Source organism: Acinetobacter sp. CWB-G5 (genome assembly GCF_019209785.1).
GTDB classification, from domain to species: domain Bacteria; phylum Pseudomonadota; class Gammaproteobacteria; order Pseudomonadales; family Moraxellaceae; genus Acinetobacter; species Acinetobacter johnsonii.
In genome coordinates this window covers 1-115,343 of record NZ_JAHUTF010000001.1, presented here as the reverse complement: position 1 = coordinate 115,343, position 115,343 = coordinate 1, and the positions used below count along the sequence as shown (strand labels likewise).

Sequence of the window (115,343 nt, the reverse complement as noted above, 5' to 3'; positions counted from 1 at the left end):
CATTTGCATAGTCAAAGGAATAACGAGGAACACTTTTACATCCTAATAGAAAAAGCACGGGTAAGGATAAGGCAACTACCATTAACGTTTTGACTTGATTCATGTTCACTGTCCATCTTCACAGTTTATCCTCTCACTTTAGAGAGGCTAGAGTGAACAGAATGTGAAGATAGACGCTAAAGACAGTACATTGAATAGAATTTTAGTGATCAAGGATTAAATTTCATTTTCTCTTTTTTCCTCAGCCATTAACCAATGAATGATATTCATGACATCAGGATTCTCATTATTTTTTCTGACCATTGCATAAAAATTATAGTCACAATAGATAAAACCAAAAGGGGCAATGACTCTTCCATTTAATATTTCTTTTTCTACTAAAATTTGAGGTGCTATCGCAATTCCTAAGCCTGACACAGCCGCCTCTATCATTAAATTGAGACTATCGAAATAACGATCATTCGCTTTTGGGGAAAAGTGAATTTTGGACTGATCAAACCATGTATGCCATGCACTTTTATTTGAGTGGGTATGAAGTAATGGATAATTTAAAAGATCATTTTCTGTATGAAGAGGATTTATTTCCCGATTACAAATAGGCCCCATGTTATCGGGAAATAAAAGATATTTATTCAAAAAGCTGGGAAGAATATGATTCTCATTGATGCTATTGATAAATATGTCAATTTTCTCTTTTTCTAACAATTTTAAGTCATTACATGTCATTAATTTGATATGGATATTGGGATAAATGACTTCGAGCTTTTCTAATCGGGGAATCAGCCAATTTGCCATGAAACTATGAGAAGCGCCTATTACAACTTCTACCTCTGATGTTTTATTTGTTAGCTCAAAGATGCATTGTTCTAAATGATTAAAAAGATGCGTACAAACTAGCGATAATTCTTCTGCATCCTTCGTCAGAGAGATGGTAGAGGAATGCCGAATAAACAATTTTTTATCTAACCATTCTTCTAGCTGTTTTATTTGATGGCTAATCGCACTATGGGTGACACACAATTCTTCCGCAGCTAAGCTGAAACTTTTATGTCTGGCAACTGCTTCAAATGCTTTTAAAGCATTAAGGGGAGGTAATATTCTACGTTTCATGTTGTAAAATTTTCTAACAGCATAAGCTCAAAATATATCAATTATCAGAAAAATGAAAATATTTTAAGATGAAAAAAATGGATACAGCAAGAGATATGAGATGACAACCCCTTATACAGGTAATGGTCCTGATGACTTGGGATTTTTTGGTAAATTTGGCGGATGTTATATGCCAGAGAGCTTGATGCCAGCACTTCAAGAATTAGAGCAAGCCTTTAATACTGTTCGGCATAAACCTGAATTTTGGGCTGAATATCAACAGATTTTAATGGACTTTGTTGGTCGTCCTAGTCCTCTTTTTTATGCAAAAAACCTAACAGCATATGCAGGAGGTGCTCGAATATATCTCAAGCGGGAAGATTTGAACCATACGGGGGCACATAAGATCAATAATTGTGTCGGGCAAATCTTATTAGCTAAATTTATGGGTAAAACCAGAATCATCGCAGAAACTGGTGCTGGACAACATGGTGTTGCAACAGCAACAGTTTGCGCACTTTTTAAGATGAAATGTACCATTTTCATGGGAGAAACAGATATTCAGCGCCAACAAATGAATGTTGAGCGCATGAAATTACTCGGAGCTGAAGTCCGAAGCGTTCAAAAAGGTCGTGGTACTTTAAAAGATGCCATGAATGAAGCATTACGTGACTGGATTCGTCATGTGGATACAACCTATTACTTGTTGGGTACGGGTGCAGGTCCTCATCCATATCCCATCATGGTCAGAGAATTTCAAAAAATTATTGGTCTAGAAGCCAGAAACCAAATACTCCTCAAAGAAAATAAACTGCCTGATGCTTTAGTTGCTTGCGTTGGTGGTGGATCAAATGCATTAGGGTTGATGCATCCTTTTCTAGAAGACCTGAATGTCAAAATGTTTGGCGTTGAGGCAGGTGGAAAAGGAACAAATAGCGGTGAACATGCGGCCTCTATTTGCAAAGGTCAAGTCGGTGTGCTACATGGTAATTTAACCTATTTATTACAAGATTTAGATGGACAGATTTTAGAGGGGCACTCTATATCAGCTGGCTTAGATTATCCTGGTGTCGGCCCTGAACATGGCCTTCTGTTTGAAACAGGACGTGTGACATATACGGCTATAACCGATCAAGACGCTGTAAATGCATTTCAGCTTTTAAGCCAACAGGAGGGCATTATTCCAGCTCTTGAGAGTTCTCATGCGATTGCATATGCGATTCAACTTGCTCAAGAAATGCAGCCAGAACAGATCATTATTGTCAATTTAAGTGGCAGAGGTGACAAAGACTTAAACACGGTAAAAAAATATCTTGCAGGAGCTACAGCATGAACCGTCTAGATCAAAAATTAGAGCAATTAAAACTGGAAAATCGAAGCGGTCTGGTCTGTTATTTTACTGCTGGAGATCCTAATTTTGCAGAAAGTTGTCGTCTGATGAGTCAATTAGGTCAAGCTGGGGCTGACATTATTGAAGTTGGCATTCCTTTTTCAGATCCAGTGGCAGATGGAGAGATCATTCAGGCAGCACATCTTAGAGCATTAAGTGCAGGTCAAACGGTAAAACAGACCATTGAGCTGGTAAAAGCAATCAGGCTGCATGATGACAAGACACCAATAATTTTTATGACTTATTTAAATCCGATTATGCAATATGGTTTCGAAACACTTGTCGCCGAAACAGAAAATCTTATAGATGGAATATTGATTTTAGATGCTCCATATGGATATCGAGAAAACTTTGAAGTGCAATTAAATGAAAAAAATATGCATTTAATTGCAATGACAGCGCCGACTACCCCAGTTGAAAGGTTAGAGCAAATCTCAGCGCGCGCGACAGGTTTTTTATATCATGTTGCAGAAAATGGCTTAACAGGGGGGCATTTAAATCTACCCAATATTGAGAAAAAGATTGCTGAAATCAAGCCTATTTTTAATATTCCAGTTGCAATTGGCTTTGGGATCAAAAATGAAAGTCATGTTAAAGCATTAGCCAATAAAGTAGATCTTATTATCATTGGCTCAGCACTTGTCAATACTTTTTTTAATAAGGGGATGAATGCGACTTTAGAAAAAGTCACAGTTTTTTCGCAAATCCTGAGAGAAAATAAAGAATAGGCCAGCTTCTTTCATAGGTATTCTTTAAAACCATAATTAAATATAAAACAGTATTTTATCTTAGCCGTTCTCCCGAACGGGAGATGGAACTTTATACGTGGATTTTTTTACTGAAAGTAATCGCTTTTTAAAAATCACTATTATGATACAGATGTGACATACGTCTTTGCTTTGTCTCTAGATAAGCTTTGTTAAAGCTATTTAAGCCTACTTTTAAAGGAATCCGCTCAACAACATTAATTCCTAAATCAGTTAAAGATTTAATTTTAAGGGGATTATTTGTAATGAGTTTTACACTCTTTATTTTTAAATAATCTAACATAATGATACACATGTCATATTTACGAGCATCTGCTGGTAAATTTAATAATAAATTGGCATCGAGAGTATCATGTCCTTGGTCTTGGAGTGCATAGGCACGAATTTTATTGGTTAATCCTATGCCACGGCCTTCTTGGCGCAGGTATAAGATCACTCCTTGACCTGCATCATTAATCATTTTCATGGTTGAGTGTAATTGTGGACCACAATCACATTTGAGTGATCCAAAAGCATCACCTGTTAAGCACTCTGAATGTATTCTGACCAATACAGGTTGATTGGGAGCAGCATTTATCCCTTTAGCAAGAGCGATATGTTCTTCACCAGTCTTTTGATCTTGAAATGCGATAATTTCAAAATAGCCAAATGCAGTAGGTAACTTTGATTTGGAAACAAATTCTATAGCCATTTAACTATACCCCTGTATTTTAAGAATTTAGAAACTTGCAACTATTACTTTCCAGCTAAAATAGTTCTCAAATAGTGAAATTTATGTGAAAACACAAGAGTTTTTAGCGTGTGAAGTAAATTTCAATAAAAAATCAATGAGTTACTTCTAATTTTAGATTTGACAAGTTTTCTAAAATTATTTTTAGTTGGATGTTAAATATACAATTTTTATATGCATAATAACTAAGATCGAAATTAACAGTCATTAGGAATGATATAGACTATTTTTAAAATGGTAACTTTTTACTCGCAATTGCTTTCTGAGTAGGTTGATATAGAGTCTTAATAGTTAAGCTCTACATTCATTTGGTTCTCATTTTTTAAAATCATGTACTTATTACAGAAGGAAGAGATTCATGGCTAGTCCTAAAAAAGAAGTAAAAGCAATAAAGATTGATATCGGTATTTCGCATAATGATCGAGAAAAGATTGTCTCTGGCCTGTCAAAATTACTTGCAGATAGTTATACCTTATATTTAATGACGCATAATTTTCACTGGAATGTTACAGGGCCCCAGTTTAATAGTTTACATAACATGTTTATGGATCAGTATACTGAACAATGGAATGCTTTAGATACTATAGCTGAACGTATTAGAGCATTAGGTTTTCCTGCCCCTGGTACATACAAACAGTTTGCTAAATTGACCGCAATTAAGGAAGTAGAGGGTGTTCCAAAAGCACAAGAAATGGTTGGTTTATTAGTGAATGCTCACGAAACTGTTGCAAAAACAGCAAGAGGAATTTTTCCAATTGTCAATGAGGTAAACGATCAGCCATCAGCAGATTTAGTTACACAAAGACTTGAAGTACATGAAAAAACTGCATGGATGTTAAGAAGTATTTTAGAAGATTAATAGATGTAAAAAAACCCTTGAATATATATTTATTCAAGGGTTTGAATAAACTAGAGATTAAGATGATTTTGGTTTATTTGGGTATACGGATTTAATGGTTGATGGGGCATCCTCACCCCACCAACCCGATACCACCCTCAGATGGTTGATAGATCGACCCCGTAATTGAGCTCCTCTGCGAAGTCCGGCAGTCCGTAACCGATGGTTTTCTTGTAGAACGGAGAGACCTTCGCAGTCGGGGCCTTCTTCTTGTGCTTCGTGGTGTAGAGCATTCGTGCCCGCATCACCTCGAAGGAATAACCACGCCCTTCACGGTTCTTGTCCTTGGCCAGTCGGTTGATGGACTCCGTGTAAGCGTTGGTCACGGGCATGTCTGTCTCGAAGTAGGTCATGATCTCTTCACGCCAATTGCCCACTGCCCTGACCAGATCGCTCCAGACTTCCTTCTGGCCCTTCGGAATGGTGGCTATCCAGTCGTCCAGGGCGGCTTCTGCCCGTGGCCGTGTGGTAGCGTCCCAGATGCCGTAGAAGCGTTCCTTGTGCTCGTAGGCGGCCAACAGTTGCGGGAATGCGCCTGTCCAGGTCTCCATGATGAGGCGTTCCCGGTCTGAGACTTCGTGAGCGCGTTTCAACAGGATTTTCCGGTCTCCTTTGAGGGTTCGGCTCTGGGAAGGTTTCAGCTCCTTTCTGAGGCCCTTGCGCACCTTCTCCAGCGCATCGTTGGCCATGCGCACCACATGGAACTTATCGACCACGATACGGGCCTGTGGCAGCACAGTCTTGACCGCCGTTCGGTAGGGGTTCCACATGTCCATACTGACGATCTCGACCTTCTGCTGGTCTTTCAGCTTCATGAGGTAGTTGGTCACCACGTCCTGACGGCGGGTGACCAGCAGGTCGAGCAGGGTTCGCTCCTCGATGTTGGTAAGGATGCAGCGGTAGCGCTTGTTCAGGTACAGCTCGTCTATGCCAAGAATGCGGGGCGTCTCGAAGCGGTGCCAGCGCCCCAGGAACTCGGCACGGGCATTAAAGATGTCGCGTACCGTCTTCTCGTCAAGGCCGGTCTGTGCCGCCACGAAGGTGTAGGGGTGGTTGAAGGATTCCTTCTCCACGTATTCATGCAGCCGCAGAGTCATGCGAAAGCCGTCCACCATCTCCGGTAGCTGGGGCCTGAAGGTGGTCTTGCAGGCCCGGCAGGTGTACCGGCGGCGGACCACCCAGAGGGTGACCCGCTTGCCGTGGATGGGCAAATCACGATAGGGAACATCACGCTTGCCGAACCGCACGAACTCACCCTGTACGCCGCATTCCTCGCAGGCAAGGGGATCGGGTGCATCCACCTGGAAGTGCATTTCATCCTCGGTGGATTTGCAGTCCAGCACCTGATACTTAGGCAGGTGAAGGATGTTGTTTGGCATTTTCGTCATACAGCGCTTTTTCAGTGGCAGTATCTCCGCCACATCTACAGATTGGCGCACAAAATGTAGGCCTATCTACAAGTTGAGTAAGCGAGATAGTTGAACGATGAAGCCCCGATTTGGATTTATCCCGGTGGCGCCAAATCGTTCCTCGTACACCGCAAAGGCGAGATCCTGCCGTCTACGTGAACGTGCCAGGTCAGCCTTTGCCAACGCCTCCGGTAGCTCTGCGAGCGTGACTTCTGTGCAGTAGCATGGGGCGCCACATTGCTGGCGCCAGGAGTCAGCTATCGTCCCGGCATCATATGCGTCGAAGCCCGAGTCTTCGACCAATGCCATCGCCACTTTCCGGTCTCGGTCGCGATCTGCCGCAACGGGAGCGGCGACACGCTCCGGGTGGCCTGCGGGCCGGTCCATCTCTTTGAGCGTTGCGGAATAAATCGTATTCCATGCCTTTGCGATAGGACGGCCTAGTTTCTCGGTTACCCAGACACTATCGGGCTTCCCCTTTTCGATCACCTCGATCCTGTCATCGCGCAAAGGAATGTAATTTGACGTATCTATCACCACCGTCTCAGCAGGAAGCTCGGCGAGCACCGGCGCGAGATCTGGAATCCGTATGAAGGGAATCGAGAGGATCAGCACGTCAATATCGGTTACGACTTCTTCCTTCGTGACAGCATGCGCGCCCGTGGAGAGCACGTCTGGGTCGATGGTGTCTGGTCCACGAGAGTTTGCTAACTTGACAGTATGGCCGCAAGCGCTAAAGCGTCTGGCAAGAGTCCCACCGATGAATCCACTGCCTAAAATACCAATCTTCATAGTGTAATCCTTAAAGCTGGTTACTCGACTCAGTCATTGGAATGCACCGAACGATTCATATTGATAATGTCGGCATGGGTCGGGTTGGAGCCAAGCTGTCCGAAACGCTTAAATACTTCTTGGAGGACACTGAGTGCCTTGCCGGGAACCGCTTCGTTCAACGCTTTGCGCATCATCGGTGCGTCGTAGTCGCAACAGTAGCTAGGCGTGCCGGGCTGCTGACGCCAGGATTCCGATAACAAACCTCCATCGACTGGGTCAAAGCCGATCTCGTTTACGATGTCCATAACGATCTGCTTGGATCGGGCGTCATCGCCGGCCACGGCCACAGCGATACGGTCGGGCGATCCGGACGGACGGCCTAGTTCGCCGAGCGAATTGGCAAGAATGTTGTTAAAGGCCTTGATGATGGGGCGGCCGATCTGCTCAGAGACCCAGACGCTTTCGACCTTTCCGTTATCGAGTTCGGAAATGTGCGGGTCGCGAACGTCAGGATAATAGTTGCCTGTATCAATGATTGGGGCGCTCTCGTCGAGTTCGTTGAACAGGTCCTTGGGGAGCTTCGACACAGCAGAAAAGGGGATCGACAGGACGATCAGGTCTGCACCCTTGACAGCTCCGTGGGCGTCGGCGGGAATGGCCCCAATTTCGTCAGCGAAGGGGCGCACATCCTCCGCACCTTTTGAGTTGGCTACGCGAACCTCATGTCCAGCTGCGCTGAGTTTGCGGGCAAGTGTGCCGCCGATACTACCAATGCCGATGATACCAATTTTCATATTTGCTTCCTTCGTTTGGAGTTGATTGACCGGTTCAAGATTCAGCCAGTGGTCGCCCGAGGCCATCAAGCGTAAGACGCAGTTCTTCGAGTTCACCTTTGGTTAGCTGGCACGCCACTCTAATTTTGTCGGGTATGCTGCGAAGCTCCTCCTCCATTTCTCTGGTGCGCAACGAGAGGTCGATGAGAACCCGACGTTCATCAGAAGGGTCACGAGTCCTAGTGACCAAATTAGCCGCTTGCAGTCGCTTGAGCAGCGGCGTCAGGGTTCCTGTTTCCATATCGAGACGGGCACACAGCTCACCAACCGATAGCGGTGCCTCATTCAGCAGCTCTAGCGTGACCAAATACTGCGAGAAAGTCAGACCCAGCGGTTCAAGAAACGGTTTGTGCAATCGGACCATCCGATTCGCAGCAGCATGAAGAGCAAAGGAGAGCTCCGTCGCAACACTCCGTGGTATTTTTACCATAAATATAGCCTGCTATAATATAGCGTGATTTAATGTAGTGCACTATATTATTGGGTAGAAAAGAGCTTGTGTCAACCGTGTTCCGATTTAACCGATGCTTTAACGAATGTAGGATGGCATGACGAGGGCCGTCCAGTGTTAAAAGTCGCTGCTGCGCTGCCAGGGTCTCTTGCTCACAGCCGAAGTCTTCTAGTCAGACTAATTTTCACGTTTAACAATCAATTATTCCGTTGAGGAAACGAATCCGTTAGGTAATGCTAAGCCACCTTATCAACCAGATTTTCCGGATACCCGTTTATTTAAAACTTCATCTAGTACATCTTTTTGCAAAGCATTATCCCAACGAGCAAGAACGATTGTTGCGCAAGCATTTCCTACAGCAAACAGAGATGCATAAATACCAGCTGAATAGCCTGCAACACTTCTCGCTCTAGTCGTCCAGCACTGAATTGCTCTATCAGATAGGTTTGATTTCTTCCATGCTTAGCTTGTGGCTGAGCATGCCATTTAGTCTGACGATCGAACCAAATTGAAATATTTCCTTGCTTGATTAGAGTTTGGTTATAAGAGGACCAATTCGTTGTACGATAGATTTTAGATGCAGGCTTCTTCATTTAGAAATTATTTTACTGAAGAAGTCTTTAAGAATAGCTTTATACAACAAAGCCGAGTAGTGAACCAATAGATAGTAAACATCGATATTTTTGTGTAAATGGTAAACTAAATTGTAACAAAAAACATGGGCGAAACATGGGCGCCAATAGTACCTAAATTGTTGATTTTTCATATGTGATCACCCATTGACATCGTAGAGGTCTCCAGTTCGAGTCTGGATATACCTACCAAATAAATTCAAAGATTTACAGTTAAAATCAATACTAAAACTTAAAGAGATATATTTTCTCCTTAAAAGATTTGATGTTTAAAATTTATGAAATAAAAAATATTTTTTAATAAAGTTCCTTGAATTTTATATTAGCTTTTCTTCTATTTCTGACTTCTTTAAAATTCGATTTATAACGTTTCGAGTGACAGAATATTCTTTTGCTATAGAGTAAATGCTATACCCTTTTTTAAATTTATCTTTGACTTCTTTTTGTTGTATTATATTTAATTTTTCAGGGCGTCCAACTTTTTTAACACTTTTGCTGAGAGGTTTGATTTTTGATTCAAATATGAAATTATTTTCAAAATCGAAACATAGTTTTAAAAAATGAATAAAACTTTCTTTTGCACTTCCTTCTATTACTGATTTAGAATAATCTAAACAGATGAGATTTATATTTTTTTGATAGATCCTATGAACGCTATTGTATATTTCTTTAAAATCCTTTCCCAAACAGTCAAAGCTTTTGACTATGAGTAAGTCTCCTTCTTCTAATGTTAGGTTAATAAGAGCCATAAATTTATCTCTATAAATAACAGAGGTTTCTACTGTCACGTTCTCGATAATCAAACGATTTGATGGGATTGAATAACCGAATTTATTTAAATTTATTCTATCCTGTAAGTTTTTTAATCTATTTGGATTTTCCCTGAAATATCCATAAATACGCATGTAGCCCTCAAAATATAATTAATATAAAGTCCTGATTTGTATTTTATAATTAAATAAGTATTAAATAAATATGATGAAAACAGATATATGAATAAAACAGTGTTTAAAACATGTTTTTAATTATTAATTTTAACATTTGTTAAACGAAATAGTGGTTGCTTTTATTATTACCACTCATGCCTAAAATAAATTTATAGCTAGGTAGCAAATAATCTGAAGTTTGTTTAGATTAGCTGCGTAAACCTAGCATGATAGGCTAGGTATAGTGTTTACTCTCTTCTGAAAAATTAGTGATAGCTTAAAACAATCACTTTATGTGATTTGTCTGTATGACTAGTCGTGATATTAGCAACAGAATTTGAATTATTTGGAGTTTCATTACTCAGGTAACTCTTTTCGGATTTTATACTTTCGATCGTTTTCTGAATATCTTCACAAAGTTTATTTGGTTTGTTGTAATTACAGGTGAATTCTGAAATAGAGCCTTGAAAATTAATTTTTTGTGCATGACTCAGCTCACTGCCGCCCCATAAAAAAACTGTGCAAATAATAGGTATATACTTATTTAACATCATCTCTTTTCCCCATTTTGAGATGTCTTAGTTAAAAAATACATGCCTATATTATGAAAAACAACAAGAAAACCCAGAACTTATAAAAAAAAATTATAAATTGTGATGTAGTTCTATTAATCGTATTCTATTGTGACGGTTGCCATTCCTCTGACTGTCCCTGGTGATACAGTTTGTTCGGTTTGATAATAGCGCGCCTTCATTGGAACAGTGTATTGGAGAGTTTGGTTTGAGCTTAGAGTGCCAAGAGTTAATTTATCACCCTTAGAAATTACTTTGTTTTGCTTCTGATAATCCCAAACGATTTGTGTACCCACACCTTTTGCACGTGTGTTAATTGGGGCAGTGTTCATAAGAACTTGATTATTACTATTTGCTAAAGAAGTATAATCAAAACTTAAGCTAATTTTATTACTTTCTTCATATCCTGTCGGGTTTTTTCCACCATTACATAAAATATTGAGATCAAAAGCCTGTTCGCCTTGTGTAGATCCAATACCTTTAAAATCAGCTTTATTGACTACGGGTAATTGCACTATTTTATTAATACTTCCTTGAATTTCACATGAAGAAGAGGCGATTGTAATGGCATTGCCGTATACAGTACTGGTTAATATCGGGTTGTTGGGGTATTCATCTATATGGTAGCTACTATAACGGCCTGGCACGAGTGTTCCTGAACCAGTGTTTTCTGCTGTTTTTATAATTTCGACGACAAAATAGCCATTAGCCAATGAGTATGATCGACCTCGTTCAAGTTTTCGGCTATAAGGATAATAGCCTGAGAAGCCTGAAGCTCCTTCGGCTTCACGATATAGTCGTATGCCGATGCCAGGAATATTGGTACTATATACTGAGTTACCGACAGAACTTAATGGATAACGTTGAGTTAATATTGCCTTAACATCTGAAGGCGCACTCCAACGATCACAAGTTATTGTTGAATTATTAGAATAAATAGGGAAGGTTGCTTTTCTGAGAACACTGCCTACAGCATCACTTGGTTTTACAACCACACGTCCGACAGCCATGCTTACATCTTGTGATTTAAAACCTCTCTCTGGAGTACAAGCGGCATAAACTTCGCTTATTGAAACTGTGCCAATCAACAGTACTAGTGTATTTACAATTTTAAGTTTCATTGACAAATACCCTCTGTGGTAATCATGTTTAATTTTTCATTTGACGTTTGTTTACTTACATCGTATTCAATACGGCATTGCTCACTGATGTCATCACCCCATTTTACGGTGATCGTATCTGCTGTTTGATTGGTACGTATGTAGACCATGCTACCTTGAGCGACTATACCGATATTCTCTCCGCCTGAATTATATGCCTCAGCTGCAAATGGTAGCGTTTTTCCGTCAGACGTTAGCCCATGAATATAAATAGCTTTACCTGTTTTCGTTGCAAAGCTAACCTGAGTAATCGCCCCTGCATAAGGCGCAATACGTTGACTGGTTTCTTCAAGTTCAACATCTGATGACATGTTTTGTGGATCTAGCGTGATATCATTTAAACGGTAAGGCGTAACATATGGAATGACAGCATAACCAGCCTTATTTACTGTAAGGCCTGTTGCGTTATTGACTTTTGCTCCTGCTGCATCAGGTGCATGGACTAAGACCATGGTTTGTCCTTGATCTGGACCAAGTAAAACGCCTTTAGTGTGTGCAACAATATTGCCTCGTGCAGAAAGCATAGCTTGTTGATATTGATCAGAAATACTATATGAGCCACCCACTGTAGTAAAATTGGTACGGTATTGGGCATTCATGTTCATACTCGGGTTATTACCATAGGTATCCGTAATAGAAGTCCCATAATTGAATCGGTCACCAAGTAGGCCGCTCATTCCGACCGTTGTGCTGTCACGAGTTGTGATTGAGTTTAAATTGACCGAATTCTTCTTGAATGACCATGGCAGTGACAAGGTCAGCATATATTCCGTATCATTGGTAATCAGTTTTGTTGCCGTGTCTTCAACAGTACGTCTAGTCGCGGATAGGCCGTACGTTAAAGCACTATAGGTATTGCTGTAACCTACTTGATACTGTCGTGTTGTCTCCTGACGATTCCAGTAATCACTCCATGAGCCGGTAGCATAAAAATTACCCCAATTATTCGGCAAGCCTTGGTTCAATGTAATTTGAAACTCACTCCGCTGTTTGCCAATATGGCTTGAACTGATGCCTTTTTCATCAAGGTTTTGAATCATTAATGCATCACGAAGTTTGTAAAAATTCTCGGTTGAATAACGGTAAGCTGCTAATGTTAAATTAGTATTGGTTGGGTTAATGAGCTTACTGTAACTTAATCGATAACTTTGTCCTGTTTCACTGTCCCGTTTTTTGAAATCTGCTTGTGAGTGTGTGACGTCTAGCGAAACTGCACCAATTGGAGTTGAAAAAGCGCTTCCTAAAGTCACAGCTCGGTAATCTTCTGCACTTTGTATACCAGTAAAAGCAGTAATATAGTTATTAATGCCACGTTGGTATTTGGCCTGAATAATCCATGGATCAAGATCAATCTCTTTATCTCGGAATTGTCCTGTGGTAATTGAATAACGGCTCATACCGGGTCTGAGCATTTGTACTACAGATGCATAAGGTACATTAAAGTGTTGAATTTCACCGTTAGCTTCTAAAATGGATACTTCTAGTTCACCACCGAAACCTGTTGGGTAAAGGTCATTAATTTCAAAACTACCCGGTGCGACAGTTGTTTGATAAATGAGTTGACCTTGTTGGCGTACTTCCACTTTTGCATGTGTTTTGGCATTTCCTCGAATACGTGGGGCGTAACCCAGCATGCTATTTGGTAGCATACGGTCATCACTAGAGAAGTCAGCACCGCGATAGCCAAATGAGTCGAAAATTTCACCATCAGTATAGCTATCACCTAAAGTTAGGACGGCTCTGTAGTTAGGAAAAGCACGCTGAACATAAGTACTAACAGCATCATAACTACTTTGTTTATTTGTTGGAGCATCGTTATTATCTTGATCGTGGTCTCGCCATTGCCACTGACCATTATGGCGGAATTGCCAGCCTGCTAGATTGGCACCTGCATTAATTGAAGTAAATGCAGTGGTTCGTTCTTGATGTCCTTGCATTTGATCAAAGGTTTTAAATGCACTGGCATTATAAGAAAGAAATGCCGCATTAATACCTCGATCCCATACGCTTGGATCGACATAACCTTGCGCATTTTTCTGCATCACAATTTGAGGAATTGAAATATCTATTCTCAATTTCGATTGATCAAATTCGTAATATGCATCCTCGACCCATTGTTCAATTTTTTGACAAGGGGTGATGTTGAGTGCTTCATTTTGTTGAATTAAAGCCTCTGGTTTAACACCATATTCAATTAAGTTTTTTTGAGTAAAACAGGTAAAGGCATTTTCTTTATTATCTAAAGCCTTAAATACCATACGATGTTTACCAAACCAATTATCATTCACATAAACATCTAGGCTATATTCACCAGGTAAAATTGGATTACCAAATTTAAAGCGGTCAATATCAATTTTTTTGGCATCACCCATTAAAAAAGCGGAGTCAAATTCTGCTTCTTCTGCAACATTTGCTTTATCTTCTGTTTCAGATGCATGAACAAGTGCGGGCATACTGAGTGTGATCACACCAAACGCGATATAGTAGCTAATGTGATGTTTAACCCATTTAAGACTTTGTTGTTTTTTTGGCATGAAACTGTCCGCCTATTAATTGAAATAGGTGTGTTTTTGAGTAAATTTACTTATCTTTGAATAATGTTATTGCACGCGAATTGGCAATTCGACACGGCCACCGTAGTCATTGATGCTGGTGAAGACCATTTTGGAGGTGTTGCCTCCTTTCAACTTAACACTGTCCTCAGAAAAAGGTTTTAGCATTAAGCCTTCTTTAATTAAGTCTGTGCGCTGACCCGCGTTGTTCTGATTGATAGACGTCAATGTAATATGAAATGGCGTAGGATTTTTTACCTTAAGTTGGTCGCCTAGTACTGTCCATTGAAGTTTAGAGGGAGCAGCACCAGAGTCCCCTTTAATTTCACTTGGGCGATAAAAAAACTTAATGCGCGAGCGGATTGCTAATTGTAAGAAATTATCTGGTACGTCATTTGTTGTTTTTGTACTAGGTTTGGGAGGAATATCTAAAATATTCAACCAATACAAGGTTTCTTGAGTTTGAGATAAGTTTGCAGTTTTTGGTAAAGCTGAAATTCTTAAAGTTTGACCTTTTTGACTATCTACCCGTGAAATTGGAGGAGTAATCATAAAAGGGGCTTGAGATTGGTCTGGAGTACTTTTCGCATCACCTTCATCAATCCAAGCTTGTACAAGTGCAGGTTTGTTACCATTATTACTCACTTGTAAAGTGATTTCACGAGCATCTGAAGGATAGATTACACGTGTGCCATGAATAATAATCTCGGCATTTGTTGCAGTAAATGGGATAAAACAAGCTAAAAGTGCAGTTTTGAAAAGGGATGACTTAAAGTGCATGATATATTCTCTCAAACAAATCTTAACAAGTGAGCTTATGCAAATAGCAGCACAAGCTCTCAGCTATACGCTATAAATTATTGATAAATAATTGTATATTGAATAGAAGTTGTTACTTTGCCTGCCGTAGAAGCATCAGTTGCATAGTATTCAGCATAGTAGTTCAAGTCTGCAGAACCTTGGTCAGCAACATCAACCCATTGAGAGTTTTCTTGAGCGCCATTTGCACCTGCAGCTTTTAATGGAATGAATAAATTATTTGAACCTAAAAGTTGAACTTGTACGTTTTTCGCACCACTAGCATCTTGGTTATTTAGGCGGCCAGTTGAGAAATCAACAGTAGCACCTGGTTCAAAATAAGTCGCTACCTTACCTTCTGAACAGTTATCGAGTTGAATGGTGAACGGAGTACGGCCAGCTACGTCACCAACTTTAGCAAGGGTTTGTCGAGAAACGGTAGGTAAAGTTACAGTGAAGTCTTTACCTTGGGGAGTAACGATGTCACATGTTTTATCTGTTACTAATCCGTTGATCGTAATTGTGCCATCTGCTGCATTTGCTGCACTCATAGCTAATATAGTTGTAGTTGCGATAACTGCGATACTTTTCATTTAAAATCTTCCAAAAAAGATGTGGATAATTGTTAATAATGTACCATTTTGGTGCGCAAACTATAACAAACTAAAATATAAATGCAAACTATGTCACATATTAATTAAAATATGTTTAATTTGCACGGTGAATTAAAAGCATATAGATTGACAAAAAATTACAATAAATATCTTCTTAAATATAATAGTGACTTAGCAGTTTTTATATATTCATATAGGTCAAATATTCGTTCTTTTTATTCTTAATATTTGCCACACTTTTTTTATAAAAAATTTATACATTTCTTATTGAAATAACTAAAAACTGAATTTGAAAAGCTTAAAATTTAAGCGAATTTCTAGCTATTCTTACTTAACATCGACTTTTAAGTGTGGCTGTTTACGGAGATTAGGCATTAGGAGAGTGATCTGAAGAGATGACTATCACTTGTGAAGTTGAGTTGATATCAAAAAGGAAATTGAATTGAAATAAACATAATCTAAAAATTGATAAACGAGTTCAATTTGCATCTAATCAAAAACTGCTTATTTATATATGGATAGTTGTTTGTTGTAAATCGAGTAGGACTCTATAACACTATAGTGGTCGTATATTCAAAATATACAATTTGTTGTATATATTTGGGTGTAAATGCAACGGTCATTTGTATAGACATTCGGAATTTTATAAGAAGGTAATCGCTTTAAATCAGGCAAATTGGCATTTCAATCCTAAAACAATTAATGCTGACACGTGTATCTACAAAAAGCTACTGAATGGCTTGGAACACCCCGATGTCTGTCCAAAAGTATAAGGCTAAATTTTACTTCTTTTTATAGGCCATTTTTAGCAGAATCGTTATTACATACATATCAAAGGAATGATTAAGCTCATATGGGTATCGAAAATGTTCTAATTGCATTAGGCTTTTTTGCTTTTTGTGGAGGCTTAATTGATGCTGCTGTTGGTGGTGGAGGATTGGTCCAATTACCTGCACTTATACATGCACTACCACAGTATAGTTTGGCGACAGTTTTCGGAACGAATAAATTTGCTGTTCTGGCAGGAACACTGTCCTCTATTTTTACTTATATAAAAAGAATAAAAATTGTATGGGTGTTGATGTTACCTACCATGATTTCCGCCTTTATTTTTGCATTTTTAGGAGCCATGTCTGTTTCATTTATTCCCAAAGAGATAATGAAATATATTGTTTTCTTTCTATTGGTAGTTATGGCCATTTATACCTTTATTAAGAAAGATTTAGGAAAAATTCATAGTTATATTCAATGCAGTAAAAGAGAAATTTTATTGGGTATATTCTTTGGTGCACTCATTGGGTTTTATGATGGAGTCTTTGGCCCTGGTAGTGGAAGCTTTTTACTTTTCTTATTTGTTAAATGTTTTGGATTTGATTTCTTAAATGCTTCAGCTTCCGCCAAACTGGTCAATTTAGGAACATTCAGTGCGTCTCTCTTGTTTTTTATCCCTGCTGGTCATGTTCTATGGAACATCGGTGTGATCGTGGCTGTATGTAATATCGCTGGATCTATTTTAGGTTCATTTTTGGCTTTACGTTATGGAAGTGGTTTTATTCGAATATTTTTCCTGATATTACTGGTCTTTCTGATCGGGCGAATGGGGATGTCTATTTTTGTTTCATAAGGCCATACTTTTGAATGGTCATGTTTTAAAGTTCTAAGCGATCATCACAAAAACATGGCTAAAAATAATGAACCTAATAATACAATAGGAGCAACATATGAGTGAGCCGATAACGGGCCCTACCTTGTTTATTTGTCATAGATGCTGTTTACATATAGAGAAAAAGACCAAAAAAGATTTCAAATATAGACTAGTTACTGCTTTTTAAATTTCACTGTTTCTAATGCTTTTGAGTGTCCCAATAAAGCTGAGAAAATCTGAAATCATCATCGTTGAAGCTTTTTTTCTCTTTGAGCATTTATTAACGCTTTATTTCGACTTTCATTTTCTTCTAAGTTTAATGCACCAGTATCATGATTGATTAAGTAATAGTGTGACCTTTCAAATGAGCTCATATTTGCGGTATGTCTACGGTCTTCCTGTGTTTTGAATAAATCGTTTTCATGTTGTTGTATTGAATTTAATTCTTGCTGTTTGGCAGATTTAAAAAAATCAAATGGCTGTTGAGTCGAGTTCACCTCCGAACTTGGTTTTTCTAATGGATATAGCTGGAGTTGAGCCAACGAAAGTGTCGATGTCGTGATTGTTGTAGTAAAAGTGATCCCATACACAGCTAAAAACATGTTTCTTTTCATTAAGGTGATCCAATTTTTAAAGCTGCCTATTTTAAAATAAAACTACATAAATAGGGTAGTAGTTCTAAAAGGTGAAGGCAATTAAAAGTGTAGAACGCCATTATATTTTTAGTGTGATTTTTGATTATTTTGTCCACGCTGCTGATATTTAGCTTGAAACTAAACTTAGGCAAAAGGCAGTATGTATATAAGATGACAATCAGCTATAGAAATGTTTTACAAGCTTGTAAAGTTTTTTATTCATGGTCGGGGCGAACATAGTTCAATTTTGGACAAAATCAACTTGTTATGGGGTATCTAGGCTACAAGCTAATATGCTCTAGGATTTACAAAAAAGTTATGATGAGAGTCATTATAATTGATTATAGGTCGATATTTAAGCTAATTTTTTTGTAGCTTTAAGAAAATAAATATTTGAAAAATAATAATAAAAAATTATGAATAATGGTTTTATATGGCTTTGAAAAAAGGATCATTTTTTTTATCGATAAATGTACTGGGCTATAAATATTTACATAGTAAAATATAATCATAATAATAATGATTATCACTATTTATTACTTAACCTATATTATGACTTCACAATTCCGAATAAAAGCTCTTAGCTTAGCTGTTCAATCCATCTTAATTTACGGGGGAATAACGCATTTTGCTTGGGCTGTAGAACAAGATCAAATAGCGGATACAGCAACACTTGCGACCATTACATCTAAAGCGACAGTTAGTGATAAAACAGAGGGGACAGGAAGTTTTAAAGCAAATACATCAAAATCTTCATCAAAACTAGATTTAAGTTTAAAAGAAACTCCTCAGTCCGTAAGTGTCATTACACAAGAACAAATTGAACAGCGTAATCTTGTCAGCATTGATGATGTAATGGTGGCGACACCAGGTGTAACTGCAACCAAACAAGATAGTGAACGTTCAAGTTACTATGCCCGCGGTTTTTCTATTACCAACCGACAAATTGATGGTATGCCAGTAGGAGACAATAGTCCGCGTGCGGATAGTTTTTTCTTCGACCGAGTTGAGGTAATTAAAGGGGCAAGTGGTCTAACTGGATCAACAGGGAATCCATCAGCGACGATTAACATGGTGCGTAAGCGTCCAAATAGAGAATTCTCAGGCAGCGTAAGTTCAACTTATGGAAGCTGGAATAATACTCGTGTAACAGCTGATGTCTCAATTCCCTTGACTCAAGATGGCAGTGTACGTAGTAGGGTAATGGCTGCATATACGGATAAAGAATCCTATATGGATTTCTATGAGCTAAAGTCAACTGCGGCCATGGCCATTGTAGAAGCAGATTTAACCGATAATACAACCGCGTCGCTTGGATTTCAGTATCAGGACAATGACCCTAAGGGATCGACGTGGGGAACCGTTCCTTACTTTAATGCGGATGGTAGTCTTGCTCACTTGCCACGAAACTTTAGTTTAACGACAGACTGGAGTGCAATTAAGCATAAAGATGAAACTATTTTTGCAGATATTCAGCATCAATTTGACAACGGTTGGATGGTAAAAGCGGCTGCGGCACATAGTACATCGGATAATAGTTGGTTAGTTGCTTACGGCGGAAGTGGATTCCCAGATCCTTCAACAGGTAAAGGTCTGAGTATATGGACACAGGTAGCACCTTACTCAGAGAGTAAAAAACTCAATTTAGATTTATATGCAACAGGTCCTGTTCAGCTATTTGGTCGTGAACATGAGTTAATTGTAGGTTACAGTGGCTTTAAATCAGAGACGACCTCACTAAAAGTTGATCGAAAGATTGATTATCCAGCGGCGATTCAAGACTATCGTGATTGGACGGGGGATTTACCAAAGCCGACCTATGTAAAAACAGGGGCTGGGAGTAAAACCACCACTGAATTATTTGGTTATTATTCAACCCTGCGTTTAAATTTGGCCGATCCACTCAAGTTAATTCTAGGCGGTCGTTTTAATACCTATGATTATAAAACCAAGACATGGTTGATGAACCAAAAACCTGAAAAACCTCGGAGTTTTGAGCAGTTTGTTCCTTATGTAGGGTTACTTTATGATTTCAATGATAATTACACAGCTTATGCAAGTTACACCGACATGTTTACACCTTCAAGCAAAAGGGATAGAAATGGTAATTACTTGGACCCAGAGATTGGTGCTAGTACAGAACTTGGACTTAAAGCTGAATTTTTTGATGCTCAATTATTAACAAGTGCAGCAGTATTTTGGTCATCAGTCAAAGATCTTGCCGTTACGGATGTTGAATATGGTCAAGGCAAAGTTCCGAAAATAGATGATTTAGACACGGCCTATATGTCATCGGGTAAAGGATTAAAAATAAATGGTTTTGAAACGGAAGTTATTGGTAAGTTACAAGACAATTGGAATGTAAGTGCTGGTTATACCTATGTGAATAGTGTGAGTTCAGCAATATCAAACTCAACGACCACAATTCCACAAAACCAAGTTAAGTTATTTACCAGTTATACGCTGCCAGAAAACTGGTGGAATGGAGCTAATAAGCTGACTGTTGGAGGTGGAGTCAATTGGCAAAGTGAGATTTTTCAAAACTGGAGAACTGCGCCGGAGAATGCTTATAACGGTGGTACAGTGGTACAAAAATCGTATTATTTGGCAAATGCCTTTGCGAGTTATAAGTTTAGTGATGAGTTGTCTGCGAGCTTAAATATTAATAACTTGTTTGATGAAAAATACTATCTCAATGTGGGCTTCTATAATGGCGTCTATTGGGGTGAGCCAAGAAATGTAACATTTACAGTCCGCGCAAAATTTTAAATTTTATTTAGTCAAAAAAACCGCCTAAAAGGGCGGTTTTTTTATACAAAAATGTTGCAAATTATTTACCAATCAATATAATTGCGAACGATTATCAATTATAATTATGGTCTTAATAGTATGTTAAATAAAATATTTTTCAATCAGAAAGTTCTAAGTGTTGCGATTCAAAGTCTTTTAGGGGTTAGCCTCTTTTCGAGCATGGCTCATGCTGAAGACACTCAGCCAGAGAAACTAGCAACGATTACAGTGACAGCCAGTCAAACAGAGCATGACCAAAAAAGTGCACCAGCAACGATTAGTGTTATCACACAAGAAGATTTAGTAAAACGACCTGTTTATGACTTAGCAGATGCTTTACAACAGAGTGCGGGGATCCATATCAATACGTCGTCTGCGTATGGTCGTAAAGAAATTAAAATTCGTGGATTAGACTCGGACTACACATTGATATTGGTCAATGGACGTCGTGTGAACTCTAGAGATGCATTAACCTCTAATTATTCAAATGATTTTGATTTGTCATCTATTCCTTTGGCTGCAGTAGATCGAATTGAAGTGGTGCGTGGACCAATGTCATCTATTTATGGTGCAGATGCTTTGGGCGGTGTTGTAAATATTATTTTAAAGAAGCCGAGTGAGCAATTAGAGGCTGCATTTAACTATAGTTATGAGTTACCAACTGAAGGTGACGATGGGGCAATTCATAAAGCAAGTGCCTACATTGGTGGTAGTTTGATTGAAAATAAACTCTTGGCAAATTTAGTGCTTGAGGGTGTCGATCAGCAGGCTTGGCGTTCTGAACAAAGTATCTATAAAAACACAGATGCCGCTGAAAAACGTAAAGGTTTTAGCATACTCTCAAATGTCAGTTGGCTGATTAATGATCACCAGACTTTAGATGTTGATTTAACCCATCGTTCTGATGACCGTAAAGCGGTATGGAACAACTATGGTTTGTCATTCCCGACCAATATCCAAGAAATGGATCGTACCAGTGTTGGACTGACTTATTCTGCGAATTGGAATGATATTAATAGCAGACTGCGCTATTACTATGAAAACGTGGACTTGATGGATAACTCAGAAATCATCACCAATTTGTATAAAAAGACGGGAGATATTCAGCAAACTAACCATACATTTGATGCTCAAGTGAGTGGACATATTGGAGAACAACATTTAGTGACTGGTGGAGCCGAATTCCGTAAGACCGAATTAGAACATAATCAAAACTTGAATGGTTCCGCGTCGGTAAATCAAACAGCATTATATCTACAAGATGAATGGAAACTTGATCGACTATCTCTGACCTTTGCTGGACGTTTTGATGATTATGACAGCTTTGGCAGTGAGTTCAGCCCACGCTTTTATAGTGTTTATCAAGTCACGGATCAATTTAACTTTAAAGGGGGAATCGGTAAATCCTTCAAGGCTCCAAGTTTGTCACAATCAGATCCGACATATTCGGTATTGGCCTGCCGTGGAATGTGTCAGGTAATTGGAAACCCTGACTTAGAACCTGAAACTGCAACAAGTTATGAGTTTGGTGGTGTGTATGAAAATGACCAATTTTATGCAAGTTTAATGTACTTCGATAATGACATTAAAAACATGATTGTAAGCGATGGTTGGAGAGCGGGATACCGTCCTAAAGTCATGACTTATACCAATGTACATTCAGCATCAGTCAAAGGGGTAGAACTTGAAAGCCAGTATGATGTGAATGATGCTTTAGGGGTGAAGCTTAATTACACTTATTCAGATGCTAAAAATAAAGATACAGACAAAGAACTAGACTATAGCCCGCGTCATACAGGCAATATGGCTTTGGATTGGCGTGTGAATGATGCGTTGGGACTGAACCTCAACTATCAATATATTGGTAGTCAAATGCTCTATGTACCTGCCATTTCTAAGAGTCAGAAATCAGATGATTACCATGTTTTAGGTCTAAGTGGGCAGTATCAATTTAATCCGAGTTTTACTATGCAAGCGGGGATTAAAAACTTAACCAATACTAAACGCGATGATGTTGCACGTTCAATTGATTATATTCTAATGGGTCGAACGGCTTTTGTTGGATTTAATTTTAAGTATTGATTGAAACGGTTATAAATTTAAAAGCACCCAAAGGTGCTTTTAAATTTCGTTTTATAAGATGCATTTCCTCTAAATAATGTCAGAGACTGTGGATGAGCATATGGTTGAATATTCATCATCATCACGTGATAGGGCCAATATCAGCCTGAGTATATTTTGTTCGATTAACTATGTAAGTTGAAGATAAAGTTGCTTCAGGCTTTCGAAAATATCTTTCACTAAGGTATGATGACTGGCCTGTGATTGCTGGGGCAAAAATCCCAAAACTGTACCAACAGTAAAAAATAATCACTTGCTTTTTATAATAATTTTTATTTTTATTGGGTAAATTAGATGACCAAAAGTCACAATTTTGTGGGTTTAAAACGACAATTTTTTCCTTCTGTTTTAGCGCTTGCGATTGGTAGTGTCCTCGTGGGTTGCGGAGGAGGAGGTGGGGGAGGTTTGGCTGCAACGAGTTCTCATATCACGCAACCACCAACTAAAGGAGAAAATAATCCTGGTTCTGGTGGTCAAGATACGGGTACTGGCGGTGAGCAAAATCCTAATTCAGCATATATCTATGATCCGCAAAAATTTAATGTTGAAGAGCCTGATACTTCCCTAAATAAAGTGGGTGTGGGTGTTCTAGATTCTGGTGTGGGCATCAATGACTATTTAGAAGATTCTGTAAAAAAGGTTTTTCGTTATATTGAGGACTATCAAGCGGGGACTCTTACACGTGAAGACTTAACCGATCTTGGGATTGACGTACAAGATATTGATGCTGGAACGCATGGCACAATTGTCGCGCAAATTATTGCGGGTAAAATTCCTGCGAATGCAAGATATCCAGTAACAAGAAGTATTGAAGGGATCGCTAAAGATATTGCTGAAATTTATGGCGTTTCTACAAGCGAGAGCAATAATGGTATCGGTTATGCAACCACAGCGTATCAAGCTGCACTGAATCTTAATCAAGAGTATGGAGTGAAGTTATTTAATGGTTCCTTCGGTACTGTGGGTATGCGCGGTATTTTCCATGAAGACGTTACTCAATATGCGGCTCGTTTAGCCGATGGCGGCTCCTTAGTGGTCATGGCAACAGGTAATGCAGGTCTTGCTGTGCCAAGTGATGAGGTGTTGCTACCAACCCGAAATAGTGCGATTGAAAAAGGCTGGTTGGCTGTTACTGGCTTAAATGCTGCGCATACTGACTTATATCGAGAAAATGGGGAAGGTGCAAATAGTTGCGGACTTGCTGCGCGTTGGTGTTTAGCTGCTGATTATATTGTGGGGCCTATTCAAAGTGATAAAGCTGGTAGTTTGATTTGGTTCTACGGAACATCGGGTGCAACACCACAAGTTACCTCAGCTGCGGCGTTGGTATGGAGTAAATATCCATGGATGAGCAATGACCAAGTACGACAAGTATTACTGACCAATGCCGACTATATGGATGATGGTTCTGGTCTCAATCAACTCTATAACGAGCGATTTGGCTGGGGTGCACTGGATATCTGGAATTCTTTAAGTGGCCCACAGTCCTTTTTAAAAGTATTTAGTGAAAACTTTGAAGCGAATGTGACATCCAATGTTGCGATTTTTTCTAATGACATTGATGGCGATGCAGGTCTTATTAAACAAGGAACTGGTACTTTGGTAATGGCTGGTGACAGCAACTATACGGGAGCAACAGTTGTCCAATTAGGCAAGTTACAAGTCACTGGAAATATTGATTCTACTGTTCGTGTGGGAACGAGTGGGACTTTATCTGGTTCGGGGCAGACAGGAGCTGTGGTCAATCAAGGGATTGTTTCAACCAAAGATGGTCGTTTAACGGTAAACGGTAACTATACGCAAGAAAGTACAGGAACTCTTGCTTATGGTTTAGAGCACTATTTAACCGTGAAAGGTGATGCCACACTTGCTGGAAAACTCGAAGTTTCTGCACAGAATAAAGGCATGGTGACAGAAGGAACGCATCAAGTATTGAATGCAAATCATGTCGCAGGTCAGTTTGATAGTTATAGCTCGACCAGTGCATTTTTAACTGTGAAAGGGTTGAGTCAGACCAACAAAGATGTTGTGGTAGATGTTGCACTGGCGGATGCAAAAACAGCAGGAACGCTGAGTGGTGGGATTTCTAATGCTTCAGGTGAGTTGCTGAATAAACTGATGGCAAAAGCCAATACACAAGCAGTTGCAGGTCAATCGACGCAGTTAACGGACTATGTGGCTAATGTGCAAAAAGTGGCAACGGCAACGGCTGCACAAGCAGTTTTGAACTCAAATGCGGGTGCTTTATTTGCAGAGACGCCATCAGTATTGCTTCGTAATGACACCTTGGTGAATGCACAAATTGCGCAGCGCTCATATCAAGTGAGTAAACAAGGGCTAACAGGGGCATGGGTAACAGCAGGCTATCTAGATAATACCAATGAAGCAAAAGGTTGGGATACTGTTGAGTCTGAAATTAAGACAGTATCTGCAGGTGCTGACTTCAAAGTGACAGACCATGCTATTTTAGGTGCCTACATTTCGGACTACAACGAAGACTCTAAATTTAGCGCATCGAATGGCAAGAGCGAAACTGAGCTGACAACAATAGGTATATATGGTCAGTGGTTATCAGATCGTAACTATTATGCTGCTGCAAATGCACAATATGGCTTTGGTGATACAACTTTCGACAGAACTGTGACCGATGGCATCAAGACTGACGCGAGCCATGCTAAAGCTGATTTAGATAAATATGGTATTTATACTGAGTTTGGCTATGCTCTGCCAATGGAGCAATTCTCCATTTCACCATACGTTGCACTCAGTCATAATGCTGTATCTCTAGATCAAGTGAAAGAGTCGAGTGATCTAGGGGTGAAGGTTGGTGATACGACTGCCAAAGAAAGCAAAGCACATGTTGGAACGCGTGCAGACTATCAAGTGACACAGCAGCTGAAGCTAGGTGGTTATGCAGAATACGCATATGCCTTTGATCGTTCATTGCCGAATGTCAGTTTGACCTCAAACATTGATCATTCAGTAGATGTTCGTTATCGCGCACCGTCATTTGACAAAGACTTTTTACTTTATGGTCTAGGCTTTAATTATTTAACAGCAAATTCTAAATGGAATATTTTTGGAGATGTGGCTGGGAATGCACTTAATGCAGAAGATTATCAAATGCAGCTTGGTCTGAAATATGCATTTTAAGTTTTTTGCTAAATAAATCGTGATTTGAAAGTAAAATAAAGGTCATGTGGGAGTTGTCCTACATGACCTTTTCTAATAAACGCTTAGATATGACGTTTATTTCTTAAACTCAGTAATCTGGATAGGCTTGTCTTTGACAAACTCGACAATGCCTTCACTTCCTTTGATGTGAATAGAAACGCCTTTGCCGTCAGTCATGAGCATACCGCTTGCCGCTGGTGCACTTTTCAGCATGAATGTTCGGTCTGAGTTATCCGTCATCATCGCTGTTTCAAAATTATCAGATGACTTCAGTTCAATGGTTAAATCCATTGGCCCAGTGAAGTGAATCACTTGTGTTTCTGCAGCATTACTGCTGGATGTATTTTCTTGAGTGACTTTTCCCGTTGGTGCAGAAGTACAGCCTACTAAGGCTAAAGTAATGAGTGTGGCACCTAAAATATTTTTCATAAAACTGACCTTTTTATATATAAATCATAAGTCCATATATACTATTTGTTATACCTTAAGTTTAAAAGTTTGCTTTACATTCGCTTTACATAAATAGAGCTTTACGCTGTATAAACGTACTTCTATTCAACTTAAATGATTCAAAATAAGGTTTAAAGTGTTGATTCAAACCTTACACAATAGAGTAAATTGATATTTAAAAGTTTAATTTATTCAGTGGCATTAAACGCGTCATGATAACTGACAACGCCCTGCGGTATTTCTCCATTGAAACTAAGGGCTTGAAAGTATTCGCTAGGAACATTAGGTAAAATCAACTCTAGATAAGGTCGAAACCCAAAGCGATGATAATAATAGGGATCCCCTAATAGAACACAGCCTTTGGCACCCAGTTGTTTTAATTTTTCAATGGATGCCTGCATCAGCTGTGACCCAATGCCCAAACCTTGTTTAGTTGGGCAGACAGAAATTGGGCCTAGGCCATACCAACCTGTTGTACCTGTCGAGATAGATACAGGTGAAATGGCGACATGACCGATAATTGAATCATCTTCAACAGCAACCAAAGAAATCGTAAGTTGACCGCTTTTTCGGAGGTTGTTCACAATGAATTGTTCAGTATGGCTGGTATGTTCTGCATTTAAAAATGCAGTGCGAGTCAAGGTCTCAATGCTTTCAATATCTTCTGGCTGTTCGTCTCGAATCGTGATGTTCATTAAAAAATCCTTATGAGTATTCGTGTAGTGTAAAGTGATCTACTTTTATGAAGACTAAACTTCAACCCACTCTAAATAGCTCCGACCAGTTGCTCAAATAGGCAGGAGAGCGATTGCACTGATTCATTTGCCAAGGTTCTTTTTTCTCATGGCAAACCCCTAAAGAAATCATATTTTTACCAAAACGTTCAGTAATGGCATCCATGGTATTGAAGAGTTCTTCACGGTCATTTTTATGGCTATAGTCGGTAAAAAGATCATGCACAAATTTAGATTTATCTATAATTTCCAAAAGGACGATGCCCGCCTTTTTGTATTTAAACCCTGACTTGTAAATTTGGTCAATGCCTTTCATGGCCGCCTGTGTAATTTCAAGTAAATCATCGGTATGTTCATGCATATGCACAATGGTGTAGGGCGAGTAACGTTCACTTTGGCTAAAACGACCTGTTTGAATATATACCCCGATCATTTTACAAATAGAGCCATCATGACGTAAGCGTTTAACTGCACTAGCAACATATAAGCGTACAGAGGCTTTGATGTCATCAATTTCATACACAGCTTGACCATATGAACGACTACTAATAATTTGCTTATGCGCAACCGCATCACTTGCAATATTGATACAAGACAAACCCTGAAGTTCACGGACAGTCTTTTCCATGACAATACTAAAGTGCTTTTTAATTTCACTCGGCTTGGATTCGATCAAATCTAAAACCGTATAAATGCCCATCGCGTTCAGCTTTTTGCAGTTCTGTCGACCGACGCCCCAAACTTCACCGACCTCCACATCTGCAAGCATGTATTCAGCAGTACATGGATCCATGTGTGCCAAATTGCACACGCCATTCAACGCCTTATTTTTCTTGGCCAGATGATTGGCTATTTTGGCTTCTGTTTTGGAACGGCCAATTCCAATACAGCAGGGAAGACCAAGCCACTGCCATGCCTTGCCTTTCATGTCTTTGGCATAGTCAGTGAGGTTAAATAAATGCTCATAAGCGGTTAGCTTTAAAAAACATTCATCAATGGAATAGATCTCTTGTTCATCGGCTGCCACATATTGCCCCAATAACTGCATGAAGCGGCGAGACATTTCCCCATATAGAGCATAGTTACTCGAAAACACTTGAATATTATGTTGCTGGACGAGTTCTTGAATTTGAAAAAAAGGGACAGCCATACCAATGCCGAGATCCTTGGCTTCTTGGCTTCGAGCAACCACACAACCATCATTATTACTTAATACAATCACAGGGCAGTTATTGAGCTTTGGATTAAAGACGCGTTCACACGAGACATAGCAATTATTCACGTCAACGAGCGCGAATATTTCAGTTTCATTTTTCATATTGCTTCTTCTTATTATTCTTAACGGTGGTACAGACGTTTTAAGTTAAACGTCACCACTCCCCAAATGACAAAGGTTTGATTTTCTGTAGGAATAATATGTTCATACTCGGGGTTTTCAGCTTTTAGCCAAAGTTGAGGCAAAGGGTAGTTTTCATCTCCAAAAATGTCTTTGATATCCGACTTTGACATTTTGTTTGTCATCATCAGTCTTTTAATCGTGGAGTCTTTATTATCAATTAAAGCCACCACGATGTCGTAGTGTTTGGCTTCAATACTCCGATCAATAATAATCGGGTCATTTACTTCAAGACCTACGCCCAACATTGACTCACTATCTACGTGAGCGATGAACGTTGAAATGGGGTTTTGTATTAAGAATTCATTGAGATCGATGGCTTTGCCATGCTCATCTTTAGTGCTGAACGCTGGGCCTGCTGGAATGCGTTCTAAAGAAACAGGAATAGAGACTTTGGACTGAGGTAGAACAGGAGTCAGCCCAAGTTGATCCGCAAGTTCAGCTTGCTGCGCAATTTGTTCGAGCATGCTATTGATGGTGGGACTGGGTTTACCTTCTGGCCCCATGAGATCTTGTAAAGACGACCATGCGTCGTCCGAGAAGTAGATGGGTAACTTCTTTGACATGGTGAATACTCCTACGCTACAAGGCGTGTTTGGAAGTGAAATCTGTCTGTTTAGAATATGCTGATGTGGGTGAAAACTCAAATTTAAAAATGCTGAATAAACAATGCTCCGTCAATTTTGGTCGCGGATAAGAAAAATAAGAAACTTTCTTTTGGGTGATAAATAGCCCTTTGATCAGGGCTATTATTAGTGCTGATTATATTGTTAAGCCGATGATCTAACTGAAAACTTAGGGATTAGTTCCTAAAAACTCAAAAGGTTTGGTGACTTTAAAGGATGCATTGGCTTTGCCTGCATACGTCATCGCTTGGTCTGGACCAAGTTCTAACTTCTGGGTTTGACCATCTTTAAAGTTAATTTCCTTTAAATCCACCCAAAACACATTGGGTGAAACAGCAGATTCAAAGAAATATAAACCACGTTTATGGTCGACCACTGTACGCCAACGGGTTGAGGAAATATTTGGTTCTTCTTCAGTGTTCAATCCAAAGGGTACGGACGCATTGCGAATGACACCAAAAACACTCGCTAATGAGTGTTTATAATTCGCATTTTTCGGGATGGCATTGATATAAAAAGATGCTCTCGCAAAACGATCGGCCGCGCGGTTTGTACCTGGGAGCATGGTTGTTCCACCAATTTGCTTCCAATAAGCATTTAGCGCCAACTGTTGATCAAAGATTGGTGAGTTGGTCATGACTTGGTACTGGCGACTGTGGTGAATCACTTGTTTTCCGCCAATATATTCAATGATGGCACTGTCGCCTGTGGCATCTGAAATAGATAAATGCAGTGTCGCTAACCGTTTTTCACCAGGGACTTGGTCGGTCACTACCGTGAATGGTTCTTTTTCCAATGCCTGAATGGCCTCATTCACCGTGGCATAATTATCTAAGACATATTGCGCCCACAGTGAAATGCCCAAAGTTGGTTTTTTAGAGGTTTTCACATTTGGATATTCAGACTCAACCAACCACAGTAAGTTTGCCATCAGTCCTTTTTCATTGACGCCGTCGGTAGTAGATATGTCATAACCCGTTGCAACCACACTGCCGTACTTGGATGTCCATTGAATCGATTTTGGCCCCGCCATACCATTACGTTTGACATTATTGGGTAAAATCCACAAGTTAGTTCCAATATCGCTTTTCCAGTCCATTGAACGCGCTGTCATGACGTCATTATTGCCCAGATAAACCACACGGGTACATGCCATAGCAGCTTCTGCTACCACAAATATTCCTGCGGCAAATAATACTTTTTTTAATACATTGTTCATTATCATCATGCTCTCTTAGAAAATAGGTAACTGTGGTGTTAAATGTCTTAATAAAAATTGTTCGCTTTATAATTGTGTTCAAAATAACGATAACCTATTCCGAGATTTATTTTGGATCGCGTTGAGTTGTGTAGTCTCAGGAGATAGATACGCTTGATTGTAAATTCTATAACTGGTTTGATCTAATTGGTATTTAAAGCAATAGGTAGGGACAATGCATGTTTTCTTGAGAGGTTGTAGTTGTTTTCCAGTCAGCCAAAAAATTCAAGTTTTTTTGGCCTATTGTGTTGTCTACATCTGCACCAAAGGCATACATGTTCGGGTTCAGTTTTAACGCGCTGTGCCAGCCTTCTATAAAGCGTTTAGCCTGAGTGCTTTGGCTCATAAAAATACCGATTGAAAGTAATGAATATACTTTTATTTTCATGTCATTTCCTTTTTTTATATATTTTTACCACATGATATAAAAATAGAGTATGGCCTATTTGATTATTTTTAGCACAGTTTTATTTTAATGTCGGGTGAGTCGAAAAGATATCTTCAGAAGATCAATAGAAACCAATGTACAGCCAGATTTAATGAAATGATTTAAATATGCTGCTCATATTTTTATGTATTTATTCAGAATTTCTGGTGCTATAAAACATCATAAATGGGTAAATAATAGCTTCAGCGCCAGAGCAATTAATATGAGGCCCATCAATCGCTCAAACTGTTTTCCCATCTTTAAAAATTGCTGTCGAACGACGGGTCGAGAAAACAAAACAGCGACCAGCATGAACCAAAGTGCATTGATGCTACACATCCATATCCCATAAGCAAATTGTACTTTCATCGGAGTTGTTGGGCTGACGAGTGTGGTAAATATAGCTAGAAAAAAAATAGTCGCTTTGGGATTGAGTGCATTGGTCATAAAGCCCGTTATAAAGGCTTTGCTTTGACTCAAAGGTATATTGGCAGTTTCTTCAATTGAGGGGTCGATATTGACAGAGGGGGCACGTAATAAACTCCAACCTAAATAAATTAAATATAGTGCGCCTGAGATTCTTAAAATAAGCATGAACCACGGACTTTGTTGAATAATAATGCCCAAGCCTACAAGGGTATATAAAACATGAACTGAAATTCCTATACCAATGCCAATAGCCGTGATGCACCCAATTGCATAGCCATAGCGCACGCTATTTCTAACCGTAATGGCGAAGTCAGGGCCGGGTAAAAGGACCGCAAGAAAATGCACCAAAGCCAAAGCTAAAAATTCTGAACTATATTGCATCCACATATTATTGATGCTCATCCGAAACGCGATAACTCACAGTTAACTTATCTTTTTTTAGTTTATAGCCTGTAATTTTGAGTGTCCCAATTTCAGATAAATTTTGGACATGGGTTCCACCACAAGCAAATGCAGGTAAATTCCCAAAAATGACTTCACGGTAGCCATCAGCATTTTGTTGGGTCAGTCTGACGAGTTGGCTTGAAATATATTGATTACATAGGTGCTGTAAAGTTTCTAAATCTTGGTCTTCAGAATGGTCTTGTTTGACAAATTGGACTTTGCATTCGTCTGGCCAGTGCTGTGCTTTGGTGGGTTGCCAACCAAAGGCTTGCATCACATGCCCGATTAAGTGGCCTGCTGAGTGTAGACGACTGTGATAGTGGCGTCGGTTGAGGTCAACTTGAGCCTGTGCCAGACCTAAAGAAATCGCGTGATTAGCATAATGAATAATTTGATCATCTTGCATAGCGACATGAAGCACATCTACACCATTGATTTTACCTAAATCACTGGGTTGACCACCACCTTGTGGATGAAACGGTGTTTGGGCAAGCTGAATGGCAAATCGTCCATCTTCAGTGGGGGTACACTGTAAAACTTCTACCTCAGCTTGAGTAATGTCGGATAGATATAAAGCTTGTGTCATGATTATCTCTGTCAAAATTTCACAGAAAAGATTATATGAGGCCTAATTATTGATGATAATCTAGTAAAAAATTAAATTACTTTTTCCTCATGAGCACAAATCAAAGTATGGCTTTACTCCAAGAAATGGCTATTTTTGTCAAAGTTGTGGAGACTGGCAGTTTTTCAGAAACGGCTCGACAGCTTGGAAATACACCGTCCGCAGTGAGTAAAGCCATCAGCCGATTGGAACGGGCTTTAGGAACAAGGCTGCTTGAAAGAACAACGCGAAAACTGCGTTTAAGTGAGAGTGGAAAACAAACTTATGACCATTGTTTAGAGATGGTTAGAGCTGCCCAAGCAGTGATTGAGCATTCAGGCAAATTCAATACTGAACCGAGTGGGACCGTTCGGATCAGTGTACCGAAAGCCGTAGGGCATTATCTGATTCATCCGTATATACCCGAGTTTCTTGAACTTTATCCTCAAATAGATATTCAACTGCTGTTGGAAGATCGTTTCATAGACTTTATTGATGATGAAATTGACTTGGCCATACGCATCACCAATGAACCGCCGTTGGGCTTAAAGGGCCGACAGCTCATTCGTATTGACCATGTCTTAGTGGCGACAGCCGAGTATTTAAAAAAGAATGGAACACCTCAGCAACCGAGTGATTTAAGCCAACATCAATGTATTTATTTGGGTGAACAAGTCAGTGATTCAAAGTGGAAATTCCAAAAGGGTAATAAAACCACCAGTGTGACTGTAAAAGGACGATATTCGGCGAATCATACTGGTATCCGACTTGATGCGGCTTTGAAGCATATGGGAGTCGCAAGTTTGCCTTATTTTATGGCGAGACATGCTTTAAATAACCAAGCACTGATTCAAGTATTACCAGATTGGCATTTCAAGACCTATTATAGTGGAGATGCTTGGTTGCTTTATCCACCGACACGCTATTTAGCTCCGAAAATAGAGGTCTTTATCCAGTTTATTGCGCAGAAACTGAGTTTAGAACCCGTCCTAAAAACTGAAGAGACGCTTGCTTAATTTATTAAAATAGCATCTTTCAAAGAGCTTAGAGCATGACTAATATTTATGCTGAGTTAGATAGGCGATGAAGAGTAAACATTGATGATGCATCTTTGAAATAGCCTAAGCAGACTATCGATATTTAAGCCATAGTATATGCATCCAATGTACCGCATAATTTGAATGATTTAATGTTTAAGTCCTAGCGTTGAAAAGACTTTAAAATGAAATAAGCAATTTAATAAGAGATATGCAATGAAAAAACATCTACTTTATTCTTCTATCTTGGGTTTAAGCATCCCTACTTTGGGCTATGCAGATACAACCAATATTCATGTTTTAAGTGCAACGGTAAAAGATCAAAATATTGCGAATGCACAAGTCATTTTACAAAAAAATGGTGAACAGTCTGCATCAACTTCAACTAATGCAGACGGCCGAGCAAGGGTGAATAGTAGTAGTGCGAATGGCGCAGACAATTTATTGATTATCAAAAAATCAGGCTATTCTACACTAGTTGCAAAATGTCCCTGTGATGGCATGACCTATGCTTTAAGCCCTGTATTGAAAGACTTAAACAGTATGCGAATTGTTTTAAACTGGGGACAGAGTCCTTTAGATTTGGACTCGCACTTAAGCTATAAAAATCAACATGTCTATTGGGACAATAAACAAGGGCAAGATGCCAATTTAGATGTCGACGACACAGACTCTTATGGCCCTGAAACCGTAACCATCGATAAACGTTTAGACGGGCAATATTATGTTTATTCAGTGCATGATTATTCAGATCGCGCCAAACCCAATACTGCGAACCTGTCGAATAGCCAAGCTAAAGTTATGGTCTATGCTGGCGAGTCTTTGATCCGTTCTTATTATATTCCAACGGGGCTGACAGGAAATTTATGGACTGTGTTCCGCATTAGTCCAGAGGGTGAAATCCAAGATATTAATCGTATTTCAGGGACAACTATTGGGGCAAGCCAAGTTGGTTCAACTGTATCGAGTTACCAAAGCCAAGCGATGCAGCTGCATTATGTTCCTGTTTCAGCCAACGCACAGGCAAGGGCTAAAGCACTGAATTTGCAAGCGGATAAAGCGTATAAAAACAATCAATTTGAACAAGCTGCACTGATTTATCAACAATCTATTGATTACAATCCAAACGTTGGACAAACCTATAGCAATCTTGCTGTTGCTTATCAAAAGTTGAATCATTCATCTGAAGCGTTATGGGCAAATCAAAAGGCGATTGCCTTGGCATCTAATGACAATACTAAAGCATATTCACATTACAACATTGGTAAAATTTATGAAAATAATCAGGACTATGTTCAAGCCAAACAACATTATCAACTAGCAAACCAATACAAGCCAAGTGCGACCTATGATGAGGCTATTCAGCGAGTGAGTCGCTAAGTCTATTAATATATTGGCTTAAACTGAATAAGCCGTACTAGAGCGAAATGCACTCTAGAAGTTGGATCATTATGTCTAATTCGAAGGCTGCTTTTTTATTTGAGGCTTTTGTGATCTTTTTATGTCGTTAGCATGGCAAATGGCGAAGTATAGAGTAATGTTGCAAGCCAGAATTTTTACGTCCAATAAAAAGACACCTACAACATTAGGATCAATACAGCCCGAAATGTTGAAGATGCCTTGGATTTCAGTGAGTAATCGATTATTTCGGTTCGGTAATCACTGATAACTTCTCTACACCGACACGTTCTATACTGGCTAAAAGTTTAGCCACCGTACCATAAGGGACAGTTTCATCGGCATTTAGGTTTAATGCTAACTTGCTGTTGGCATTTTTACGCTGTGTGATTTCTTGCTCAAAATTTTCGAGTTTGACTGGGTCTTTATCCAAAAAGATTGCGCCATTAGGTTTTACACTAATCACCAATGCTTTGTTTTGATCAGTAGATTGTGTCGGTGCAGCTTTGGGTAAGTTGACCTTTACGCTATTGGTTAATAAAGGCGCCGTGACGATAAACACGATCAATAACACCAACATCACATCGACCAGTGGGGTAATGTTAATGTCACTGACGACATCGTCATCTTGAGAAGTTGAAATTGCCATTTAAGCCAAAGCCTCCTTTTCTTGAGATGATAACTGATGCGTCGCCACTGGTTTTGCTGCAACATGCACAGTTTGAGTTTTGGTTGGCAGTTGGAAACCTACTTTTTGAGTAAGGCTGACAAAGTCTGTTGCAAAGTCATCTAAATCTGCACCAATGCCTTTTACTTTACGTACAAAATAGTTATAGGCAAGTACAGCAGGCACAGCCACAGCAATACCAATGCCTGTTGCAACCAGTGCCTGGCCAATTGGACCAGCAACCACATCCATACTGGCACTACCAGATTGTGCAATCGCCTGTAAGGCATGAATAATTCCGAACACGGTTCCAAACAAACCAATAAATGGAGCATTATTCCCAATGGATGCAAGAACAGCTGAACCTTTTTCCAGTTGACGACGTTCGGCAAGAATTTGCTTGCGTAAGTGTCGCTCTAACAAATCCTGACGACTCCAGGTTTGTTGTAAGTCTTGATGGGTTTTTTCATTGGCTTCAGTCAAGGTTTTAAAACCAGTTTGGGCAATACGTGCTGTCGGTCCCTGCGCATCTTCAGACTGACCAATTGCATCTGCCAAGTTCTGGGCTGACCAGAAACTATCGACAAAAAGTTTACTTTGTTTGGTGGCTTTTGAGGTTTGTACGGCTTTCACCACAATTAAAACCCACGTTACGATCGAAAAACCGATCAATAACCAAATGGTGGCATCATGAATAATCGTATTAATATCAGACATATCGAATTTTCCTAAGATAAAATTTTACAGTTTAATTGGGTAATTTGAAGTGAATCGGAACATCGACCCAACCTTCAACTGGTGTGTTGCCACGTAGTGCAGGTGAAAATTTCCAGCGCTTCACAATTTTTACAGCGGCATCATCCAGTACTTTTTTGCCGCTGCTATTTTTCAGGTTGATTTCCAATGGACTGCCTGTGGGGGAGACTTTCACACGTAACATCACAACACCTTCCCAACCACGGTCTAATGCTACTTCTGGGTATTCAGGTGCAGGATTACTTAAATAACCGGCATAACCTTTAGCTGCTGTCACGGGCAAGTTTTCTTGCGCAGGCTTAGTCACAGGTTCAGCGACTTTCTGGGTCGGTGCGACGTTTTCTGTAGGTTCAGCCTGCGGTACAGGTTGAGCCACGGATTTAGCGACTGGTCTAGGCTGCTCAATTGGCTTCTGCTCGACAGGCTTCTGAATGGATTTTTCAACCACTGGTTTTTGTACAGGCTGAGGCTTTGCTGAAACAGGTGGAATGATCGGTTTTTGTATTTCCTGTTTGAGTTTGGGTTCAATCACCTTAGGCGGCTCTTCCTTAGGTTTTTCAATTACAATCGCGATTGGTTCAGGCTTTTTCACGACCAAGGGTGGTGTTGGAAGATGCTCTGCAAGATAAAAAATGCCGTAATGTAACGCCAGAACAGCACCAATCGCCCAAAAGATCTTATGGGTCTGAACAGGTTTTTCTGCTGTGATCGGACTTGCCAAGTGGGCAACAAATGGATCTACAGCATGAAATACATTGGACTGAACATTTTGAAGTTGTTCAAACAAAATTGCCTTTTTAAAAGGACTTCGACTGACTTCACTCATATCAGTAATGCACCATTCAATAAGATTTAATTTGCATTGCAGAATATTTTTTTTCATTAATTAAATTGGTTTAATTTGAATAAGGAAATATTCTTTCAATTCTAAGTTTTTAATTAATTCACAGATGCGTGAAATAATTTAGTTAAATGAGAGATTAAAAATATAATGAGTTATTTTTTAAAAATAGAAAAAGAACTTTTTTAGATTAGTATTTTGATAAAAAGTGATAAAAGAATAATTAAAGATGGCGCCTTATAATAATTATAGATAATTTATTTTGTTTTTTAGATATCTGTTTATGGTTAATCTTGTATTTAATTTTTATTATGGGGTAATTTTATATCTCTGCTAAATAAATCTATTTATATGCAATAAGACTGTCCATATACAGGGCAGCCTTATTTTATTTAAAGCTAAAATTTTTAAAAATGCAGCAATAACGCTTAACTAAAGAATATTGGCCACTTTTAGAAAGTGCTCACGTGCTCTAATGCGTTCGATCCATGCTTTTAAGTGCGTATGATCATGCTGGCGCTCAACATCTAAATTGAACCAGTGATTGAGTGCTAAAGCCAATGGAATATCCGCAACGCCAAAATGAGAGCCAGACAGATAGAGCTGTTTAGCCAACTCAGCATTGGCAACATCCAAGATCTTTTCTAGTTTTTCTGCTGCGACTTTGACCGCAGCCAAATCTCTTTTGTCTTCAGGCTGACGAACCAAATTAAAGAACACGATTCCAAACACAGGCAGGACGGTGGTGGTGTACCAATCAATCCATTTCTCTGCGCTAAAGCGTAAGCGTGGGTCTTCAATCCACAATGTATTTTTTCCATAAACTTCAGTCAAATAACGCAAAATGGTATTGGATTCCCACAAAACCGTGTCACCGTCTTGAATGACTGGAATCAGACCATTGGGATTGAGCGCTAAAAATTCAGCAGTATCTGTCAGGCCATACCGCTGTCCCGCAGGAATATGTTCAAATTGAAGTCCAAGTTCGGCTGCAAGCCAAAGTACTTTGTGGACATTTAAAGAGTTGGGTCTACCCCAAATGGTGATGCTCATATATTTTCTCTGAGATTTGGAATGTGAAGATGCCGTACTTTGGTAAAATCTAGTATTTAAGCGATCACCATTCTGAATAGTCAAAACGACAGAGGCGATATTACAATTTCACCAAAGTATTTAGGTTTAAGTGATTTTAGAAACGATAGCTGACACGACCATAGTAATAACCACCATAGAGTCCAAACGGCGAAAGCTGGGCATAGTAGTTTTCACCTAAGCCATCGACAATGTTGGATTTTTCAGGGTAGGTGTTGAACACGTTATCTGCACCTAAAGTCAAAGACAGACTGTCTGTGAGGTTATATGTCGCATCTAAATCGACAATCCATTTAGCATCAAAGGTTTGGTCTGTCGCAGCTGTCTCGCTGCGTGCAATGTAACTGCCATAACGGGATAAACGGGTATTTAAATCTAGTTTTGCGTATTGCCAATTCGCAGCCAACGTGAATTTGGTTTTCGGATCTGCATCGGTGATCATACCTTTGGTACGACGGGTGATACGATCAATATTGATACCATCTAACTGACTTGGATTATCTGCAATCGCTGTAATATCGGTTTCATTCCAGTTGAAGCCTAAGCTCCAGCGGATACGACCATATTTGTTTAACTGTTGGGTATAGTCCGCAACAACATCGACCCCATTGGTTTCTGTATCAAATAAGTTGGCATAGTATGTGACATAGTTGACGTTAGAAAAACCATTTGCCGCCAAGATGTTATTGATGCCTGTTCCAGTAAGTCCCGCCGTGGACGCAATACGATCTTTCAGCTCTATACGATAAGCATCGACTGCAAGATTAAAGTTTTTGAATGGGCTATAGGTTAGGCCTAGTGAGAAGTTGGTCGATTTGGTTGGATCGAGTGCTTCTGCACCGAGAGCTTGACCCAGCGCAGAGTCGGTACGTACCGACTTACTGTAGACATCGGAGCGAACACCATTGTTTACCGTACTCACAATGCCTGTACTGGCAAAACCTTGTTGGTATAAAGAGGGTGCAATGAAGCCTGTACTGGCTGTTCCGCGTACTGCCAGTTGAGGATTGAACTCATAACGGCTGTTAATTTTACCGTTAAAGGTATCGCCTGAACTGTCATCATAATGCTCAAAACGACCCGCTAAACCCACAAACCAGTTTTCGGTTACATCTAAGCCCAAGTCTAAATAGGCGGCGGTGTTACTACGGCTAATATCGGCTTCATCTTCAGGTAACAGTACACGAGCACCAAAAGTCCCCACAGTCGCAGTTAAACCCGCATTATCACCCGTAGGAATAATATAACCACCATTTTTATAAGCTAAAGGATCAGTGGCTTTAGAAGACCAACCTTCTTTACGATAGTCGAGGCCCCAAGCAACGCTGAGCGGCGTTGCACCAAAACCAATATCGAAGGTTTTCTTTAGGTCAAGGTTGCTGACCCATTGATAAGCATCATATTTTTGCAAACCAAATGAAGTCGGGCTAGACGGTCCAAGAGATGGGTTGAGGTTATTTTGCGTAGAGTGGTCTTGCGTGTTTTTACCATAGGAGCTACTCAAATCCCATGCCCAGCTGAGCACATTATCGCCTTTTAATCCCCAAACGGTTTGTACATCCGTTTCACTTAAAATGACATCGGGTGTCGTACCATTTGGAAAGATTTCAACAATACCCGATCTGGAGTTTGGACGACGGTAGGATGCACCAGTCGAGGCATCACGCCAGCCCGCGGTGGTGTAGCTATATAGGGTGGCTGCATCGCTTAGCGGAAGCTCAGCATTTGCAGAAACGTTAAACTGTTCAACCGAAGGCAGACCTAATTTATTTAAATTACGATCTACCGTGGCTTCACGTGGGTCATCTTGACCATTCACTTTTGAATAGATTCTGCCTGAAACAGCACCTGCACGAGTGGTGGCATCCTGATTTTTCAGGTCAAAACCAAAATTGATAAAGCCTTCTTGTCCCAGTGGTGCACCAACGTTGGCATTCAGTTGGAAGGTTTCTCCATTTCGGTCAGTGCCTGAATAATGCTCGCGACCACCATAGGTGGCACTAATATTGCCGCCATTATCAGCAGACTTGAGCACAATGTTGATCACCCCTGCAATGGCATCGGAACCATATTGGGCTGCTGCACCATCACGTAAAACTTCAACCCGCGCAATAGCACCAATTGGAATTAGATCTAAGTCCGCGGCTTGGTAGCCCTCGCCAAAGCCGTATTTGTTAATGGCCAAAGCACCCACATGGCGCCGTTTCCCATTCACTAGCACGAGTGTATGCCCACCACCTAAACCACGTAAACCCGCAGAACGGGCCACAGCTCCGTAACCATCAGGTTGGCTAGGCACGGTAGCCACGCTAAAAGAAGGAATTACTTTTGCCAAAATGTCTCTTAAAGCGAGGGTATTGCCTTGTTTGACGAGTTGCTCTCCACTAATCACATCTACAGGTGCAGGGCTTTCAGTGATAGTACGAATACCACCGCGGTTGCCTACCACGACTACGCTTTCGAGTTGTTGAACATCTTCTTTTTCAGCGGATGTCACGGTTTTTTGTTGAATATCTTCAGCGTAGATTGAGCCGGTAATTCCGCAAGTTAATGCAAAAAAAATGGATTGATGAAGGAGTGATATTTTAAAACCCAGCTTTTCAGGCTGGGGCTGTATTAACTTGGTGTGCAGCATTATATTTTCCAATGATGATGTAATTTATAGAGGTTTACTTAAAAAATAATCTGATGAGTATTTCGATTCTGGTAGTCAATATATCGATTGTTTTTTTATTGTTAAATATTAAATAATCATTTAAATATCAGTTTTGGGTAAATAAGTTTTTATTGAAACATTAATAAGTTTTTCTTTATTTTTAATAACATTTGAATCTAATTGTGGAAAATTATATTTTCACTTTTTTATATAACTTTAAGTTTATTTAATATTTAATTTTTAAAACGTAAATTTGTTTAATAGATCCCAACTTTACATCTTTTGGGAAATAGAAAATGGGGCTGAATTATAAATTAAGCATACTGGATAAATGTCCAAGAGCCGAAGGTATCAGCGCGGAACAGTCATTTAAAAATGCCTTGCAAATTGCTCAAACGGCAGAAGCTTTAGGCTTTTATCGTTACTGGGTGGCTGAGCACCATTCCACAGCTTTGTTATCTAGTCCATCTCCCGAAATTTTGATTGCATGGTTATTGGCACAGACTAAAAGCATTCGAATTGGTTCGGGTGGGGTGATGTTGCAACACTACAGTCCTTATAAAGTTGCGGAAAATTTTAATGTTTTAGCAAGTCTTGCACCTGACCGCGTGGACTTGGGGGTAGGCAAAGCACCTGGTGGTTTTCCTGTCTCTACTCAGGCGCTACAGCTCGGGCTTGATCAGTCATTAAAAGGAAGTTTTAAAGCACAACTAGAAGCATTAGATCGTTATTTACATTCTAAATTTGATTGTAATCAGCCAGATCAAGTCGCTGCAACTCCAACACCAGATCAGGTCGCAGAAAAGTTCTTGCTGGGTGCGAGTATTGAAAGTGCTCGACTTGCGGCAGATTTGGGCTGGAACTTTGTATTTGCTGCGCATTTAAATGGTGATGCCACCTTACTTCAAGATGCTTTACAGACTTACTCACACTATTCGTCAGGAAAAAGAGCCATTGTTGCGGCACAAATTATTGTGGCAGATAGCCGTGATCAAGCAGAAGAACTGGCAGCAGGGCTATCCGTTTGGACCTTAGAACTTGAGAATGGTCAACGGGTAAAGATTCCGAATGAGCAAAGCGGACAGGAGTTTTCGCGACAAGCTCAATCTGCGATTAAAAGCCTTAAAAAAGAGCAGTTGAACATTATTAAAGGTACGGTTGAGGATATTCATCAACAGTTACAAGCTTTGCATCAACAATATGGAATTCATGAATTTATTGTCGAATCGCCACTGTTGGATCATGCAACGCGTCTGAAATCTCTAACTTTACTGGCGCAGCACGCTGTGCTTGCAGCTTGAGTTGGAGAAATTGATGTCAAATAGACAGTTACTTGAACAGCAGTTGCTCAGTTGGAGACATGAGTTACACCGTCATCCAGAATTATCAGGGCAAGAGTTTCAAACCACCGATAAGTTAAAACAATGGCTGTCTGAATACGGCATTGAAACTTCAACTTGGGGCTTAAAAACAGGACTGATTGCAGATATTGGCACGGGTTATCCAATTGTGGCTATTCGAGCAGACATCGATGCGTTACCCATTCATGAAGAAATTGAGCAAGACTTTCGTTCGACTCAAAACGGGGTAATGCACGCTTGTGGACATGATTTACATAGCTCAAGCATTTTAGGCGCTGCGATTTTACTCAAAGCGCAAGCGTCTGAATTAAAAGGTACGGTACGCGTTATTTTTCAGCCCGCGGAGGAAACTTATAGCGGCGCTTATGAAGTACTCAATAGCGGTGCCTTGAAAGATGTATCCGCCATTTTTGGTTTTCACAATGTTCCCGAGTTACCTCTAGGCACTTTTGCAACACGCTCTGGTGCATTTTATGCCAACGTCGACCGATTCAAAATTGTGATTAAAGGCAAGGGCGGTCACGCAGGGCGTCCGCATGAAACCAAAGATCCAATCGTTGTGGCAGCACAGTTGACTAGTGCTGTGCAAACCATTACCAGTCGTAGCATAAATAATTTAGACACCTGTGTAGTCAGTATTACCCAAGTACATGCGGGCACAAGCTGGAACATCCTGCCAGAAGAAGCTCGCTTAGAGGGCACGGTACGAACCCATTCTTCGGAAGTTCGCTTAGCTGTTGAAGAAAAACTTAAACAAATTGCACAAGGTATTGCACTTGCCCACTCAGTTGACATTGCAGTGGATTGGGACAATGGCCCCGCCGCATTAATCAATACTGCAACATGGGCTGAACTGAGCCAAAGCGTTGCTCGTGCGCAAGGTTATGAGGTGCAAGAAGCACCGCTTTATTTGATCGGTGAAGACTTTGGCGCCTATTTAGAACAGATCTCGGGTGCCTTTGTCAGTATCGGCAGTGCTAGTCACTTCGGGCTTCACCATCCCCAATATCAACCCAATGAATCTTTAATTTATCCAGCTGCTCAGTACTTTGCTGCCTTAGCAACACAAGCACTTGAGTCTATTCATAAAAATGCAGAGGTCTAACATGAGTAATACCAAACAAATTCGCTTTGGAACAATCTTACACGGTGCAAACGGAAATATGTCTGCATGGCGCCATCCTGAAGCGGTAGTCGATGCCAGTATCAATTTTGAATTTGCAAAAAACGTCGCGCTTCAGGCAGAACAGGCAAAGTTTGATTTTGTCTTTGTGGCTGATGGTTTATATATCAATGAAAAATCAATACCCCATTTTCTCAACCGTTTTGAACCAATTACCTTGCTTTCAGCTCTAGCCAGTGTGACCCAAAATATTGGTTTAGTGGGTACGGTGTCGACCTCGTATAGCGAGCCTTTTACCATTGCGCGTCAGTTTGCCAGTCTGGATCATTTAAGTGGCGGTCGTGCAGGATGGAATGTGGTAACCACACCACTAGAAGGTACTGCAAAAAATCATACCCGCAAGCAGCATCCTGAGCACAGTCAACGTTATGAAATTGCAGATGAATATTTGCAGGTAGCCAAAGGGCTTTGGGACTCATGGGGTGAAGGTGCTTTTGTTCGTAATAAAGAAACAGGGCAATTTTTTGAGCGCAGTAAATTACATACGCTGAATCATCAAGGTAAACATTTTGAAGTGGCAGGCCCCCTCAATGTGGAGCGTTCGCCACAAGACCGTCCGATTCTATTCCAAGCTGGAGCATCGGGTGCAGGTCGTGTATTAGCCGCGAAACATGCTGATGCTATTTTTACCCATCAAGCCTCTTTGGAAGAAGCACAAGCGTTTTACTTAGATGTGAAACAGCAAGTGATTAAGAATGGTCGCGACGCAGATGATTTGCTCATTTTCCAAGGGATTGGGGTCTTGATCGGGGATTCTGCTAAGGACGTAGAGCGTCAATATCTTGAAACTGCTGCATTGGTGACGATAGAGGACGCGCTGAATTATTTAGGCCGTTTCTTTGAGCATCATGATTTTTCTCAATATGAACTCGATGCACCTTTTCCAGAACTGGGAACACTCGGTGAAAACAGCTTCAAAAGTGGTACTGATGAAATTAAACGTAAAGCCAAAGCAGAGAATTTAACTTTACGTCAGGTTGCACTGCAAGCAGCAACTCCACATCCACCTTTTGCTGGAACGGTAGAAGAAATCGCAGATCAGTTAGAACTGTGGGTAAGAGAAGAAGCGGCAGATGGCTTCATTATTGCCGGTGCAACCCCAAAAACTTTAGACACTTTTGTTGAAAAAGTCGTGCCATTGCTGCAACAGCGTGGCCTATATCGTACCGAGTATCCGGGCAACACTTTACGTTCTAGTTTTGGTTTAAAGCGACCAGAAAATCAATTTGAACCATCAGAAAAGGAACAGCTTCATGCCGTTGAATAAAACACCTTTGGCGATTGCTTTGGCACTGTTTCTAGGAATGTCTCTGGTTGGATGCAGTAAAGAACAGGCATCTACACAAACAGCGAGTTCAACAGCCGAGTCTACAAAATCGACCGATAAAACCGATTTTTATAGCCGTGAGCTTGCAAAGTTAAAACAGAATATGACGCCTATTCATGTTGCTCAAAATGCAGAAGCCAGTCAAAAAATCCCAAAAGATTTTAAGTTTGTAAATGCGGATTATTTTACCGTTGCTGCGATTTCAGGAGCGCCACCTTTAAGTGTATTGGGGCCTGATAATCAAACCTATATTGGAACTGAAATTGATATTGCTCGTTTGATTGCAGACAGTTTGGGTTTAAAGCTGAAACTGGTTCGTACCTCGTGGGAAGACTGGCCGCTCGGTGTACTTAGTGGCAAATATGATGCAGCCATTGCCAATGTCACTGTGACCAAAGAGCGTAAGGAGAAATTCGACTTTGCGACCTATCGCCAAGACGTATTGGCTTTTTATGTCGCAGAGAAAAGCAAAGTCAAAGCCATCAAAGGTCCCGATGATATTTCAGGTTTAAAAGTGATTGTTGGTTCTGGTACCAATCAGGAAAAAGTGCTGTTGGACTGGATTGAGGACAATAAAAAGAAAGGGCTGCCACCGGGGCAGGCACTTTATTACGATGACGGTGCTTCCGCAAGTTTAGCGCTTCAGTCTGGGCGGGTTGATGCCTTATTTGGTCCTAACGTTGCTTATGCATGGCAAGCAGCAAATGGTGCAAAAATCCGTTTAGCAGGAACAGCACTCGGTGGTGGAACACGACCTGCCGAATTGGGGGTCACGCTGAAAAAAGGCAGTGGTTTGGCCGATGCGGTACAGACAGCTTTAAATGGAGTAATTCAAACAGGAGAGTATCAAAAAGTCTTAGCGCGTTGGGGGGCACAGGCAGAAGCGATTCAGCATTCTGTAATCAACCCGCCGGGGCTAGGAGACTAAAAGGTACAACGCCCAGACAGTGGTAATTTTGTTCTGGCATTAATAAGTGTGATGAGTTGCTACAACAATGGGAGAGCGGCTCACACGTAAAAAAGTTTGAAAACTGATTAATTGGATTAGATTAGTCTTCAATTGATTCAGGATAAATAAGAGGTCATTATGCAAGAAAAATTTATCCAAATGCCAGTTGATGTACCCGAAGCACAACCTTTGCTTGATCAGTTATTTGCTGAATATGAAGAAATTTATGGTGATTTTTTTGCTCGTCAAGACGCACAAGTGATTGATGAGCGTAAAAAAGCCACACATCGGGAACGCTATGAAGGTACGGAAGACTTTTTACCTCCACATGGTTTGTTTGTGGTGCTGAAACGTGATGATGAAGTCATTGCAATGGGGGCATATAAACGTTATGACGCAGAAACAGCGGAACTTAAACGGATTTGGTCACATCGGAACTTACGGAAACAGGGATTGGCTGCAAAAATAGTCAAAGAACTAGAACGAAGTGCGCTCGCTGCGGGGTATAGCAAAATCTTTCTCACCACAGGGTTTAAGCAAATTCCAGCGGTGAAATTGTATTTGAGTTTAGGTTATGAACCGCAGTTTGAACTCACCCCAGATTTTAATTTTGATCGTTATATTGGTGCGCCTTTACACGGTGGGCTTCCTTTTAGAAAGACTTTACTGCAAAAGGAGGTCGCATGAGTTTAGAGCACTATAAAATCGTTCCAGCACGTCATCCACTGCGCTACATTGGCGTCGCATTTTCGGTATTGATTATTGCAGTCGTCGCGGAATCGATATTTTCCAATCAAAACTGGGGCTGGCCTGTTTTTAGGCAATGGTTCTTTGACCCTGCGATTCTTCGGGGTTTGATGATGACGCTGAAACTGACCTTTTGGTCAATCATTTTCAGTTTAATTTTGGGTACCATTGTAGCCATGATGAGGCTGTCATCATCTTGGTTAATTCGCTCATTGGCATGGGTGTATATCTGGATGTTCAGATCATTACCACTGCTGTTGGTGTTGATTATTCTCTATAATTTTTCTTATTTATATGAATATATCAATGTCGGTGTGCCTTTTACCGACACGGTCTTTGCCCAGTTCAAAACCATCAATGCATTGGATCAGTTCTCAACCGCTTTGGTCGGTTTGGTGATTGTACAAAGCGCCTATACCGCCGAAGTCATTCGAGGTGGGATTTTGTCTGTCGATCATGGTCAATTTGAAGCAGCGGCAGCATTGGGATTGTCATGGTGGCGCCGTACGACGCGCATTATTTTACCGCAATCCATTCGCAGTATTATCCCCGCGATTATTAATGAATGTGTCGGTTTATCTAAAGGCACATCGATTGTGTATGTTTTGGCAATGCCTGAACTCTTTTACACCGTACAAATGATCTATAACCGCAACCAAGAAGTGATTCCTTTGTTGATGGTTGCCGCCGTTTGGTACGTAATTGTGACCAGTGTATTTTCCATCGTGCAGTGGTATATCGAAAGAATATTGGCAAAAGGCGAGCGGAAATCAGCCGTGAATAGCTTTGTTTTTTTCAAGAAAGCGCAGCCACACACGACTCAGCCGCGTATAGGAGCTAGCTATGATCATTAATCAATCAACATCTCCTGCAAATGGTCATATTCAAGTGAGCCATGTATTTAAAAATTATGCAGGACATGCGGCATTACAGGATATCAGCCTTGATATTCCCGCGGGATCCGTGACGGTAATTATTGGTCCATCTGGATCGGGTAAATCCACTTTATTACGAACGATAAATCATCTAGAACGTGTGGATGCAGGATTTATTCAAATTGATGATGAGTTTATCGGCTATCATAAAAAAGGCGATAAACTCTATGAGTTAAAAGAACGAGACATTTTAAAACAACGTAAATCTGTGGGTTATGTGTTCCAGAATTTTAATTTATTTCCACATTTAAATGTTTTGCAAAATATTATTGAAGCACCCTTAGCACATAAAAAATTGAGTAAAGATCAAGCGATTTTAAAAGCCAATCAATTATTGGGTTTAGTGGGGCTAAGAGATAAGGTTGAAGCATGGCCCAAACAGCTTTCTGGTGGTCAGCAGCAGCGCGTTGCGATTGCCAGAGCTTTAGCCTTAGATCCTAAAGTGATTTTATTTGATGAACCGACCTCCGCTTTAGACCCTGAGTTGGTAGGGGAAGTCTTAAATGTAATCAAAAGCTTGGCGAAATTAGGTAAAACCATGGTGATTGTAACGCATGAAATTGCTTTTGCACGAGAAGTTGCCGATCATGTTGTGTTTATGGATCAAGGGCGAATTGTTGAACAAGGAACCGTTCAACAAGTTCTGGAACATCCTAAAGAAGAGCGTACTCAAAACTTTTTATCTCGGGTTTTATAAATTTGAGTCTTATTTTTTAATGATATCTATTTTAGTTTCATATATTAAAATCGTTGGTGAATGATAAAACTAACGATTTTTTTATAAGTTTAATTTTGTTGATAAGGTATGATTAAATCCATATAAATAGAATAAATTTCATCGTTTATAATCATTTTAAATTTATTTTTAATAGTGATTAAAATGAGCAGATTAATTTATTTGGATTATGCAGCAACAACACCTATACTTCCTGAAATTTCTCAAGCAATGATTCGATGTTTGTCTGTAGAAGGTGATTTTGGAAACCCAGCCTCACAATCGCATCATTATGGTTGGGATGCTGCAAAACATATCACCACGTCTAGACAGCATGTTGCCAATTTAATCCACGCCAATCCGCAAGAAATTATTTGGACTTCAGGTGCGACAGAATCGAATAACCTCGCGATCAAAGGCACTTTAGATATCTATAAGCATAAAAATAAACACATCATTACCAGTAAAATAGAGCATAAAGCTGTGCTAGATACCTGTACCGAGTTAGAAAGTCTCGGTTTTCAGGTCACTTACTTACAACCTGAGTTGGGTACAGGTGTGATTCACCCAGAACAGGTGGAACAGGCCATTCAATCCAATACGGTTTTAATTTCGCTGATGATGGTTAATAACGAAATTGGGACGTTAACCGATGTTCAAGCGATTGGTCATATTGCACATCAGCATCAAATTTTATTTCATGTCGATGCTGCTCAAGCTGCGGGAAAAAAAGCCATTGATGTTCAAGAGATGCAGATTGATTTACTCAGTTTATCTGCCCACAAAATCTATGGACCCAAAGGCATTGGTGCGCTCTATGTTCGTCAAGACATTCAAAAACAGATCAAGACACAAATTCATGGCGGTGGACATGAACAGGGTTTACGTTCGGGAACTTTAGCCACACATCAAATCGTTGGAATGGGCGAAGCTTGCAGACTGGCTAAATTAGTCTTAGTGGAAGAACAACAGCGGATCCAACATCTAAGGAATAAGCTATTGCAAGGTTTACAGGCTTTGACACCCGTGAACTTAAATGGCCATGCTACACAGCATGTCGCAAATTATTTAAATATGAGTTTTTTAGGCGAACGAGCTAATTCTATTATTGCCGCCATTAAACAGGTTGCCGCAGTTTCAAGTGGCTCGGCTTGTAATTCGCATCATGCCACACCGTCGCATGTATTAAGTGCTTTAGGACTGAGTGAAAATTTAGTGTCAAATACGGTACGTCTTAGTTTTGGAAGATATACCACGCAAGATCATATAGAAATATTGTTGAAGCATTTAGTAATGGTTTTAAAGGAAAAAAAGGCAACAACACAGTTATCTTTTGTCTAATTCTTAAAACTATGATTTATTTGGATTAAAAACTAGAGTTTATTAATAAAATTTTCTCTAGTTTTTTAACTGATAAAGATGGTATGCAAATTTTGTGTAAGTGATGCGTATTTAGTAAAATACAAATTGGTTTTAGTTTAATTCAGTACTAGATGTATGGGTATCTAAAATAAAAAAAAGTGTGTGTAAAATCAAAATAGTGATTTTTTGTTTTTGGCAATCGGTAGCGCTTAGCATGTTAAATATTGTGTTTTTAAATGCAATAAATACATGCTATTGTGATATTGTTCTCATAAATATACATAAAAAAAATGTGCTTTTTCATTTTTAATGTTACATAAAAAAACAATTTTATTTTTAATGTGTATAATTCTTAAAATAGATGTTTTTCAATTTATAAAAAATAGTTTTTATTGTTATCTATTTGTTTTACATATAAAAAATAATTTTTAAAACATTGGTTTAACATGTATTTTTAAAAAAGTTTAATAAGATTTTTTAAAAAATCTTAATAGTTTTTTGTCAGATTTTAGTGAATTTATACAGGTGTATTTTAAAGAATAATAAACTAGTGTAAAAACATTGAGAGAAGAAATAATTTACTTTTAATACTCATTTTTTTATTTGATGAACCATAAAAATGCACAGGTTATGAGTAGCTAAAAGTCGTTTAAGTTTAATAAGACCAAAAAACGTTTTTTATTTTTGGATGGAAATAACAAATCAATACCATTTCAGAGGGTTATTTGTATGGTTACTCAAATTTCAATAGTAGGTAAGGAATCTCATAAAGAAGCTGTGGCTAATATGGGAGGATCAAACAAAGTTCAGTTATCAAAAGAAAACCCTTCGGTAGTCAAGCTTCAGCTAAATAAAGATGATGTTAAGAGTTTTTCAAAAGAAGGGAATGATCTCAAAGTTATTTTAAATAATGGAGAGGTTATAACAATTGTTGGTTTTTTCGCATCGGATAATAGTTTAGTTTTAGAAGGTAGTAATGCCTTAGTATGGGTAGATTTTGTTGCTAATGGAGATGCTATAAATGCAACATATTCAACTTTGAGTAATATTGAACCTTTACTTTACGATGATAATGGAATGTCTGCATTAGCGTGGATTGCAATTCCATTAGCTGCGGGAGGCATGATAGCTTGGGCAGCAAATGATTCAGATGATGATTCAGGTTCTGGTTCTAAAGGCGCTATAGGTGAAACGGGTGCCACTGGATCTACGGGTGCTACAGGTGAAACAGGTGCTACAGGATCTACAGGTGCCACAGGTGAAACTGGGGCTACAGGATCTACGGGTGCCACAGGTGAAACAGGCGTTACTGGAGAAACTGGTGCAACGGGCGAAACTGGTGCAACGGGCGAATCGGGTGAAGATGGAAAGTCAATTTTAGACCTGCTTATCGAAGCTGGAGAATTACCTGCAGATGCAACCATTACTGATTTAATTGAATATTTAAAAGGTGTGGATGGTGCGATTGGTGCGACAGGTGCATCAGGTGCAGATGGAAAATCTGCTTTAGAGTTATTGATTGATGCAGGTGAATTACCAACCGATGCGAATATTAATGATTTGATCAATTACCTAAAAGGGTTAGATGGTGCGATTGGTGCGACAGGTGCATCAGGTGCAGATGGAAAATCAGCCTTAGAGTTATTGATTGATGCAGGTGAATTACCAAGCGATGCAACCCTTAATGACTTAATTGAATATTTAAAGGGTGCAGATGGCGCGACTGGCGCAACAGGTGCCACAGGTACGGATGGTAAGTCAGCACTAGAGTTGCTGATCGAAGCTGGAGAATTACCTGCAGATGCAACCATTACTGATTTAATTGAATATTTAAAAGGTGTGGATGGTGCGATTGGTGCGACAGGTGCCACAGGTGCCACAGGTGCGGATGGTAAGTCAGCACTAGAGCTGCTGATCGAAGCTGGAGAATTACCACCGGGTTCAGATACGAACGATCTGATTGATTACCTTAAAGGAGCAGATGGCGCCACTGGCTCAACAGGTGCCACAGGTGCGGATGGTAAGTCAGCACTAGAGCTGCTGATCGAAGCTGGAGAATTACCACCGGGTTCAGATACGAACGATCTGATTGATTACCTTAAAGGAGCAGATGGCGCGACTGGCGCAACAGGTGCCACAGGTACGGATGGTAAGTCAGCACTAGAGTTGCTGATCGAAGCTGGAGAATTACCACCGGGTTCAGATACGAACGATCTGATTGATTACCTTAAAGGAGCAGATGGCGCGACTGGCGCAACAGGTGCCACAGGTGCGGATGGTAAGTCAGCACTAGAGTTGCTGATCGAAGCTGGAGAATTACCACCGGGTTCAGATACGAACGATCTGATTGATTACCTTAAAGGAGCAGATGGAGCGAATGGCGCTACAGGTGCGGATGGTAAATCAGTATTAGAATTATTGATTGATGCTGGTGAATTACCAGTAGGTTCTACAGTTTCAGACTTGGCTGAATATTTGAAAGGTGAGGTTGGCGCTACTGGTGCTACGGGTGCCACAGGCGAAACTGGTGCTACAGGCGAAACTGGTGCTACGGGATCTATAGGCGCTACAGGCGAAACTGGTGCAACGGGCGAAACAGGCGCTACAGGTGGAACTGGTGCCACAGGCGAAACTGGTGCCACAGGCGAAACTGGTGCAACGGGCGAAACAGGTGCCACAGGCGAAACTGGCGCTACAGGCGAAACTGGTGCTACAGGTGAAACTGGTGCAACGGGTGAAACAGGCGCTACAGGATCTACGGGTGCCACAGGCGAAACTGGTGCAACGGGATCTATAGGCGCTACAGGCGAAACTGGTGCAACGGGCGAAACAGGTGCCACAGGCGAAACTGGTGCTACAGGCGAAACTGGTGCAACGGGATCTATAGGCGCTACAGGCGAAACTGGTGCCACAGGCGAAACTGGCGCAACAGGTGCAACGGGATCTACAGGCGAAACGGGTGCTACAGGCGAAACTGGTGTCACAGGCGAAACGGGTGCTACGGGCGCAACAGGTGGAACTGGTGCTACAGGCGCTACAGGTGAAACGGGTGCTACAGGTGCAACGGGTGAAACAGGGCTTGTAGGTGCAGATGGTGCAACGGGTGCCACAGGTGAAACAGGTGCCACAGGCGAAACTGGTGCTACGGGTGCCACAGGCGAAACAGGTGCTACTGGTGCTACAGGTGTAAGTGGATCAGCTGATTTGATTACAGGTATTACTTTAAATGCCGATGCAAATGCAAATGGAAAACTCAGTCAGCGCGAGCTTCTAGATGGGCCAAATACAATAACGATTGGATTGGGTGCAGATGCCAAGGCAACAGATGTCATTATAGTAAATGGCACTCCGTATGTGCTTACTCAACAAAATATTGATGCAGGAGAAATAGAAGTTTCTGTATCTGTATTGGACGGGTTGAATTTCATACGTGTTGATGCCTCAAATAGCGATGGTCAGACAGATGTAGACTTTAAATTCTTTGAAGTCACTGATGGGAACTATATTGGTAATGTGAATGTCATAAGTGATACGAATGGAAATAACATTATTGATAACACTGAGCTAGGTGTAGGTAGTACGATCGATGTTCGTGTGCAGATTGGTGACGATGTCCGCGTAGGAGATGTTATTTCTTTGGGTGGCGTAGAACATACAGTAACGCAAGCTGACATAGATCAAAAATACGTAGAATTTTTAGATGTGCCTGTAACACAAGGACAAACTGAGACGCTAGATGTCGATATTAAATCTAATACAGGGACTGAGTTAGATGATGCATCTAAAGATATACAGATTGATGGTGCACCGCGTGACATCGTAAGTTCGATTGACTTCCCTAATGATGTAAATATCGTAGGTGGCGATGGCATACTGACTCCAACAGAGATGGATGGTAAAAACTATACCCCTGTAAAAATTACATTAGGTGCAGATGCTCAGGTCGGAGATATCATTGTTGTCAATGGTGACAAATATATTCTTAATCCATCAGAGGTGAGCAGCCATACCTTAATAGTTAACGTATCAGTACGAGAAGGTCAAAATCCGATTGATGTTTCAGCAACGGATCAATGGGGTAATGTAGATCGAGTAACTGATTCAATCATTGTCGATTTATTACCACCTGTTGGAGGGGCTGTCAGTATTCTTACACCTATTGCAGGTGATGATGTTATTGATGCCAGCGAAGTTGGGGGTAATATTACGGTTACAGGGTCTGTAACGTTGCCTGCTGATACAGTCTCAGCAACAGTTGTGATAACGGTAAATGGTCAGACATATCCTGCAATTCTAACCGGAAACACATGGACAGCATCTATTCCAGGTAGTCAGTTTGCTGGCGGTGCTGGTAATGTTCATGCTGAAGCGACTTTTACTGACAGTGTTGGTAATACATCATTACCAACGGTGGCTGATGCTGCATATACCTTAGATATTCCAGCAGTACTGAGTGATTCCGTACTTGCAGGAGTTGGTGTAAATCCACCAGTTACAGGTAGTACTGTTAAAACAGGTACAAGCCTAGCTATGGACAGTACCTCAGCGCCCGTCACGGCAGTTGATGGAAATGGTACATCTGTGCTGATGACTGTTGGCGGTGTCGCTTTGGTGTGGAGTGGAACTGGTACACTAGCAGACCCATTTATTGCAACTGCAACAGGTTTGACAGAGCCAGTATTGAGTATCACGATTAATAATAATGGCGACTATACGATTGTTCAAAACCATAGCCTTGACCACCATCTAGTGGGTGCAGACAAAATCACCATTACGATTCCAATTCTAGATGGAGGTCTTGCACATGATGTACTGAAACTAGAAATTGTTGATGGTGTTCCTGTTGCAGCTACAGAGAACAGGGCAAATTTAACACAACAAATAACACAGGGGTCAGAAACGCTAGATATCAGCATACCGCAAACTTATCGTGGGTCAGCTGTTGAAACCTTTGGTGGTGATGTTGAGGGTGCACATGTAAGTAAAGTGACTATTGAAGGTGTTAATTTTACTTATGATGGTACGACCGTGACGCCGCCTAGCAGCTTTAGTGGTTCAATGATTGTGACTTCACATACTGTGACAGATAGTTCAGGTACATCCTTAGTTGTCACGACAGCTCGTGGTGAAACCATTACGGTGAATTTAGACACTGGAAATTATACTGTTGAAGTTACAGGTCAAGGTCTTGCAGTCAATGAAGCGCCTGAGGCCACAATCAATTCTAGTGGCGGATTGTTAGGCGTCGTTGATGCAAATGTATTGGGTGTTGTTGATTTATCGAAATCTCAAATGTTTAGTGTTAGTGATACTAATGAAAATCTAAAAACTGTTGAGATATCAATTACAACTGAATTAGGATCAGCCGTAATAAGTCAAGCAGTTGCTGGTATTCCTATTATTGGTGGAATTCTTGCAGGTCTATTGAATACATTAGGTATAACCGCAGTTTTAAACTATGCAGGAAGTGTCCTAGGTTCGTTAACTTCTGCTTTAGGTCTTAGTCAATATTCTTTGGATTACTCAACCACACTAGCGATAGAACTAGGTTTAACTGTAACGAAGAGTTCTGCAAATGCAACATTTATCCCAAATCCTAATGGTAGTGGGTATATTTACGGACAAACCCTTACAATTACTACTAGTGACCCCGAAGCCGCTGCTCAAAAGTTTAATGAGTTATTAGGATCTGTTAACGTTGCTACAAGCGCTTTGGGCGGGTTAGCACAAGCTGGAGTTGCCCCAACATTTACAGTCAAAGCGACTGATAGTAATAACGCCACAGATAGCTCAACGCACAGTGATTTAATTAGTGCGGATGTATTAGGTGGATTACTCGGTTCAAACAACGAATCTAACGAAGCTATTATTACTGGTACAGTAGGTGCAAACACAATAGATCAAAGTGGAGCAGCTAACTCTGTACGCATTTATGGTCTAGACGGCAACGATATCATCACAGGCAGTAACTTTGCTGACATCATCCGTGGTGGAGCTGGTGACGACACAATCGATAGTGGTGCTGGAAATGACATTATCATTGGTGGAAAAGGCAATGACACGATGACAGGCTACTTAGGTCGTGTGGTCTTCAAGTGGGAAGCGGGAGACCAAGGAACTGTTTCATCAGCAGCAAGAGACACAATTCTTGATTTTGATACTCGCTCTGTAGCACAGGGTGGTGATGCAATTGATCTATCTGGTTTGTTGTCTGGTGCGAGTCGTGTTGGCACTAACTCAATTAATATAGGACAGTACTTATACTTTGTTGAAATTGGGGGGAACACAGAAATACATATCAGTTCAACAGGTGGTATTACAGATATTACAGCCTCTGATACGGTAAATGCAGTTGATCAAGTGATCGTACTTGAATTTGTGTCAGATCTGCTAGACCAATTTAATAGTCAAGAAGAACTCATCAATTTCTTACTTAAATCTGGAAAATTGATCATTGGCGAACAAGTGCTAGATCAGACGACTTATGACAGTATTAAAGCTGATGATCATCTGAATATCGACATTGAAGTCAAAGATGGAGATGGTGATACAGATACACATAACGTGGATTTAACAGTTGGTAGTTTAGAAGACGCCAATCAATATCAGCCAGACTTTGATCCAAATAATGTTGCACCAGAAATTAGTTTAGAAGTGAATACGCTTCTTGGCTTGATTGGTGTAGATGCACTTGGCTTACTAGATCTTAGTCGCCAGTCTTATTCAGTCATCGACCAAAACAACAATTTGCAACGCGTTGAATTGGTTTATCAACCTGTAGTTAATGTTGGCTTAACACGTGCTTACTTTGCCGTCAGTACAGAGTTGGCTACTGAGCTAGGTTTGAAAGTTACCTCAGTGACGGATGGTGGTTTACTCAATCTACTCGGCTATAGCAATACACTCATCATTACGGCACTAGATGGTGGAACGATTAGCAATTTGGCTATCAATGAGCTTTTAGCAGCAGTTGAAATGCGTGCGGAAGATGGCACATTGCTTACAGGTAATTTGTTAACTACAAATGTACTGAACTCAGTTTCAATGACAGCCATTGATAGTCAAGGTGCATCATCAACGAAGAGTGGTGGTAGCTTAATTGATGTGAACTTACTCGATAGTTTTAGCAATGGTGATACGTTCATATTTGAAGGCTCCAATGTTACTGACAACCTAGACCATTCTGCGGCAACAGAAGGTGTACGTTTATATGGCTATGCTGGTAATGACACATTAACAGGCGGCGCTGGCAATGATCTGTTACGTGGTGGAGATGGAAATGACACACTCATTGGTGGCGCGGGGAATGACTTGTTGATTGGAGGGTCAGGCAATGACACGCTTACTGGTGGTACGGGTAATGACACAGCGCTATATGAACTTCTAGATAATTTAGATGCTAGAGGTGGTAATGGCACTGACATTTGGACTGATTTTTCGGTTGGTTCGGGGGCAGATAAAATTGATGTTTCTGCATTGCTCGATGGACATCAGACTGCGACTAATATAGGTAACTATATTTCTGTGACAACTGATGTAAATGGACATGCAGTGATTGCAATTGACCGAGATGGTAGTGGAACGAACTTTACTGTTAAATCAGACTTGTTGGTGCTAGAAAACATTACAGCCAGTAGTTTAGGTGCTACAGCAGAGGATCAACTTCAGACCTTATTAAATAATAATCAGATCATCTTCTAAACAGAAGGAAAGGAATAAAAAAGGATGCTTTGTGGGTTTAAACACAAAGCATCTCTTCTCTATGTATTTGATGAATTGGATATAAGTAATAAATGAAAAAGCATATTCGCCTAAATATGATTGTTAAAAATGAGGCGCATGTCATCTTAAGATGTTTGGCGTCAGTTAAACCTTGGATAGATTCATGGTGCATTGTAGATACCGGTTCGAGTGATGGTACTCAGGACATTATTCAAGACTATTTAAAAGACATTCCTGGGCAGTTATATGAACGGCCTTGGAAAAATTTTGGGTACAACCGTACAGAGGCACTACAGCTTGCAGTCTCAAAAGATCTGCCTACTGCGGATTATCTCTTATTCATTGATGCGGATGAACAGTTGCAAGCTGCTGAAGATTTTGTTTTACCTGCACTTACGGCGAAAGCCTATTATTTTCCAGTGATTTATGGCGCTTTGCGTTATCGACGTAATGCCATGATTTCTACAACTCTAGAGTGGAGTTGGAAAGGGGTCATACATGAATATCTTCACTCACAGCAATTACATCGTTGGCAAACACTTGAAGGCTTGAACATATTTGTTCAGCATGATGGTGCTCGAGCAAAAAATAAAAATACATATCTCAATGATATTGCTTTGCTGGAACAAGGACTCATAGATGAGCCAGATAATTTGCGCTATGTTTTTTATTTGGCACAAAGTTACCGTGATGCTGGCATGTTTGAAAAAGCACGCGAGTATTTTTTAAAGCGTGCTGTAGCAGTTGGTTGGGAGGAGGAGCGCTGGATGGCCCAATTTCGGGCGGCGCAAATGGCCGAACGTCTAGGGCTAGATGAAGTCATCATTCACCGTGAATATTTAAAATCATGGATTTCAAATCAGTCACGCGCTGAACCACTCTATGCTCTAGCACGTTACTATCGGCTAAAAAAAGACTTTGACTTAGCTTGCTATTTTGCTATGCAAGCTATCGATATTCCTAGCCCCAAAGACGGGTTATTTGTGGATGCAAGTATCTATGAGTGGCGAGCATTAGATGAGTTGGCTGTTTCAGCAACCTATTGTAAAATATATAAAAAGCAAGGCCAAGAAGCCATGCAAAAATTGCTAACAGAAAAAAAGTACCCGAAGACACAGCAAGTGCGCATGTTGGCAAATGAGAAATTTTATAAATGAAAAAAAAGGAAATGATTCGCTCTGAATCAAAATCTGAATCCATCTTTTTAATGAACAAATGGTCTATTGCCGAAAAAAGAACGCATTTTATTTGTATGCTTAAGAGTTCTGGTTTTTGGCACTCCTCTTTATATTTAAGTTTAGTTCTATTGTTTCCCGTGACATTTGCAAGTGCCAATACAGAACAACCATCTTCTGTTAAAAGTAAAATCAATCAAATATGGCAGCCTAAACCTGACGATCAAGCCAATACGATTAAAATTGATGATTTTAATCGTTTATTCACCAATACATCGTCAGTCCAAGAGTTACCAAAAATAAGCGCCGCAGTGACGACTGACATGCCTAGTAGTAGTGTAAGGTCTGTCGCTGTAACAAAAAGAAGCCAACTGGATTTTTTAGATGCGATTCGGCAGGCATTGCAACGTCGTCCCGAAATTACTCAAGGCATTGCGGAAGTTGCTCAGCAGCAAGCAAATATTGATACCGTCAAATCACAGTATTTTCCTCAAATTTCAGGAGGATTTAATACTGGCGACTTTACGACAGGAGAGCGTGGCCGACAAGTTTTTAGTATTTCTGCGACACAAATGCTTTATGACTTCGGCAAAATAAAAAGTGCTGTGACTGTCGAACAAGCAAAGTTGATGCAAGACCAAGCGCAGTTATTACTTGAAATTGATGATATTTCATACCAAGTAGCCAATGCAATTGTGAATATCAAACGCTATGAAGAGCTCGTAAAAATTGCCGATCAACAAATTAGTGGTATTGGTCGTATCGCCGAAATTGCGCGGTTACGTGCACAAGCTGGTATTAGTAGCCAAGCAGATCCGATTCAAGCGCAGTCAAATTTAGAAGCAGCGCAATCGACCAAGGTGGTTCAGGAAGCCCAATTACATCAGTATCAACAAAAACTCAGAACTTTATTGGGATACGACGTTTCAAATGTAAATATAAATATGCCAAGTTTTTTAGTTGAAAAAGCAGGGTTATACGATGAAATTGATTTTAATAACGTTTCAAAAATGATGGCCGCACAAACTGCAGTTCAGATTGCGAAATTTCAGAAGCAACAAACTAAATTAAATGTCTATCCAACGTTAAATATTAAAGGCAGCCTGAGTCAGGCGGTAAATGGGCGCAATCCAAATAATAACGAAGATGATGGTTTTTATAATTCAATCATGCTTGAAGCTTCAAGCACCTTTTTTCAAGGTGGAGCGATTAGTGCGAGAAACCGTGCTGCTAGTTATGCAGAGGAAGCAGCTAAAGCACAAGTCAGTACTGTTTATTTAGATGTATTGGATCAAACTCGTTTGATTCAGACAGAAGTGGAAAGTAAGCAAAAGCAAATGGTGGTTCTTGCTCAACGACGTGAAACCACAAAACGAACCAAAGAACTCTATCAAGAACAATATAAATTAGGCACACGAACTGTTGTTGACTTGCTCAATGCTGAACAAGCAATACATGGTGCAGCTCAGGAAATTGAAGCTGCTCGCTATGATATTTATACAGCACTGATTCGATATATTGAAATTACTGGCCGTAGTAGAGCTGTTTATCAATTAAATAATACGCCTATTCAGGGACTTGAGGTGGTGTCATGAGCAGTTCATTAAATTACCAACCATGGCTAAAAGCAGTGCTTCGTATTGCAAAGCACTATCGTATTGAAACATCAGAAGAACAACTTCGTTTGCAACTCAACTGGAATCAAAGTGATTCTATCGCGGAGACTTTGACACTCATGACCCGTCAACTGGGGATGAGTCTACGTCAAGTGCCATTCAGTCAAGATTTACTCAACCCATGGTTGTTACCTGTCGTTGTCGAGTTCTCAGATGGACAAGTCGCTGTAATTGAAAAAGCAGATTCAGATGGCAATATCAGCATCCAGTTCAGTGCTGACGAAGGGCTTACACAAACCTATACCATTACGAAACTACAAGAACATATTCGCTTTGTTTATATCATTCGACCTGAAAAATCGGTGAGTGATGTCCGGGTTGATGAATACATCAAGCCTTATGAAGCCAGTTGGTTTTGGGGCATCGTATTACAAGACTGGAAACGTTATATAGACATTATGTTTGCCTCTTTAATGGCGAATATCCTTGCATTAGCAACCGTCGTATTTTCTATGAATGTCTATGACCGTGTCATTCCAGCACAGTCAATCCCAACGTTGTGGGTGCTGGCAGGTGGAGTATTAATTGCGGCAATTTTTGAGTTTTCGATACGCGTTGCACGGGTTTTTTTATCAGACATTATTGGTAAAAGAGCAGATTTAAAAATATCGGATCGGGTCTTTGGTCATGCTTTACGCATTAAAAATAAAGAACGCTCAAAATCAACAGGTACATTTATTTCTCAAATTAGAGAATTAGAAGGGGTTCGTGAACTAGTCACTTCAACCACCATTTCAGCAATTGCCGATTTACCTTTTTTCTTAATGTTCTTAGTAATCTTTTGGCTTATTGGCGGCAATCTGTTTTGGGTCATGCTTGTGGTTGTTCCTTTGATGATTTTGCCGGGTCTACTGATTCAAAAGCCTTTAGCAAAATTGGCTAAAGAAGGTATGCGTGAAGGTGCGATTCGTAATGCCATGCTCGTTGAAGTGGTACAGGGTATTGAAGACATTAAACTGCTTAGAGCTGAGTCTCGCTTTCAAAATCAATGGAACCGTATGAATGAAATTTCTGCTGATATTTCCATGCGTCAGAGAAAGTTGGTGGGTGTGTTGAATGCATGGACACAGAAGATTCAAGGGTTGACCTTTGCTGTTGTCGTGTTAGTGGGGTGTTTTGCGGTCATGAAAGGTGAAATGACAACGGGGGCATTGGTGGCATGTTCGATGCTGTCTTCTCGCATGCTTGGACCTATAGCCCAAATTGCAGGGGTACTTGGGCGCTTACAACAGGCAAAAGTTGCAAAAACAGGTCTAGATGAACTGATGAAACGTGCTGTTGATCAACCTGAGCGGGCACATTTAATTCATCGACCTGTGATCAATGGTGATTATGACTTAACAGACGTTAGTTTTAAATACAGTGATGGAGATGAAAAGCCCAACTTACACATTGCTAAATTGGTCATAAGAGCTGGCGAAAAAATTGCGATTCTTGGACGAAATGGCGCAGGTAAATCGACCTTATTGCAGTTGTTATCGGGGATGCAAGAACCCACACAAGGCAAAATTAAACTCGATGGACTGGAATTAAGACTGATTGATCCCGCAGATGTAAGGCGAGATATGGGATTGCTCAATCAAAATGCACATCTCTTTTTTGGCACAGTTCGAGAGAATTTGACGCTTGGAGCACCTCTGGCCAGTGATCAAGAAATTTTAAATGTCTTAAAAATTACAGGTGCACTCGATTTTATTCAAGCTAAAAAGGAAGGGCTTGATTTTCAAATTTTAGAAGGTGGTACTGGGTTTTCAGGTGGGCAACGTCAGGCTTTGTTAATGGCGCGCTTATTGATTTGTCAGCCGAATATTTTACTGCTCGATGAACCAACGTCATTTTTAGATGAAGTCACAGAAAAACAATTAATTGATCATTTAAAGCACTGGTTAAGACCAAAAACCATGATTATTGCGACGCATCGTCGTGCGGTTTTAGAACTTGTCGATCGGATTATTGTGGTGAACGACGGAAAGATTGTAATGGATGGACCACGAGATCAGATTCTAAATCAATCAAAACAACAAAAAACTGCTGAGGTGTTGAAGTCATGAGTCAAACGGAATCTAGTAAAAAAAGCGTTTCTGCTCTCAACTTTCAACCGCCTTTACCGAGTGTTAGCAAGTTCATTTGGGTGATTTGTATTGGATTACTTGTGCTGTTGGCTTGGGCATGGTTTTTTGAATTAGAAGAAGTCTCTACAGGCTCAGGTAAAGTCATTCCATCATCTAAAGAACAATCGATTCAATCCTTAGAAGGCGGGATTTTAACTAAACTGTATGTCAGTGAAGGGGAAATTGTAAAGCAAGGACAAGTTCTAGCACAGCTAGATCCAACGCGTTTTGCTTCAAATGTAGGTGAGTCAGAATCACTCTTAATTGCGTCAAAAGCGACTGCTGCACGACTTCGTGCGGAGGTCAACGCTACTCCCTTGGTATTTCCAGAAGATGTGCTAAAAATACCTAAGTTAGTCAGTGAAGAAACTGCCTTATATCAATCTCGCCGTTCGAATTTAAATGATTCGGTATCTGGCTTAAGTCAAGCTTTGGTTTTGGTGGAACAGGAGCTTGCGATGACAGAGCCCCTTGTCGCAAAAGGGGCAGCTAGTGAAGTAGAGGTGCTTCGTTTGAAACGAGAGGCCAATGACCTTCGAAATCAGATGAACGATATTCGCAATCAATATTATGTTAAAGCACGGGAAGAATTGGCCAAAGCTAATATTGATATTGAAACTCAAGCACAGGTGATTAAAGGCAAAACGGATACCTTACAGCGCACTGTTTTTAAGTCACCTGTACGGGGCATTGTCAAAGAAATTGATGTCATGACCATTGGTGGTGTCATTCCACAAAATGGAAAGTTGATGACCATCGTTCCTTTAGATGAACAGCTTTTAATTGAGGCCCGCATTTCGCCACGCGATATTGCTTTTATTCGACCTGACCAAGAGGCTTTGGTGAAAGTGACGGCCTATGATTATTCAATTTATGGCGGTTTGCATGGAAAAGTGACGGTCATTTCACCCGATACAATACGTGATGAGGTCAAGCAAGATCAGTTCTATTACCGTGCTTATATCCGTACAGACTCTGACAAACTCATCAATAAGCAAGGTAAACAATTTAACATTACACCGGGTATGGTGGCAGTCGTGGATATTAAAACGGGGCATAAGACGGTGTTGGACTATTTAATAAAACCGTTTAACAAAGCCAAAGAAGCACTGCGTGAACGTTAATATCCGCCCATTGGTTTGAAACAATAAAAAAGCCAACGATGACATCACATGCGTTGGCTTTTTTATTAAGTCACTGGTTTTACAAATAAGAATCAGCGCTGAAAATTGGCTTGAAATAGACGCTGTTTTTAATCATTTATACTGTGGTTTTGGTCGAAACCCAGCACAGCAAAGCACCGAGACAGACCATCAACGCACCTTGCCAAAAACTGAAAGTTAAATGCGTACTTAAAATGACAGCGGAAACCACAGCAGAAAGCACAGGAATAAAATACGATGCGGCAGCCAATAGTGTGACATTGCCATGCAATATACCAATATTCCATGCGCCATACCCCATACCCATTGCAAAGGCTGCGAGGACTAAATAAATGGTGGGCTGCAGTTCAAAACTCAAAGTGCCCTCTCCTAACAACAACCATTTAACCCACAGCACAATTGAAACTAAAATGAAAAATAGTGTTACTCCATTTTTACCATTCGCCATTTTTGTGGTGAGGGTGCAATAAGACGCCCAAAGTACAGTGCCAAGCAATGCCAAACCATAGCTTAGAGGGTTATTTTGAATATTGCTGAGCATGCCTTTAAAGCTTAATCCTTGATCACCGCCCAGCACCCAACAAATACCGATCAGCGAGACTAAAAAGCTGGGTACGATGAGAAAATTGGCTTTTTGTTTATTAAATACAATCGCAAAAATAATGGTAAAGGTCGGCCACAGGTAGTTCACCATACCAACCTCGATGGCTTGTCGACTGCTAGTTGAGTAACCAATGGACAGGGCAAGGCAAATTTCATAAGAAACAAACAGCAAGCTACCCCAAACCAGATAGGGAAGAGGAAATTCTTTTAACCGAGGCCAACCAAATAAGAGCAACAAAAAAACAGAGGCCAACGAGTAAATAAGGGCGGCTCCACCAATCGCTCCAAAGCTGTTACTCACTTCTTTAATCAGAGCAATAATTAAACTCCATAATACAATGGCAGCCAAACCAATCCATGTTGCTTTCGTCGAGTTCATTTTGTTTGGAGTCTTTAACATATTCATTTAATTTGTAAATTCTGTTTAGCATTTCCATTGTCTGGTTGAAAATGGATTTACAGTGCAATTTTTAAGGCTACTGAGCGCTGCCGACATTATACGGAAAAATGGTGGTCAGTCGCTTATATACCTGATCATGAATCACGTGAATTTACTCCACCTCAAGAGGCTGCTCATGCTGCTTAAGAACATGAGCCAAACTTTGTACAGCACGTTCTATTTGAATCAGCTCAAAATCACCTAAACCAAGTACTAAACCAGAGCGTTTACGTTCCAAGGAAAAGGTTGGAGAAACCGCTTTAATCGCAATACCAGCATCGAGTACAGCTTGAGCGATTTTCCGATCATCCATGTAATCTGCAAGCCATAGCACCATATGCATGCCTTGATCTCCAGCTTGTAAATAGCCTAAGTGTTTTGGAATATAACGTTCAATCATGTCAATTAAATATCGACGGTTCTCTGCATAGACATTACGAATCCGTCGAATATGACGTTCTAAATAACCTTCTTGAATAAAGGCAGCCAAAACGTGCTGATCAGCAGAGGGAGGATGACGGTCGATCAAAACACGCAATCCACAAAAAGGAGCGACCAACGCTTTGGGTAGTACGGCATAGCCGAGGCGTAGTGATGGGAACAGTACTTTGCTAAATGTCCCCAAATAGATGACTTGTTCAGGTGCTAACCCTTGTAAGGCAGGAAAAGGCTGGCCACTGTAGCGCAGTTCACTGTCATAATCGTCTTCAATAATCCAAGCGCTTTGCTGTTTGGCCCACGTGAGCAATGCTGTACGTCTAGATAAACTCATCGGCATACCAATTGGGTATTGATGAGAAGGAGTTACAAAGGCAGCACGGGCATTGGGCGCGAGTTTTATACTTGTATCGACTTGAATTCCTTCTTCATCCACGGGAACACGAACAATGTGTAAGGGTTGTATTGAGTTTTCTAGTAGCGCCGTTGTACCTCGGTAGGCAGGGTCTTCGACCCAAACCTGGTCTTGTGCTTTAAATAGAATCTGACTACAGATATATAGAGCCTGTTGGATGCCACTAGTTATCACTATTTGCTCAGGTTCACAGTGGACAGAACGAGAGCGTCGTACATAGTCAGCAATCGCAACTCGTAAGGAAAATACACCTTGTGGGTCATCATAACCAGAGGGTGCGCCTACTCCTCGAGCACGATAGCGGTTACCAAATTTTCTCCAAATATCATTTGGTTGGGTGCGCCCAATAGGCACAGAGACTGCAAAAGGAAGATGGGGAAGCGGTTTAAATTCTTTCAATACTTCAGCATAAGCCTGAGCTGCGGGTGTCAGCTGAACGTGAGTAGGGTGAGTATTTCTCCGCTCCTGAGTTTGCTGAGACTTTGAATGCGATAAGGCATCTGAAACGAAAGTTCCTTGGCGTGCACGTGCCTCTAAAACCCCTTCAGCTAAGAGTTGATCATACGCTTCAATAATGGTGCCACGCGAAACATTTAATGTCATCGCCAATTCTCGCGATGAAGGTAAGGGATCCCCCGCTTGTAAATCACCATTTTGTACCGCTTGTCGCAATGCTTGAATCAGTTGGGCGGCTATTTGTCCCTGCATTTTATTGAGTTTTGCGATAGAGGGGAGTTCTACGACTTTTGCCATTCTTGCCATAATTCTGGTCTACTCAAAGTAATACAAACTGGTACTTTTGAATAATCCAATTAAACCTGAGAATTTACAACAACAAATATAGCAACAATGAGCTCAAGGAGGCTGTGCCGTGTATATTCCAGCAGATTTTGAAGTGACTCAAATAGATGAGCTACATCAGCTCATACAGAATTATCCATTGGGTATTTTATTTACACATGGGATCAGTGGTTTAGACGCGAATCACTTACCCTTTGAATTACAAGCTGATAATACTGAATTTGGCATATTGCATGCCCATGTCTCTCGAAATAATCCTGTTTGGCAAGACCTGAAGAATGGCGATGAAGTGTTGGTGGTCTTTCGAGCTGGAGATGCGTATATCTCACCGCAGTGGTATCCCAGCAAACAAGAGCATCATCAGCAAGTACCGACATGGAACTATCGAGTGGTACATGCTTATGGTCGTGTGACTATTCGGGATGATGAGCGCTATGTACGCGGTGTGGTGGCATGTTTGACACGAACTCATGAAGCAACACAACCCGAGCCGTGGAAAATGTCGGATGCTCCGAAGGACTATCTTGAACCCATGCTAAAAGCAATTGTGGGGATCGAAATCGAAATTACTCAGTTGCAAGGCAAATCGAAACTCGGCCAAAACAAAGAACATCGAGATGTTCTGGGTGTAGCGAATGCACTGACAAAAACGGGACAGCTTGAGATAGCCGATGCAATGCATTTGATTGCCGCATCAAAAATCAACTCGATCTAGCCACAGATGATCCAACTTAACGAATTAAAATATAAGGAGTGAGCCATGCAGTGCTTAAAACCTGTGGTTTTACAGGGTGAGAGAATTATATTAAAACCGCTTGAGTTTGAACACGCTCCAGCACTGTGTGATGCAGTGCGTGATGGCGAGTTATGGAAGTTGTGGTATACCCGCATTCCTTCACCTGAGCAGATGATGGCTGAAATCCAACGCCGCCTAGATTTACAGCGGCTGGGCAGTATGTTGCCATTTACGGTGGAAGCACGAGACAGTGGTAGGCTGTTAGGGATGACGACTTTTATGAATATCGAAGCCGAGCACCGCCGTGTTGAAATTGGCTCAACATGGTATAGCCAGTCCGCGCAGCGTAGTTATGTCAATACGGAGTGTAAAAATCTTCTGCTTTCGCATGCATTTGATACTTTGAATTGTATTGCGGTTGAGTTCCGTACGTCTTCTTTTAATTTTAAAAGTCGGGCTGCGATTGAACGTTTAGGGGCAAAATTAGACGGGGTACTTAGAAGTCACCAAATTGTGCAGAATGATATTTTAAGAGATACATATGTGTACAGTATTTTAAAAAGTGAATGGCCTGCGGTGCAGCAGCATTTGAGAGCGCTCTTGAGCAAGAAATAACGTTTTGTCTAGCCGACTCGTTTCATTAGAGAAAAATAATACATAAAAAAGCGGCATTACTTTCATATGAAAATAATGCCGTAGATGTACAACTAAATGATCAGTGATATTTGACCTAAAATTACCAGTCGTATTTTAGTCCCACTCTAAAGTTAGTTGGTGCGCCATAGTAGCTGTTTGTAGTTGATAGATGATATTTCTCATTGAACAGGTTATTTAAATTAAAATTCACTACAAGATTTTCATTGATTTTATAACGTGCCATCAAGTCAACCAATGTATAGCTGTCTTGTGTGAATCGAGTCTTATTAGACTCATTATCTTGATAAATTTCACTTTGCCAGCGTAGTCCACCACCTACTGTTAAAGCTTCGTCGAGGTAAGGCAGGGTATAAGTGGTAAATAATTTAGCGGTATTGTTTGGGATACTTGTATTTAAGTTCTTGCCATTTTTGTCCTGAGAGAGATTGCGTGAAAAACTTGCAGAAAGTTGCCAAGTATCCGTCAGTTTACCTGTGGTTTCTAACTCAAAGCCGCGGCTTTTTGTACCAGATTCTGTACGGTATGCTTGAGAGCCATTTGGTGCAGTTTTCCCTTCTATTGCAATGCTTTTATTATCTTCTTGGGTTTGATAAATGGCAGCACCGAAGTTTAGTTGGTTATCAAAGAATTCACCTTTAATCCCCAGCTCTGTGCTATTTCCTACCAGTGGATCGATATAGCTACCTGTGGTGGTTTGCTTGTCTTGTGGTAAGAAAATATTGGTATAACTTGCATAACCTGTCCATTGCTCTGTTAAGTCATAGGTGATGCCAACATAAGGAATGAGTTTGTTCTTTTCTTCACGTATTGAAGTCACGAGTTTTTGATCTGAGTTGGTGTAGTCTTTATCTACGCGTTGCCAATTTTCTAAACGTGTTCCTAAAATCACCGCCAGTGGATCAGCCAATTTTAAACGTACTGCACCAAATACAGATTGGCTTTTCTCATCATTGCTGTACCAGCCATCAATCGGCATTTCAGGGCGTGTCGGGTTATGCCCATCCCACTCGAAAATATTATCCAAAGTATTTACACTCCAACCCGAATAGGTTGGACGTTTATTTTTACTTCTGGCATAGGTGGTGCCTAAAACCACATCATGGCTTTGGTTGAGTAAGTCAAATGAACCATTTAAGGTTAAGTTAAAGAGGTCTTGAGTGGGTTCGTAGTCCCAGTGAGATCCATAGAGTAAAGTACCTGCCCCAGTTTCTTTATTAATTCCTGAGCGTGCGTAACCATAACCGACAATTTCATCAGAGGCTGTGATCGTACGAGATATGACACCTTTGAGCTTCCAACGCCCGTTAAACTGGTGCTCAATATCTGCAAAATAAGCTGTTGTTGTTCGATCAGACTCACTCCAACTTGCAGCATTTGAGTCCGAACGTGACCAATCGATGAGACTGCCATCGGTATAAAATGAAGGTAAACCGCCACGGGCAATACCTGAAATATCCATTTTTTGATAACTGAGCCCCAAACTGGCTTTGGTTTTTTCTGTAAGGTCTGCCTCAACAACACCATAGGCAATTTTACGTTCTTCACTATAGCGGTCGATATAAGAGTCGCCCGTTTGATAGGCGAGAACGGTACGTCCACGAATCGTGCCTGCTTGGTTTAATGGAGATGAGACATCGACATCGGTACGATAAGTGTCCCATGAACCTGCGCTAGCGCTAATAGAGGCTTTAAAATCTTGTAAAGGTTTCTTTCTTACCATATTAATACTTGCACTGGCAGAGCCTGCACCCGTCATTAAACCATTGGCACCACGCACCACCTCAACACGGTCAAATAAAGCAGTGTCCTGACTTTGGAAAATACTGCTATATGAACTTATCAGCTTTACGCCATCGAGTAGAAAGTTATCAACCGTTTGGCCACGTGCATAAATAGGCGAGTTATCACTGCCGATGTTACCGTTTTGGTTAATGGTCAAACCTGCGGCCTGTGAAACAACATCGGTCAATTGCGTCAGGTTTTGATCTTCCATTTGTTGGCGGGTAATAACACTCACCAATTGTGGCGTCTCTTTGAGTGAAAGTGCCAAACCCGTCGATGCTGTGGTGGCTTTGGCTGTATAGGAACCCGAGCCTTCAGTCGTTAAGTTATTGCCTGAGTTTGCTTTTAAAGAAATCGTTGCGAGCTGAGCAGTTCCATCTGCACTGGTCACTTGACTACTGTTTGCACCTGAAGCGTTATTGGCTTGACTATGAATGGCTTCAAGTTGAACTTCTCTTGTTTGGGCTTGGGCTCGTTGTCTTGCTTGAACACTATAGCCGCCATTGTTGACTTTTACTGCAAGCAAAGCATGAGGTTGTAATAATGCAGCCAATGCTTGATCGACTGCATAATTACCTTTTAGCGCCTTCGCTTGCAAATTTGAAAGAGCCTTTGAGTCATAGCTGATGGTTGTCCCTGTTTGGATTGCGAGTTGTTTTAGCGCCTCATCTAAAGGGAGTTGAGTAATGTTCACAGGATACGTTGTGGCAGCATAAACAACAGTAGTAGCGAAGCTTCCTGCCATCAGTGGCATGCCCCATAAAACTGCGCGAATAGCCATCGCTAAGCTACTTTTTGCCTGATAATCCTTCATGCGGTGTTCTCGATTGGGAGTGTATTTCTGTATAAGTCGAGTCAGTTCAAAAAAAGGGTCAAATTTTTATCTTTTTTTTATTTTTAATAAATAAGCACTGTAATAATCTAATTCAAGCTGATGGGTATAGGCCAAGTTCTCTAGACTTTGCTTTGGGTTTTTTAATGAAAATACCCCCGAAACACGGACTTTTTCTAACTCAGGATCGATAAAATAAGTTCCATTTTGATAACGATACAATTCATCCAATACTTTTTTAAGAGGCCATTGTTCGACAACCAGTAAATGTTGTGTCCAATAAGGTTGGTCATTTTGAAGCGGGTTGATGACTGAAATTGAACTTGCATCAAAACTGGTACGTTGACCTTGCTGTAAAAGTTTTCGTGTCGTTGTTTCAGCAGGGTATAAAGCTACTGAGTGTTCATAAACTTTGACTTTGGTGCGATGTCGGGCTTCTTGGCGAACGGTAAATTGTGTACCCAGTGCTTCAATTTTGCCATCTTGAGTAGTGACCATAAATGGACGATGCTGCGGATCTTTGGCCGTCTGAATATAAATTTCGCCTTCTACCAATTCAATTTGTCGAGTTTGTTTTGAAAAGTCGACATTCACATAACTGTTACTGGCTAAAATCAGCTTCGTACCATCTGCCAAAGGCACCGTTTTAATTTCACCCACTTGTGTGTGGTGGTCGGCTTGCCACTTTGCCCACGGCATACTATATGCACTTAAACCAAGGACTAAAAAGCCCGATAGCCCAAACAGTATATTGTGTTTTAAAGAAGTATTAAATTTTTGCTTAGACTCGACTAATGCATCATTTTGGAAAGAGGAAGGTAAACCCGATAAACCTTGAGTAAAACGTTCGATCAGTGAAATGGCTAAAGCATGTTCCTTACTTTGAGACTTCCATTGCTCAAATTGCTGTAGTTGTATTTCGGTGATTTCCCCAGAATGAATCAGCACCAGCCAATCAGCGGCTGCATCTAAGATACTTTCAGGAAGAGGGGAAGGCTGTGACATAGCAGTTGTAAGGAAATCGATTAGTCGGTTGGATTATAAAGACTTATACAGGCTAAAAAAGCCTGCTTCATATCTCTTTTTACCGTTGCTTCAGAAATATTCAGCTTTTCGCTAATCGCTCGATAGGTCAGACCATCTAACTGAGACAATAAAAAGACTTGAGATGTACGCGTTGGTAGTTTCTCAAGCATACGATGAACCTGATACAAGGTTTCTCGAATGCACACCTCATGTTCTGCCGAAGGGTAGTAGTTTTCTGGTAGCTGTGCCAACGCATCTAAATACAACCTTTCAACATGCTGATGCCGCCAGTGATCAATGATCACATGTTTAGCAATACCCATGAGCCATGCTTGAGGCTCTTTAATTTTTTCAAAACAATATTCACTTTTCAGAGCACGATAAAACACTTCCTGACTCAGGTCTTCAGACTGATGGTGGTGTTGCAGTTTGTGTTTGAACCATGACAACAAGGTTGTTTGATGGGTGTTGTAGAGATGACTAAACCACAATTTTTTTTGGACATTTAAGTTCATATTTTTAACTCATGACCCTAGAAAAATATCCTGAATCTCAGCAGTAAAAGTGGGATAAAGAAATGAAAGGTTGAATATTAATGATAATCATTATTAAATGCAATTACAAATCGCAACATTTAGCGTGAGCTGTTTTTTGTTTTCATCCGTCTTATTAATAGATATGCGTGATTTGGGATAGGAAGTTTCAATTTTTTAAATACTTAATTTGATCAAGTTTTAAAAAATTGTATGGATCTTCCGATTTTGAACAGTATGTGTTGGGCGAAAATTTTTTGTAATGAATAGGAAATGTAATGAGTGAGCCATTGAACAATAACAATCCAACAAAACATTTTCTTTATCGTCGAACACTTTGGATTGGATTCATCATTGTCATTTTATTGTTAGGCATGGGAGGGCTGTATTGGAAAAAAGCGATGTCTCAACCTAGCGAAGAATATAGTCAATGGGATAAACCTGTCCCTGTACGTGTTGTGCCTGTGCAGCGACAAGACTTGCAGGTGGAAATTAAAGCCATCGGTACAGTTGTTCCGACCCATACAGTGAATGTTCAAACTCAGGTTTCGGGTGTTCTCAAGCAGATTTATTTTAAAGAAGGGCAGACTGTTCAAAAAGGACAACTTCTTGCTCAAGTTGACCCTGCACCATTTCAAGTGGCTTTGGCACAGGCAGAGGGGACACAACAGCAAAACTTAGCTCAACTACGAAATGCAGAAACTGAGTTAGCACGTTATCAACTGCTGTTTAAGCAAGACTCAATTGCTAAACAACAAGTTGAACAACAGCTCGCTTTAGTCAATCAGTTGAAAGGGCAAATACAGGCCAATCGTGCACAGGTTGATGCAGCCAAATTACAATTGTCTTATACCAAAATTTATTCACCGATTAATGGACGAGTTGGTTTTCAGCAGAAAGATGCGGGTAATTTAATTCAGGCCAATGATACGACAGGTTTGGTTAGCATCACCCAAGTTCATCCTATTTATGTACAGTTTTCAGTTGCTGAACATGATTTGACTCATTTGCGTGAAAACATGAAACAGGGACATCAAGTCCCAGTCAAGGCATGGGATAAAGCAGAACAAAAGCAACTTGCGGTTGGGCAGGTGCAGGCGTTGGATAACCAGATTGATGCCAATACAGGTACCTTAAAGATCAAGGCAATTTTTGATAATCGTGATGATGTTTTATTTCCCAATCAGTTTGTCAATGTTCGTTTAAATGCACATACCGTTCAAGATGCCATCAGTATTCCAAGTGACGCCGTGCAACATGGTGCCAAAGGCACTTATGTGTATATCGTCAATTCGCAGAAAAAAGCAGAAATTCGTATGCTCACCCTTGGCTTAAGTTCTAATGGGCAGATTCAAGTTTTAACAGGCTTAAATGGTACGGAGCAGGTGGTTTTAGAAGGAATTGACCGACTTGCAGAAGGCAAAGAAGTTCAAATTGTCTCGGATCAACCGCAAGTCATGGCCACATCAAAACCTGCTGTTGGATAAGACATGAATATTTCAAAGTTCTTTATTGTCCGTCCAGTCGCAACTACGTTGTTGATGCTGGCATTGCTGTTTAGTGGCTTATTGGTTTGGCGGCTTTTGCCAGTATCGGCTTTACCACAGGTCGACTACCCCATTATTCAGGTCTATACCTTTCAGCCTGGGGCAAACCCCGACACTGTACAACGAACTATCACCGCACCGCTTGAACGGGAAATGGGCAAAATTGCGGGCTTAAAGCAAATGTCTTCGCAGAGTTCTGTCGGGGCGTCTGTCATTACCTTACAGTTTGAGTTAAGTGCTGAACTGGGTGTAGTGGAGCAAGAAGTACAATCGGCACTAAGTACTGCCAGCAGTAAATTACCAAGTGATTTGCCAACGCCACCTGTATATCGAAAGGTCAATCCAGCCGATGTGCCTGTCATTACATTAGCGATTAGTTCAGAGACTTTACCCCTTACCACGGTTTATGACATGGTGGATACTCGGGTGGCGCAAAAGCTGTCTCAACTCACGGGTGTGGGTATGGTGAGTCTTGCTGGTGGGCAACGACCAGCAATACGGGTGCAAATGAATCCTGCTGCGCTTGCCGCTTATAAAATGAGTGCCGAAGATGTCCGCACCGCAATCAATGCTGCCAATGCCAGTCAACCCAAAGGCAGTTTTGATGGGCCCTATCGCAGTACCATGCTGGATGCCAATGATCAAATTCGTTCAATTGGTGACTATGAAAGCCTCATTTTACGCTGGAATAACGGTGCGCCGATTCGATTAAAAGATGTGGCACAGGTGATTGAAGGCAGTGAAGACCGCTATATGGCGGCATGGGCAGACAGTCAAGCCGCCATTTTGGTGAATGTACAGCGTCAACCGAATGCCAACGTGATTCAAGTGGCCGATCAGATTAAACAGCTGTTGCCTGAGCTGCAAAAGAACCTACCCGACAATGTCAAAATTCGAGTACTGACCGACCGTACAGAGAGTATTCGTAGTTCGATCCACGATGTGCAAAAGGAATTGGTTTTTGCGGTCTGTTTAGTGGTCATGGTGACTTTTCTCTTTCTAAGAAATTTATCAGCCACCATTATTCCGAGTATTGCTGTTCCGCTGTCAATCATTGGTACCTTTGTACTGATGTATTTTTTAGGTTTTTCAGTCAATAACCTGACCTTAATGGCGCTGACCATTGCCACAGGTTTTGTGGTGGATGATGCGATTGTGATGTTGGAAAATATTGCACGACATCGTGAAGCTGGTGAAAGCCTGATGCAAGCGGCGCTCAAAGGGTCGAAAGAAATAGGTTTTACGCTCATTTCTTTAACCATTTCATTGATTGCTGTTCTCATTCCGCTGCTGTTTATGGGCGATGTAGTCGGACGGTTGTTCCATGAGTTTGCAGTGACTTTAGCGGCTGCAATTGCAATTTCTCTAGTGGTCTCTTTAACCTTAACGCCGATGATGTGCGCTTATTTGCTCAAAGGCAAAGCGTCATTAAAAGAAACAGAGCATCAAACTTCAGCGAATAGATGGAGTCTGGATGGTATCATTGAGCAGTATGGAAAAGCTTTGCAATGGGTGTTTCAGCATCAAACCCTGACACTGGCCGTTATGCTCAGTACAGTGTTATTCGCAGGTTTTTTGTATTGGATGATTCCTAAAGGCTTTTTCCCTGTGCAGGACAGTGGCGTTATCCAAGTGGTGACCGAAGCACCAGACGATATTTCCTTTCAGGCCATGAGTAAGCACCAACAAGCACTAGCGGCTGAAATTTTAAAAGATCCCGCTGTTGAAAGCCTGTCTTCGTTTATTGGAATTGATGCCAATAACCCGAAACTTAGTAATGGCCGAATACTTATTAATTTAAAGTCACATGCAGAACGAGAAGGTGCAGATCAAGTCATGGCACGTCTGCGTGGAGAGTTGGGCCATGTTCAGGGGATCCAAGCTTGGATGCAACCTGTGCAGGAGTTAAGTATTGAAGACAAAATTAGTCGAACTCAATATCAACTTAGTCTGACTGCGGCAAACAACTCAGACTTAGTGTTATGGACACCTGTCTTGGTAGATGCTTTACGCCAACAACCTGAGTTTGCAGAAGTGAGTAGCGAAGACGGTGGGCAAGGCTTACAGGCGTATATTGATGTCAACCGAGATGCAGCAGCGAGATTCGGCTTAACGGTAGAAGACATTAGTTTGGCTTTGCAAAATCTATTTGCACAGCGGCAAATTGCGACTCTATATACCCAGTCAAATCAGTACCGCATTGTGCTTGAGCTGGCGCCAGACTTAACTCAAGGTATTCAAGCTTTAGAGCAAACCTATATCCATAATGCCAGAGGAGAACCGATTTTACTCAGTTCTGTGGCAAGCATTGTGCAAAAGCGTGTCCCGATTATTTTACAGCAACAAGCTCAGTTTCCAGCCAATGCTATCTCTTTTAACCTTGCAACAGGCGTGGCTTTGGGTGATGCCATCCAAGCCATTCAACGTGTAGAGCAGCAGCTGAATTTACCCGCTGAAGTTAAGCTTCAGCTACAAGGGGCTGCTGCTGCATTTGAAAACTCGCAACAGCATACCTTTTGGTTGGTGATTGCAGCGATTGTGACCATGTATATCGTGCTTGGGATGTTGTATGAGAGCTTTATTCATCCCATCACTATTCTTTCAACCTTACCGTCTGCGGCAATCGGGGCTTTATTGGCGCTGTTTATGGTCGGTCGACCACTCGATATGATTGCTTTAATCGGCATTATTTTATTGATCGGCTTAGTAAAGAAAAACGGCATCATGATGGTGGACTTTGCCTTGGCAGCACAGCGTCAAGAGGGTCTTTCACCTCAGCAAGCGATTTATAAGGCGGCGTTGATGCGATTCCGCCCCATTTTAATGACGACACTGGCGGCATTGGTTGGTGCTATTCCACTCATGTTGGCATCAGGCTCTGGAGCTGAATTACGCCAGCCTCTAGGAATTGTCATGGTTGGTGGTTTGATTTTAAGTCAGGTACTGACGCTATTTACCACACCTGTGGTCTATTTGTTTTTTGACCGTTTACAGCTTGTTTTTCAAAAGCCGAAGTTGCCTTTCGTTGAACTTGATGAAACAAGGAGCGAGTTTTGAAATTACTCTCTGCTTTGGTTCATCGTCCTGTTGCCAGTGTGTTACTGGGCATCGCAATTGTGTTGCTTGGTGTATTGGCATATTTCCGCTTACCCGTGGCGTCCTTACCTCAGGCAGATATTCCGACCATCGTGGTGCGGGCCAGTTTACCTGGGGCAAGTCCTGAAAGTATGTCGGCGACCGTTGCCACACCTTTAGAACGGGCCATGATGGGCGTTTCTGGGGTAAAAGCAATTAACTCTTCCAGTAGTCAAAATGCAACGCAAGTGACTTTGCACTTTGACTTAGATACCGATATAAATGAGGCGGCACGAGAAGTACAGGCCGCTATTAATGTTGCAATGTCACAACTTCCATCAGGAATACCTAGCCCACCTGAATATTTCAAAGTTAATCCCAGCCAAAGCCCAATTTTTTATTTGGCATTGAGTTCAGCGCATTTATCTGCGGGTAAATTATATGAAATTGCCAGCAATCAACTTCAGCCCAATTTTGCGCAGATAAGTGGAGTTGGTGAGGTTGAAATTGATGGCGCGTCTATGCCTGCGGTGCGGATCACCTTAAATCCGAATGCACTCATTGCACAGGGTGTTTCATTGGAACAAGTCCGTACTGCAATTGAACAAAGTAATACAGTACAAGCATTGGGCGTGGTTGAAACCGATCAACTTCGTTGGCAAGTTGCACTGTCGAATGATTTAAAACAAGCGCAAGATTTTTCCAACTTGGTGATTCATCGTAATGCTCAAGCCATCGTGCGTTTAAAAGATGTGGCTGAGGTGCAAGATTCTGTTGAAGACCGCTATGTCAGTGGTTTTCATAATGGTCAACCTGCGGTGATTATCAAAATCAGCCGTCAACCCAATGCCAATACCGTGGCGACCATTGATCAAATCAAAGAAAAACTGCCTGAATTAAAATCACTGATTCCCGCAGACGCACAATTGACTACAGTGATGGATGGTTCTGAAATCATTCGCGCAGGATTAGCGGAAGCCCGAGATACATTGTTGTTTTCCATGCTGTTGGTCATTATTGTTGTTGCTTTAATGTTAGGGCGTGTACAAAGCGCACTTGTGCCGAGTATTACCATGTTGGTGACTTTGGTCGGGGCGTGTAGTTTGGTGTATTTGGCAGGCTTTTCGCTCAACAACCTCTCCATTATGGCGGTGATTGTCGCTATTGGCTTGGTGGGGGATGATGCGATTGTGGTGCTGGAAAACATTGAGCGTCATATTGAGCAGGGAGACTCTCCTGTACAGGCTGCCATTAAAGGGATTCAGGAGGTGGGGCTGACTTTAGTGGCCATGAATTTGGCTTTGGTGGTGATTTTCATTTCAGTGCTGTTTATGGGCGGTGTGATTGAGCGGCTGTTTCGTGAGTTTTCACTGACCTTAGTTTTTATTGTGGTGTTATCGGTTTTTGCTTCCTTGGTCCTAACACCAAGCTTATCTGCACGCTGTTTAAAACCGCTAGAGAGCGACCAACATCAGCCTTTATATCAATTTAGCCATCGTTGCATGCAGCAGTTCAATCTTGCTTATTTAACATCTTTAAAATGGATGCTAGCACATGGCTATGTCGTGATTTTATTTTGGCTTGGTGCGATTGGGGCTTCATTCTATGTTTATCAGCACCTGCCTAAACGGGTATTGCCTGAGCAAGATACAGGACGGGTTGAGGCTTTTATTCGTGGTGATGACGGTTTTTCCTTTCAAATTATGCAACCCAAAATTGCAGCCTTTAGTGAAAGCTTGCTGAGTGACCCTGCTGTAAAAGATGTGGTTGGAACATCAGGCGGAGCAGGTGGAACTACCAATTCTTTTTTCATGGTGAGTTTAAAACCCAAAGCAGAGCGTGAGGGGCAAAGCTCGCATGCCATTGTCGAGCGTATGAAGCAAAATGCGCCGTGGCAGGCCGGGGCAATTTTCTCAGCCCGTGTGGAACAAGAATTAGAACTGGATGATCCTTTTTCAAGTGGCAGTGGGCAAGATTATATGCTGTTGCTACAGTCAGATGATGTTGCACAGCTGCGCCAATGGGTACCGAAAGTCGCGCAGGCCATGCAAAAACTGCCTGAGCTTGAGGAAGTGGAAACCATAGGGGATGAAGGCGCGCAGCATGTCACCCTAGATGTAGACCGTGAAGCGGCACGCCGTTTGGGCGTTGATATTGAAAGTATTTCGAGCGTACTGAACAATTCATTTTCACAGCGCCAGATTTCAACCATTTACAATCAGACCCAACAGTTTCATGTGGTCATGGAAGTAGATAAGCACTTCACGGAACATCCTGAATTCTTAGCTAATGTACAAGTTCCTAATAAAGATGGACAGGCTGTGCCGCTACGTAACTTTGCGACATGGTCTTATGGAATTACCAATGATCGAGTGTATAGACGTAATCAATATGCCGCGATGGGTATTGGCTATGTGGTGAAACAGGGCTATAGCTATGAACAGGCCGATGCCGCGATCCGATCTGTTTTAACTGAAGTGATGTTGCCAAACAATATTTTTATGACCACAGATAAAGATGTCGAGGCAGAAAGTTTACAAGCGGGATTAAGTACCCCCTTACTGATTCTTGCGGTGATTGTACTGATTTATATCGTGCTTGGGGTGACCTATGAAAGTGTGGTTCATCCCTTAACGATTTTATCGACCATACCCGCTGTGGCTTTGGGCGCACTGTTGACCTTATGGATATTTAACTTTGAGTTTACTCTGATTGCATTGTTGGGCATGTTTTTACTCATTGGTATTGTGGTGAAAAATGCCATTCTATTGATTGATTTTACTTTATATGAACGGCGTGCAGGAAAGTCGGCATATCAAGCGGTATTGTCTGCGGCGGCTCTGCGTTTTCGCCCGATTTTAATGACCAATACCGCAGCATTATTGGGTGCAATTCCGCTGGCTTGTAGTTGGGGTGAGGGGGCTGAGTTACGTCAGCCTTTGGGTGTGGTCATTGTGGGCGGCTTAGCGCTTGGGCAGCTCTTAACTTTGTACACAACGCCTGTTTTGTATTTACTCTTTGAAAAATGGGCTGAATCTTGTTTGAGATTTAAACGTAAATATGTACTGCAAAGCTTAGGCAAATAGATAAAGAAATAGGAAAATAGAATGTCAGGTTTGGTTTATAAAAATGTCTTCAGCCTAAGTTGTGTGTTGTTGTTGACTGCATGTAGTTCTACGGCGGTCGTACGTGCTCCCGAATATAAAACACCACTGATTCAAGTGGATGAGCAATATAAATATGCTGCGCTTAATTGGACAGAAACCGTAAAGTTAAAAGGCAAGACAGTTGCATGGTGGGACATTTATCAAGACCCCGTTTTAGGCCAACTGCTGCAACAGTTAAATGCAGAAAACTTAAATTTGAAACAGGCCGAGGCACGTTATAGACAAGCCAATGCTTTACTTGAACAGCAAAAAGCCAGTCGTTCTGTCAGTCTAAGCTTAGAAGGTGCTGCCAAGCGTAATGGCGCAAAGCATACCTCTCCAAATAGTCAGTTTAGTACTGGGGGTCAGGCCAGCTGGATTCCCGATGTGTGGGGACGTGTGGCGAAAGCGATAGAGGGACAACAGGCAAATTTAGAAGCGGTGCAGGCGGACTTAGCCGCAGTAAAGTTGAATCAACAGTTATTGGCGACTGAGGCTTATTGGAACATTCGTGTTTTGGATGCGCAACTTGATGTGCTGCAGCAAACCCAAAAAAGTTACCTACGTTCAGTGCAAATTTTAAAAAACCAATATACAGCAGGGATGATTGCGCGGGCAGATGTGATACAGGCAGAAACACAGTTGAAACAAGTGCAAATACAGCAGATCGAAATGCAACGCGAACGCAATTTACAGGAAAATGTGCTGGCAGTCTTGCAGGGTAAAAGTGTGGCTCAGTTTCAATTGGTAAAACGACAGCAACGTTTGAGTATTCCTACTGTACCCGCGCAGTTACCCAGTCGTTTACTCATGCAACGTCCCGACGTGATTCGTGCAGAGCGGGAGCTTGCGAGTACACATGCACAGTTGGGTTTAGCGCAAACAGCTTGGTTGCCAGATATTAGTATTGGTCTTAATGCGAGTTTAAATAGTCAAGTGTTGGGTCAGTTGTTCCAAGCCCCTGCATATTTATGGTCTACGGGACTAGAAGCGGCTTCGGTTATTTTTGATGGTGGAAAACGGCAAGCTGAAATTGCCCAAGCGCAGGCAAATTATGACGAAAAATTAGCAGCCTATAAGCAAGCCGTACTTACGGGCTGGAAGGAAGTCGATGATGCCTTAATGCAAACTTCAAGTTTGAAACAACAGCAACTGGAACAAGCTCAGTTACTGCAACTGACTAAAGAAAATGAACAAGTGGTGATGCGACGTTATAACGCGGGTTTAGTCAGTTATTTGGAAGTGGTCACAGCGCAGAATTTAAGGCTACAAGCTGAACAGAGCACATTAGAGTTGCAACAAATCCAATTAAAAAATACAGCGCAATTAATGACTGCTTTGGGTGGAAATATTTCCTAACACCTTGCTTTCTTTTCAATCGGTGATTGGCTCAAATGAAATTAAACCTTACATCTTAGGCACCAGATGTAAGGCTGATACTATGTATTTGAAAGTAACAGTGGAACAGAAAGTATGTGTAATTGGATACTGACTATAATGAACAGACTGTTTATAAAAACAGTGCGCCTGACACTGCCCCAAAGAGCATGACCCACAGTGGATGAATTTTTTTCACTAAGCTTAAGCCAGTTGCAATGATAACGATCGCGATAAGTAACCAGTTCTGAGCAGATGCTGTGGCAATAATATATGCACTGACCAAAACCAAGCCAACGGTAATCGGTTTCAGTGCTTTTTCAAACATGCTGCGTAGTGGATGATCCTTAAACTGATTCCAAAACTTGAGTGCAAATACAGTCAGTACAGAAGAGGGCCCAAACTTCGCCAGTGAAGTCACAAACAGTCCAGCAGGTCCAGCCACATGCCAGCCGACCAGTGGCACAATCATCATATTGGGGCCCGGAGCCGCTTGCGCCATGGCAAACATGGTGCTGAACTCTGTGGCAGTAAGCCAACGATGCACTTCAACCACTTGATGTTGCATTTCAGGCAAAATAGCATTGCCTCCACCAAAGGCCAGTATAGAAAGCTGGGTAAAAACGATGGCTAGAGTGAGTAAAATCATGCGTTTTGTCCTCTTTTTTTCAAGCTTAAGACCGCGACATTGATGCTCACTAAGATCAGTAACGTTAATGCCAAGGGAATTTTAATGATCAACATAAAGACGATGGTCAGTGCAATAGTAAAGATCGTGAGGTAACTTTTCAGAATGGGTTTCAACATTTTTAAACCCATGGCAAATAGTAAACCTGCTGCCGCTGCTGCTAGTCCCTGTATCATGTGCTGAATCACGGGGATATTTTGAAATTGTGCATAGAGCTGATACAACAAAATCACAATCACCGTCGGTGCAAAAATCAACCCAAGAACTGCACTAATAGAACCTTTAACTCCCTGAAACTCATAACCAATCGCAACGGCCATATTAATGATGTTTCCTCCAGGGAGGATTTGACAGACACCCAATAAGTGCGTGAACTCTTCCGTGTTGAGCCATTTTTGGTCTTCTACAACCATTTGGTGTGCAAGTGGCAATACGCCCCCAAAGCCCATGAGTCCCAGCTTCATAAAGCCTGCAAATAATTCCCGTGAAGTTGGATGGGTTATTTGTTCAGCAGGGAGCACTTCAGTGTTCATGTCTTTCGCCTTTTGTGGAATGTGCCCAGTATGAACCTGTAGAGATATGTTGAAAAATGCTATTTTTGACGTTATATATACTGAAAAAGTATGTTTGATGGGGCAGACATGATTGATATCCATAAACTCAGAGCATTTGTTGCAGTGGTAGAAGAAAGTAATATTTCGCATGCTGCTGTACGTTTGAATATGCAACAACCACCGTTGACACGGATTATCAAAAGCTTGGAAGAAGAGTTGAATACACAACTGTTAAAGCGTTTGCCGCGTGGTGTTGAGGTGACAGAAGCAGGCAAGGTTTTGTACAAAGAAGCCCTTGCGATATTGGCGCATGCACAGTTAATTCCTAAACGTGTGCAGGATATTTCTTTAGGGGTTGAAGGTCAGATTAATATTGGCTTTACCAACTCGGTTGGCTTACATCCATTTTTACCTGCCTTGCTGCGTAACTTTCGGGAAACTTTTCCACGTGTTTCAATTCATCTGGAAGAAGATGGCAGTAGCTCGCTGATAGATTCCATTAGTAATGAAAAAAATGACATTGTGTTCTTACGCAAACCTGCACCCATTGGCCTCGGTTTAACCAGTCTACATGTGCTAGATGAACCGCTCATTGTGGCTTTACCCAACAATCATCCTTTGGCTGAACAAGCTGAACCGATTCATTTACTAGATCTTGAACCGCATGATTTTGTGTTGTACCGACGTTTAGCTGGGCAAGATTTATTCGATAATATTTTGGCCAGTTGTTACCAAGCTGGATTTAGTCCCAAAATTGTACAAGAAGCGCCACGTTTAACCTCGAGTTTAAACTTGATTGCTGCGGGGATTGGTTTATCCATCGTGCCTGAGGCCATCCGTGACTTTTGGAATAAGCAGATTGTTTATAAAGCACTCAAGGCGAACAATCCATGTATTGCGCCGATTTATGCAGTGTATAAAGAAAATATAGACAATGTCCGTTTGCAACACATCTTAAAGTTATTGCAATAATCTGTTGAATATTGAGCACCTTATTCTGCCTGACAAGAGCCGGCTTAAAGTGCTAAGGTAGAGTGATGATGTGTTGTATTTAAAGTTTTATACCTATAACGAATGCTCGTACGGAGCAAAATATAATATTTAGCAATATGAGGTGTTTAACCCATGCTTTTTAATAAAGTTTCTTTTGCACTTACGGCTCTACTTTCTTCCTCTGTGGTAATGATGAGTGGTTGTACAACCAGCCCGTCTAGCAGCGTTTCAAATACACAACAACAGACGCAAAATGCCTTATTGGTCTATGGTGGCCCCATTTTAACCATGCAAGGCATGCAGCCCAGCTATGTCGATGGCATGTTAATTCAAGACGGAAAGATCCGTTATACAGGCACATTGTCTGAGGCTGAAAAGCTTGCGCCACAGGCGAAACGCTTAAACTTGAATAACAAGACCGTCATCCCAGGCATCATCGATGCACATAGCCATTTAAACTCTGTCGGTATGCAGCAAACTGTGGCAAATTTATATCCGCCGCCAGATGGCAAGGTGGTGAGTATTGCCACACTTATCCAAGAAATGAAGGCGTGGGCGAAGCAAAATCCAACTTTTGTCCAAGCCACTTCTGGCTGGATTATTGGCAATGGTTATGATGATGCCCAGCTACAAGAGAAAGCCCATCCGACAGCCACAGATTTAGATCAGATTTCAACGACTCAACCTGTGCTGATTTTACATCAGTCAGGGCATTTGGCCTCTGTGAATCACAAAGCGCTAGAGTTGTTAGGCATTAATGAAAAAAGTAGCAACCCCAGTGGTGGTGTGATTCGACGTGTGGTGGGGACCAATATTCCGAATGGTGTATTAGAAGAAAGTGTCGTGATTGAGGCTATGTTACAGGCTTTTAAAACGGTCCCACCTGAAATGATGCAGCAGATGGCGTTGACTGCGGTACAAACCTATATGAAAAATGGTTATACCACGGTACAAGAAGGACGAGCTGATCGTGGTACTTCAGAACTTTGGCGCAGTTTGGCCAATCAAAACAAATTAGCCATCGATGTCGTCTCTTATCCTGATATTAGTTCTGAACAGGCGTATATGCTCGAAAAAGGTGTAAGCAAAAACTATGTCAATCACTTTAGAGTTGGCGGTGTAAAAATCAGTTTAGATGGTTCACCCCAAGGTAAAACAGCATGGTTAACAGAACCTTATGTGGTTCCACCTGAAGGGAAAGATAAGAACTATCGTGGCTATCCTGCATTTCCAGAGCAAAAAACTGTCCAGCAAAGGATTGATCTGGCTTTCAGGCAGCATTGGCCAATTTTGGCACATGCCAATGGTGATGCCGCGATTGATCAATACCTCAATGTGATTGCCAATGCACAAAAAAAATATGATGCCTCACAGCGACGAGATGTGATTATTCATGCGCAAACCATGCGAGAGGATCAACTGGATCGGGCGAAACAGCTTCATTTGATTCCCTCATTTTTTTCTCTACATACTTACTATTGGGGCGACTGGCATGTAGCACAAACCTTAGGTGAAAAGCGTGCTGAACACATCTCACCAACAGGTTCGGCCTTAAGAAAAGGCATGATTTTCACCGAGCATCACGATGCTCCTGTTATCCCACCGAAAAGTATGATGGTGTTGGATGCAACGGTTAATCGCACCACGCGAACAGGCAAAGTTTTGGGTGAGACACAAAAAGTCAGCCCGTATATCGCACTTAAAACGATGACGGACTGGGCTGCATATCAGTATTTTGAAGAAGACATCAAAGGCACATTAAGTACTGGGAAATACGGTGACTTTGTTGTTTTAAGTGACAATCCAATCACAATTGATCCGTCTAAGATCAAAGACATCAACATTCTTGCAACCTATAAGCAAGGACAGTTGGTTTATCAAAGATAAAGTTGTTTAGCGGCTTGTAAACCTGCGACTGAAAAGGTCATGAGATGTTTGACCAAAAGCGCAGGTTCAAGCTTGGAGACATTTTTAAGTGGGCTTGGCCCATTTGCATCTGCCAAAATCAGCATCATACAAGGCGCGACTGTACTGAGTACACAAGGCAAAAGAGCAGGGTGATTTTCATCAATGTCTGAAACTTGGCTAATAATTTTTTTAACCAAAAGAAACTTTCGCACACCATCATTTTGCATAAACGTGTATAGGTGGGTGGTCGGTGAAAAAAGCTCACGAACAAACACTTTGCTGTGCCAGACATCGGTTTCAACCAGTTTACCGATCAGGCTTTCAAAAAAAGCTTCCAGTTTTTCAGTAGGCGTTTTAGAGCTGTTAAGCAAGGTCAAGAGTTCTTGTTCATCAATATAATGCGTATGTGCTTCGGCAAGTACGGCACGATACAGACCATCACGACCATCGAAGTGATAGTTAATGGCAGCTAAATCGACTTCGGCCAGCTTGGCAATGGCTTTACTCGTGGTTTTTGCAAAACCATCCTGAGCAATTAGGCGGCCAGCAGCATCCAAAATTTTCGATTTGGTTAAATCACCATCGCTACGTCCAGCTCTAGACATTATTTACTCTGCATCAAAATTTAGACTTGAAGTATATCTTTCTTAACTGAATTGTTATAGTTTAAATTAAATTTAAACTTGTATTAAAACTAAGCGAAGGTTTGGTGTACATGAACAAAAGTAAGTTCATACTGTTGGTTGGTGTATTGCTGATTGCTGTAGCGGCTGCATTTTTGTGGTTCAGTCGAGACAAAGCCGATCCCGATCATCTGGTGCTATATGGCAATGTCGATATTCGACAAGTCTCGCTGGCATTTGAAACGGCTGGACGTATTCAAAGCTTGGCTGTTCAAGAAGGTGATCGCGTTCAAAAAGGTCAGGTTCTTGCCGAACTGAATACCGACTCGCTGACTATACAAGCACAGCAAGCCCAAGCACAGTTACAAGTTCAACAGCAAACCTTAAATGAACAAGCTGCGGGCAATCGACCTGAAGAGATTACCCAAGCGAAAGCGAAAGTACAGTCTGCCCAAGCCCAATTTGAAAATGCCGATAAACAATACCAACGATTAAATGTCTTAAATCGGAGTACTGCGGGTCAAGCGGTGAGTAAGCAAGAGGTTGATGCTGCAAAAAGCAATATGAAAATGGCGGAAGCGGCTGTAGGTGAAACCAAAGCCAACTTGGAGCTACTTTTGAAAGGTGCGCGCACAGAAGATCGTGAAGCGGCTAAAGCACAATATGAATCGACCAAGGCCAATCTTGATTTGATTGATTACCAAATTACTCAAAGTAAGCTGCTGGCACCTGTTAATGGTGTAATTCGTGCACGTTTACAAGAAGTCGGCGACATGACGACTTCAAACAAGTCCGTCTATACCATTGCTCTGATCCACCCTAAATGGGTGCGTGTTTATGCCAGTGAAATGGATCTTGGGCATATCAATATGGGCGCAGCAGCACAAGTCATTCGTGACTCACAACCGAATCAGCCCATCACAGGAAAAATTGGTTATATCTCATCTGTGGCGGAATTTACCCCCAAAACGGTACAGACCGAAGATATTCGCACGACTTTGGTTTATGAAGTCCGTATTTATGTCGATGACCCGAATGACCAACTGAAGATGGGACAACCTGTAACGGTGAACATAGCCAAATCATCGCGTCCAACTGCCACGAACAATCCTTAAGGCAGGGGAGTATGTCGATGTCAGTAGAGAGCATTGTAATTGCCACGGATTTAAACAAAACCTTTAAAGCAGAACAAAAAGGTTTGGATGATGTGCAGGCTTTGCAAGGCATAAATATGCAGATCAAAACAGGACAACTAACGGCTTTGGTCGGGCCTGATGGTGCTGGTAAAACCACATTTTTAAGATTGATCGCAGGTTTATATAAGCCAACCGCTGGAAGCTTAGAGGTCTTAGGAATGGATGTCGCCAAAGACCCGCAATCTGTGCAAGATCGTATCAGTTACATGCCGCAAAAGTTTGGTTTGTATGAAGACCTCAGCATTCAAGAAAATTTAGACTTGTATGCGGATTTGCATGGCGTGCCAATGAACATTCGCAATGAGCGTTTTGCACGTTTACTCAAGATTACCGATTTAGCGCGCTTTACAGAGCGTCCCGCAGGAAAACTCTCTGGAGGCATGAAGCAGAAGTTAGGTTTGGCCTGCACTTTAGTCCGTTCACCTGAACTATTGCTGTTGGATGAACCAAGTGTCGGTGTCGATCCACTCTCACGCCGTGATTTGTGGATCATTATTGAACAGTTGGTGAGGGAGGAGAACTTGAGTGTCATCCTCAGTACTGCGTATATGGATGAAGCTGAACGATGTCATGAGGTTTATGTTATGTTGGATGGGCAAGTCCTAAAGCAAGGTACACCCGATGAACTGACGGCTCAGGCACAGGGACAAACATGGCAAGTAGAACCCAGTCCCGACATGAAGGCGCGGGTGTTACAAGCACATTTACTCGATAATCAACATTATATTGCCGATGCAGTTCCCAAAGGCAATGTAGTGCGTTTTATTACGCGAATTGAAAGCCCATCACTTCCAGCAGATCTCTTGCCCAAAGGCATTGTTGCAGAACCGAGAGCAGCAGAGCTAGAAGATGCATTTATGTTACTTTTACATGAGGCGAAGCATACTCAAAAAACGCTATTGGCACAGGAAAATTTAGCTTTAGACCCTTCAATAACTTTGATAGAAAACTCTGATCCACCACAAGTGAAAACAGAGCAGAATGTAAAACACCAGCTCGAAAAACCTGTGATTGTGGTGAAGAATTTGGTACGCACCTTTGGTGATTTTACCGCCGTGGCCAGTACCTCGTTTGATGTATCTCGAGGCGAAATTTTTGGTTTACTTGGCCCTAATGGTGCAGGTAAGACCACAACGTTTCGTATGCTTTGTGGTTTGCTGCCCGCCAGCAGTGGTGTGTTGGAAGTGGCAGGCATGAATTTGCGCACAGCTCGTGCACAGGCAAGGGCAAAAATTGGTTACGTATCGCAGAAGTTTGCCCTGTATGGCAATTTGAGTGTGCTGGATAACTTAAAGTTTTTTGGTGGTGCTTATGGCTTATCGGGCAAACAGTTAAAGCAGCAAATTGATAAAGCATTGCTTCAGTTTGAACTTAAGCCACATGCTAAAAGTGGTGATCTACCAAATGGTTTTAAACAGCGTTTGTCGATGGCAGCAGCACTGTTACATCAGCCTGAAATTGTATTTTTAGATGAACCGACCAGTGGTATTGATCCGTTAGCAAGGCGCTCTTTTTGGTACACCATTGGAGAGCTAGCGAACCAAGGCATGACCATTATTGTGACTACACACTTTATGGAAGAAGCTGAATACTGTGATCGGATTGCGATTCAAGATGCAGGGAAGTTGCTGGCGATTGGCACACCTCAACAGATTCGTGGGATGACACAGTTAGAGGGTGTAAACGATATGAATAGCGCTTTTATTGCCATCGTTGAACAGTCCCGTGCAGACATGCAGGCTCACTGAGGAGCGTCAGATGAATCATTTCTCAGCTTTCTGGACACGACTGTTTGCCTTGACACGTAAAGAATCCAAACAGCTGCTTCGTGATAAAAGTAGTATGGCGATCGGTTTCATTTTACCGATTATTTTAATTTTACTATTTGGTTATGGACTGTCTTTCGACTTAACCAACGGACGAGTTGGGGTTGTGGAGCAACAGCCCACGCCACAGAGTCAGCAACTGATGAGTGGCTTAAACGGCTCTAAATACATTACCGTCAAGCAGTATCCAAGCTTTAGCCAAGCTAAAGCCGCAATGGGCAAGGCTGAAATTGATGCTATCGTCAATATACCCAGTAACTTTGCGGAGCAATATGCAAAGGGATCGGGTGCTGTTCAGGTCATTACCAATGGCCGTTCGACCAGTATAGCTTCGGCTTTGCAGGGTTATATTACCAGTGCGCTCAATACCGCCAGCTTGATACAAGCAGACCGAACCAATGCAGCTTCGGTGGGTGGCATTATCACGGTTGAACAACGTATGTGGTTTAACGAGTCCGCAAATAGTACGTGGTTTTTAGTACCAGGTTTAATTGTCCTAATTTTGACCTTGGTCGGCGCATTTTTAACAGGTTTACTGATTGCACGTGAGCGCGAGCGTGGCACTTTAGAAGCATTATATGTTACGCCCGTACGTCCTCTAGAAATTGTACTTTCAAAACTGGCGCCCTATATCGTGATTGGGATGATTGATATTGTGATGTGCTTAGTTGCAGCACATGTTCTGTTTGATGTACCCATCCGCGCATCGCTGTTCTCTGTTATGAGTGCCTCTTTTTTATATTTAATGGTGTCGTTACTGCTGGGGCTGATGATTTCAGGCCTATCCAAAAGTCAGTTTCAAGCCAGTCAGATGGCACTGCTTGCCAGCTTCATGCCCGCTTTGATGCTTTCAGGTTTTGTGTTTGATACACGAAACTTACCGCTAATTGTGCAAATCATCAGCAATGTTTTACCTGCAACGCACTATATGACTTTGATTAAAACTTTATTACTTGGTGGCGATGATTGGTCTTTATGGTTCAAAGAATGTGGCATTTTACTGATTTATATCGTGCTATTCACAGTAATGACCGCGCGTACACTGAAAAAGCGCTTGGGCTAACGAAAGGAAGAATGGTGTTATGGCAACGTTAATGCGCTGGTTTCGTTATCTTTGGGTGCTAACCCGAAAAGAGTTTTTAGCCATTTTAGCCGATCCTGCCAATCGGGTGACCTTAATCGCGCCTGTATTTATCCAAGCGGTCTTGTTTGGTTATGCCGCAAGTTATGATGTCAATCATGTTGATTATGCCGTGCTGGATCAAAGCCGAAGCCAAAGCTCACAACAAGTTTTAGCGCATTTAGATGGTTCAGGAATTTTTAAACGAACAGCAGATTTGCAGAATAATCAACAAATCCAACAGGTGATTAATGATCGAACAGCCTTGGCGGTCATCATCATTCCTGCTGATTTTGAGGATAAGCTCAATAATCAAGAGTCTTCGCCGATTCAAGTGATTCTAGATGGGAGAAACTCATCTACTGCAAGTATGGCGGGCTCCTACATCAGTAGTGTGGTGGGGCAGGTCAATCGAGAACGTTTGGGGGCTAGCTCAGCGATTATGGTACAAGCGCGGACATGGTATAACCCGAATGTCGAGTCGAGATGGGGCATCATGCCATCTCTGATTGCAACTTTAAGTATGATGCAGACACTGTTACTTTCGGCACTTTCAGTAGCACGCGAGCGTGAACAAGGGACTTTTGATCAGCTCTTAGTTACACCTTATACCCCGACGCAGATTATGATCGGGAAGGCCATTCCGCCGATTATGATTGGGGTTATTCAATCTTCCATTATTTTGGCGATTATTCTGTTCTGGTTCCAGATCCCGATGAATGGCTCCTTGACCTTACTTTATTTTGGATTATTTGCCTTTAATATTGCTGTCGTGGGTGTGGGACTGTCGATTTCAGCGATTGCACTCAATATGCAACAAGCCATGCTGTATACTTTCTTTTTGATCATGCCTTTAACGCTTTTATCAGGTTTACTAACTCCTGTACAAAATATGCCTGAAGTGCTGAATTGGCTGACTTATGCCAACCCACTACGCTTCGGCATAGACTTGGTACAACGGGTGTATTTGGAAGGTGCGAGTTTTGCGCAAGTGAAATGGGACTTTGTACCGATGTTAATATTAGCCGTAATTACCTTGCCTTTGGCTGCGTGGTTATTTCGAAATCGTTTGTCATAATAGAGTGATATCTTGATGTATCGCTTATGGATACAGACTGTGATTCGGCGTTTGACGTTAAATAATGCAATCAATATCGGTTCATGATTAAAAAAAACGATTTTTGCATTGTATTTCTGGCTTAAGCTTTTTATTATTGCCCGCTTGTTTTCGCGATCAGCTTGGAATGGAACCTTGAGTAATTTTCTAACCGAACACCTGATTCATCGAGATGAAGACTTTATGGTCATCCATAAGCCTGCAGGTATACTCACCGTTCCGGGGAAGACACAAGACTTACAAGATTGTATGATCAATCGTTTAGTCAAACTAGAACCTAAAACACTACTGATCCACCGTCTTGATCGTGATACCTCGGGTATCTTGGTTTTTGGTCTCAGCCGTTGGGGACAAAAATCCATTTCTCGTCAGTTTCAAGAACGCCAAACCGATAAAACCTATCAATCGATTGTGGCTGGCCATTTAGAGGGTCAGGGCACTGTTGATGTACCTGTCATTTATGATCCATCCCGTCCACCATTACATATCGCAGAGCCCAGTCATAATAAGCCTGCTGTGACAGAGTGGAAAGCCATTGAACACTTTGAAATACAGGGTCAGCCCGTGACTCGTGTGGTGCTCACCCCTATTACAGGACGCTCACATCAACTTCGTGTACATATGCAGTTTTTAGGTCATCCTATCGTGGGAGATACGCTCTATGCTGCGCCTGACCAGCAAGATTTGATGCCGCGTTTGTGTTTACACGCAGAGCGTTTGAGTTTTCATCATCCCCAAACAGATGAACGTATCGAATTTATTTGTCCAGTACCATTTTAAGTACGTGGAATCATCAAATTTGCTCACTTTTTTAGTGAGCTTTATGTCAAAATATATTGCTTAAAGGTGTATAATTTTGCTCAAATATCAAACAATGTTTGAGCATTAAATTTGCAGTCCTAACTTGTAGATAAAGGTGGAAAAATTGCAGCAGTTTGCTATTGGTCAACGTTGGTTATCAGATACTGAAACGGAACTAGGTCTAGGAGTTCTTATTGATGTAGATGAGCGATCTGTCAGCATCTTATTCCCTAAAAGTGATGAAACACGTGTATATGCACGGAATAATGCACCTTTATCACGTATCATTTTTAACGTGAACGATGAATTACAAGATCAAGAAGGCACCAAGTGGACGGTTGAATCACATGAAGACCGTCATGGTGTGGTGCGCTATAACGTTGTTCGTCGCTTAGAAGATGGCACGGAAGAACGTAAATCACTGAATGAGACTCGCATTGGCGCTCAAATTCAGCTGTCTAAACCGCTTGATCGCTTATTGGCAAGTCAAATTGACTATAAAGAATGGTACGACTTACGTATTGAAGCGATGCTGATGCAAGCCAATATGAAGTCGAGCCCTTTACGTGGTATGGTCGGTTCGCGTGTCGGTCTGATTCCTCATCAGTTGTATATTGCACACGAAGTGGGTCAGCGTTTTGCTCCCCGTGTCCTTTTAGCCGATGAAGTTGGTTTAGGTAAAACCATTGAAGCCGGATTAATTATTCATCAACAACTTAAAACGGGCCGTTCAGAACGTATCCTAATTTTGGTACCTGATTCACTGCAATATCAGTGGATGATTGAAATGCGTCGTCGTTTCAATTTGAACTTCTCATTATTTGATTTAACCCGTACGGCTTCAATCAAAGAACATGATCCTGAACTGAATCCATTCTTGACTGAACAATGCATTATTGCGTCAATCGATTTGATGATTGACCATGATGACTTGCGTGAACAAGCCCTAGAAGCTGGTTTCGATCTGTTGGTGGTCGATGAAGCACATCACTTGATGTGGAATGAAGAAGATGGTGGTAATGACCGCTATGACTTGATCGAAGAGTTAGCAGAAAAAACACCGGGTGTTTTATTGTTAACGGCAACCCCAGAACAGCTGGGTGTGGAAAGTCACTTTGCGCGTTTACGTTTACTTGACCCACAGCGTTTTAGTTCGCTGGATCGTTTCTTGGATGAAGAAACCCAGTATCAACAAACTGCAAAAATTGCTGAAGTACTGATGTCAGATATGCCACTTGAAGAAGGGCATTTAGCTGCATTGGAAGGTTTGTTAGGGCATCGCATTGAAGATGCACCAGAACAACGTTTCCGTGCCATTCATGAGCTTTTAGACCGTCATGGTACAGGGCGTATTTTGTTCCGTAACACCCGTGAGGCCATTCAAGGCTTCCCAGGTCGTGACTGTCAGCCTGCACCTTTGCCTGCACCAGAAAACTGGTCTAAAGATGGTAAATTGCGTGAACAAATGTGGCCAGAAGAAGCACAGCTTGACGGTGCGTGGATGGAAGCTGACCCACGTGTCATGTGGCTCATGGAGAAACTACGTACAGACTTAAAACACAAAAAAGTGTTGCTTATTGCACGTAGTGGTCCCGTGGTTGAAGCGCTTGAAAATGTTCTCCGCTTACATGCAGGTATTCGTACTGCAATGTTCCATGAAGGCATGAGTTTACTTGAGCGTGACCAAGCGTCGGCTTACTTTGCTGAAGAATCTTATGGTGCACAAATTTTACTGTGCTCTGAAATTGGTTCTGAAGGTCGTAACTTCCAGTTTGCATCAGATTTGATTTTATTTGACTTGCCTGCAAACCCAGATGTACTTGAACAACGTATTGGTCGTTTAGACCGTATTGGTCAAGAAAACCGGATTCAAATTCATGTGCCGTATCTAATTGGTACAGCGCAAGAACGTATGTTCCGTTGGTATAACGAAGCATTAAATATTTTCAGTAATATCTCGCCAACTGCGCAAACTTTACAAGAAAACTTTATTGTTGAATTGAAAGATTGTTTACTGACAGATAAAGGTCAGCAGTTTGATGACTTACTCGAAGCGGTCAGCGTACAACGTGAAGCCTTAGAAGCAGAGTTACAATCAGGTCGTGACCGTTTGCTTGAATACAACTCTTGTCGTCCAATTGTGGCGAAAGAAATTGTACAAGCGCTTGAGTCTTATGATGACAACACCACTTTGCCAATGTTTATGAAGCGCTTTATGGCGTCGACAAATATTGATTTTGACGAACAAAGCAACGGTACAGTCATCATTAAACCAACCGATCAAATGCAAGTTCAAGGTTTAACCTTGGATGAAGAAGGCATGACAGCAACCTTCTACCGCGATCAAGCTCAGATACGTGAAGATGCTCAGTATTTAACCCTTGAGCATCCATTTACTGAAAGCGTGATGGAAATGATCAACACTCAAGGTTTTGGTAGTACCAACGTTGCAGTGTTGAAGTCAGCTGCTTTACCACAAGGTTCGGTGTTGTTAGAAGTGTGGTTTAAGGTCGATGTGGTTGCGCCGAAAGCATTGAATTTGCCTTCAAGCTTACCGCAGCAGCTAGTTCGCGTTTTGTTGAGTGAAAAGGGTCAAGACCTGTCGCAGAAAATTGCACCTGAAATTTTAAAACCGTACTTGCATCATTTGGATGGTAATAGCTGTCGTCAAGTTGTGAAAGCACGCCGTGAAGTGATTGAACAGCGTTATGTACAAGCATTAGAGCTTGCGCGTGCGGCTTTACCAAGCTTTGTGCTACAGGCGAAAGAAGTCTACGGCAGTAAGTGGCAATACGAAATTGACCGTCTGACTTACTTAAAGCAGTTTAATCCGAGTATTCGTGAAGACGAAATTTCGCGCCTACAAAAACTGCAAAAAGAAGGTCTTGGTTTGCTAGATGGCCTATCGGTTACACCAGAAGCAATTCAAGTGATGGTTGTGGTTAAACCATAATTCGAATCGCTGCATGAGAAGCACCTTCGGGTGCTTTTTTAATGGATCCTTAAAAAAGGGATGTCTAAGTTGTATTTGAAAAGTAATTCATTGAAATTTTAAGCGCTTGCTTATGCTAGAATTTTCGCCATTAAAACTCTAACGTTTCGAACAATAAATTATGTCTAAAGCTCTAGTAACAATGGGTTCAAAAACAACACATGGTGGCATCGTCACTGAGTGTGAAAACAGTTTTGTGATCAATGGTATTGCTGTGCATTTAAATGGAATGAAGCACTTTTGTCCAAAGTGTCGAATGGTGGTTTCTGCGATTGCAGCAGATCCGAGTACAACGGTCTTGGGGCGTGCTGTGGTGATTGCCGGAGACAAAACCAACTGTGGCGCTACTTTTTTAGCTAATCAGAACTTAACTGTTTCTGCAAAGTGATCTCAGATCTATTCCAGAATATTTTTAAAAATTGGCGGAAGTGATCAAAGTTCATGACTTAGGGTTCATCCTGCGTCATTTCGTTTAGATTAAAAAACGATTATGGTAAAGATGCTATAAAAATAGATTTGAATGACATGAGCAAACCAGCCTTACACTTTACCCATGCAAACGGCATTCCCTCGGGCAGCTATCAAAAATTCTTTCAGTTTTTGAATAAAGATTTTGATGTCAAAGCGATCCCGATGATTGGCCTAGATCCGCACTATCCTGTGGAATACCGTTGGGAAGCGTTGGTCGATCAAGTTATTTCAGATATTGAACAGCAGTTTCCACGGCAACAAGTGATTGGTTTAGGGCATTCTTTTGGTTCTTTACTTACGCTTATGGCGGCTTATAAAAAACCACAGTTGTTTTCTCAAGTGATTATCATGGATCCACCGTTTGTGATTGGTTCCAAGGCCTTTTTATTTGAAGCGTTACAAAAGCTGGGATCAAAGTCCATTGAAAAACTTACCCCAGCTGCGGTGACCGTCAAACGTCGTGATCATTGGGAAAGTATTGAGCAGGCCAGTCAGGCACTCAGACCGAATCGTATTTTTAAAGACTTTGATGAACAGTGTTTTGCGGACTTTATGGCGTGCGGTTTAAAAAGTGATCCGACTCGAAATGGGGTGACGCTAACCATTCCCAAACATACTGAAGCTGAGATCTTCAGGACAGTGCCTGCATGGTGGTGGCGTACCCCACGCAAAGCACCTAATATGCCAATTCATGTGCTGACTGCCAGAGACAGCCATTTCTATAAGCAAGGTTTACCCCAAGGGATGAAAAAAACCTATGCGATCGACTATAGTGTGCTTGAAGGTGGGCATATGTTTCCGCTAGAACAACCGAAACAGACCGCAGAATTTGTGCACCAGCTCATTAAAGAGCAACAGCGAAACAAATAAGAAGATATTTCAGTGAATCTGTTGAGTGTAATAACAGATTAGCGAATCATCGCCTCATCCAAATGACGCGAACCTTCCAAAATCATGCGAATCATGATCATGGTTTGTTCAGCCATTTTTTTACGCTCTACACTTGGCATATCAATCACTTTGGCACCCATATTGAAAACCAATTGGGTGATTGCCATGGACACCAATTCAGGGTGGAAGAGTTTGCTATTATTTAAACGTTCTAAACGAATTAAATCATCTTTGAGTTCTTGTTGGAAATAATTTAACTGTCTTTCGACCGCATTTTTATAAGATGCCGAACCCGTATATGCTTCGCGTAATAGCAGGCTTAAGTTGCCGTCATCAGCATCCAGTTGTTCAATAAAAACTTCGACTGAGCTACGAATAATACTTTCTTGGCGAATGGCCTTAATCCGTGCTTCATGCAAAATTTGGCGTAGCACAACACCTGCACGTTCAATCAACTCAATAGCAAGTTCATCGGTATCTTTAAAATGACGATAAAAACTATTCGGCGCAATGCCTGCTTCACGTGCAACTTCGCGCAAACTTAAGGATGCAATACTTTTTTCAGGACCAATCAAATTTAAAGCAGCTTGAAACAGTTCATCTTTTGTAATCGTTGCTTTTCGACCAACACTACGTGCAAGCACTGGTGCATGTTTTTTTGAAGCTTCATGCTCTGTGTTGATTGTATGGGTTTGAATGGTGGTCGGTGTCATATTTATCAAGCAATTAAATCAATCAGTTCATTATAGCTCCACTGGTCGGCATTGTGAAACGAAACGAAACAATAAGAATATATATACAAATATATATACATATGTATAATAATTCAAAATCTATGGCGTGGTCCTTTACTATGCAGATCCTTGAAAAAACTAAATCTCCTTTAACTGAGTATGCTGAGAGTGTAATAGACCGACACACAGCTAACTTTTGGCTTCAAAAAATCAACCCACTTTGGTCGACACACCAAGCTTTGGGTAAAGTAGTAAAAAAAGAGCAAATTGCACACGATATGGTGAGCTTGACCCTACAAACCAACCGTCACTTTCAAATGGGGCAAGCGGGGCAACATCATCCTGTATATGTCGTGGTTCAAGGCGTACGTTATGAACGTACCTATAGTTTGACCCAGATTGATGCGCAACATGCCTTACTGAATGTAAAAATGGTAGACCAAGGTAAGGTAAGTCATTGGCTTTGTGAGCAGGCTCAAATCGGCGACGTTTTAGAGTTCGGCCAGCCTTATGGCGATATGCAATTGACTGTAAATGATCAACAGTTAATTTTACTCGCAGCGGGCAGTGGTATTACCCCCATGCTGAGTTTACTGAAACGTTTAGAGAAGATCACCAAGCTTAAAAAACAGCCTGTACATTTGATGTATTGGGTGAAAAAGCATACTGATGCAGCTTTCAGAGTATATTTTGAGCAGTTGGCAGCACAATACTCAAACTTCACATTCAGCATGTTTTATACCCAAGAGTCAGATGAAGGTGAGCGTTTAAACCAAAAGCATATGTCTAGACTGGATCAGATTGAAAATGCAACGGTATATGCATGCGGCCCTTCAGGTTTTGTGGCTACGGTTGAGCAGCTTTTCGCTCATGCCAATACCTTAAAAACTGAAGCGTTTAGCATGAGTCCATTTGCAAATGATGATGTTGGTTTTGTGAATATTACCTTAACAAAGTCGAAGAAAATTTTAAGCATTCCAAAAGGCCAATCCATTCTTGCAAGTTTGGAACAGCAAAATGTGAAGCCTCAACATGGCTGCCGTATGGGAATCTGTAACAAATGTGCCTGCAACAAAGTGGAAGGTTCGACTAAAAACTTGGTTAATGGTGCACAAAATTCTGAACCTGGTAATTTTCTAAAAATTTGTGTCAACACGGCACAAACTGATCTTATTGTCGATTTATAAGGGGAATAAATACAATGAATATGCCTGTTAAAGTTGAATATTTTAAAAACCCGAAGAATCGTGAGTTAACGACATTTGAGTTAGATGAGCTTGCACGTGAGCTAGATGCCATCAAGCAAGAAGTACTGGATGATATTGGCGAGAAAGATGCGCAATATATTCGTCGTGTCTATGCAGCGGTGCGTTATGCGTCTATCGCAGGTCGTGCATGTTTATTTGCAGGTTGGTTCCCACCAGCATGGGTGTTGGGCACGGGTTTGCTGAGTTTTGCCAAAATCATGGAAAACATGGAGTTGGGTCACAATGTAATGCACGGTCAATATGACTGGATGAACGACCCTAAGTTTAATGGTCAAAACTATGAGTGGGACATCGTAGGTACAGCAGACAATTGGCGTCAGACCCATAACTACAAGCATCATACCTATACCAATATTAAAGGAATGGATGATGACATTGGATATGGTCTGCTTCGATTATTCCCAGAACAACGTTGGAAACCGGGCTTTTTATTGCAACCGATTTATAGCATTCCATTTTGTTTGTTGTTCCAATGGGGCGTTGCGATCCAAAACTTGGAATTAGGCAAATACTTCAAGGGACGTAAAAGCAAAGCGCAGACCTTAGCTGAATGGAAACCTATGCAGCGCAAAATTGGTAAACAATTGTTTAAAGATTATGTGTTTTTCCCACTCATTGCAGGACCTGCGGCATTGCCTGTCTTTACGGGAAATTTGGTTGCAAATGGTATCCGTAATATGTGGACATTTAGTGTGATTTTCTGTGGTCACTTCACCAAAGACGTTGAAGTTTTTCCGAAAAAAGTACTGGAAAATGAAAGCCGTGGTCACTGGTACATGCGCCAAATTCGTGGTTCGTCGAATTTAACTGGTTCTGAAGCATTCCATATTTTGACGGGGCACTTAAGTCATCAAATTGAGCATCACTTATATCCAGATGTACCTGCGCGTCGTTACCGTAAAATGGCACCGAAAGTACAAGCAGTGTGTGAAAAGTATGGCATTAACTATAACAATGCCAGCTTAGTAAAACAGTATGGTAGCGTCATCAAACGTATTGTGAAATATGCGTTTCCCTTTAAAAAGTAAGTAAAAAAGCCACTTCATTTGAAGTGGCTTTTTTTGTTATTTACTAAATTGACGTAATGTCTTTACCAGATGATTGTAATCACCTTGTTTGGCGATATTGAGCACATGTTCAATTTCGTGTTTTAACCATTTTTGTTTTGAAGCATTAAAAGCGAACTGCGCCAATAATACAAAGGGGCTTTCACCGAATTTGATCGAAAGACCTTTGACATACTTGGGTGGAGATAACTGTTCCATACTGATGCCTTTTTATAATTTAAGTGGAATGGTTCTCAAAATATTTTTATTAGGCAAAATTTATCATAAATATATTTTTTGGTAAATAAAACGTACTGAATTTTAATAATAAATATTTTTAAAAATTTAATATGGCTAATTATTAATCTGTGCTTAATAATTAACTTATTTGGCGCTGATTTGATGTATTTGACAAGTCAGGAAGACTTAAATCTGTCCCTACCAAATAGCTAAAATCAGCCAAAGACAACATTTGTTTATCTTCAATACTGTTTCCATAAGCATAAACGGCATGATAACTATCCAGCGCATATTTTTCTTGGATACGTTGCGCTTTGTACTCACAGCTACAGTCAGCTGTCTGATAGCGCCCTGTGTAGTATTGCTGGTCTTGTTCAACTTGGGTACAGATCAGATCGATTGAGAGTATTTCACACACATACTTTAAATAGATATCAATTGAGGCAGAGACCAAAACTACATCATCACCCAAACTTTGGTGCTGTTTCAGTTGGCTATAAAGTGCTGGGTTGAGTCCTTTGATTAAGAGCTCAGCATAGCGTTTTGCATAAGCATCAATTTCACTCACTTCAGCTTGCTTAAACATCGCATGGAAGAGTTTAGAGCGCATATGATGGGCAGGATAAAAACCTAAATAATAACTTTGAATATAAGGCAGGACTTTTAAGCCTTGCAGGGCAATATGCCGTTTTGAGTGTACATAGAAGATGAACCCCGTAAAACTGTCTTTGTCATACAGGGTGCCATCAAAGTCAAATAAGGCTAGATTTTTATGCGCTTTGCACGTTGCATGCATGTTTGATAACGTCCATTGACACGAGTGGCAAACCAATTGGTATTATAGTCACGGCTGAGCTTTGGACCAGAAATGACGACTTCTGGCATCATGGCATAGAAAGGTTCTTTTTTAGTGACTTCTTGATAAAGCTTAGCCACAGCGCGATAGGTGGCTGTATCTTCAAATTTCTTCTCTTTCTCTTTTTTCAGGTCAGAGCGAATTTGACGCGGAGTAACCAAAATATTGTGCTGAGCGAAAACACTGATGAGTTCACGTTCTGATTGACTCTTTGCAGATTTAGGTGAGCCATCTTTGCCATAAAGTAACAAGTCACCGTCTAAATCAAGTTCAGCTTCAGTTAAGTCATTTAACATACTTTGGAAGGCTGCATTTCGACTTGAGTACATACCTGAGTTATAGTCGGCAAAACGGTAAAGGGGTTTGTCATAGTCAGCAGGGTACATCATCAGGCGGTGAATGCCATAGTATAGACCACCATATTGGCTATAAAGGTCGGTACGTAGGTCAGCCATGCTGCCACCTTCACGTTTATTATCTTTGGCATAACCGATATGCACTTGCATTGAACCCAACGTAGTAATCGGGTTCATTTTTTCGCCCACGTCTTGACCGACAAGTTTAGCTGCACCTGTGAGTGCACTGACGTGATAGTGCTTTGACATATAGTCAAAAATTTCACGGTATAGTTCATCCAGTTCACGTTCTGTTTTAACACGGCGCATTTGGCTTAAATAGTTATCTTCAGGGCTTGGCTGCTCTTTTAAGACCTGTTGGAAATAACCTGCGATGGTGCCACCAATGGCATCGCCGAGCTTATCTTTAAATTTTTCATCTAAGCGATCTTGGACTTCTTTAACTGCTTTTTCACCCAAACCATAAACTTGTGGATCTGCAACAAAATTAGACTCTTGATCAACCACGGCAATGATCGAACACATATTCTCTTTATTTTGCGGAATACCAAACTGCTCTGAAATATCGTAAATATCTTCAGCCCATGAACGGCGGTCATTTACGCGTCCGGGAATGATGCGTGCGATTTGTTCAGCATTGAGCTTAGGCTCATCATCTGTCCACCATGAACGATCACCGCAGGCGGTTAAGCCTATAGATATGGCCAAGACACTTAGTGTTTTTAAACCAGAAGAAAGAAACAGCTTTTTATTCATAAACAGAGAACACATGATAAAAGGTGAGCCGAAACAGCAGGTGCAGTATACTATGTCGGTCGAAAAAGTGATGAATTTATATGTATATTGGTCGGTATCAACTGTCAAATCATTTGATTGTTGTTCTGATGGTAAGTGGGTTGGGTTGTTAAGAAAAATGATTAGTATTCAATCTGCTATTGGTTTTATTGTGGTGCAAGATTCGTGCAATAGATTGAGGGGGAGCTTAACTTATGATTCTTCCATTTTTTGAGATTCTTTTTTTAATAAATTAAACAGAAAATAGTTCAATGAATAGGATGACAACTTTAAAAGGCATCTAATTCCTAATACAACTCACGCTTAAGAGATAGGATAGGTCTTACTTTGTCATTACAAGTCATCTTTGGGCATGACCGTCATGCAAAAAAGATATCAAAACGATGTTTCTAATTTTCGATGAACTATGAACAATAGTTATGGAGTACAGCCAAAGGCTCGGCAATAAGCCTCAAAAGCTTATTAAAGAGTAGGCTTTTTTATTTGTGCTATAGTTTAATTGTTACTTAGCAGGCAGAACAATATGAATATCTGTATTGGTGGTGACTTGGATGGTCAAGTAGTGATTTTAAATAAGATGCGATTTAATGCAAAAGAGATAGATCAAAATAAATCATCGAGCTATATCAAGCAAAAGTACGTTAAGGGCGATCAAGTCTTTATTTTTTGGCGACATGCTGAAATGAAAATATGGGATGTCACCCATCAAGTTGAGTTGATTTTAGGAAAGAAAAATTAGCTAGAAGCGGGCAAATAAGCTTTATCCGCGTTTAGTGAAGATTTTCTTATCAATATGGATGAAAAAGCATTTCATGTGGGGTTAGGTGGGAGCAATAAAATAATATGCTAAGGTCTATCTATTGCACGCTAAAAAGCTTATAGTGATAGTGTATCTGAATTATTTATTTTATTGTATTTACTAAAGTTATTTCGCAATTGATTCAACTCTGCGGTTTATCCGATGTATATGATTTAAAAGATTAATTCTTATATTTTTCAAAATTTAAGAGAATATTTATGTCAAACATTACAACTGGTACCGTTAAGTGGTTTAATGAAACTAAAGGCTTTGGTTTTATTTCTAGCGATACTGGAGAAGACGTTTTTGCACACTTTAGCGAAATCCAATCAAACGGTTTCAAAGTGTTGAATGAAGGTCAACGTGTTCAGTTTACGATTGTAGCTGGCAAAAAAGGCCCTCAAGCAAGCTCTATCACAGTAATCTAAGAATATTGTGAATTAAAAAACCCGCTTCAGTTAGCGGGTTTTTTAATGGCAGCTTGTTTACTATTCGTTGTTAAGATCCCGTAATTCCGCTGCCTTTAGGGATTGATAGAATCTTCAGTTAAACAGGTAACGATATGAGTTCATGGAAAAATTAGTTAGAAAAGCACATCAAAATGATTTAACAGACATCGCAGAAATTCATCACAAATCATTTATACGTCAAGCAGATTCCAAGCAATGGATAGCATCAACACTTGCGGCTTATCCTCGGTTTTTTTGTCACGTAATCGTGTCTGATAAAACGGTTGGCTATATTTTTTGGGCTCAAAAGTCTGGCTTTCGAGAGAAAGTGATACTGGAACTAGATCAAATAGCGATCCATCCAGATTTTCAAGGTTTGGGATTAAGCAAAAAACTAATTATAGACTCGCTTAAGGACGTTGAGAATGAATTATTGCAAAGAAATCAGAAGATAAAAAACGTACTGGTGACGACAGGCGTGAATAACTTCGCAAGAAAAATTTATGAAGATTTGTTAGGTGCTCAAGAAGTTGCAATTATCTCTGATTTATATAGTGCACCTGAAGTTTATTTAAAAGCAGATCGAAAAGATTTAGTTTTTTAGCCTGAATGGCTTATTTAAAAAATATATGAACAAATATTAATTGATCTATAAGAAATCTTTTGAAGGACTGATTAAGAATAGTAGAAAAATCCCTAGATAAAGGGATTTCAATGCCAAGTAATCAATATGAGAATAGGAATGAGGTGAAATTGTGATATTTGCTATGACACCCTAAAAGACTCTAGGAACGAGTTTAGTGATGAAAGTGTAAAAGCTGACTCGGAAAAATGGAGTGATCTATGAGTATTGTTGAATTACATGAAGTGAAGCGCCACTTACACTATGCCGATGATAGCAATGATGTTTCATTAAAAAGCTTTATTGTTGCAGCTGACGCTATAATTAAAAATTATATTACAGATAATTTTGGATCGGAATATCCATCTGCCATTAAACAAGCTGCTTTACTATTAATTGAATACTGGGAACAGCACAGAAAAGATGGGGGAGAGGTATCTGTGAATGGTAACTACCTCCCAATACCCGTACTCTCTTTGCTTAATCTATATCGTAAGCCCACTGTTTGATAGGTGATGTAGATAATTGTATGTATCTTTAGGTAGGCATATTTGAAATTATGATAATTGTAATTGAGAATTATTTGCATTTATTGGGTTTGTGCGTTAGAATCAATTTCAAGAATAAAATAAAATTTAACAATGAAGTTTCATTAACCCAGCTCTATTGATTCTCCAGAGGCTGGGTTTTTTATCTACTTTAACAAAGAAAAAAATTAGGTTAAATTATACCAATTGTTAAAATAAATATGAGAAGAATAGACCATGAATAAAAAATTTGAATTACATGTACTCAGCCAAATCTATGACTTTCTAATTGAAAGAGAAGGATTCACTGCTCTGAATCTTCATTTTAAGGTTATGGAATTTTTTAGGGAGTTACATGTAGGGGATAAGAGAGATTTTGTTATTTTGGCACCGAATAAAATTTCAGGTAATTTCGGTGAGGTTACTCATATTCATTTATTAAATATTCCACATTTCCATGAAAAGGACAAATTCATTCATTGGGCACATAAAGCTCTAAATCGCCAAGTGTCTCATCTGTAAAGAAAGAGAATGGGGTTGTTTCATAAATTAAACATTGAAATCTTTAGATTTTGATAAGTTATATTTTTAAATCGTGCTAGGCAAAAATGATGAAAATATTTGCAATAGTAAGTTTAGTTTTAATGCTGGGATTAACGGCATGCCAAAAAAGAGATACAGATACGAAAGAGCAGGATAAAACTACAACGCCACATTCCATGGATAAAGATCAGTAAGAAAAAGCTCGCCAAATGGTGGGCTTTTTTAAGAGTTAAAATGGTATAGTAGTGCTGTCCTTTAAGTACTTTTTTCTATGTCTGAAACCTATAAATACATTTACACCCAAATTAGTACATTTGGATCATTACCTACACATAAAGTTCTTATAAGTAGTATGGGAAGGAAGACAAAATTAGTTTTCGCTGATAATACTTTTGTTTATAGTACAGTTTCAGATTGGGCTTTAAGTCATTCGGGTCTTGATTCAAGAAAATCAATATGGTCTGAAGAGCCTAAGTCATTTTTAGACAGTGAAAAAACAAGATTAAGCGTCTATAGAGCCTCACATCCCGCTTTTATCACTGAAGCAAGCATTGGTTAAGCACTAGAATTTGTATGTTGCTCATGTAATAACTGCTTATATTACAAATAAAGTTTGCTTTGTGGGTGCTTAGGGCGTATAAAGCTAACTCGTTGATGCGGGATGGAGCAGTCTGGTAGCTCGTCGGGCTCATAACCCGAAGGTCGTTGGTTCAAATCCAGCTCCCGCTACCAACGAAAAAAGATTCAAAGTTTATAGCCTAATCTTCACAGATTAGGCTTTTTTTATGGCTGGTTAATTTTATACATAGCGGTTTTTAAGAACGTGCTTTTATACAAGTTACTGGAATGGTGTGTAAGCTATGAAACTACAGTATTTCTAGAAAACACTGGACTGTAAGTGACGTAAAACAGGTTTAAATTTTATTCTGATTCTAACGGCATAATGGGTTTCCCAAATAAACCAATATTCTTATCCCCCCATTGTTTTAATGCAACCAAAATAGGTGCTAAAGAAGTGCCGAGTGTAGATAATCGATATTCTACTTTAGGTGGAACAACGGCATAAACCTTTCGTAGAATCAGTTGATCCTCTTCAAGTTCACGTAATTGTCTAGTGAGCATTTTTTGAGTGACATTTGGAATTTTCTTTCTCAGTTCATTAAACCTTAAAACGTCGTCTTCTAATAAATGCCATAAGATAATACTCTTCCATTTACCATCAAGTAAGCCTATAGCCGCTTCAACAGAACATCCTGGTGTGCAATCAAAACGCGAATGTTTTAGCTTACCCATTTCAATAGTATCCTTTTGGTAACTATAAGACGAATTTGTCTGTATAACTTAAAAAAGAATATTAAGTAAACTCAAATAACAAAACAAGAGGACAAGTGAATGAAGGCTATTTCTTATATTGACGGTATGGATCATGGATTTCAAAATCCACTGGTAGATATTGAAAAAGCGATGCCGAGCTTAAAAGATCGGGATTTGTTGGTTAGAATCAAAGCGATCTCGGTTAACCCTGTCGATACTAAGGTTAGACGAAACCCTGTCGCAGCAGGCAATACACGTATCTTAGGATGGGATGCAGTGGGTGAGATTGTTGAAGTCGGTTCTGGCGTGCAACACTTTAAAGTCGGAGATCAGGTCTGGTATGCGGGTGATTTAACTCGGGATGGGAGTAATGCTGAGTATCAAGCAGTCGATGAGCATATTGTTAGTTTAAAACCACAAAGTCTGAGTGATGCTGAAGCTGCTGCGCTGCCATTAACCGCTATTACAGCGTGGGAAATGTTATTTGATCGTTTCAATGTTGATTTAGATCAATCTGATAATATTTTAGTGATTGGAGGGGCTGGAGGTGTAGGATCTATTGCGATTCAATTACTCAAAGCGAGGACAAATTTAAAAGTTATTGCTACAGCATCTAGGGAAGAGACTAAAGCATGGGTTAAGTCTTTAGGGGCTGACTACGTCATCGATCATACCGAAGATTTAAATACGCAAATCAAAGCATTGGGTTTAGATGCACCTCGATATATTTTTTCAACCAATCAAACAGAAACGTATCTTCCTCAAATTTCTAAGCTTATTGCTCCACAAGGTAAGTTAGGCTTAATTGATGATCCAAAATCACTAGATATCGGCGAGTTTAAGTCTAAGTCGGTTTCTGTGCATTGGGAGTTCATGTTTACACGTTCAATGTTTAATACAACAGATATTGAACAACAATCTCAGCTATTACATCAGGTTGCAGAACTGGTAGATAACCACAGAATTAAAACCACGCTGAATCAGACTTTAGGTAAAATTAATGCGCAAAATTTAAAACTTGCTCATGAGCTGATTGAATCTGGTCGAGCGAAAGGAAAAATCGTTTTGGAAGGCTTTTAACTAGTTTTAAGCTCAACTTAAATAAGTGGGTTGATTTTTAAGTTAAACACTTGAAATTATACATATAGGATCAATATTCTGAGCAAGGCCATTCTAGGGTTCAGCGCACTAGGGTGGCTTTCCTCTTTTTGAAATCAGTTTCACTCATGTACACATAATAAAAAGCTTTTGGAATAATTTTCTCAATTCATTAAGTATTATGTTGTAAAGAATGAAACACACAACTTTGATTTAATATATTATCCTCAGCATAAGTCTAGATAGAGCGCTGTGTAGCGCTTTATTTTTATTTAAGTTAAATCAAAACAGTGCTTTGCGAGTATTAAAAATCTTAGGCACGGAAGATTTCGTATAGTTGTGATTATTTGAACACCCAAGAGCTATTTCACTGTTCCTGCTTTTTGCATTTCTTGGTAAAGCTGATCAAGATAATGTTGTTGTTGGACGTTATCTTTAAAGTATCGTTGATAATTCACACTACAACTATCGATATCGGCGATATTATTGAGATTGAATGTCCAATCATCCGTATTTTTAACACGAATGCCTAAGTCATCACTACAGTTTTGCCAAAGTTGAGAAAATCGTGTCTGCTTATTGCTCGGGAGTTGGTTGACACGTGCATAAACGCTGAAGCCTTTCATTTCTGAGTTAAAATATTTGTGAATAAAACCAATGGGTACACCAGCCCAATTCATTGATTGATCTGCTGGGAAGGAAATCCTGATGAGTTTTTTTTCGTTCAATAATGAATCTTGTTGGCCTGATTTAAAAAGTTGTTCTTCATATTCTAGTTTTGTGCCTATAGGTACATTGATCTTTTTCACGATCATTGGTTGTGTCGTGATGTAATAAGGATAATCAGTCCTACCATTGCCGCCTGTAGGGTTCATATTGCCAACACATGCTCCCAAATTTGAGAGTAGGGCAATGCAAAAGATTAATCTAACTTTATTATTCATTATTGATCCTAAAAAAACTTTATTTAAAGGCTATTTCATTTATCCAGAATGAACCCATACTACACCTTATGCGAAACGTTTGAAATTTCATCTCTAGCCTCAATGTTTTGGCTCAAGCTATTCTAAGGCTCAGCACACGACTAGGGCTTTTTTTTAGATGCTACAACTACTATTTTTAAGGACGTTTCAATTGATTGCAGGAAACACCTAATATAATTAAAATTTATGACAGCTATAAATAACTTGAATATTTATTTTTTTCATGTATACTTGGCGTAACTAGAAAAAAGTAATGTTTAGTAAATCTTCTTTAAGTATCGCAGTTTTAGTCATAATCCTCCGTTGTTTCAGATCTTAAGCTCCACTTTTATTATTTTCAAAGTTACATCTAGTCATTTATTTTTGACTAAAATTATTAAAATTCAGCAGGATATATTATGTCTACTACAGTTACCGGTACAGTTAAATGGTTTAATGAAACTAAAGGCTTTGGTTTCATTCAACAAGAATCTGGTCCAGATGTTTTTGCTCACTTTCGCGAAATCGCTAGTTCAGGCTTCAAAACATTGCATGAAGGGCAACAAGTGTCATTCAGCATAGAGCAAGGTCAAAAAGGCCCAAATGCTGTAAATATTGTTGCTTTATAAGAAGCATTAAATATAAAAAAGCACTGAACAGTGCTTTTTTAATGACTAAAAATTATTGATTAAATATTTATTCCTTGTTGGAATATATGAAAAAAACTGGTGAAAATTGAAAAAACTTAATACCTTAATTGCTAAATCTTCAAATGGTACTGAAATTATAGTCTCGTTAATTCCTCTAAATAAAATGCAAAATACCCGTGATGGCTTGAAATCTATTGAGGTGGGTAAGCGTGTGCTGCTTCAGTCTGGAATCGAAGTGGACTTAAATTTAGATGGTAGAACATTCTATACCGCTTTAAATCAATTATTTAAATTTAACTATAAAGTTGCCTAACTAAATATTTGATTATATTGTTTTTAAATAGATTGCTTTTTGAGTTGTGAAAGAGATCTATTGATTCTTAAGGGTTAAGTAAAGCCTAGCCTGAATGAAAAAGCTGAGCATTCTATTTTTCTTTACATTTTTCGTTTAAGCTTTTTTTAACAGCTCCGTTTTATAAAAATATTTAAAACTTAGGAAAAGCGATGAAGAATAATTATCCAAAACCTATAATAATCATGCATTGGATTACCTTTGTTTTAGTTGCAATGGTGTATCTGACTGCAGGTGATCCCACAATAACGGACTGGCAAGGCCAGATTCATGTTGCAGGTGGACTTTTAATATTTATCCTATTTTTCTTGAGATTAAGTTTTGTTTTTCTGTATAGAAAAAGTATTCCTAAAACAGAAATAATTAATTCTTACCAGATAATGTTATTTAAAATGGTCAGATTTTTCCTTTACTTAAGCCTATGTATCGTTCCAATAGCGGGCTGGATGACATTATCGAGTTTTACTGGTAGTTTCCAAGTTTTATCGTTAAATTTACCGCTTTTAAGCACTGTTTGGGGGAGTGACTATATTGCAGATGCGCATCAATTTTTAGGGAATCTCTTTATTACACTCGTGGGTTTACATGCCTGTGCGGCATTGATTCACCACTTCATTTTCAAAGATAACGTCTTAAAAAGTATGCTTTTTAAAAAATGATGTGATTTAGAGGCTATCTGATGGTTGCCTTTTAGGTTTGTCTGGCTTTTTTATATTTTGAGTACTTCATAGTCATAGAGCAGATGATAAAAGATGAGCCGAAAGTGTAGATGCAGTATACTGTGCCGGTCGAAAAAGTGATGAATTCATATGTATATTGGTCCGTATCAACTGTCAAATAATTTGATTGTGGCTCCGATGGCAGGCGTAACTGACCGTCCATTTAGGTCTCTGTGCAAATACTTTGGTGCAGGGCATGCTGTCAGTGAAATGATGACATCAGATCAAACGTTACGGATGAGTAAAAAAAGCTTATATCGTGCTAATTTTGATGGTGAATTGGCGCCTATTTCAGCGCAAATTGCAGGATCAGATCCCAAAGAGTTGGCGGAAGCTGCACGATATCAGGTCTCAAATGGTGCTCAAATTGTGGACATCAATATGGGATGTCCTGCCAAGAAAGTCTGTAATAAGCTGGCAGGTTCCGCACTTTTAAAAGATGAAGACTTGGTGGCTCGAATATTGGATGAAGTTGTTGCTGCAGTTGATGTACCTGTCACACTTAAAACTCGTTTGGGTTTCTTAAATGGTCATGAAAATATCTTACGTGTAGCGAAACGTGCTGAAGAGGCCGGTATTGCTGCGTTGGCGTTACATGGACGCACCCGTGAAGACATGTATTTGAACACGGCTCGTTATGATTTAATTAAGGAGGTTAAACAGCTGATTCGTATACCAGTGGTTGCGAATGGAGATATTGATAGTCCAGAAAAAGCCAAATATGTACTCGATTATACCGGTGCAGATGCAATTATGATTGGTCGCGCTGCGCAAGGGCGTCCATGGATTTTTCGTGAAATCGCACATTATTTGGAGACAGGTGAACATTTGGCAGCACCAAGTATTCAAGAAGTAAAAGAAGTTCTACTTGGACATCTTGCCGAACTGTATGCATTTTATGGGGAATATTCTGGCTGCCGAATTGCACGTAAACATATTGCTTGGTACACCAAAGGTTTACGTTCAAGTAATGAGTTTCGCCAGAACATGTACAAAGTGGAAAGTACAACTGAACAATTTAAAGTGGTCGCAGCCTACTTTGACCAATTACTCATTCATGGTGAAACCATGAATGACGTACAAGTTGAACAGGTCAATTTGCTGGAAACCAAATAAACAAAGCTCCACGTATGGAGCTTTAAGTGAATAACTTGATTTAATAACTAACTTGTTGCATTTCAACCAACAGTTGGTTAATTAAGTCCGGTGCTTCCATGGCACGAATTTGCGAAACGTTCGTGCCTGCCCAAAATGCGCCAAAACCTTGATCGCCTTGTTTGGTTGCTGCGGCATGTAATTGTTTCCCTAGATCATAACAGTACGGATAAGCAGCAACAGCAGGGCGATTCGGTAGATCAATCTGGGTATGCCAGTGACCGAGTAAACCGCGAGCAGGGCGACCTGAAATACTGGCACTTATTTGTGTGATGTGCTCATGGAAAAGTGCATGACGGTAGGCATCATTGGCATTTGATGTTTTACATTGTACGAAAGCTGTTCCCAACTGTACCGCACTCGCACCTAGACTTAACATCTGTTGAGCCTGTGTACCATTCATAATGCCACCTGCAGCAATAATCGGGCACCGACAGTGCTGAGTCAGAAGTTGTACAAGGTCGACCGTACGTATTGCACTATCAAAATGTTCATTAAAAATCCCGCGGTGTCCACCTGCTTCTATACCTTGAGCAATAATAAAATCAATTCCTGCTGCTTCAATAGCCCGTGCTTCCGCTAGGTTAGTTGCAGAAACCATGGTTAAAATGCCAGCGTCTTTTAGCGCCTGTATTTGATGCGGATGCGGAATACCAAAGTGGAAACTGACGGCTTTAGGGCGAGTTTCAAGTACGACATTTAAAAAGTCATCATTGTCCAAAAAGCTAGGATAAATACAGTGCAGTTGCGTGGGTGGTTCTGCATCGTATTGTTCAAAATTAGGCCTTGCAAAATCAATCCATGTTTGTGCGATAGCTGGATCAAGTTCGACACTTTGATGACAGAAAAAATTAACTTGAAAAGGTTGTTCGGTCAGTGCTTGGGTTTTTAAAATTTGGCTACGTGCGGTTTCTGCGGTGTTTGCACCTAATCCAAGTGAGCCTAGCCCGCCTTGATTTGAAACCTCCGCCGCAAGCTCTGGTGTAGAAACACCAGCCATCGGTGCAAGGAAGATAGGATGTTTAATTTCAAGACGTTCTAATAATAAAGACATGTACTTGCTCCTTTTACATATAGACACTTTGCCCAAGCACTGCAAAATTGGCAAATAATATTCAGTATTTTCTCGAAAAATATCTAAAGCAATCACGTTTATTTTTCGGTTTTTAGCGACAAGCCATGTCGTTGGGTATGTGTATTGGCAATGCTTTTAGTCTGAAATTTTTTATACTTTTATTTTAGATTTTACCGAGGACCGTCATGACCGATCGTATCCGTGAAAAGCTACTGATTCTAGCTGATGCAGCTAAATATGACGTGTCCTGTTCGTCCAGTGGTAGCAATCGTAAAAACAACAATCAAGGTTTGGGAAATACAGGAAACGGTATCTGTCATAGTTATACAGAAGATGGTCGTTGTGTTTCATTACTTAAAATTCTATTTTCAAATGTCTGTATTTTTGATTGTTCGTACTGTGTTTCTAGACGCTCTAACGATGTCAAGCGAGCCGCTTTTACTGTACAAGAAGTGGTGGATTTAACCATCAACTTTTACCGCCGCAATTATATTGAAGGTTTATTTCTCAGTTCAGGTATTTTTAAATCAGCTGATTTCACGATGGAGCGAATGCTACAAGTGGTGAAAAAGTTACGCCTTGAAGAGAACTTTAATGGTTATATTCACCTAAAAACGATACCTGGTGCTTCCCAAGAGATTATTACCGAGGCGGGCTTATATGTAGACCGCATGAGTATTAACTTAGAAATGCCGACAGAAGTTGGTTTAAAACAGTTTGCACCTGAAAAATCACATGCAGAAGTACAAAAGGACTTGGGCATTGTACGCGATCGCTTAATTCAGTTGATGGATGAGCGGCGTGTGATTCAACATGTGCCGAAGTTTGTACCCGCTGGACAAACCACTCAGATGGTGGTGGGCGCACATCAAGAAACAGACAAAGATATTATTTTAATGGCAGATCATCATTACAAAGTGTATCAGCTCAAACGGGTGTATTTTTCAGGCTATATCCCAATCAATGAACAGGAAAAAATGCTTCCTGTCGTGGGTTCTGCACCGCCATTATTAAGAGAAAATCGGCTGTATCAGTCGGATTGGCTCATGCGTTTCTATGGTTTTGATGCGCAGGAAATTGTGAATGATCAGCATCCGAATTTAGATTTGGACATCGACCCGAAGCTCAGCTGGGCACTACGTAACCCTGAGCATTTTCCTGTTGATATTCAACATGCAGACTATCGTATGATTTTACGTGTTCCGGGTATAGGTGTTCAATCGGCTAAAAAAATTGTGCAAGCTCGTCGTTTTGGGCAGATTCATATCGATCAACTAAAGCGTATGGGCATTGCTTACAATCGGGCACAGCATTTTATTCGCTGTTCAGATACGCCAAAGTTTAAAAAAGAACAACAAGCGAACCAGATTCGGCAGCACATTTTGCAATCAGGGCAATCTAAATATCAAAAACAGCTTTCGCCTCAACTGGGCTTCGGTTTTTAGTATGTCGATATATCGCTTTGATCAAAGCATGACTGGACTACTGAGTTGTGTATATAGAAGCTTTCAGTTTAAAGATTTTGACGTCAAGCTTGCATCTAACAATTCCCAAGCCAGCTTATTTGATGAGTGTATTGAGGTTGCTTCAAATGACGAACACGCAGAGCGAGTTTGGCGAGGGTTAAAGCAAAAAATTACGGTTGAGAGTCTACGATCTTTTTATTATTGCTTTCTGTCTGAGCAGGAACAGGCACATCAACATCTTTTTAATTTCTGTATCTATGTATTTAAAAATATACATGCGGTAGATCGTAACTATGCGCATGCGGATGTATTGGCTGTTTCGCAGTGGGCCAAACAAGTGGGTAGGGAAAAGCATCGTATGGAAGCCTTTGTCCGCTTTAAAAAATGTCAGGATGGATTATTTCTAAGTTTGGTACAGCCAGATTTTAATGTTTTACCACTGATAGAACGGCATTTTAGAAACCGATATCAAGATCAAAGATGGTTGATTTATGATGAAAGAAGAAATTTTGGAATTTATTATGATTTGACAGCTGTGCATCAGGTAGAAATGGATGTGGATCAAATTGATCATGCACACAAAGTCGGACACAGTCAGTCCTTTAGTGTTGAATTAGATGATGATGAGCTGCTGTATGACCAGTTATGGAAAGATTATTTTAAAAGTATCAACATCGAGGCAAGAACAAATATCAAACTACATGTGCAATATGTTCCTAAACGCTACTGGCGTTATATGAATGAAAAAACAATCTAGCGAGATGTAAGTAAGGCGTTGACTCATCATTTTCTATAATGTTTTAGGCTGTTATTGGAAGGAGAACAGACGTTAATTAATTCATGCTAATTAAAAAATAAGTTGTTGCACCTGTAGAATGGAACCTCAACCATCAGTAATAGTGCATCTGAGTAGTGGCTCAGAGAATAATGTGTAAGTTTAGAGTCGATGATGAATGATGCTGTAAATAGTAAAAAGCCCATTCAATCCATGGACTTTTTACATTTTAAATAGGTAGTCTGCTATCGCTTTTCGTGTTGTTGACGTTAAACATGCACATTAAATAGGGAGCCAATCCAACTGGCAAACAGCATCGCGAAAATCCCCCATAGCGTCACACGAAATGCACCTGTCCACATAGAAGTTCCAGAAAAGTAGCTCGATAAAGCCCCTAAACCGAATAACGATAGTACCCCTGTAAGAGCAACTGACTGTGTTAGATAGCCTTGAGGGCTTAAGAGAATGGCCAGCATGGGAAACAGCGCACCTAGTGAAAAGGCGAGGGCAGAAGAACCCGCAGCTTCAAGTGGCTTGGCACTGGTATTTTCATGGATGCCTATTTCATCACGAGCATGTGCAGACAGTGCATCATGTGCGCTGAGTTGTACTGCGACTTCATGTGCTAGTTCGGGTTCTAGTCCACGTTGTATATAAATTTGAGTCAGTTCTTTAAGTTCTAAGTGCGGGTTTTTATCTAATTCCCTAGCTTCATGTTTTAAGTCAGCTTCTTCAATATCTGATTGAGACTTCACCGAAATATACTCGCCCGCAGCCATAGAGCTCGCACCTGAAATGAGCCCTGCAATACACGTGATGAGTAAGGTATGGCTGGTTGCGCCACTGGCCGCCATCCCCATAATCAAACTGGTCACTGAAATGATGCCGTCATTGGCACCCAATACCGCTGCACGTAGCCAACCAGTACGATGAATTAAATGAGGTTCAACATGGTGAGAATAGGACATGACGATAGATCATCCTCAAATTTTAAAGTTATGATTTATTTAATAATGCACGTTTCATCTACTATAGCACAGCCCATAAAAAAGCCTCCGAGTGGGAGGCTTTTTTGAGTTTAGAAATATTATTGCGCTTTTTCTTTCACATCAGCAGCACCTTGTTCTACGGCACCAGCAACATGAGCTGTTGCTTCTTTAGAGGCATTTTTAACATCTTCAGCAGCAGCTTCAGTTTTCGCAGCAGCTTCGTCAGCGGCAGCACCAATTTTAGCCGATGCTTCATCTGCAGCTTTTTGAGTGTCAGATACGGCTTCACTTGCAGCTTTGTTAATATCATGACCTGCTTGTTCAGCAGCATTTTCAAGGTGTTCACCTGTCGTTGCACCTGTTTCAGGTGCTTTTTCTTTTGAACAACCCACTAAAACAACAGCAGCAGCAAGACCTAAAGCAATAAGTAATTTATTCATTTTCATATCCTTTTCGTTTTATACCCAAAAGTAGGGGTTGGGCAAAATATAATCTACTTTGAATGTAAAGCAGACTGCATTATTGTTAAAAAAATGTAATTTTTTATAAAAAACAGCGTGATAAAAAGGCTTATAAGCTGAGTTGCCTATAAGCCTTTAGCAGAGAAGCGTCTGAGAGGATTACACGCCAGAACGAATAATATAATCAAAAGCAGACAGAGATGCTTTCGCGCCTTCACCTGTGGCAATGATGATTTGCTTGTATGGCACAGTCGTACAGTCACCTGCGGCAAATACACCTTTGACATTGGTTTCATTGCGATCG

98 protein-coding genes, 1 tRNA gene and 3 pseudogenes (1 of these 102 running past the window's edge) are annotated in these 115,343 nt (G+C 40.7%); 55 read left to right on the top strand and 47 right to left on the bottom strand.

Annotated features, from left to right (window positions below):
* Positions 1–103 carry the 5' portion of a nuclear transport factor 2 family protein gene (locus KVY11_RS00500; protein ID WP_218287644.1) on the bottom strand. It extends 470 nt beyond the left edge of the window, so the window shows 103 of its 573 coding nt (coding positions 1–103); its start codon is at positions 101–103; its stop codon lies off the left edge, out of view.
* Between the two features lie 113 nt (positions 104–216).
* Positions 217–1,110: a LysR substrate-binding domain-containing protein gene (locus KVY11_RS00495; protein WP_218287643.1), complete on the bottom strand. Its 894-nt coding sequence runs from the start codon at positions 1,108–1,110 to the stop codon at positions 217–219.
* A gap of 100 nt (positions 1,111–1,210) precedes the next feature.
* On the opposite strand from KVY11_RS00495, the gene trpB reads away from it, so the two are divergent.
* Positions 1,211–2,422: a tryptophan synthase subunit beta gene (trpB, locus tag KVY11_RS00490; RefSeq protein WP_218287642.1), complete on the top strand. Its 1,212-nt coding sequence runs from the start codon at positions 1,211–1,213 to the stop codon at positions 2,420–2,422.
* Positions 2,419–3,207 (top strand): tryptophan synthase subunit alpha, encoded by a 789-nt coding sequence (trpA, locus tag KVY11_RS00485; protein ID WP_218287640.1) that lies wholly within the window; start codon positions 2,419–2,421, stop codon positions 3,205–3,207. Before trpB ends, trpA begins: the two co-directional genes overlap by 4 nt.
* Positions 3,208–3,334: 127 nt before the next feature.
* Here trpA and ribA read toward each other — a convergent pair whose 3' ends face one another.
* Positions 3,335–3,937: a GTP cyclohydrolase II gene (gene ribA / locus KVY11_RS00480; RefSeq protein ID WP_218287639.1), complete on the bottom strand. Its 603-nt coding sequence runs from the start codon at positions 3,935–3,937 to the stop codon at positions 3,335–3,337.
* Between the two features lie 397 nt (positions 3,938–4,334).
* Here ribA and KVY11_RS00475 point away from each other — a divergent pair, with 397 nt between their 5' ends.
* Entirely contained in the window at positions 4,335–4,835 is a 501-nt protein-coding gene (locus KVY11_RS00475; RefSeq protein ID WP_218287637.1) for a Dps family protein, read from the top strand.
* Between the two features lie 137 nt (positions 4,836–4,972).
* Here the strand turns inward: KVY11_RS00475 and KVY11_RS00470 are convergent, their stop codons facing one another.
* From KVY11_RS00470 to KVY11_RS00420, 12 genes and pseudogenes are all read right to left on the bottom strand, one after another.
* Positions 4,973–6,262, bottom strand: a complete 1,290-nt coding sequence (locus KVY11_RS00470; protein ID WP_218287635.1) for an ISL3 family transposase — start codon at positions 6,260–6,262, stop codon at positions 4,973–4,975.
* 66 nt (positions 6,263–6,328) lie between these two features.
* Positions 6,329–7,075 carry an NADPH-dependent F420 reductase gene (locus KVY11_RS00465; protein WP_218287633.1) on the bottom strand — a complete coding sequence of 249 codons (747 nt, stop codon included), beginning with the start codon at positions 7,073–7,075 and terminating at the stop codon, positions 6,329–6,331.
* 29 nt (positions 7,076–7,104) lie between these two features.
* Positions 7,105–7,917, bottom strand: coding sequence for an NADPH-dependent F420 reductase (locus KVY11_RS00460; protein WP_218288192.1), 813 nt, complete (start codon positions 7,915–7,917; stop codon positions 7,105–7,107).
* The gene (locus KVY11_RS00455) at positions 7,886–8,320 is read right to left on the bottom strand and encodes a MarR family winged helix-turn-helix transcriptional regulator (protein WP_151749516.1); all 435 of its coding nucleotides are present in this window, start codon (positions 8,318–8,320) and stop codon (positions 7,886–7,888) included. Before KVY11_RS00455 ends, KVY11_RS00460 begins: the two co-directional genes overlap by 32 nt.
* A gap of 270 nt (positions 8,321–8,590) precedes the next feature.
* A pseudogene (locus tag KVY11_RS16550) lies at positions 8,591–8,698 on the bottom strand (hypothetical protein); the annotation flags it as partial.
* Positions 8,699–8,761: 63 nt separating this feature from the next.
* A pseudogene (locus KVY11_RS00450) lies at positions 8,762–8,934 on the bottom strand (IS5/IS1182 family transposase); the annotation flags it as partial.
* A 356-nt stretch (positions 8,935–9,290) separates the two neighbouring features.
* Positions 9,291–9,878 (bottom strand): recombinase family protein, encoded by a 588-nt coding sequence (locus KVY11_RS00445; RefSeq protein WP_218287630.1) that lies wholly within the window; start codon positions 9,876–9,878, stop codon positions 9,291–9,293.
* 287 nt (positions 9,879–10,165) lie between these two features.
* A complete protein-coding gene (locus tag KVY11_RS00440; RefSeq protein WP_168159786.1) occupies positions 10,166–10,453 on the bottom strand; it encodes a hypothetical protein in 288 nt (95 codons plus the stop codon).
* A 113-nt stretch (positions 10,454–10,566) separates the two neighbouring features.
* Positions 10,567–11,592 (bottom strand): fimbrial protein, encoded by a 1,026-nt coding sequence (locus KVY11_RS00435; RefSeq protein WP_218287628.1) that lies wholly within the window; start codon positions 11,590–11,592, stop codon positions 10,567–10,569.
* Positions 11,589–14,165: a fimbria/pilus outer membrane usher protein gene (locus tag KVY11_RS00430; RefSeq protein WP_218287626.1), complete on the bottom strand. Its 2,577-nt coding sequence runs from the start codon at positions 14,163–14,165 to the stop codon at positions 11,589–11,591. Before KVY11_RS00430 ends, KVY11_RS00435 begins: the two co-directional genes overlap by 4 nt.
* A gap of 66 nt (positions 14,166–14,231) precedes the next feature.
* Positions 14,232–14,963, bottom strand: a complete 732-nt coding sequence (locus KVY11_RS00425; RefSeq protein WP_218287624.1) for a molecular chaperone — start codon at positions 14,961–14,963, stop codon at positions 14,232–14,234.
* A 77-nt stretch (positions 14,964–15,040) separates the two neighbouring features.
* The gene (locus KVY11_RS00420) at positions 15,041–15,574 is read right to left on the bottom strand and encodes a fimbrial protein (RefSeq protein ID WP_218287622.1); all 534 of its coding nucleotides are present in this window, start codon (positions 15,572–15,574) and stop codon (positions 15,041–15,043) included.
* 874 nt (positions 15,575–16,448) lie between these two features.
* On the opposite strand from KVY11_RS00420, the gene KVY11_RS00415 reads away from it, so the two are divergent.
* Entirely contained in the window at positions 16,449–17,219 is a 771-nt protein-coding gene (locus KVY11_RS00415; protein WP_218287620.1) for a TSUP family transporter, read from the top strand.
* 266 nt (positions 17,220–17,485) lie between these two features.
* Here KVY11_RS00415 and KVY11_RS00410 read toward each other — a convergent pair whose 3' ends face one another.
* Positions 17,486–17,854 (bottom strand): hypothetical protein, encoded by a 369-nt coding sequence (locus KVY11_RS00410; RefSeq protein WP_218287619.1) that lies wholly within the window; start codon positions 17,852–17,854, stop codon positions 17,486–17,488.
* A gap of 573 nt (positions 17,855–18,427) precedes the next feature.
* On the opposite strand from KVY11_RS00410, the gene KVY11_RS00405 reads away from it, so the two are divergent.
* The 3 genes from KVY11_RS00405 to KVY11_RS00395 all read left to right on the top strand — a co-directional run bounded on the left by KVY11_RS00405 (position 18,428) and on the right by KVY11_RS00395 (position 25,939).
* Positions 18,428–20,644, top strand: coding sequence for a TonB-dependent siderophore receptor (locus KVY11_RS00405; protein ID WP_218288191.1), 2,217 nt, complete (start codon positions 18,428–18,430; stop codon positions 20,642–20,644).
* Between the two features lie 120 nt (positions 20,645–20,764).
* Complete coding sequence (locus KVY11_RS00400) at positions 20,765–22,747, top strand: TonB-dependent siderophore receptor (protein WP_218287618.1); 1,983 nt, start codon at positions 20,765–20,767, stop codon at positions 22,745–22,747.
* Positions 22,748–23,080: 333 nt separating this feature from the next.
* Complete coding sequence (locus KVY11_RS00395) at positions 23,081–25,939, top strand: autotransporter domain-containing protein (protein ID WP_218287617.1); 2,859 nt, start codon at positions 23,081–23,083, stop codon at positions 25,937–25,939.
* Positions 25,940–26,035: 96 nt separating this feature from the next.
* On the opposite strand, the gene KVY11_RS00390 is transcribed toward KVY11_RS00395, so the two are convergent.
* From KVY11_RS00390 to KVY11_RS00355, 8 genes are all read right to left on the bottom strand, one after another.
* Positions 26,036–26,389 carry a hypothetical protein gene (locus tag KVY11_RS00390; RefSeq protein WP_218287616.1) on the bottom strand — a complete coding sequence of 118 codons (354 nt, stop codon included), beginning with the start codon at positions 26,387–26,389 and terminating at the stop codon, positions 26,036–26,038.
* Positions 26,390–26,598: 209 nt separating this feature from the next.
* Positions 26,599–27,105 (bottom strand): GNAT family N-acetyltransferase, encoded by a 507-nt coding sequence (locus tag KVY11_RS00385; RefSeq protein ID WP_168159779.1) that lies wholly within the window; start codon positions 27,103–27,105, stop codon positions 26,599–26,601.
* A 61-nt stretch (positions 27,106–27,166) separates the two neighbouring features.
* Positions 27,167–28,462, bottom strand: a complete 1,296-nt coding sequence (locus KVY11_RS00380; RefSeq protein ID WP_218287615.1) for a Y-family DNA polymerase — start codon at positions 28,460–28,462, stop codon at positions 27,167–27,169.
* A 20-nt stretch (positions 28,463–28,482) separates the two neighbouring features.
* Positions 28,483–29,106: a LexA family transcriptional regulator gene (locus tag KVY11_RS00375; RefSeq protein WP_218287614.1), complete on the bottom strand. Its 624-nt coding sequence runs from the start codon at positions 29,104–29,106 to the stop codon at positions 28,483–28,485.
* A 229-nt stretch (positions 29,107–29,335) separates the two neighbouring features.
* Entirely contained in the window at positions 29,336–30,385 is a 1,050-nt protein-coding gene (locus tag KVY11_RS00370; RefSeq protein WP_218287612.1) for a linear amide C-N hydrolase, read from the bottom strand.
* A 193-nt stretch (positions 30,386–30,578) separates the two neighbouring features.
* Entirely contained in the window at positions 30,579–30,812 is a 234-nt protein-coding gene (locus KVY11_RS00365; RefSeq protein WP_256350507.1) for a hypothetical protein, read from the bottom strand.
* Positions 30,813–31,031: 219 nt separating this feature from the next.
* Complete coding sequence (locus tag KVY11_RS00360; protein ID WP_218288190.1) at positions 31,032–31,667, bottom strand: LysE family translocator; 636 nt, start codon at positions 31,665–31,667, stop codon at positions 31,032–31,034.
* Position 31,668: 1 nt separating this feature from the next.
* Positions 31,669–32,310: an alanyl-tRNA editing protein gene (locus KVY11_RS00355; RefSeq protein ID WP_218287610.1), complete on the bottom strand. Its 642-nt coding sequence runs from the start codon at positions 32,308–32,310 to the stop codon at positions 31,669–31,671.
* A gap of 89 nt (positions 32,311–32,399) precedes the next feature.
* Between KVY11_RS00355 and KVY11_RS00350 the strand changes: the two genes are divergently transcribed.
* Positions 32,400–33,344, top strand: coding sequence for a LysR family transcriptional regulator (locus KVY11_RS00350; protein ID WP_218287608.1), 945 nt, complete (start codon positions 32,400–32,402; stop codon positions 33,342–33,344).
* A 237-nt stretch (positions 33,345–33,581) separates the two neighbouring features.
* Positions 33,582–34,745 (top strand): tetratricopeptide repeat protein, encoded by a 1,164-nt coding sequence (locus tag KVY11_RS00345; protein WP_218287607.1) that lies wholly within the window; start codon positions 33,582–33,584, stop codon positions 34,743–34,745.
* A 262-nt stretch (positions 34,746–35,007) separates the two neighbouring features.
* On the opposite strand, the gene KVY11_RS00340 is transcribed toward KVY11_RS00345, so the two are convergent.
* The 5 genes from KVY11_RS00340 to KVY11_RS00320 form a co-directional block, all read right to left on the bottom strand.
* Positions 35,008–35,412: a biopolymer transporter ExbD gene (locus KVY11_RS00340; RefSeq protein ID WP_062035397.1), complete on the bottom strand. Its 405-nt coding sequence runs from the start codon at positions 35,410–35,412 to the stop codon at positions 35,008–35,010.
* Positions 35,413–36,147: a MotA/TolQ/ExbB proton channel family protein gene (locus KVY11_RS00335; RefSeq protein ID WP_168159772.1), complete on the bottom strand. Its 735-nt coding sequence runs from the start codon at positions 36,145–36,147 to the stop codon at positions 35,413–35,415.
* 31 nt (positions 36,148–36,178) lie between these two features.
* Complete coding sequence (locus KVY11_RS00330) at positions 36,179–37,012, bottom strand: energy transducer TonB (RefSeq protein ID WP_218287606.1); 834 nt, start codon at positions 37,010–37,012, stop codon at positions 36,179–36,181.
* Between the two features lie 447 nt (positions 37,013–37,459).
* On the bottom strand, positions 37,460–38,080 hold the full coding sequence (locus KVY11_RS00325; protein ID WP_218287604.1) for a glutathione S-transferase family protein: 621 nt from the start codon (positions 38,078–38,080) through the stop codon (positions 37,460–37,462).
* Positions 38,081–38,216: 136 nt separating this feature from the next.
* Complete coding sequence (locus KVY11_RS00320; RefSeq protein WP_218287602.1) at positions 38,217–40,754, bottom strand: TonB-dependent siderophore receptor; 2,538 nt, start codon at positions 40,752–40,754, stop codon at positions 38,217–38,219.
* 317 nt (positions 40,755–41,071) lie between these two features.
* Between KVY11_RS00320 and KVY11_RS00315 the strand changes: the two genes are divergently transcribed.
* The 13 genes from KVY11_RS00315 to KVY11_RS00255 all read left to right on the top strand — a co-directional run bounded on the left by KVY11_RS00315 (position 41,072) and on the right by KVY11_RS00255 (position 63,162).
* Positions 41,072–42,076 (top strand): MsnO8 family LLM class oxidoreductase, encoded by a 1,005-nt coding sequence (locus KVY11_RS00315; RefSeq protein WP_218287600.1) that lies wholly within the window; start codon positions 41,072–41,074, stop codon positions 42,074–42,076.
* Positions 42,077–42,089: 13 nt separating this feature from the next.
* Complete coding sequence (locus KVY11_RS00310; protein ID WP_218287599.1) at positions 42,090–43,241, top strand: amidohydrolase; 1,152 nt, start codon at positions 42,090–42,092, stop codon at positions 43,239–43,241.
* Position 43,242: 1 nt separating this feature from the next.
* Entirely contained in the window at positions 43,243–44,586 is a 1,344-nt protein-coding gene (locus tag KVY11_RS00305; RefSeq protein ID WP_218287597.1) for an LLM class flavin-dependent oxidoreductase, read from the top strand.
* Positions 44,573–45,574: an ABC transporter substrate-binding protein gene (locus KVY11_RS00300; RefSeq protein WP_218287595.1), complete on the top strand. Its 1,002-nt coding sequence runs from the start codon at positions 44,573–44,575 to the stop codon at positions 45,572–45,574. The genes KVY11_RS00305 and KVY11_RS00300 overlap by 14 nt, the downstream gene beginning before the upstream one ends.
* Before the next feature lie 159 nt (positions 45,575–45,733).
* On the top strand, positions 45,734–46,282 hold the full coding sequence (locus KVY11_RS00295; RefSeq protein WP_218287593.1) for a GNAT family N-acetyltransferase: 549 nt from the start codon (positions 45,734–45,736) through the stop codon (positions 46,280–46,282).
* Positions 46,279–47,196 carry an amino acid ABC transporter permease gene (locus KVY11_RS00290; RefSeq protein ID WP_218287591.1) on the top strand — a complete coding sequence of 306 codons (918 nt, stop codon included), beginning with the start codon at positions 46,279–46,281 and terminating at the stop codon, positions 47,194–47,196. Before KVY11_RS00295 ends, KVY11_RS00290 begins: the two co-directional genes overlap by 4 nt.
* Entirely contained in the window at positions 47,186–47,974 is a 789-nt protein-coding gene (locus KVY11_RS00285; RefSeq protein ID WP_218287586.1) for an amino acid ABC transporter ATP-binding protein, read from the top strand. The genes KVY11_RS00290 and KVY11_RS00285 overlap by 11 nt, the downstream gene beginning before the upstream one ends.
* Positions 47,975–48,157: 183 nt before the next feature.
* Complete coding sequence (locus KVY11_RS00280; RefSeq protein ID WP_218287584.1) at positions 48,158–49,333, top strand: aminotransferase class V-fold PLP-dependent enzyme; 1,176 nt, start codon at positions 48,158–48,160, stop codon at positions 49,331–49,333.
* 750 nt (positions 49,334–50,083) lie between these two features.
* Positions 50,084–57,055 carry a type I secretion C-terminal target domain-containing protein gene (locus KVY11_RS16665; RefSeq protein WP_218287583.1) on the top strand — a complete coding sequence of 2,324 codons (6,972 nt, stop codon included), beginning with the start codon at positions 50,084–50,086 and terminating at the stop codon, positions 57,053–57,055.
* A gap of 92 nt (positions 57,056–57,147) precedes the next feature.
* The gene (locus tag KVY11_RS00270) at positions 57,148–58,233 is read left to right on the top strand and encodes a glycosyltransferase (protein WP_218287581.1); all 1,086 of its coding nucleotides are present in this window, start codon (positions 57,148–57,150) and stop codon (positions 58,231–58,233) included.
* Positions 58,230–59,846, top strand: coding sequence for a TolC family protein (locus tag KVY11_RS00265; protein WP_218287580.1), 1,617 nt, complete (start codon positions 58,230–58,232; stop codon positions 59,844–59,846). The genes KVY11_RS00270 and KVY11_RS00265 overlap by 4 nt, the downstream gene beginning before the upstream one ends.
* A complete protein-coding gene (locus KVY11_RS00260; RefSeq protein WP_218287578.1) occupies positions 59,843–61,978 on the top strand; it encodes a type I secretion system permease/ATPase in 2,136 nt (711 codons plus the stop codon). Before KVY11_RS00265 ends, KVY11_RS00260 begins: the two co-directional genes overlap by 4 nt.
* Positions 61,975–63,162, top strand: a complete 1,188-nt coding sequence (locus KVY11_RS00255) for an HlyD family efflux transporter periplasmic adaptor subunit (protein ID WP_218287576.1) — start codon at positions 61,975–61,977, stop codon at positions 63,160–63,162. Before KVY11_RS00260 ends, KVY11_RS00255 begins: the two co-directional genes overlap by 4 nt.
* A gap of 136 nt (positions 63,163–63,298) precedes the next feature.
* Here the strand turns inward: KVY11_RS00255 and yddG are convergent, their stop codons facing one another.
* Positions 63,299–64,183 carry an aromatic amino acid DMT transporter YddG gene (gene yddG, locus KVY11_RS00250; protein ID WP_218287574.1) on the bottom strand — a complete coding sequence of 295 codons (885 nt, stop codon included), beginning with the start codon at positions 64,181–64,183 and terminating at the stop codon, positions 63,299–63,301.
* Positions 64,184–64,355: 172 nt separating this feature from the next.
* Positions 64,356–65,858 (bottom strand): PLP-dependent aminotransferase family protein, encoded by a 1,503-nt coding sequence (locus tag KVY11_RS00245; protein ID WP_218287573.1) that lies wholly within the window; start codon positions 65,856–65,858, stop codon positions 64,356–64,358.
* A 109-nt stretch (positions 65,859–65,967) separates the two neighbouring features.
* Between KVY11_RS00245 and KVY11_RS00240 the strand changes: the two genes are divergently transcribed.
* A complete protein-coding gene (locus KVY11_RS00240) occupies positions 65,968–66,612 on the top strand; it encodes an FMN-binding negative transcriptional regulator (RefSeq protein ID WP_218287571.1) in 645 nt (214 codons plus the stop codon).
* 45 nt (positions 66,613–66,657) lie between these two features.
* Entirely contained in the window at positions 66,658–67,248 is a 591-nt protein-coding gene (locus tag KVY11_RS00235) for a GNAT family N-acetyltransferase (protein ID WP_218287569.1), read from the top strand.
* A gap of 121 nt (positions 67,249–67,369) precedes the next feature.
* Here the strand turns inward: KVY11_RS00235 and KVY11_RS00230 are convergent, their stop codons facing one another.
* The 3 genes from KVY11_RS00230 to KVY11_RS00220 form a co-directional block, all read right to left on the bottom strand.
* Complete coding sequence (locus tag KVY11_RS00230) at positions 67,370–69,886, bottom strand: TonB-dependent receptor (protein ID WP_218287567.1); 2,517 nt, start codon at positions 69,884–69,886, stop codon at positions 67,370–67,372.
* A 66-nt stretch (positions 69,887–69,952) separates the two neighbouring features.
* On the bottom strand, positions 69,953–70,909 hold the full coding sequence (locus KVY11_RS00225) for a FecR family protein (RefSeq protein ID WP_218287566.1): 957 nt from the start codon (positions 70,907–70,909) through the stop codon (positions 69,953–69,955).
* A 20-nt stretch (positions 70,910–70,929) separates the two neighbouring features.
* The gene (locus tag KVY11_RS00220) at positions 70,930–71,445 is read right to left on the bottom strand and encodes a sigma-70 family RNA polymerase sigma factor (RefSeq protein WP_087014265.1); all 516 of its coding nucleotides are present in this window, start codon (positions 71,443–71,445) and stop codon (positions 70,930–70,932) included.
* A gap of 296 nt (positions 71,446–71,741) precedes the next feature.
* Between KVY11_RS00220 and KVY11_RS00215 the strand changes: the two genes are divergently transcribed.
* The 4 genes from KVY11_RS00215 to KVY11_RS00200 are packed head-to-tail and all read left to right on the top strand — an operon-like array spanning position 71,742 to position 80,590.
* Positions 71,742–72,950 (top strand): efflux RND transporter periplasmic adaptor subunit, encoded by a 1,209-nt coding sequence (locus tag KVY11_RS00215; RefSeq protein ID WP_218287564.1) that lies wholly within the window; start codon positions 71,742–71,744, stop codon positions 72,948–72,950.
* 3 nt (positions 72,951–72,953) lie between these two features.
* Positions 72,954–76,067, top strand: a complete 3,114-nt coding sequence (locus KVY11_RS00210) for a multidrug efflux RND transporter permease subunit (protein WP_218287563.1) — start codon at positions 72,954–72,956, stop codon at positions 76,065–76,067.
* The gene (locus KVY11_RS00205) at positions 76,064–79,171 is read left to right on the top strand and encodes an efflux RND transporter permease subunit (protein ID WP_218287562.1); all 3,108 of its coding nucleotides are present in this window, start codon (positions 76,064–76,066) and stop codon (positions 79,169–79,171) included. Before KVY11_RS00210 ends, KVY11_RS00205 begins: the two co-directional genes overlap by 4 nt.
* Positions 79,172–79,192: 21 nt before the next feature.
* Complete coding sequence (locus KVY11_RS00200) at positions 79,193–80,590, top strand: efflux transporter outer membrane subunit (protein WP_218287561.1); 1,398 nt, start codon at positions 79,193–79,195, stop codon at positions 80,588–80,590.
* Between the two features lie 151 nt (positions 80,591–80,741).
* On the opposite strand, the gene KVY11_RS00195 is transcribed toward KVY11_RS00200, so the two are convergent.
* Together KVY11_RS00195 and KVY11_RS00190 are read right to left on the bottom strand one after the other, a co-directional pair.
* The gene (locus tag KVY11_RS00195; protein ID WP_218287560.1) at positions 80,742–81,257 is read right to left on the bottom strand and encodes a chromate transporter; all 516 of its coding nucleotides are present in this window, start codon (positions 81,255–81,257) and stop codon (positions 80,742–80,744) included.
* Positions 81,254–81,829: a chromate transporter gene (locus KVY11_RS00190; RefSeq protein ID WP_218287559.1), complete on the bottom strand. Its 576-nt coding sequence runs from the start codon at positions 81,827–81,829 to the stop codon at positions 81,254–81,256. Before KVY11_RS00190 ends, KVY11_RS00195 begins: the two co-directional genes overlap by 4 nt.
* 108 nt (positions 81,830–81,937) lie before the next feature.
* On the opposite strand from KVY11_RS00190, the gene KVY11_RS00185 reads away from it, so the two are divergent.
* Both KVY11_RS00185 and KVY11_RS00180 read left to right on the top strand, forming a co-directional pair.
* Positions 81,938–82,822, top strand: coding sequence for a LysR family transcriptional regulator (locus KVY11_RS00185; RefSeq protein WP_218287558.1), 885 nt, complete (start codon positions 81,938–81,940; stop codon positions 82,820–82,822).
* A gap of 153 nt (positions 82,823–82,975) precedes the next feature.
* Positions 82,976–84,730 (top strand): amidohydrolase, encoded by a 1,755-nt coding sequence (locus tag KVY11_RS00180; RefSeq protein WP_218287557.1) that lies wholly within the window; start codon positions 82,976–82,978, stop codon positions 84,728–84,730.
* On the opposite strand, the gene KVY11_RS00175 is transcribed toward KVY11_RS00180, so the two are convergent.
* The gene (locus KVY11_RS00175; RefSeq protein ID WP_218287555.1) at positions 84,721–85,356 is read right to left on the bottom strand and encodes a CerR family C-terminal domain-containing protein; all 636 of its coding nucleotides are present in this window, start codon (positions 85,354–85,356) and stop codon (positions 84,721–84,723) included. The genes KVY11_RS00180 and KVY11_RS00175 overlap by 10 nt on opposite strands.
* Positions 85,357–85,466: 110 nt before the next feature.
* Between KVY11_RS00175 and KVY11_RS00170 the strand changes: the two genes are divergently transcribed.
* The 8 genes from KVY11_RS00170 to KVY11_RS00135 all read left to right on the top strand — a co-directional run bounded on the left by KVY11_RS00170 (position 85,467) and on the right by KVY11_RS00135 (position 95,767).
* Positions 85,467–86,489, top strand: coding sequence for an HlyD family efflux transporter periplasmic adaptor subunit (locus KVY11_RS00170; RefSeq protein ID WP_126036207.1), 1,023 nt, complete (start codon positions 85,467–85,469; stop codon positions 86,487–86,489).
* A 17-nt stretch (positions 86,490–86,506) separates the two neighbouring features.
* Positions 86,507–88,318: an ATP-binding cassette domain-containing protein gene (locus KVY11_RS00165; RefSeq protein WP_218287554.1), complete on the top strand. Its 1,812-nt coding sequence runs from the start codon at positions 86,507–86,509 to the stop codon at positions 88,316–88,318.
* Positions 88,319–88,328: 10 nt separating this feature from the next.
* Positions 88,329–89,459: an ABC transporter permease gene (locus KVY11_RS00160; protein WP_218287552.1), complete on the top strand. Its 1,131-nt coding sequence runs from the start codon at positions 88,329–88,331 to the stop codon at positions 89,457–89,459.
* 19 nt (positions 89,460–89,478) lie between these two features.
* Entirely contained in the window at positions 89,479–90,594 is a 1,116-nt protein-coding gene (locus tag KVY11_RS00155) for an ABC transporter permease (protein ID WP_218287550.1), read from the top strand.
* Positions 90,595–90,768: 174 nt separating this feature from the next.
* Complete coding sequence (locus tag KVY11_RS00150; protein ID WP_218287549.1) at positions 90,769–91,413, top strand: RluA family pseudouridine synthase; 645 nt, start codon at positions 90,769–90,771, stop codon at positions 91,411–91,413.
* Positions 91,414–91,549: 136 nt separating this feature from the next.
* On the top strand, positions 91,550–94,387 hold the full coding sequence (rapA, locus tag KVY11_RS00145; RefSeq protein ID WP_218287547.1) for an RNA polymerase-associated protein RapA: 2,838 nt from the start codon (positions 91,550–91,552) through the stop codon (positions 94,385–94,387).
* 160 nt (positions 94,388–94,547) lie between these two features.
* Positions 94,548–94,814, top strand: coding sequence for a PAAR domain-containing protein (locus KVY11_RS00140; RefSeq protein WP_218287545.1), 267 nt, complete (start codon positions 94,548–94,550; stop codon positions 94,812–94,814).
* 137 nt (positions 94,815–94,951) lie between these two features.
* The gene (locus tag KVY11_RS00135; RefSeq protein WP_159127623.1) at positions 94,952–95,767 is read left to right on the top strand and encodes an alpha/beta fold hydrolase; all 816 of its coding nucleotides are present in this window, start codon (positions 94,952–94,954) and stop codon (positions 95,765–95,767) included.
* Positions 95,768–95,805: 38 nt separating this feature from the next.
* Here the strand turns inward: KVY11_RS00135 and fabR are convergent, their stop codons facing one another.
* A complete protein-coding gene (gene fabR, locus KVY11_RS00130) occupies positions 95,806–96,501 on the bottom strand; it encodes an HTH-type transcriptional repressor FabR (RefSeq protein ID WP_218288189.1) in 696 nt (231 codons plus the stop codon).
* A gap of 140 nt (positions 96,502–96,641) precedes the next feature.
* Here fabR and KVY11_RS00125 point away from each other — a divergent pair, with 140 nt between their 5' ends.
* Positions 96,642–97,709: a ferredoxin reductase gene (locus KVY11_RS00125; protein ID WP_218287543.1), complete on the top strand. Its 1,068-nt coding sequence runs from the start codon at positions 96,642–96,644 to the stop codon at positions 97,707–97,709.
* Positions 97,710–97,723: 14 nt separating this feature from the next.
* A complete protein-coding gene (locus tag KVY11_RS00120) occupies positions 97,724–98,818 on the top strand; it encodes an acyl-CoA desaturase (protein ID WP_078389684.1) in 1,095 nt (364 codons plus the stop codon).
* A 36-nt stretch (positions 98,819–98,854) separates the two neighbouring features.
* Here KVY11_RS00120 and KVY11_RS00115 read toward each other — a convergent pair whose 3' ends face one another.
* From KVY11_RS00115 to KVY11_RS00105, 3 genes are all read right to left on the bottom strand, one after another.
* On the bottom strand, positions 98,855–99,055 hold the full coding sequence (locus KVY11_RS00115; protein ID WP_010326552.1) for a hypothetical protein: 201 nt from the start codon (positions 99,053–99,055) through the stop codon (positions 98,855–98,857).
* Between the two features lie 160 nt (positions 99,056–99,215).
* A complete protein-coding gene (locus KVY11_RS00110) occupies positions 99,216–99,872 on the bottom strand; it encodes an HAD-IB family hydrolase (RefSeq protein WP_218287541.1) in 657 nt (218 codons plus the stop codon).
* The gene (locus KVY11_RS00105) at positions 99,839–101,044 is read right to left on the bottom strand and encodes a DUF1615 family protein (RefSeq protein WP_004980175.1); all 1,206 of its coding nucleotides are present in this window, start codon (positions 101,042–101,044) and stop codon (positions 99,839–99,841) included. The genes KVY11_RS00110 and KVY11_RS00105 overlap by 34 nt, the downstream gene beginning before the upstream one ends.
* Positions 101,045–101,606: 562 nt before the next feature.
* Here KVY11_RS00105 and KVY11_RS00100 point away from each other — a divergent pair.
* The 8 genes from KVY11_RS00100 (at position 101,607) to KVY11_RS00070 (ending at position 104,755) form a co-directional block, all read left to right on the top strand.
* Positions 101,607–101,822, top strand: a complete 216-nt coding sequence (locus KVY11_RS00100; RefSeq protein WP_218287540.1) for a hypothetical protein — start codon at positions 101,607–101,609, stop codon at positions 101,820–101,822.
* Positions 101,823–102,100: 278 nt separating this feature from the next.
* Positions 102,101–102,310, top strand: coding sequence for a cold-shock protein (locus tag KVY11_RS00095; RefSeq protein WP_004693516.1), 210 nt, complete (start codon positions 102,101–102,103; stop codon positions 102,308–102,310).
* A gap of 142 nt (positions 102,311–102,452) precedes the next feature.
* A complete protein-coding gene (locus KVY11_RS00090; RefSeq protein WP_218287538.1) occupies positions 102,453–102,935 on the top strand; it encodes an N-acetyltransferase in 483 nt (160 codons plus the stop codon).
* Between the two features lie 239 nt (positions 102,936–103,174).
* On the top strand, positions 103,175–103,462 hold the full coding sequence (locus KVY11_RS00085) for a head-tail connector protein (protein ID WP_004980169.1): 288 nt from the start codon (positions 103,175–103,177) through the stop codon (positions 103,460–103,462).
* 255 nt (positions 103,463–103,717) lie between these two features.
* Positions 103,718–104,002 (top strand): hypothetical protein, encoded by a 285-nt coding sequence (locus KVY11_RS00080; protein WP_218287536.1) that lies wholly within the window; start codon positions 103,718–103,720, stop codon positions 104,000–104,002.
* An 89-nt stretch (positions 104,003–104,091) separates the two neighbouring features.
* Complete coding sequence (locus KVY11_RS16535; RefSeq protein ID WP_017397253.1) at positions 104,092–104,217, top strand: hypothetical protein; 126 nt, start codon at positions 104,092–104,094, stop codon at positions 104,215–104,217.
* Between the two features lie 77 nt (positions 104,218–104,294).
* Positions 104,295–104,582 carry a hypothetical protein gene (locus tag KVY11_RS00075; protein ID WP_081313236.1) on the top strand — a complete coding sequence of 96 codons (288 nt, stop codon included), beginning with the start codon at positions 104,295–104,297 and terminating at the stop codon, positions 104,580–104,582.
* Positions 104,583–104,678: 96 nt separating this feature from the next.
* Positions 104,679–104,755 (top strand) — tRNA-Met (locus KVY11_RS00070).
* Positions 104,756–104,944: 189 nt separating this feature from the next.
* On the opposite strand, the gene KVY11_RS00065 is transcribed toward KVY11_RS00070, so the two are convergent.
* Positions 104,945–105,316 (bottom strand): helix-turn-helix domain-containing protein, encoded by a 372-nt coding sequence (locus tag KVY11_RS00065; RefSeq protein WP_004693511.1) that lies wholly within the window; start codon positions 105,314–105,316, stop codon positions 104,945–104,947.
* A gap of 99 nt (positions 105,317–105,415) precedes the next feature.
* Between KVY11_RS00065 and KVY11_RS00060 the strand changes: the two genes are divergently transcribed.
* Entirely contained in the window at positions 105,416–106,417 is a 1,002-nt protein-coding gene (locus tag KVY11_RS00060; RefSeq protein ID WP_218287534.1) for a zinc-binding alcohol dehydrogenase family protein, read from the top strand.
* 380 nt (positions 106,418–106,797) lie between these two features.
* On the opposite strand, the gene KVY11_RS00055 is transcribed toward KVY11_RS00060, so the two are convergent.
* Positions 106,798–107,379 (bottom strand): hypothetical protein, encoded by a 582-nt coding sequence (locus KVY11_RS00055; RefSeq protein WP_218287533.1) that lies wholly within the window; start codon positions 107,377–107,379, stop codon positions 106,798–106,800.
* A gap of 437 nt (positions 107,380–107,816) precedes the next feature.
* Here KVY11_RS00055 and KVY11_RS00050 point away from each other — a divergent pair, with 437 nt between their 5' ends.
* The 4 genes from KVY11_RS00050 to dusB all read left to right on the top strand — a co-directional run bounded on the left by KVY11_RS00050 (position 107,817) and on the right by dusB (position 110,234).
* Positions 107,817–108,026: a cold-shock protein gene (locus KVY11_RS00050; RefSeq protein ID WP_004693506.1), complete on the top strand. Its 210-nt coding sequence runs from the start codon at positions 107,817–107,819 to the stop codon at positions 108,024–108,026.
* Between the two features lie 106 nt (positions 108,027–108,132).
* On the top strand, positions 108,133–108,360 hold the full coding sequence (locus tag KVY11_RS00045) for a hypothetical protein (protein ID WP_004980159.1): 228 nt from the start codon (positions 108,133–108,135) through the stop codon (positions 108,358–108,360).
* Between the two features lie 191 nt (positions 108,361–108,551).
* Entirely contained in the window at positions 108,552–109,058 is a 507-nt protein-coding gene (locus KVY11_RS00040) for a cytochrome b (protein WP_168159723.1), read from the top strand.
* Positions 109,059–109,208: 150 nt separating this feature from the next.
* Positions 109,209–110,234, top strand: coding sequence for a tRNA dihydrouridine synthase DusB (dusB, locus tag KVY11_RS00035; protein WP_168159722.1), 1,026 nt, complete (start codon positions 109,209–109,211; stop codon positions 110,232–110,234).
* 40 nt (positions 110,235–110,274) lie between these two features.
* Here dusB and KVY11_RS00030 read toward each other — a convergent pair whose 3' ends face one another.
* On the bottom strand, positions 110,275–111,327 hold the full coding sequence (locus KVY11_RS00030; RefSeq protein ID WP_218287531.1) for a nitronate monooxygenase family protein: 1,053 nt from the start codon (positions 111,325–111,327) through the stop codon (positions 110,275–110,277).
* A gap of 206 nt (positions 111,328–111,533) precedes the next feature.
* Between KVY11_RS00030 and KVY11_RS00025 the strand changes: the two genes are divergently transcribed.
* Positions 111,534–112,793, top strand: coding sequence for a putative DNA modification/repair radical SAM protein (locus KVY11_RS00025; protein ID WP_218287530.1), 1,260 nt, complete (start codon positions 111,534–111,536; stop codon positions 112,791–112,793).
* 1 nt (position 112,794) lies between these two features.
* Entirely contained in the window at positions 112,795–113,571 is a 777-nt protein-coding gene (locus tag KVY11_RS00020; RefSeq protein ID WP_218287529.1) for a TIGR03915 family putative DNA repair protein, read from the top strand.
* A 287-nt stretch (positions 113,572–113,858) separates the two neighbouring features.
* Here the strand turns inward: KVY11_RS00020 and KVY11_RS00015 are convergent, their stop codons facing one another.
* The 3 genes and pseudogenes from KVY11_RS00015 to KVY11_RS00005 form a co-directional block, all read right to left on the bottom strand.
* Positions 113,859–114,557 carry a VIT family protein gene (locus KVY11_RS00015; protein WP_062032668.1) on the bottom strand — a complete coding sequence of 233 codons (699 nt, stop codon included), beginning with the start codon at positions 114,555–114,557 and terminating at the stop codon, positions 113,859–113,861.
* Positions 114,558–114,676: 119 nt separating this feature from the next.
* The gene (locus tag KVY11_RS00010; protein ID WP_058869489.1) at positions 114,677–115,018 is read right to left on the bottom strand and encodes a hypothetical protein; all 342 of its coding nucleotides are present in this window, start codon (positions 115,016–115,018) and stop codon (positions 114,677–114,679) included.
* A 180-nt stretch (positions 115,019–115,198) separates the two neighbouring features.
* Positions 115,199–115,343, bottom strand: a pseudogene (locus KVY11_RS00005) (pyridine nucleotide-disulfide oxidoreductase); the annotation flags it as partial.

Bases quoted from the DNA above. Each gene is read 5' to 3' on its own strand.
- KVY11_RS00495 (WP_218287643.1), bottom strand. From the start codon at position 1,110: ATGAAACGTAGAATATTACCTCCCCTTAATGCTTTAAAAGCATTTGAA.
- trpB (WP_218287642.1), top strand. From the start codon at position 1,211: ATGACAACCCCTTATACAGGTAATGGTCCTGATGACTTGGGATTTTTT.
- trpA (WP_218287640.1), top strand. From the start codon at position 2,419: ATGAACCGTCTAGATCAAAAATTAGAGCAATTAAAACTGGAAAATCGA.
- ribA (WP_218287639.1), bottom strand. From the start codon at position 3,937: ATGGCTATAGAATTTGTTTCCAAATCAAAGTTACCTACTGCATTTGGC.
- KVY11_RS00475 (WP_218287637.1), top strand. From the start codon at position 4,335: ATGGCTAGTCCTAAAAAAGAAGTAAAAGCAATAAAGATTGATATCGGT.
- KVY11_RS00470 (WP_218287635.1), bottom strand. From the start codon at position 6,262: ATGACGAAAATGCCAAACAACATCCTTCACCTGCCTAAGTATCAGGTG.
- KVY11_RS00465 (WP_218287633.1), bottom strand. From the start codon at position 7,075: ATGAAGATTGGTATTTTAGGCAGTGGATTCATCGGTGGGACTCTTGCC.
- KVY11_RS00460 (WP_218288192.1), bottom strand. From the start codon at position 7,917: ATGGCCTCGGGCGACCACTGGCTGAATCTTGAACCGGTCAATCAACTC.
- KVY11_RS00455 (WP_151749516.1), bottom strand. From the start codon at position 8,320: ATGGTAAAAATACCACGGAGTGTTGCGACGGAGCTCTCCTTTGCTCTT.
- KVY11_RS00445 (WP_218287630.1), bottom strand. From the start codon at position 9,878: ATGCGTATTTATGGATATTTCAGGGAAAATCCAAATAGATTAAAAAAC.
- KVY11_RS00440 (WP_168159786.1), bottom strand. From the start codon at position 10,453: ATGATGTTAAATAAGTATATACCTATTATTTGCACAGTTTTTTTATGG.
- KVY11_RS00435 (WP_218287628.1), bottom strand. From the start codon at position 11,592: ATGAAACTTAAAATTGTAAATACACTAGTACTGTTGATTGGCACAGTT.
- KVY11_RS00430 (WP_218287626.1), bottom strand. From the start codon at position 14,165: ATGCCAAAAAAACAACAAAGTCTTAAATGGGTTAAACATCACATTAGC.
- KVY11_RS00425 (WP_218287624.1), bottom strand. From the start codon at position 14,963: ATGCACTTTAAGTCATCCCTTTTCAAAACTGCACTTTTAGCTTGTTTT.
- KVY11_RS00420 (WP_218287622.1), bottom strand. From the start codon at position 15,574: ATGAAAAGTATCGCAGTTATCGCAACTACAACTATATTAGCTATGAGT.
- KVY11_RS00415 (WP_218287620.1), top strand. From the start codon at position 16,449: ATGGGTATCGAAAATGTTCTAATTGCATTAGGCTTTTTTGCTTTTTGT.
- KVY11_RS00410 (WP_218287619.1), bottom strand. From the start codon at position 17,854: ATGAAAAGAAACATGTTTTTAGCTGTGTATGGGATCACTTTTACTACA.
- KVY11_RS00405 (WP_218288191.1), top strand. From the start codon at position 18,428: ATGACTTCACAATTCCGAATAAAAGCTCTTAGCTTAGCTGTTCAATCC.
- KVY11_RS00400 (WP_218287618.1), top strand. From the start codon at position 20,765: ATGTTAAATAAAATATTTTTCAATCAGAAAGTTCTAAGTGTTGCGATT.
- KVY11_RS00395 (WP_218287617.1), top strand. From the start codon at position 23,081: ATGACCAAAAGTCACAATTTTGTGGGTTTAAAACGACAATTTTTTCCT.
- KVY11_RS00390 (WP_218287616.1), bottom strand. From the start codon at position 26,389: ATGAAAAATATTTTAGGTGCCACACTCATTACTTTAGCCTTAGTAGGC.
- KVY11_RS00385 (WP_168159779.1), bottom strand. From the start codon at position 27,105: ATGAACATCACGATTCGAGACGAACAGCCAGAAGATATTGAAAGCATT.
- KVY11_RS00380 (WP_218287615.1), bottom strand. From the start codon at position 28,462: ATGAAAAATGAAACTGAAATATTCGCGCTCGTTGACGTGAATAATTGC.
- KVY11_RS00375 (WP_218287614.1), bottom strand. From the start codon at position 29,106: ATGTCAAAGAAGTTACCCATCTACTTCTCGGACGACGCATGGTCGTCT.
- KVY11_RS00370 (WP_218287612.1), bottom strand. From the start codon at position 30,385: ATGAACAATGTATTAAAAAAAGTATTATTTGCCGCAGGAATATTTGTG.
- KVY11_RS00365 (WP_256350507.1), bottom strand. From the start codon at position 30,812: ATGAAAATAAAAGTATATTCATTACTTTCAATCGGTATTTTTATGAGC.
- KVY11_RS00360 (WP_218288190.1), bottom strand. From the start codon at position 31,667: ATGTGGATGCAATATAGTTCAGAATTTTTAGCTTTGGCTTTGGTGCAT.
- KVY11_RS00355 (WP_218287610.1), bottom strand. From the start codon at position 32,310: ATGACACAAGCTTTATATCTATCCGACATTACTCAAGCTGAGGTAGAA.
- KVY11_RS00350 (WP_218287608.1), top strand. From the start codon at position 32,400: ATGAGCACAAATCAAAGTATGGCTTTACTCCAAGAAATGGCTATTTTT.
- KVY11_RS00345 (WP_218287607.1), top strand. From the start codon at position 33,582: ATGAAAAAACATCTACTTTATTCTTCTATCTTGGGTTTAAGCATCCCT.
- KVY11_RS00340 (WP_062035397.1), bottom strand. From the start codon at position 35,412: ATGGCAATTTCAACTTCTCAAGATGACGATGTCGTCAGTGACATTAAC.
- KVY11_RS00335 (WP_168159772.1), bottom strand. From the start codon at position 36,147: ATGTCTGATATTAATACGATTATTCATGATGCCACCATTTGGTTATTG.
- KVY11_RS00330 (WP_218287606.1), bottom strand. From the start codon at position 37,012: ATGAGTGAAGTCAGTCGAAGTCCTTTTAAAAAGGCAATTTTGTTTGAA.
- KVY11_RS00325 (WP_218287604.1), bottom strand. From the start codon at position 38,080: ATGAGCATCACCATTTGGGGTAGACCCAACTCTTTAAATGTCCACAAA.
- KVY11_RS00320 (WP_218287602.1), bottom strand. From the start codon at position 40,754: ATGCTGCACACCAAGTTAATACAGCCCCAGCCTGAAAAGCTGGGTTTT.
- KVY11_RS00315 (WP_218287600.1), top strand. From the start codon at position 41,072: ATGGGGCTGAATTATAAATTAAGCATACTGGATAAATGTCCAAGAGCC.
- KVY11_RS00310 (WP_218287599.1), top strand. From the start codon at position 42,090: ATGTCAAATAGACAGTTACTTGAACAGCAGTTGCTCAGTTGGAGACAT.
- KVY11_RS00305 (WP_218287597.1), top strand. From the start codon at position 43,243: ATGAGTAATACCAAACAAATTCGCTTTGGAACAATCTTACACGGTGCA.
- KVY11_RS00300 (WP_218287595.1), top strand. From the start codon at position 44,573: ATGCCGTTGAATAAAACACCTTTGGCGATTGCTTTGGCACTGTTTCTA.
- KVY11_RS00295 (WP_218287593.1), top strand. From the start codon at position 45,734: ATGCAAGAAAAATTTATCCAAATGCCAGTTGATGTACCCGAAGCACAA.
- KVY11_RS00290 (WP_218287591.1), top strand. From the start codon at position 46,279: ATGAGTTTAGAGCACTATAAAATCGTTCCAGCACGTCATCCACTGCGC.
- KVY11_RS00285 (WP_218287586.1), top strand. From the start codon at position 47,186: ATGATCATTAATCAATCAACATCTCCTGCAAATGGTCATATTCAAGTG.
- KVY11_RS00280 (WP_218287584.1), top strand. From the start codon at position 48,158: ATGAGCAGATTAATTTATTTGGATTATGCAGCAACAACACCTATACTT.
- KVY11_RS16665 (WP_218287583.1), top strand. From the start codon at position 50,084: ATGGTTACTCAAATTTCAATAGTAGGTAAGGAATCTCATAAAGAAGCT.
- KVY11_RS00270 (WP_218287581.1), top strand. From the start codon at position 57,148: ATGAAAAAGCATATTCGCCTAAATATGATTGTTAAAAATGAGGCGCAT.
- KVY11_RS00265 (WP_218287580.1), top strand. From the start codon at position 58,230: ATGAAAAAAAAGGAAATGATTCGCTCTGAATCAAAATCTGAATCCATC.
- KVY11_RS00260 (WP_218287578.1), top strand. From the start codon at position 59,843: ATGAGCAGTTCATTAAATTACCAACCATGGCTAAAAGCAGTGCTTCGT.
- KVY11_RS00255 (WP_218287576.1), top strand. From the start codon at position 61,975: ATGAGTCAAACGGAATCTAGTAAAAAAAGCGTTTCTGCTCTCAACTTT.
- yddG (WP_218287574.1), bottom strand. From the start codon at position 64,183: ATGAACTCGACGAAAGCAACATGGATTGGTTTGGCTGCCATTGTATTA.
- KVY11_RS00245 (WP_218287573.1), bottom strand. From the start codon at position 65,858: ATGGCAAGAATGGCAAAAGTCGTAGAACTCCCCTCTATCGCAAAACTC.
- KVY11_RS00235 (WP_218287569.1), top strand. From the start codon at position 66,658: ATGCAGTGCTTAAAACCTGTGGTTTTACAGGGTGAGAGAATTATATTA.
- KVY11_RS00230 (WP_218287567.1), bottom strand. From the start codon at position 69,886: ATGAAGGATTATCAGGCAAAAAGTAGCTTAGCGATGGCTATTCGCGCA.
- KVY11_RS00225 (WP_218287566.1), bottom strand. From the start codon at position 70,909: ATGTCACAGCCTTCCCCTCTTCCTGAAAGTATCTTAGATGCAGCCGCT.
- KVY11_RS00220 (WP_087014265.1), bottom strand. From the start codon at position 71,445: ATGAACTTAAATGTCCAAAAAAAATTGTGGTTTAGTCATCTCTACAAC.
- KVY11_RS00215 (WP_218287564.1), top strand. From the start codon at position 71,742: ATGAGTGAGCCATTGAACAATAACAATCCAACAAAACATTTTCTTTAT.
- KVY11_RS00210 (WP_218287563.1), top strand. From the start codon at position 72,954: ATGAATATTTCAAAGTTCTTTATTGTCCGTCCAGTCGCAACTACGTTG.
- KVY11_RS00200 (WP_218287561.1), top strand. From the start codon at position 79,193: ATGTCAGGTTTGGTTTATAAAAATGTCTTCAGCCTAAGTTGTGTGTTG.
- KVY11_RS00195 (WP_218287560.1), bottom strand. From the start codon at position 81,257: ATGATTTTACTCACTCTAGCCATCGTTTTTACCCAGCTTTCTATACTG.
- KVY11_RS00190 (WP_218287559.1), bottom strand. From the start codon at position 81,829: ATGAACACTGAAGTGCTCCCTGCTGAACAAATAACCCATCCAACTTCA.
- KVY11_RS00185 (WP_218287558.1), top strand. From the start codon at position 81,938: ATGATTGATATCCATAAACTCAGAGCATTTGTTGCAGTGGTAGAAGAA.
- KVY11_RS00180 (WP_218287557.1), top strand. From the start codon at position 82,976: ATGCTTTTTAATAAAGTTTCTTTTGCACTTACGGCTCTACTTTCTTCC.
- KVY11_RS00175 (WP_218287555.1), bottom strand. From the start codon at position 85,356: ATGTCTAGAGCTGGACGTAGCGATGGTGATTTAACCAAATCGAAAATT.
- KVY11_RS00170 (WP_126036207.1), top strand. From the start codon at position 85,467: ATGAACAAAAGTAAGTTCATACTGTTGGTTGGTGTATTGCTGATTGCT.
- KVY11_RS00165 (WP_218287554.1), top strand. From the start codon at position 86,507: ATGTCAGTAGAGAGCATTGTAATTGCCACGGATTTAAACAAAACCTTT.
- KVY11_RS00160 (WP_218287552.1), top strand. From the start codon at position 88,329: ATGAATCATTTCTCAGCTTTCTGGACACGACTGTTTGCCTTGACACGT.
- KVY11_RS00155 (WP_218287550.1), top strand. From the start codon at position 89,479: ATGGCAACGTTAATGCGCTGGTTTCGTTATCTTTGGGTGCTAACCCGA.
- KVY11_RS00140 (WP_218287545.1), top strand. From the start codon at position 94,548: ATGTCTAAAGCTCTAGTAACAATGGGTTCAAAAACAACACATGGTGGC.
- KVY11_RS00135 (WP_159127623.1), top strand. From the start codon at position 94,952: ATGAGCAAACCAGCCTTACACTTTACCCATGCAAACGGCATTCCCTCG.
- fabR (WP_218288189.1), bottom strand. From the start codon at position 96,501: ATGACACCGACCACCATTCAAACCCATACAATCAACACAGAGCATGAA.
- KVY11_RS00125 (WP_218287543.1), top strand. From the start codon at position 96,642: ATGCAGATCCTTGAAAAAACTAAATCTCCTTTAACTGAGTATGCTGAG.
- KVY11_RS00120 (WP_078389684.1), top strand. From the start codon at position 97,724: ATGAATATGCCTGTTAAAGTTGAATATTTTAAAAACCCGAAGAATCGT.
- KVY11_RS00115 (WP_010326552.1), bottom strand. From the start codon at position 99,055: ATGGAACAGTTATCTCCACCCAAGTATGTCAAAGGTCTTTCGATCAAA.
- KVY11_RS00110 (WP_218287541.1), bottom strand. From the start codon at position 99,872: ATGCATGCAACGTGCAAAGCGCATAAAAATCTAGCCTTATTTGACTTT.
- KVY11_RS00105 (WP_004980175.1), bottom strand. From the start codon at position 101,044: ATGAATAAAAAGCTGTTTCTTTCTTCTGGTTTAAAAACACTAAGTGTC.
- KVY11_RS00100 (WP_218287540.1), top strand. From the start codon at position 101,607: ATGAATATCTGTATTGGTGGTGACTTGGATGGTCAAGTAGTGATTTTA.
- KVY11_RS00095 (WP_004693516.1), top strand. From the start codon at position 102,101: ATGTCAAACATTACAACTGGTACCGTTAAGTGGTTTAATGAAACTAAA.
- KVY11_RS00090 (WP_218287538.1), top strand. From the start codon at position 102,453: ATGGAAAAATTAGTTAGAAAAGCACATCAAAATGATTTAACAGACATC.
- KVY11_RS00085 (WP_004980169.1), top strand. From the start codon at position 103,175: ATGAGTATTGTTGAATTACATGAAGTGAAGCGCCACTTACACTATGCC.
- KVY11_RS00080 (WP_218287536.1), top strand. From the start codon at position 103,718: ATGAATAAAAAATTTGAATTACATGTACTCAGCCAAATCTATGACTTT.
- KVY11_RS16535 (WP_017397253.1), top strand. From the start codon at position 104,092: ATGAAAATATTTGCAATAGTAAGTTTAGTTTTAATGCTGGGATTAACG.
- KVY11_RS00075 (WP_081313236.1), top strand. From the start codon at position 104,295: ATGTCTGAAACCTATAAATACATTTACACCCAAATTAGTACATTTGGA.
- KVY11_RS00065 (WP_004693511.1), bottom strand. From the start codon at position 105,316: ATGGGTAAGCTAAAACATTCGCGTTTTGATTGCACACCAGGATGTTCT.
- KVY11_RS00060 (WP_218287534.1), top strand. From the start codon at position 105,416: ATGAAGGCTATTTCTTATATTGACGGTATGGATCATGGATTTCAAAAT.
- KVY11_RS00055 (WP_218287533.1), bottom strand. From the start codon at position 107,379: ATGAATAATAAAGTTAGATTAATCTTTTGCATTGCCCTACTCTCAAAT.
- KVY11_RS00050 (WP_004693506.1), top strand. From the start codon at position 107,817: ATGTCTACTACAGTTACCGGTACAGTTAAATGGTTTAATGAAACTAAA.
- KVY11_RS00040 (WP_168159723.1), top strand. From the start codon at position 108,552: ATGAAGAATAATTATCCAAAACCTATAATAATCATGCATTGGATTACC.
- dusB (WP_168159722.1), top strand. From the start codon at position 109,209: ATGTATATTGGTCCGTATCAACTGTCAAATAATTTGATTGTGGCTCCG.
- KVY11_RS00030 (WP_218287531.1), bottom strand. From the start codon at position 111,327: ATGTCTTTATTATTAGAACGTCTTGAAATTAAACATCCTATCTTCCTT.
- KVY11_RS00025 (WP_218287530.1), top strand. From the start codon at position 111,534: ATGACCGATCGTATCCGTGAAAAGCTACTGATTCTAGCTGATGCAGCT.
- KVY11_RS00020 (WP_218287529.1), top strand. From the start codon at position 112,795: ATGTCGATATATCGCTTTGATCAAAGCATGACTGGACTACTGAGTTGT.
- KVY11_RS00015 (WP_062032668.1), bottom strand. From the start codon at position 114,557: ATGTCCTATTCTCACCATGTTGAACCTCATTTAATTCATCGTACTGGT.
- KVY11_RS00010 (WP_058869489.1), bottom strand. From the start codon at position 115,018: ATGAATAAATTACTTATTGCTTTAGGTCTTGCTGCTGCTGTTGTTTTA.